The 115,343-nt window shown below is 34.1% G+C and carries 105 protein-coding genes and 2 tRNA genes (1 of these 107 running past the window's edge); 55 read left to right on the top strand and 52 right to left on the bottom strand.

The genetic code is table 11. The features are described from left to right. Together Q0951_RS15645 and Q0951_RS15640 are read left to right on the top strand one after the other, a co-directional pair. Positions 1 to 2,913, top strand: the 3' portion of a protein-coding gene (locus tag Q0951_RS15645) for a metallophosphoesterase (RefSeq protein WP_299338880.1). Its footprint begins 795 nt before the window's first position; the window shows 2,913 of its 3,708 coding nt (coding positions 796-3,708); its start codon lies off the left edge, out of view; the stop codon is at positions 2,911 to 2,913. A 38-nt stretch (positions 2,914 to 2,951) separates the two neighbouring features. Continuing rightward, positions 2,952 to 4,199, top strand: coding sequence for a DUF2254 domain-containing protein (locus Q0951_RS15640; protein WP_299338878.1), 1,248 nt, complete (start codon positions 2,952 to 2,954; stop codon positions 4,197 to 4,199). A 2-nt stretch (positions 4,200 to 4,201) separates the two neighbouring features. On the opposite strand, the gene Q0951_RS15635 is transcribed toward Q0951_RS15640, so the two are convergent. Then, on the bottom strand, positions 4,202 to 5,011 hold the full coding sequence (locus Q0951_RS15635) for a hypothetical protein (RefSeq protein WP_299338875.1): 810 nt from the start codon (positions 5,009 to 5,011) through the stop codon (positions 4,202 to 4,204). Between the two features lie 125 nt (positions 5,012 to 5,136). Between Q0951_RS15635 and Q0951_RS15630 the strand changes: the two genes are divergently transcribed. From Q0951_RS15630 to Q0951_RS15595, 8 genes are all read left to right on the top strand, one after another. Next, the gene (locus Q0951_RS15630; protein ID WP_299338872.1) at positions 5,137 to 5,823 is read left to right on the top strand and encodes a glycerophosphodiester phosphodiesterase family protein; all 687 of its coding nucleotides are present in this window, start codon (positions 5,137 to 5,139) and stop codon (positions 5,821 to 5,823) included. Further along, entirely contained in the window at positions 5,820 to 7,034 is a 1,215-nt protein-coding gene (locus Q0951_RS15625; protein ID WP_299338869.1) for an NAD(P)/FAD-dependent oxidoreductase, read from the top strand. Before Q0951_RS15630 ends, Q0951_RS15625 begins: the two co-directional genes overlap by 4 nt. Next, complete coding sequence (locus Q0951_RS15620) at positions 7,031 to 7,564, top strand: DUF1697 domain-containing protein (RefSeq protein ID WP_299338866.1); 534 nt, start codon at positions 7,031 to 7,033, stop codon at positions 7,562 to 7,564. Before Q0951_RS15625 ends, Q0951_RS15620 begins: the two co-directional genes overlap by 4 nt. Before the next feature lie 6 nt (positions 7,565 to 7,570). Further along, positions 7,571 to 8,662 (top strand): diphosphomevalonate decarboxylase, encoded by a 1,092-nt coding sequence (locus Q0951_RS15615; RefSeq protein WP_299338863.1) that lies wholly within the window; start codon positions 7,571 to 7,573, stop codon positions 8,660 to 8,662. Positions 8,663 to 8,735: 73 nt separating this feature from the next. After that, entirely contained in the window at positions 8,736 to 9,665 is a 930-nt protein-coding gene (locus Q0951_RS15610; RefSeq protein ID WP_299338861.1) for a mevalonate kinase, read from the top strand. Positions 9,666 to 9,675: 10 nt separating this feature from the next. After that, on the top strand, positions 9,676 to 10,578 hold the full coding sequence (locus tag Q0951_RS15605) for a geranylgeranylglycerol-phosphate geranylgeranyltransferase (RefSeq protein WP_299338858.1): 903 nt from the start codon (positions 9,676 to 9,678) through the stop codon (positions 10,576 to 10,578). Further along, positions 10,579 to 11,529: a carbon-nitrogen hydrolase family protein gene (locus Q0951_RS15600; RefSeq protein WP_299338855.1), complete on the top strand. Its 951-nt coding sequence runs from the start codon at positions 10,579 to 10,581 to the stop codon at positions 11,527 to 11,529. A 71-nt stretch (positions 11,530 to 11,600) separates the two neighbouring features. Beyond that, positions 11,601 to 12,452 (top strand): pseudouridine synthase, encoded by an 852-nt coding sequence (locus Q0951_RS15595; RefSeq protein WP_299338852.1) that lies wholly within the window; start codon positions 11,601 to 11,603, stop codon positions 12,450 to 12,452. Positions 12,453 to 12,464: 12 nt separating this feature from the next. Here the strand turns inward: Q0951_RS15595 and Q0951_RS15590 are convergent, their stop codons facing one another. Next, positions 12,465 to 13,481 (bottom strand): transglutaminase domain-containing protein, encoded by a 1,017-nt coding sequence (locus Q0951_RS15590; RefSeq protein WP_299338848.1) that lies wholly within the window; start codon positions 13,479 to 13,481, stop codon positions 12,465 to 12,467. Between the two features lie 15 nt (positions 13,482 to 13,496). Then, entirely contained in the window at positions 13,497 to 13,937 is a 441-nt protein-coding gene (locus Q0951_RS15585; protein WP_299338845.1) for a carboxypeptidase-like regulatory domain-containing protein, read from the bottom strand. 558 nt (positions 13,938 to 14,495) lie between these two features. On the opposite strand from Q0951_RS15585, the gene Q0951_RS15580 reads away from it, so the two are divergent. The 6 genes from Q0951_RS15580 (at position 14,496) to Q0951_RS15555 (ending at position 19,438) form a co-directional block, all read left to right on the top strand. Continuing rightward, entirely contained in the window at positions 14,496 to 15,956 is a 1,461-nt protein-coding gene (locus tag Q0951_RS15580) for an arginine decarboxylase (RefSeq protein WP_299338843.1), read from the top strand. 4 nt (positions 15,957 to 15,960) lie between these two features. Then, the gene (gene speB, locus Q0951_RS15575; protein ID WP_299338840.1) at positions 15,961 to 16,902 is read left to right on the top strand and encodes an agmatinase; all 942 of its coding nucleotides are present in this window, start codon (positions 15,961 to 15,963) and stop codon (positions 16,900 to 16,902) included. Continuing rightward, positions 16,892 to 17,866: a deoxyhypusine synthase family protein gene (locus Q0951_RS15570; protein WP_299338837.1), complete on the top strand. Its 975-nt coding sequence runs from the start codon at positions 16,892 to 16,894 to the stop codon at positions 17,864 to 17,866. Before speB ends, Q0951_RS15570 begins: the two co-directional genes overlap by 11 nt. A 2-nt stretch (positions 17,867 to 17,868) precedes the next feature. Next, positions 17,869 to 18,186 (top strand): hypothetical protein, encoded by a 318-nt coding sequence (locus tag Q0951_RS15565; RefSeq protein WP_299338835.1) that lies wholly within the window; start codon positions 17,869 to 17,871, stop codon positions 18,184 to 18,186. Beyond that, entirely contained in the window at positions 18,186 to 18,962 is a 777-nt protein-coding gene (locus tag Q0951_RS15560) for an RMD1 family protein (protein WP_299338832.1), read from the top strand. The genes Q0951_RS15565 and Q0951_RS15560 overlap by 1 nt, the downstream gene beginning before the upstream one ends. 131 nt (positions 18,963 to 19,093) lie before the next feature. Then, the gene (locus Q0951_RS15555; RefSeq protein ID WP_299338829.1) at positions 19,094 to 19,438 is read left to right on the top strand and encodes a hypothetical protein; all 345 of its coding nucleotides are present in this window, start codon (positions 19,094 to 19,096) and stop codon (positions 19,436 to 19,438) included. A gap of 12 nt (positions 19,439 to 19,450) precedes the next feature. Here Q0951_RS15555 and Q0951_RS15550 read toward each other — a convergent pair whose 3' ends face one another. Genes Q0951_RS15550 through Q0951_RS15525 form a run of 6 tightly spaced genes read right to left on the bottom strand, consistent with a single transcriptional unit; the run spans position 19,451 to position 26,441 of the window. Continuing rightward, positions 19,451 to 20,881, bottom strand: a complete 1,431-nt coding sequence (locus Q0951_RS15550) for a mannosyltransferase (RefSeq protein ID WP_299338826.1) — start codon at positions 20,879 to 20,881, stop codon at positions 19,451 to 19,453. Then, the gene (locus tag Q0951_RS15545) at positions 20,881 to 22,371 is read right to left on the bottom strand and encodes a cellulose synthase family protein (protein ID WP_299338823.1); all 1,491 of its coding nucleotides are present in this window, start codon (positions 22,369 to 22,371) and stop codon (positions 20,881 to 20,883) included. The genes Q0951_RS15550 and Q0951_RS15545 overlap by 1 nt, the downstream gene beginning before the upstream one ends. Then, on the bottom strand, positions 22,368 to 23,060 hold the full coding sequence (locus Q0951_RS15540; RefSeq protein WP_299338820.1) for a glycosyltransferase family 2 protein: 693 nt from the start codon (positions 23,058 to 23,060) through the stop codon (positions 22,368 to 22,370). Before Q0951_RS15540 ends, Q0951_RS15545 begins: the two co-directional genes overlap by 4 nt. After that, a complete protein-coding gene (locus Q0951_RS15535) occupies positions 23,057 to 23,536 on the bottom strand; it encodes a hypothetical protein (protein WP_299338818.1) in 480 nt (159 codons plus the stop codon). The genes Q0951_RS15540 and Q0951_RS15535 overlap by 4 nt, the downstream gene beginning before the upstream one ends. 8 nt (positions 23,537 to 23,544) lie before the next feature. Continuing rightward, a complete protein-coding gene (locus tag Q0951_RS15530; protein ID WP_299338815.1) occupies positions 23,545 to 25,134 on the bottom strand; it encodes a 4Fe-4S dicluster domain-containing protein in 1,590 nt (529 codons plus the stop codon). 2 nt (positions 25,135 to 25,136) lie between these two features. Then, positions 25,137 to 26,441, bottom strand: a complete 1,305-nt coding sequence (locus Q0951_RS15525) for an FAD/NAD(P)-binding oxidoreductase (protein ID WP_299338813.1) — start codon at positions 26,439 to 26,441, stop codon at positions 25,137 to 25,139. A gap of 201 nt (positions 26,442 to 26,642) precedes the next feature. Here Q0951_RS15525 and Q0951_RS15520 point away from each other — a divergent pair, with 201 nt between their 5' ends. The 7 genes from Q0951_RS15520 to Q0951_RS15490 all read left to right on the top strand — a co-directional run bounded on the left by Q0951_RS15520 (position 26,643) and on the right by Q0951_RS15490 (position 32,985). Then, entirely contained in the window at positions 26,643 to 27,353 is a 711-nt protein-coding gene (locus Q0951_RS15520; protein WP_299338810.1) for a DUF547 domain-containing protein, read from the top strand. A gap of 30 nt (positions 27,354 to 27,383) precedes the next feature. Further along, complete coding sequence (locus tag Q0951_RS15515; protein ID WP_299338808.1) at positions 27,384 to 28,253, top strand: hypothetical protein; 870 nt, start codon at positions 27,384 to 27,386, stop codon at positions 28,251 to 28,253. A 36-nt stretch (positions 28,254 to 28,289) separates the two neighbouring features. After that, entirely contained in the window at positions 28,290 to 29,288 is a 999-nt protein-coding gene (locus Q0951_RS15510) for a glycoside hydrolase (RefSeq protein WP_299338805.1), read from the top strand. 62 nt (positions 29,289 to 29,350) lie between these two features. Further along, positions 29,351 to 30,613, top strand: coding sequence for a POTRA domain-containing protein (locus Q0951_RS15505; RefSeq protein WP_299338802.1), 1,263 nt, complete (start codon positions 29,351 to 29,353; stop codon positions 30,611 to 30,613). 39 nt (positions 30,614 to 30,652) lie between these two features. Then, positions 30,653 to 31,345 (top strand): NUDIX domain-containing protein, encoded by a 693-nt coding sequence (locus Q0951_RS15500; RefSeq protein WP_299338800.1) that lies wholly within the window; start codon positions 30,653 to 30,655, stop codon positions 31,343 to 31,345. A gap of 63 nt (positions 31,346 to 31,408) precedes the next feature. Further along, positions 31,409 to 32,245 (top strand): ribose-phosphate diphosphokinase, encoded by an 837-nt coding sequence (gene prs, locus Q0951_RS15495; protein WP_299338799.1) that lies wholly within the window; start codon positions 31,409 to 31,411, stop codon positions 32,243 to 32,245. After that, entirely contained in the window at positions 32,245 to 32,985 is a 741-nt protein-coding gene (locus Q0951_RS15490; protein ID WP_299338797.1) for a metallophosphoesterase, read from the top strand. The genes prs and Q0951_RS15490 overlap by 1 nt, the downstream gene beginning before the upstream one ends. A gap of 31 nt (positions 32,986 to 33,016) precedes the next feature. On the opposite strand, the gene Q0951_RS15485 is transcribed toward Q0951_RS15490, so the two are convergent. Then, entirely contained in the window at positions 33,017 to 34,639 is a 1,623-nt protein-coding gene (locus tag Q0951_RS15485) for a carboxypeptidase-like regulatory domain-containing protein (protein ID WP_299338795.1), read from the bottom strand. 290 nt (positions 34,640 to 34,929) lie between these two features. Between Q0951_RS15485 and Q0951_RS15480 the strand changes: the two genes are divergently transcribed. Then, positions 34,930 to 36,381, top strand: coding sequence for a nicotinate phosphoribosyltransferase (locus tag Q0951_RS15480; protein WP_299338793.1), 1,452 nt, complete (start codon positions 34,930 to 34,932; stop codon positions 36,379 to 36,381). Here the strand turns inward: Q0951_RS15480 and Q0951_RS15475 are convergent. From Q0951_RS15475 to Q0951_RS15440, 8 genes are all read right to left on the bottom strand, one after another. After that, a complete protein-coding gene (locus tag Q0951_RS15475; RefSeq protein WP_299338790.1) occupies positions 36,378 to 37,073 on the bottom strand; it encodes a TIGR04283 family arsenosugar biosynthesis glycosyltransferase in 696 nt (231 codons plus the stop codon). The two genes, Q0951_RS15480 and Q0951_RS15475, sit on opposite strands and share 4 nt — an antisense overlap. Further along, positions 37,066 to 37,938 carry a DUF547 domain-containing protein gene (locus Q0951_RS15470; RefSeq protein WP_299338787.1) on the bottom strand — a complete coding sequence of 291 codons (873 nt, stop codon included), beginning with the start codon at positions 37,936 to 37,938 and terminating at the stop codon, positions 37,066 to 37,068. The genes Q0951_RS15475 and Q0951_RS15470 overlap by 8 nt, the downstream gene beginning before the upstream one ends. Before the next feature lie 146 nt (positions 37,939 to 38,084). Beyond that, positions 38,085 to 39,053, bottom strand: coding sequence for an arsenosugar biosynthesis arsenite methyltransferase ArsM (gene arsM / locus Q0951_RS15465; protein WP_299338784.1), 969 nt, complete (start codon positions 39,051 to 39,053; stop codon positions 38,085 to 38,087). A 2-nt stretch (positions 39,054 to 39,055) separates the two neighbouring features. Beyond that, the gene (locus Q0951_RS15460; protein WP_299338781.1) at positions 39,056 to 39,868 is read right to left on the bottom strand and encodes a purine-nucleoside phosphorylase; all 813 of its coding nucleotides are present in this window, start codon (positions 39,866 to 39,868) and stop codon (positions 39,056 to 39,058) included. Then, positions 39,861 to 40,490: a TIGR04282 family arsenosugar biosynthesis glycosyltransferase gene (locus Q0951_RS15455; RefSeq protein ID WP_299338779.1), complete on the bottom strand. Its 630-nt coding sequence runs from the start codon at positions 40,488 to 40,490 to the stop codon at positions 39,861 to 39,863. Before Q0951_RS15455 ends, Q0951_RS15460 begins: the two co-directional genes overlap by 8 nt. Continuing rightward, the gene (locus Q0951_RS15450) at positions 40,483 to 40,977 is read right to left on the bottom strand and encodes a rhodanese-like domain-containing protein (RefSeq protein WP_299338776.1); all 495 of its coding nucleotides are present in this window, start codon (positions 40,975 to 40,977) and stop codon (positions 40,483 to 40,485) included. The genes Q0951_RS15455 and Q0951_RS15450 overlap by 8 nt, the downstream gene beginning before the upstream one ends. A gap of 2 nt (positions 40,978 to 40,979) precedes the next feature. After that, positions 40,980 to 42,044 (bottom strand): arsenosugar biosynthesis radical SAM (seleno)protein ArsS, encoded by a 1,065-nt coding sequence (arsS, locus tag Q0951_RS15445; protein ID WP_299338773.1) that lies wholly within the window; start codon positions 42,042 to 42,044, stop codon positions 40,980 to 40,982. A 36-nt stretch (positions 42,045 to 42,080) separates the two neighbouring features. Beyond that, positions 42,081 to 42,416 carry an arsenosugar biosynthesis-associated peroxidase-like protein gene (locus Q0951_RS15440; RefSeq protein ID WP_299338770.1) on the bottom strand — a complete coding sequence of 112 codons (336 nt, stop codon included), beginning with the start codon at positions 42,414 to 42,416 and terminating at the stop codon, positions 42,081 to 42,083. 179 nt (positions 42,417 to 42,595) lie between these two features. Here Q0951_RS15440 and xdhC point away from each other — a divergent pair, with 179 nt between their 5' ends. From xdhC to Q0951_RS15425, 3 genes are read left to right on the top strand one after another with little or no spacing between them, the layout of a single operon-like run. Further along, positions 42,596 to 43,375, top strand: a complete 780-nt coding sequence (xdhC, locus tag Q0951_RS15435) for a xanthine dehydrogenase accessory protein XdhC (RefSeq protein ID WP_299338767.1) — start codon at positions 42,596 to 42,598, stop codon at positions 43,373 to 43,375. Further along, positions 43,376 to 44,383: a hypothetical protein gene (locus Q0951_RS15430; RefSeq protein ID WP_299338765.1), complete on the top strand. Its 1,008-nt coding sequence runs from the start codon at positions 43,376 to 43,378 to the stop codon at positions 44,381 to 44,383. Continuing rightward, positions 44,380 to 44,877 carry a nucleoside-triphosphatase gene (locus Q0951_RS15425; protein WP_299338762.1) on the top strand — a complete coding sequence of 166 codons (498 nt, stop codon included), beginning with the start codon at positions 44,380 to 44,382 and terminating at the stop codon, positions 44,875 to 44,877. Before Q0951_RS15430 ends, Q0951_RS15425 begins: the two co-directional genes overlap by 4 nt. Here the strand turns inward: Q0951_RS15425 and Q0951_RS15420 are convergent. The 5 genes from Q0951_RS15420 to Q0951_RS15400 all read right to left on the bottom strand — a co-directional run bounded on the left by Q0951_RS15420 (position 44,854) and on the right by Q0951_RS15400 (position 51,066). Continuing rightward, a complete protein-coding gene (locus Q0951_RS15420; RefSeq protein WP_299338759.1) occupies positions 44,854 to 45,261 on the bottom strand; it encodes a hypothetical protein in 408 nt (135 codons plus the stop codon). The genes Q0951_RS15425 and Q0951_RS15420 overlap by 24 nt on opposite strands. Positions 45,262 to 45,371: 110 nt before the next feature. Continuing rightward, positions 45,372 to 47,699 (bottom strand): molybdopterin cofactor-binding domain-containing protein, encoded by a 2,328-nt coding sequence (locus Q0951_RS15415; RefSeq protein WP_299338756.1) that lies wholly within the window; start codon positions 47,697 to 47,699, stop codon positions 45,372 to 45,374. Then, positions 47,692 to 49,104, bottom strand: a complete 1,413-nt coding sequence (locus Q0951_RS15410; protein WP_299338753.1) for an FAD binding domain-containing protein — start codon at positions 49,102 to 49,104, stop codon at positions 47,692 to 47,694. The genes Q0951_RS15415 and Q0951_RS15410 overlap by 8 nt, the downstream gene beginning before the upstream one ends. Positions 49,105 to 49,107: 3 nt before the next feature. Continuing rightward, positions 49,108 to 49,581 carry a nucleoside deaminase gene (locus Q0951_RS15405; protein ID WP_299338751.1) on the bottom strand — a complete coding sequence of 158 codons (474 nt, stop codon included), beginning with the start codon at positions 49,579 to 49,581 and terminating at the stop codon, positions 49,108 to 49,110. Between the two features lie 30 nt (positions 49,582 to 49,611). Continuing rightward, a complete protein-coding gene (locus Q0951_RS15400; protein WP_299338749.1) occupies positions 49,612 to 51,066 on the bottom strand; it encodes a membrane dipeptidase in 1,455 nt (484 codons plus the stop codon). Positions 51,067 to 51,166: 100 nt separating this feature from the next. On the opposite strand from Q0951_RS15400, the gene Q0951_RS15395 reads away from it, so the two are divergent. Further along, entirely contained in the window at positions 51,167 to 51,934 is a 768-nt protein-coding gene (locus tag Q0951_RS15395) for a zinc-dependent peptidase (RefSeq protein ID WP_299338746.1), read from the top strand. A 3-nt stretch (positions 51,935 to 51,937) separates the two neighbouring features. Here Q0951_RS15395 and Q0951_RS15390 read toward each other — a convergent pair whose 3' ends face one another. From Q0951_RS15390 to Q0951_RS15300, 19 genes are all read right to left on the bottom strand, one after another. Beyond that, positions 51,938 to 54,175, bottom strand: a complete 2,238-nt coding sequence (locus Q0951_RS15390; RefSeq protein WP_299338743.1) for a molybdopterin cofactor-binding domain-containing protein — start codon at positions 54,173 to 54,175, stop codon at positions 51,938 to 51,940. Positions 54,176 to 54,185: 10 nt separating this feature from the next. Then, positions 54,186 to 54,647, bottom strand: coding sequence for a (2Fe-2S)-binding protein (locus Q0951_RS15385; RefSeq protein ID WP_299338740.1), 462 nt, complete (start codon positions 54,645 to 54,647; stop codon positions 54,186 to 54,188). Positions 54,648 to 54,728: 81 nt separating this feature from the next. Further along, positions 54,729 to 55,310, bottom strand: a complete 582-nt coding sequence (locus Q0951_RS15380; protein ID WP_299338738.1) for a nucleotidyltransferase family protein — start codon at positions 55,308 to 55,310, stop codon at positions 54,729 to 54,731. Then, positions 55,307 to 56,329, bottom strand: coding sequence for an XdhC family protein (locus Q0951_RS15375; protein ID WP_299338735.1), 1,023 nt, complete (start codon positions 56,327 to 56,329; stop codon positions 55,307 to 55,309). Before Q0951_RS15375 ends, Q0951_RS15380 begins: the two co-directional genes overlap by 4 nt. 157 nt (positions 56,330 to 56,486) lie before the next feature. Beyond that, positions 56,487 to 57,116 (bottom strand): hypothetical protein, encoded by a 630-nt coding sequence (locus Q0951_RS15370; protein WP_299338733.1) that lies wholly within the window; start codon positions 57,114 to 57,116, stop codon positions 56,487 to 56,489. Beyond that, positions 57,117 to 59,318, bottom strand: coding sequence for a peptidase domain-containing ABC transporter (locus tag Q0951_RS15365; protein ID WP_299338730.1), 2,202 nt, complete (start codon positions 59,316 to 59,318; stop codon positions 57,117 to 57,119). Between the two features lie 15 nt (positions 59,319 to 59,333). After that, positions 59,334 to 60,401 carry a grasp-with-spasm system SPASM domain peptide maturase gene (gwsS, locus tag Q0951_RS15360; protein WP_299338728.1) on the bottom strand — a complete coding sequence of 356 codons (1,068 nt, stop codon included), beginning with the start codon at positions 60,399 to 60,401 and terminating at the stop codon, positions 59,334 to 59,336. Between the two features lie 175 nt (positions 60,402 to 60,576). After that, complete coding sequence (locus Q0951_RS15355; RefSeq protein ID WP_299338725.1) at positions 60,577 to 61,503, bottom strand: hypothetical protein; 927 nt, start codon at positions 61,501 to 61,503, stop codon at positions 60,577 to 60,579. A gap of 77 nt (positions 61,504 to 61,580) precedes the next feature. Continuing rightward, positions 61,581 to 61,739, bottom strand: coding sequence for a hypothetical protein (locus Q0951_RS15350; protein ID WP_299338723.1), 159 nt, complete (start codon positions 61,737 to 61,739; stop codon positions 61,581 to 61,583). Between the two features lie 68 nt (positions 61,740 to 61,807). Then, positions 61,808 to 62,740 (bottom strand): DUF6624 domain-containing protein, encoded by a 933-nt coding sequence (locus Q0951_RS15345; protein WP_299338720.1) that lies wholly within the window; start codon positions 62,738 to 62,740, stop codon positions 61,808 to 61,810. 109 nt (positions 62,741 to 62,849) lie between these two features. Next, on the bottom strand, positions 62,850 to 62,999 hold the full coding sequence (locus Q0951_RS15340) for a hypothetical protein (RefSeq protein ID WP_299338718.1): 150 nt from the start codon (positions 62,997 to 62,999) through the stop codon (positions 62,850 to 62,852). 19 nt (positions 63,000 to 63,018) lie between these two features. Then, positions 63,019 to 63,168: a hypothetical protein gene (locus Q0951_RS15335; protein ID WP_299338715.1), complete on the bottom strand. Its 150-nt coding sequence runs from the start codon at positions 63,166 to 63,168 to the stop codon at positions 63,019 to 63,021. Positions 63,169 to 63,267: 99 nt separating this feature from the next. Beyond that, on the bottom strand, positions 63,268 to 65,946 hold the full coding sequence (locus Q0951_RS15330) for an outer membrane beta-barrel protein (RefSeq protein WP_299338713.1): 2,679 nt from the start codon (positions 65,944 to 65,946) through the stop codon (positions 63,268 to 63,270). A gap of 38 nt (positions 65,947 to 65,984) precedes the next feature. Further along, complete coding sequence (locus Q0951_RS15325) at positions 65,985 to 66,752, bottom strand: GLPGLI family protein (RefSeq protein ID WP_299338711.1); 768 nt, start codon at positions 66,750 to 66,752, stop codon at positions 65,985 to 65,987. Positions 66,753 to 66,868: 116 nt separating this feature from the next. Then, positions 66,869 to 67,552 (bottom strand): response regulator, encoded by a 684-nt coding sequence (locus tag Q0951_RS15320; RefSeq protein WP_299338708.1) that lies wholly within the window; start codon positions 67,550 to 67,552, stop codon positions 66,869 to 66,871. 12 nt (positions 67,553 to 67,564) lie between these two features. Continuing rightward, positions 67,565 to 69,601 carry a sensor histidine kinase gene (locus Q0951_RS15315; RefSeq protein ID WP_299338705.1) on the bottom strand — a complete coding sequence of 679 codons (2,037 nt, stop codon included), beginning with the start codon at positions 69,599 to 69,601 and terminating at the stop codon, positions 67,565 to 67,567. Between the two features lie 74 nt (positions 69,602 to 69,675). Beyond that, entirely contained in the window at positions 69,676 to 69,825 is a 150-nt protein-coding gene (locus tag Q0951_RS15310; protein WP_299338703.1) for a hypothetical protein, read from the bottom strand. 213 nt (positions 69,826 to 70,038) lie between these two features. Next, positions 70,039 to 70,761 (bottom strand): LytTR family DNA-binding domain-containing protein, encoded by a 723-nt coding sequence (locus tag Q0951_RS15305; protein ID WP_299338700.1) that lies wholly within the window; start codon positions 70,759 to 70,761, stop codon positions 70,039 to 70,041. Between the two features lie 181 nt (positions 70,762 to 70,942). Then, positions 70,943 to 71,018, bottom strand: a tRNA-Phe gene (locus tag Q0951_RS15300). A gap of 191 nt (positions 71,019 to 71,209) precedes the next feature. Here Q0951_RS15300 and Q0951_RS15295 point away from each other — a divergent pair. From Q0951_RS15295 to Q0951_RS15270, 6 genes are all read left to right on the top strand, one after another. Next, positions 71,210 to 71,938, top strand: coding sequence for a type III pantothenate kinase (locus Q0951_RS15295; protein ID WP_299338697.1), 729 nt, complete (start codon positions 71,210 to 71,212; stop codon positions 71,936 to 71,938). Further along, positions 71,938 to 73,242, top strand: coding sequence for a hypothetical protein (locus tag Q0951_RS15290; protein WP_299338694.1), 1,305 nt, complete (start codon positions 71,938 to 71,940; stop codon positions 73,240 to 73,242). The genes Q0951_RS15295 and Q0951_RS15290 overlap by 1 nt, the downstream gene beginning before the upstream one ends. A 16-nt stretch (positions 73,243 to 73,258) precedes the next feature. Then, a complete protein-coding gene (locus tag Q0951_RS15285) occupies positions 73,259 to 74,641 on the top strand; it encodes a hypothetical protein (protein ID WP_299338691.1) in 1,383 nt (460 codons plus the stop codon). Further along, entirely contained in the window at positions 74,642 to 75,211 is a 570-nt protein-coding gene (lptC, locus tag Q0951_RS15280) for an LPS export ABC transporter periplasmic protein LptC (RefSeq protein ID WP_299338688.1), read from the top strand. 253 nt (positions 75,212 to 75,464) lie between these two features. Further along, positions 75,465 to 76,754, top strand: a complete 1,290-nt coding sequence (locus Q0951_RS15275) for a hemolysin family protein (RefSeq protein WP_299338686.1) — start codon at positions 75,465 to 75,467, stop codon at positions 76,752 to 76,754. 175 nt (positions 76,755 to 76,929) lie between these two features. Continuing rightward, positions 76,930 to 79,089 carry a peptidylprolyl isomerase gene (locus Q0951_RS15270; protein WP_299338683.1) on the top strand — a complete coding sequence of 720 codons (2,160 nt, stop codon included), beginning with the start codon at positions 76,930 to 76,932 and terminating at the stop codon, positions 79,087 to 79,089. Positions 79,090 to 79,143: 54 nt separating this feature from the next. Here the strand turns inward: Q0951_RS15270 and Q0951_RS15265 are convergent, their stop codons facing one another. Beyond that, a complete protein-coding gene (locus Q0951_RS15265; protein WP_299338681.1) occupies positions 79,144 to 80,064 on the bottom strand; it encodes a GYDIA family GHMP kinase in 921 nt (306 codons plus the stop codon). Then, positions 80,065 to 81,381 carry a hydroxymethylglutaryl-CoA reductase, degradative gene (locus tag Q0951_RS15260; protein ID WP_299338678.1) on the bottom strand — a complete coding sequence of 439 codons (1,317 nt, stop codon included), beginning with the start codon at positions 81,379 to 81,381 and terminating at the stop codon, positions 80,065 to 80,067. Between the two features lie 178 nt (positions 81,382 to 81,559). Here Q0951_RS15260 and Q0951_RS15255 point away from each other — a divergent pair, with 178 nt between their 5' ends. The 4 genes from Q0951_RS15255 (at position 81,560) to Q0951_RS15240 (ending at position 88,144) form a co-directional block, all read left to right on the top strand. Further along, positions 81,560 to 83,785, top strand: a complete 2,226-nt coding sequence (locus Q0951_RS15255) for a S9 family peptidase (RefSeq protein WP_299338675.1) — start codon at positions 81,560 to 81,562, stop codon at positions 83,783 to 83,785. Between the two features lie 24 nt (positions 83,786 to 83,809). After that, complete coding sequence (locus Q0951_RS15250) at positions 83,810 to 85,639, top strand: peptide MFS transporter (RefSeq protein ID WP_299338673.1); 1,830 nt, start codon at positions 83,810 to 83,812, stop codon at positions 85,637 to 85,639. 77 nt (positions 85,640 to 85,716) lie between these two features. After that, positions 85,717 to 87,501, top strand: coding sequence for a peptide MFS transporter (locus Q0951_RS15245; protein ID WP_299338670.1), 1,785 nt, complete (start codon positions 85,717 to 85,719; stop codon positions 87,499 to 87,501). Between the two features lie 88 nt (positions 87,502 to 87,589). Further along, positions 87,590 to 88,144: a thioredoxin fold domain-containing protein gene (locus Q0951_RS15240; protein ID WP_299338667.1), complete on the top strand. Its 555-nt coding sequence runs from the start codon at positions 87,590 to 87,592 to the stop codon at positions 88,142 to 88,144. A gap of 4 nt (positions 88,145 to 88,148) precedes the next feature. Here Q0951_RS15240 and Q0951_RS15235 read toward each other — a convergent pair whose 3' ends face one another. The 5 genes from Q0951_RS15235 to surE form a co-directional block, all read right to left on the bottom strand. Next, positions 88,149 to 90,152 (bottom strand): ComEC/Rec2 family competence protein, encoded by a 2,004-nt coding sequence (locus Q0951_RS15235; protein WP_299338665.1) that lies wholly within the window; start codon positions 90,150 to 90,152, stop codon positions 88,149 to 88,151. Positions 90,153 to 90,227: 75 nt separating this feature from the next. Continuing rightward, positions 90,228 to 90,743 carry a C40 family peptidase gene (locus Q0951_RS15230; protein WP_299338662.1) on the bottom strand — a complete coding sequence of 172 codons (516 nt, stop codon included), beginning with the start codon at positions 90,741 to 90,743 and terminating at the stop codon, positions 90,228 to 90,230. 75 nt (positions 90,744 to 90,818) lie between these two features. After that, on the bottom strand, positions 90,819 to 91,928 hold the full coding sequence (gene lpxB, locus Q0951_RS15225; protein ID WP_299338660.1) for a lipid-A-disaccharide synthase: 1,110 nt from the start codon (positions 91,926 to 91,928) through the stop codon (positions 90,819 to 90,821). Positions 91,929 to 91,951: 23 nt separating this feature from the next. Continuing rightward, complete coding sequence (locus Q0951_RS15220; protein ID WP_299338657.1) at positions 91,952 to 92,236, bottom strand: hypothetical protein; 285 nt, start codon at positions 92,234 to 92,236, stop codon at positions 91,952 to 91,954. Beyond that, the gene (gene surE, locus Q0951_RS15215) at positions 92,226 to 92,999 is read right to left on the bottom strand and encodes a 5'/3'-nucleotidase SurE (protein ID WP_299338655.1); all 774 of its coding nucleotides are present in this window, start codon (positions 92,997 to 92,999) and stop codon (positions 92,226 to 92,228) included. The genes Q0951_RS15220 and surE overlap by 11 nt, the downstream gene beginning before the upstream one ends. A 211-nt stretch (positions 93,000 to 93,210) precedes the next feature. Here surE and Q0951_RS15210 point away from each other — a divergent pair, with 211 nt between their 5' ends. Next, positions 93,211 to 95,400, top strand: a complete 2,190-nt coding sequence (locus Q0951_RS15210) for a carboxy terminal-processing peptidase (protein ID WP_299339142.1) — start codon at positions 93,211 to 93,213, stop codon at positions 95,398 to 95,400. A gap of 1 nt (position 95,401) precedes the next feature. Then, positions 95,402 to 96,496 (top strand): ABC transporter permease, encoded by a 1,095-nt coding sequence (locus Q0951_RS15205; RefSeq protein ID WP_299338654.1) that lies wholly within the window; start codon positions 95,402 to 95,404, stop codon positions 96,494 to 96,496. On the opposite strand, the gene Q0951_RS15200 is transcribed toward Q0951_RS15205, so the two are convergent. Genes Q0951_RS15200 through Q0951_RS15190 form a run of 3 tightly spaced genes read right to left on the bottom strand, consistent with a single transcriptional unit; the run spans position 96,493 to position 98,714 of the window. Next, entirely contained in the window at positions 96,493 to 97,299 is an 807-nt protein-coding gene (locus Q0951_RS15200) for a sulfotransferase (RefSeq protein ID WP_299338652.1), read from the bottom strand. The genes Q0951_RS15205 and Q0951_RS15200 overlap by 4 nt on opposite strands. Before the next feature lie 11 nt (positions 97,300 to 97,310). Continuing rightward, entirely contained in the window at positions 97,311 to 97,919 is a 609-nt protein-coding gene (yihA, locus tag Q0951_RS15195; protein WP_299338649.1) for a ribosome biogenesis GTP-binding protein YihA/YsxC, read from the bottom strand. Positions 97,920 to 97,949: 30 nt separating this feature from the next. After that, positions 97,950 to 98,714, bottom strand: a complete 765-nt coding sequence (locus Q0951_RS15190) for an alpha/beta hydrolase (protein WP_299338646.1) — start codon at positions 98,712 to 98,714, stop codon at positions 97,950 to 97,952. 298 nt (positions 98,715 to 99,012) lie between these two features. Between Q0951_RS15190 and mraZ the strand changes: the two genes are divergently transcribed. The 15 genes from mraZ (at position 99,013) to Q0951_RS15115 (ending at position 115,133) form a co-directional block, all read left to right on the top strand. Beyond that, the gene (gene mraZ, locus Q0951_RS15185) at positions 99,013 to 99,480 is read left to right on the top strand and encodes a division/cell wall cluster transcriptional repressor MraZ (RefSeq protein WP_299338643.1); all 468 of its coding nucleotides are present in this window, start codon (positions 99,013 to 99,015) and stop codon (positions 99,478 to 99,480) included. Beyond that, entirely contained in the window at positions 99,467 to 100,363 is an 897-nt protein-coding gene (gene rsmH, locus Q0951_RS15180; protein WP_299338640.1) for a 16S rRNA (cytosine(1402)-N(4))-methyltransferase RsmH, read from the top strand. Before mraZ ends, rsmH begins: the two co-directional genes overlap by 14 nt. Continuing rightward, positions 100,360 to 100,677 carry an FtsL-like putative cell division protein gene (locus tag Q0951_RS15175; RefSeq protein ID WP_299338637.1) on the top strand — a complete coding sequence of 106 codons (318 nt, stop codon included), beginning with the start codon at positions 100,360 to 100,362 and terminating at the stop codon, positions 100,675 to 100,677. Before rsmH ends, Q0951_RS15175 begins: the two co-directional genes overlap by 4 nt. A gap of 58 nt (positions 100,678 to 100,735) precedes the next feature. After that, the gene (locus Q0951_RS15170; protein WP_299339139.1) at positions 100,736 to 102,685 is read left to right on the top strand and encodes a penicillin-binding protein; all 1,950 of its coding nucleotides are present in this window, start codon (positions 100,736 to 100,738) and stop codon (positions 102,683 to 102,685) included. Further along, on the top strand, positions 102,685 to 104,148 hold the full coding sequence (locus Q0951_RS15165) for a UDP-N-acetylmuramoyl-L-alanyl-D-glutamate--2,6-diaminopimelate ligase (protein WP_299338634.1): 1,464 nt from the start codon (positions 102,685 to 102,687) through the stop codon (positions 104,146 to 104,148). The genes Q0951_RS15170 and Q0951_RS15165 overlap by 1 nt, the downstream gene beginning before the upstream one ends. A 7-nt stretch (positions 104,149 to 104,155) precedes the next feature. Beyond that, positions 104,156 to 105,397: a phospho-N-acetylmuramoyl-pentapeptide-transferase gene (gene mraY, locus Q0951_RS15160; RefSeq protein WP_299338632.1), complete on the top strand. Its 1,242-nt coding sequence runs from the start codon at positions 104,156 to 104,158 to the stop codon at positions 105,395 to 105,397. Next, on the top strand, positions 105,398 to 106,729 hold the full coding sequence (gene murD, locus Q0951_RS15155; protein ID WP_299338629.1) for a UDP-N-acetylmuramoyl-L-alanine--D-glutamate ligase: 1,332 nt from the start codon (positions 105,398 to 105,400) through the stop codon (positions 106,727 to 106,729). A 10-nt stretch (positions 106,730 to 106,739) separates the two neighbouring features. Continuing rightward, positions 106,740 to 107,933 carry an FtsW/RodA/SpoVE family cell cycle protein gene (locus Q0951_RS15150; RefSeq protein WP_299338626.1) on the top strand — a complete coding sequence of 398 codons (1,194 nt, stop codon included), beginning with the start codon at positions 106,740 to 106,742 and terminating at the stop codon, positions 107,931 to 107,933. Further along, complete coding sequence (murG, locus tag Q0951_RS15145) at positions 107,933 to 109,027, top strand: undecaprenyldiphospho-muramoylpentapeptide beta-N-acetylglucosaminyltransferase (protein WP_299338623.1); 1,095 nt, start codon at positions 107,933 to 107,935, stop codon at positions 109,025 to 109,027. Before Q0951_RS15150 ends, murG begins: the two co-directional genes overlap by 1 nt. Next, positions 109,028 to 110,380, top strand: coding sequence for a UDP-N-acetylmuramate--L-alanine ligase (gene murC, locus Q0951_RS15140; protein WP_299338620.1), 1,353 nt, complete (start codon positions 109,028 to 109,030; stop codon positions 110,378 to 110,380). A 19-nt stretch (positions 110,381 to 110,399) separates the two neighbouring features. After that, the gene (locus Q0951_RS15135) at positions 110,400 to 111,089 is read left to right on the top strand and encodes a cell division protein FtsQ/DivIB (RefSeq protein WP_299338617.1); all 690 of its coding nucleotides are present in this window, start codon (positions 110,400 to 110,402) and stop codon (positions 111,087 to 111,089) included. A gap of 3 nt (positions 111,090 to 111,092) precedes the next feature. Further along, the gene (gene ftsA / locus Q0951_RS15130) at positions 111,093 to 112,427 is read left to right on the top strand and encodes a cell division protein FtsA (RefSeq protein ID WP_299338615.1); all 1,335 of its coding nucleotides are present in this window, start codon (positions 111,093 to 111,095) and stop codon (positions 112,425 to 112,427) included. Between the two features lie 82 nt (positions 112,428 to 112,509). Further along, the gene (gene ftsZ / locus Q0951_RS15125) at positions 112,510 to 114,450 is read left to right on the top strand and encodes a cell division protein FtsZ (protein WP_299338612.1); all 1,941 of its coding nucleotides are present in this window, start codon (positions 112,510 to 112,512) and stop codon (positions 114,448 to 114,450) included. Between the two features lie 150 nt (positions 114,451 to 114,600). After that, positions 114,601 to 115,050, top strand: a complete 450-nt coding sequence (locus Q0951_RS15120) for a GatB/YqeY domain-containing protein (RefSeq protein ID WP_299338610.1) — start codon at positions 114,601 to 114,603, stop codon at positions 115,048 to 115,050. Between the two features lie 9 nt (positions 115,051 to 115,059). Then, positions 115,060 to 115,133, top strand: a tRNA-Arg gene (locus Q0951_RS15115). Positions 115,134 to 115,343 lie beyond the last annotated feature (210 nt).

Genomic DNA, 115,343 nt, shown 5'->3' with positions numbered 1-115,343 from the left:
CAAGGTGGAGTGTCAATTCAAGACAGGTATAACGAACGCTATAACAGGTTGATGAAACGTCTAGAGACCTTGACCTTCGATACAAAAAATATTGTATTTGTTTCTGGTCACGAGCATACACTTCAATACATAGAAAATGATCGTACAAAACAAATTGTCTCTGGTTCAGGTGCAAAAGAATCCTTTGCCGCTCTTAAGAATAATGGATTGTTTTCCTACGGAAAGCAAGGCTTTGCAGAGCTAACTGTTTACAAAGATGGGAGTAGTTGGGTTACCTTTTATGGCGAAGACAATGGGCAAGCAAAACGTTTATTTGCTCACAAGGTTTTTGAACCGAGAACATATTTTGATGTGTCTTCGCTTCCTGAAAGTTTTCCGCAGGAAATAGAAACCTCAGTATATAACGAATCTGAAACAGACCGAACAGGTTTTTTTGAGACGGTTTGGGGAAGTCATTATCGAGATATCTATTCTAAAAAAATAACAGCCAAAGTGGCAACCTTAGATACTTTGTATGGTGGCTTGGAAATTGTTCGTGCTGGAGGTGGACACCAAACAAGGTCACTACGTCTAAAAACTAAAGATGGTAGAGAACTTAATATGAGAGCTCTTCGAAAAAGTGCTACACAGTATTTACAAACCGTATTGTTTAAGGACACTTATGTACAAGATGATTTTGAAAAAACTGCTATCGAAGGACTTATTTATGATTTCTACACTGCAGCTCATCCTTATGCGTTTAAGGCTGTTCCAGATCTGGCTGATGCGGCTGAGATATATCATACCAATCCAAAAATATACTACATTCCTAAACATAAGCATTTAGGACAGTATAATGCAGATTATGGCGATGAGTTATACATGATTGAAGAGCGTCCCGAAGACAATTACACTGATGATAGGAACTTTGGATTTGCTGATGACATTGAAAGTACTCATGATATTATTGAGAAAGTTCGTAAAGACGAAAAATATAAAATTGACGAAAATGCTTTTGTAAGAGCACGATTGTTTGATATGCTTATTGGCGATTGGGATAGGCATCAGGATCAATGGCGTTGGGCTCAGTTTAATCAGGAGAATGGCGATAAGTATTACCGACCAATTCCTAGAGATCGAGATCAGGTATTTTCAAATTTTGATGGTGCGCTTTTAAGTGTCATGAGGCAAATTTCAGGATCTACAAAACAACTACAAGTTTATGACGAAACTCTGAAAGATCTCAAATGGATGAATTCTGCTGGTATCAAATTAGATCGCGTTTTAATTCAAAAAGCAGATAGAGACAAATGGCTAGAACAAGCCCAACTATTGCAAGACAGAATCACAGATGAGGTTATTGAAAAAGCGTTTTCTAAGATTCCTGAAGAAGTTCAGGATGAAACATTAGAAGATATTAAAAAGAAACTAAGAGGACGACTTTCGAACCTTCAGGATATTGCAACACGCTATTACAATATTTTAAATGAATTGGTGATTCTTACTGGAACAGATAAAGATGATTACATAGAAGTAAAACGTATTGGAGACAATGAAACACAAGTCATTATTTCTAGAATTATAGATGGAGAGAAAGGAGAAGTTATAGTAGATAAAGTATTTCATAAAGACGTTACCAAAGAACTATGGATCTATGGTTTAGATGACAAAGATGTATTTGAAGTTACAGGGAAAGCTAACAATCTTATTTTCACCCGACTCATTGGAGGTCAGGAAAATGACACCTATATCATAACATCAGGACGACGAGTAAAGGTGTATGATCATGAAAGTAAACCCAATACTATTAAGGAAAATAATGGAGCAACTATACGATTTACAGATGTTTATAAACTCAATTTATTCGACTTCCAAAAAAATATTGTGGTTAATAATATGATTACTCCTGCAATAGGATTTAATCCTGATGATGGAGTTTCTTTAGGCGTATCATTTGTAAAAACAAAAAAAGGGTTTCAAAGAAATCCGTTCTCAGCTCAACATCGTTTTAGGGGAGGATATTTCTTTGCTACAAAAGGGTTTGCTTTAAATTATGATGGCGAATTTGCTAATATCATGAATGATTGGAATTTACATATTGGCGGACAATTTACCTCTGCAAATTTCACTAATAACTTTTTTGGCCTCGGAAATGAAACTGTCAATAATGATGAGGAACTTGATTTTGATTACAACAGAGTTAAAACAAGTATTTACATGGCAAAAGCCGGAATTCTTAAAAAAGGAGACTTTGGTAGTGATTACGGATTTAGAGCTGTTTTTGAAGCCATTGAAATTGATGATACTCCTAATCGTTTTATTACAGAATTTGCACCATCATCTTTTGAAGAGTTTTACGAGAGACGTCTTTTTGGAGCTCTTGAAGCCGAATATAAATACGCCAGTTTCGACAATAAACTTAACCCAACCAGAGGGATGACATTTTTGTTGAACGTTGGAGGTAAAACAGAGTTTAAAGACACAAAAAATACATATGGATATATCAATTCCAATTTAGGCTTTTATAACGCTGTTAGTAGAAATCGTAAGCTTGTGCTGAAAACAGATGCCAGACTTCAGGTGCGAATTGGTGATGATCTTATATTTTATCAGGCAGCAAACATTGGTGGACGTAATGGTTTGAGAGGTTATAGAACCGAACGCTTTACTGGACAAAACTCATTTGTGGGAAGTGCAGATCTTAGGTATAGTTTTGATTCGTTTAAAACAAGTACATTGCCATTGCAAATTGGTGTTTTTGGTGGATTTGATGTTGGTAGAGTTTGGTTAGAAGGCGACTTCTCCAATCGTTGGCATAACGATTATGGTGGAGGATTCTGGGTAACTGCAGCCGATAGCCTTTCAGGAACGTTTAATTTGTTCAATAGTCCCGAAGGATTGCGATTTTCTTTTGGTTTTGGATTGAATTTTTAGAATCGATGCGTAAATATTTTGGCGAAACAATCAAGTTAATGACCCGTTTAGAAAGTAAAATTGCTTTCTATCCAACCCTTATTAGTCTTGCAGGATTACTTTTCGCATTATTTATGTATTATCTGGAGAGTGAGGGCATATCAGATTATCTTGTCGAGAATGCACCAATTTTAGTCGTTAACGATACAGAAACAGCCAGAAGTCTTTTAACAACATTTATTGCTGGCCTTATTTCAATAATGGTGTTTAGTTTTTCGTTAGTCATGATTTTATTAAATCAGGCATCTAGTAATTATTCACCAAGAGTTCTTCCTGGTTTGATTTCTAATAAACGTCATCAAATAGTATTAGGAGTTTATAATTCAACCTTGTTATATTGCATTTTTACTTTAGTCGCTATTGAGCCAAACGGTTCCTCTTACCAGCTTCCTGGTTTTTCAGTACTTCTTGCTATTCTATTTATGATTTTTTGTCTGGGTGCTTTTATTTATTTCATTCATTCTATTTCTCAGGAAATACAAATAAATAATATTATGGAACGGATTTTCAATGAAGCAAAATCCAGAATAGAAACCTTAATTGACAATGAAAAAGATATCACTGATGAGTTTCCTGATACTTCAAATTGGACAGTCATACAATCCAGCCAATCAGGATATTATCACGATGTTAATATTAATTTAATCAAAAGTATTTCAAAAGAAAAACAATTGAAATTTGAAATCATTCCAGTAAAAGGAAATTATGTTTTGAAAGAATTACCACTAGTCAAGATAAGTAATAAAATCGATAAAGAATTGGAGGGCAAAATTTTAGATGCAATACGCTTTTCAAAGGGTGAACTTATACGTGAAAATTATGTTCTAGCATTTAAACAAATCACAGAAATTGCTTTAAAGGCCATGTCTCCTGGAATTAATGATCCAGGAACTGCTATAAATGCTATTGATTATCTTACAGAACTATTTGCTGTACGATTAAAAAAAAACGATTTGAGGTTAGTATGTGATGATGAAGGTAATGCCATTCTCAACATAAATACCGTAAGTTTCAATGATCTCTTATTTCAGGTGATGGCATCTTTAAGAACCTATTGCAAGCATGATCCAATTATTTTGCAAAAATTACTTTTAATGTTGAATTTTCTCAAACAAAGTGGTTATGCTACTCAAGAAACTCACAAAAACGCCATTGATAGCGAAATTGAAAACCTCATATTTGACGCTAAAAATCAATTACATAATAAAGCAGACTTGGATGCTTTAGATCGACTTATATCATCTTGATACTATTCAAAAACAAAACTGTAAATATTTCCACCTTCACTTTTGTCTTTTTCATCTGTGATTAATACCTTATTAGAACCAACGAGATTGATACCCTCTTTTTGAGTGTCATGCTCAAATTCAACAGCTTCAACGGTTCCTTCAAAGAAGTTATCAGATGAAAATCCGGTAAGTTTCCAGAGTTTGTCATGATTTAGTAATACTACAGTTTTACCATCATCACTAATGTCTGCAGATGTGACTTTCGTATTTTTACCTTTCAGTTTATAATCTGAAATGTAAATGGCCTCATGATCTCCAATTTGATTTGGTACTTTGATAAGCTTTGTTTTTTTGTTTTCCTTGCTGAATAGATAGAACCAATCATTGTGGAGAAAGAACGATTCAAAATCTTCAGATTTCATGTCTTTAGGAAGTTTGAAACTAATGACTTCAGCATCAGTAGTTTCATCTAAAGTTGCGGGTTGTGACACCTTAAATATGGCGAAGTTTTTTCGCTTTTTTGAATTATTACCAATATCTCCAATATAGATATTTCCGTCAGTATCTGAAGTTAGATCTTCCCAATCGATGTTCTGTACATTATCAATATCAATATCTTTTACAATTTTTCCTCCAGGATTCAATCCATAAAGATTATTCTTATTTCCGGCATCTTCAATAACCCATAACAGATCTGAACCTTTTGCTAATTCAATAGCAGATGTTTCTTTTAGGCTTGATGGTAGATCTGCCAAAGGAGTTAGTTTACCAGTTTCACAGGAAGAGGTAAGAAAAAATAAAATAGAAAGTAGACTTAAGTTTAAATTCATAATTTGTGTTTATCTATATCCAATAAATGGGTTTTTCCTCGAAATATAAAATCTAAACTCTTAAAGATTCTTTAAATTATGATTTACTAATGTTTCTATGATTGAAATTTATACTTTTATATCCTATGAAAAAACCACTTAAAATAGGACATCGAGGTGCGAAAGCATACGTTGCTGAAAACACTTTAGCATCGGTTGAAAAAGCTTTAGAATTAGGAGTTCAGGGTATTGAGATTGATGTTCACAAGTGTGCCTCTGGTGAATTGGTTGTTTTTCATGATTTTACTTTAGATAGAATGACCAATGGTCAAGGTGAAGTCTCTAAACACACGTTGAGTGAGTTGAAACAGTTAAAAGTTAAAGATCAATTTTCTATACCAACACTCGAAGACGTTCTTAAGACTATTGATCGAAAATGTATGCTCAACATTGAACTTAAAGGGAAAGATACAGCAGATGGAACTTGTAACGTTATAGATAAATATATGAATGATTACCGTTGGACAATTGAAGATTTCCTAATTTCAAGTTTTCAGTATCATGAACTAGAAAAAGTTAATACAATCAACTCTAATTTGCGACTTGGTGTGCTAACAAAAGCAAGTGTAACTGATGCCCTTGAATTTGCTAATACCATTAATGCCTATGCGATACACCCTAATTTTGCGTTACTAACTAAAGAGAATGTTAAGCGTGCACAAAAAGAGAATTATAAAGTAGTGACTTGGACAGTCAATGATCATGAAACCATTCAACGAATGACCACATATGGTGTTGATGCTGTAATTTCAGATAATCCAGATCGCCTATGAATACTTATGATATCATCATCATTGGAGGTGGAGCAGCAGGTTTTTTTGCAGCAATTAATATTGCGGAACAAAACCCAAAATTGAAAGTTGCCATATTAGAACGTGGAAAAGAAGGGCTTCAAAAAGTAAAGATTTCTGGTGGAGGACGTTGTAATGTGACTCATGCTGAGTTTATTCCTTCAGAATTAGTACATAATTATCCAAGAGGAGAAAAAGAGTTATTAGGTCCTTTCCATCAATTTATGACAGGAGATACCATTGAATGGTTTGAAAGTAGAAATGTGCCATTAAAAATTGAACCCGATGGAAGAATGTTTCCAGTATCTAATTCGTCTAAAACTATTATCGATTGTTTTTTAAACGAAGCTGATAAGCATAACGTAGCGGTCTATTATAGTCACGCATTAAAAACGATACATAAATCTGGAACGCATTGGATTTTAGAAACCTCACAAGATGAATTTACAGCTGAAAATGTATTATTTGCCACAGGGAGTAACCCAAAGATTTGGAATCTTTTGGAAGATTTAGGCCATACCATATCACAGCCTGTACCATCGTTATTTACCTTCGATATTAGAGATGAACGTATAGCAGGTATTCCAGGTGTGGTGGCTTTAGATGTTGAAGTTAAAGTGGTTGATTCTAATTTATGGAGTGAAGGTCCTTTGTTAATCACTCATGTAGGAATGAGTGCACCAGCCATTTTAAAACTTTCTGCCTTTGGAGCTATTGAACTGGCTAATAGGAATTATAAATTTCAAATTGAAGTGAACTTTATAAAGCAGTCCTATCAGGATTGTATAGATCAGTTAAAAATACTTAAACATGATTTAGCAAGAAAGACAGTGTTCAAATCGCCTCAATTTGAGTTACCAAAGCGCCTGTGGCAGAAGTTAGTTTTAGCTTCAGAAATGACTAATGAAACACGCTGGGCAGATCTTAATAAAGTACAGCTAGAGCAATTAGCGTCACAACTTACCGGAGCGGTTTTTAATGTGACTGGAAAAAGTACGTTTAAGGAGGAGTTTGTTACTGCTGGTGGGATCAACTTAAAAGAGATCAATTTTAAAACTTTTGAAAGTAAGCTTCATCAAAAGCTCTACTTTGCAGGAGAAATTTTAAATATAGATGCTGTCACTGGAGGATTTAACTTTCAGAATGCATGGACTGGAGCTTATATTGCAGCTAAAGCCATTTCAAAATCATGAATACGTATATTGTACTTTTAAGAGGAATCAATGTTGGCGGACATAAAAAAGTTCCGATGGCAGAACTACGCGAATTACTTACAAAAACAGGTTTTGAATCAGTGAAAACGTATATCCAAAGCGGAAATGTGATTTTTCAATCTTCAGAACTGAACAATGCCACTATTGAGCAAAAGGTGAAAGGAGCAATTGCATCTCAATTTGGATTTGAAGTGCCAGTTATGGCGAGAACTAGAGATGAATTAGAGGTCATTTTTAATGCATGTCCGTTTTCCGAAGTAAAGAAAGAAAACAGTTATTTTATTATTCTAAGTACCATTCCCGAACCAGAACTGGTTGATGAGGTCATGCAAATTGAGTACGATAATGAAGAATTTATTATCATCAATGATGGTCTCTATTTATACGCTTCTGTAGGTTACGGAAACTCGAAATTCAACATGAATATGTTTGAAAAAAAATTAAATGTAAAGGCAACATCCCGAAACTTTAAAACAATGGTAAAACTCTTATCTTTGTCGGAGAATTAATAGCACATGACTGAAAAAGATTTCATTCCTAAACCTTATACAAAAACTTTAGAAAACGGAAGTTTTACCTGGTCCTCTCCAAGTAATATTGCTCTGGTTAAATATTGGGGAAAACGAGAACATCAAATTCCTGAGAACCCGTCTGTAAGTTTTACTCTAGATCATTGTAAAACTATTACAACACTGAGTTTTTCCAAAAAAGAAAGTAACGCTGCGTTCTCATTTGATGTGTTTTTAGATGGTGAACAGAAAGATGATTTTAAGCCAAAAATTGAAACATTTTTCAAACGTATTGAGAGCTATTTACCTTTTCTAAGCGAGTATCATTTTAAGATTGAAACGTCAAACACGTTTCCTCATAGTTCTGGAATAGCCTCTTCAGCTTCAGGCATGAGCGCTTTAGCCTTATGCTTAATGAGTGTTGAAAAAGAACTTATAGGAACGATTTCAGAAGTGTATTTTATCCAGAAAGCATCATTTTTAGCACGATTGGGATCAGGAAGTGCATGCAGAAGTTTAGAAGGCGATTTGATTGTTTGGGGAATTCATGATGAGATTGATGGAAGTTCAGATTTATATGGTGTGAAATATCCATATGATGTACATCAAAATTTTAAAAACTATCAAGACACGATTCTTTTAGTTGATAAAGGCGAAAAGCAGGTAAGTAGTACTGTTGGACATAATTTGATGTTTGGTCATCCGTTCGCGCAACAACGTTTTGAACAAGCTCATGAGAATCTATCAAAACTCAAAGCGATATTCAAAGAGGGTAATTTAGATGAATTCATAAAAATTGTGGAAAGTGAAGCCTTAACGCTTCATGCTATGATGATGACTAGTATGCCTTATTTTATTCTAATGAAACCCAATACCCTTGAAATTATCAATAAAATTTGGGCATATAGAAGTGAAACGAATTCAAAAGTGTGTTTTACTTTAGATGCAGGAGCTAATGTACACGTGCTATATCCAGAAAATGAAAAGGATAATGTGCTAAAATTTATTGAGAGTGAATTAGTTGTCTATTGTCAAAATGGACATTATATTAGCGATCAGATTGGCTTTGGAGCTAAATTAATAGTCAATAATTTATAATTGTCTTAACTATTGATGGAGAGCCATATAGTAGAATAATACGTATATTTGTTAAAGCAAATGGTTTAATTACATGAAAGGACCTCTTTTTTATTCAAAAATCCTACTCTTCGGAGAATACGGAATCATCAAAGATTCTAAAGGTTTATCTATTCCTTACAACTTTTACAATGGTGCACTTAAGACTGATGAAAATCCGTCGCAAGATGCTATGAAATCTAATGAAAGTTTAAAAGGGTTTGTCTCTTATTTAAAAGATATTGATGCCAATTTGGTGACATTTGATATTGATACACTCCAAAAAGATGTGGATGCTGGGATGTACTTTGACTCATCCATACCTCAAGGTTATGGTGTAGGAAGTAGTGGTGCTTTGGTTGCAGCTATTTATGATAAGTACGCTTACAACAAAATCACAGTTTTAGAGAATTTAACCAGAGAAAAGTTATTAAAGTTAAAAGAGATCTTCTCTGAAATGGAATCATTTTTTCACGGAAAATCCTCTGGATTGGACCCATTGAATAGTTATTTGAGTATTCCAATATTGATCAATTCTAAAGATAATATTGAAGCTACTGGAATTCCTGCACAGCAAACAGAAGGTAAAGGCGCTGTCTTTTTGTTAGACTCAGGAATTATTGGTGAAACAGCTCCAATGGTTCGTATTTTTATGGAAAACATGAAGCAAGAAGGCTTTAGAAGCATGCTAAAAGATCAGTTTATAAAACATACTGATGCCTGTGTTGATGATTTCCTCAAAGGAGATATTAAATCATTATTTAAAAATACTAAGCAGTTGTCTAAAGTGGTGTTGAACCATTTTAAACCTATGATCCCAAAACAATTCCATGAGCTTTGGAAAAAAGGAATCGAAACCAACGAGTACTATTTGAAACTTTGTGGTTCTGGAGGAGGAGGATATATCCTAGGGTTTACCGAAGATATCGAAACAGCAAAACAATCACTTCAAGATTACAAATTAGAAGTTGTTTACAACTTCTAAACATTAATTTATGCTTTCTCGTAGACAAAAACACATTTTGCTGAAGTTCTTTAGCATGTTTTCTGTCGTTCGTGGTTACAACATCCTTATTGTTGTTATAGCGCAATATTTAACATCAGTTTACATTTTGGCGCATAACAAACCTCTTAAAGACGTCATATTTGATCTTAATTTATTAATGCTGGTTCTGGCTTCTGCAGCAACAATAGCAGCAGGTTATATTATCAATAATTTCTACGATTCTGAAAAAGACCTAATCAATCGACCTCAGAAATCAAAATTAGACCGTCTCGTAAGTCAGAATACTAAGCTCTCCTTTTACTTTGTGCTCAATTTTTCGGCAGTCATCATGGCGAGTTACGTCTCGTTTAATGCCGTTTTGTTTTTTTCAATTTATATCTTCGGAATTTGGTTTTATTCACATAAGCTTAAAAAGCTTCCATTTATAGGAAACCTTGTCTCTGCCATACTGACCATCTTACCATTTTTTGCTATTTTCTTGTATTATAAAAACTTTGAATCGGTCATTTTTGTTCATGCCATTTTTCTGTTTTTAATGATTTCTATGCGAGAACTGACTAAAGATCTTGAGAATATGAAAGGAGATTTACTCCTCAATTATAAAACAATACCTGTAGTTTATGGAGAGAAAGCATCAAAAATAATGCTTACTATATTAATTGTCTTAACTAGTATTCCTGTCTATTTACTATTATACCATTTTGATGTAGGACATATGTATTTGTTTTTCTACCTCTCTGTAATGTTATTACTGGTTTTTCTACTATTACTTTGGAAATCGAATACGAAAACCCATTATTTGATATTACATAACATTCTAAAGTTTATTATTGTAGCAGGTGTGTTTTGTATTGTATTGATAAATGTCAATGTTGTTTTAAATCGAATTTAAATGAATCACACACTTAAAGTTGCCCTAGCACAAATAGCACCTGTTTGGTTGAATAAAGTAGAAACGCTAAAAAAAGTTGAAACGTCAATTAGTAAAGCAGCAAAAGAGAATGCAGAACTTATCGTTTTTGGTGAAGGTCTGGTTCCAGGTTACCCTTTTTGGTTGGCATTAACAGGAGGAGCTGAATGGAATACACCAATTAATAAAGCATTACATGCACATTATGTGAGTCATTCAATAACGATAGAAAAAGGCGATTTAGATGGCATTTGTAAATTAGCCAAACAGCATCATATGGCTGTATATTTAGGTATAATTGAAAGACCACTAGATCGAGGAGGACACAGTGTTTATGCGTCTTTAGTTTATATAGATCAAGATGGTAAGATTAAGTCGGTACATAGAAAGTTACAGCCCACTTATGATGAGCGTTTAACGTGGTCACCAGGTGATGGACATGGATTACAGGTTCATTCTCTGAAAGATTTTACAGTTGGCGGATTGAATTGTTGGGAGAACTGGATGCCACTTCCAAGAGCTGCACTTTATGGACTCGGCGAAAATTTGCATATTGCTGTATGGCCTGGTAGTGATCATAATACTAAAGATATTACACGATTTATAGCTAGAGAATCACGGTCCTATGTGATTTCAGTATCAAGCGTAATGACTATTGAGGATTTCCCTCAAAACACGCCACATCTCGATCAAATTTTGGAGAATGCACCTCAAGTATTAGCCAATGGTGGGAGTTGTATTGCTGGACCAGATGGCGAATGGATTCAAGAGCCTATTTTGCACAAGGAAGGGGTGTTCTATCAAACTATAGACTTTAATCGTGTGTTAGAGGAGCGTCAAAATTTTGATCCTGTAGGTCATTATTCAAGACCAGATGTAACACAATTATCTGTTAATCGTGAACGTCAATCTACAACCAAATTTATAGATTAGTTCAACTATTATACTACCTTTGCAGATTGATACATCGAAACATAAGAGACGTTGTATAAAATTTAGTAATTATGAGCAGACAGCAAGGACGTAGCGGAAAAGGAAAAACTTCAGGAAGAGAATCAGGAAAACCTGCCAATAAAAAATATGGTAGAGGAGCAGATGATGCAAGAGGAAACAAACCTGCTAAAAAGAAAGTTTCAAAAGCATCAAATTCTGATGAAATCCGATTAAATAAATACATTGCAAATTCTGGAATTTGTTCACGTAGAGATGCTGACATGCATATCTCTGTTGGTAGTGTGACGGTTAATGGAAAGGTGATTACAGAAATGGGTTATAAGGTCAAGCTGGATGATGAAGTTCGTTTTGATGGTGCCCGAATAAATCCTGAGAAGAAGGAGTATGTTTTATTAAATAAACCAAAGGGATTTGCTACTACTACAAGTGAATCTAAAGGTCGTACAGTCATGGATCTTGTTGCTAATGCTACTAACGCGCGTATTAAGCCTATTGGTAGATTAGGTAGAAATTCTACAGGATTAATACTGTTTACCAATGATGATAAAGTAGTGAAAAAATTCACTAATTCTAAAACAGGTGTCGCTCGATTATTTGAGATCGAATTGGATAAAAATTTAAAGTTTGATGATTTTAAAAAAATCCAAGATGGTTTTAAAATTGAAGGAAAAATGGTTTCTGTAGAAGAAGTTAGTTATATCGATGGTCAACCAAAAAGTAAAATAGGTCTTAAAATCAAAAATACAGGTAATACCATTCTTCACACTATTTTTGATTACTTAAAATATGATATTATTCGAGTAGATTGTGTTCAAATAGGGCATCTAACAAAAAAAGATCTACCACGTGGTCATTGGAAACATTTGACTCAACAGGAAGTGAATACCTTGCAAATGCTGTAGTGTTTATTCGAGTCAACTTTTAACTTTAACAGTATAGGTGGAAATCAAATCATCTCCAATGTAGAGATGTACATCGTAAAACCCGTTATTATCAAATTGGTGCTCAAGCGTTAGTGATGTGTTTTCAATGTGTGTTGAAGTGGGCTTTATTTTTCTATTACTGAAACCATTATCAATTAACAAACTAATATCTTCTTTTGCTACAGCTTTCTGAAGCTGGTACTTAAACGTCAAGATATCATGTTTCTCTATTGTATTATGCATTTCTTTAGGCTCAGAATGAATAGTCAAATTCTTATAAGCTTTTCCGTAAATTATTGGAGCAGCAAGAAAGGTTTCAAATGAAGGTGCTAACGCTTCTTCTAATAGCATCCATTTGTTATTAACAGGAAAATGATTAATGGCAAATAACTGAGGATTAGTTAGAAAATAGCCGTCATTGTAATAAAATTTAAACTCGTTGGTTTCCGAATTTGGAATACCACTAGCCCATGTTGGATCACATAAATACCACTTTCCGTCTAATTCAATAGCATTCCATGAGTGATTTGGAGCATCTAGTCTCTCCAGATTAGTTGTACTGGTTTTACCATAACCATGTACAATCTCACAATTTAGATTTGCTAAATTAGAGAGCTCCTTTATAAGGTAGGCATAACCTGTGCAGATGGTTCTTTTGTCTTTACGAAGTTTATAGAAAATCTTTTTCTTAATAAGTTCGTTCCAAGCTTCGAGTTTCTCACTATCATTATTAAACTTGTATCTTTTTCTGTTGTTTTTTAGATATAAGCTATAGTCATTAGCAATATTAGTGCAAACCCATTTGTAAATAGCTCTAAATCGTTCAGCATCTGTTGTTAAGCCAGAGGTTAGCTTTTGAGATAGTTGAGATAAATTATCTAAACCTTCATCTTTGCATGCCAAAGCAATGCTGTCTGCTTTTCGAAAATTAATATATTCAAAATCAGATATTTGTGCATTAGATTGGAATGCAAATATGAAGACACATATGTACCTCAATAGCTTCATTTATGAGTCTGCTATTTAATTTTTTCGTTTTGATTTGTAAGGCTTGTCATCATTGACTGCACCTAAAATCTCTACAAGGTCTGTAGTGAGTAAAAGCTTAATAAGTCTTGTGTTCTTTTTAATTTTGATCTCTTGCGTTTCATAACCCAAGTAGCTAAAAACTAAAATGTCGCCAGGTTTTAATGCTTTTGGAAATGTGAATGCACCATTTCTGTCGGTTGAAGTTCCAACATCAGCATACTTTAGTGTAACATTGACACCAGGTAAAGGTCCTTCTTCATCACTAACTATTCCTTTTACTGTAAATTGATCTTGGGCATTATCTGATTGCGCATAAACAGGATTTGTAGCAAGTAAAGTAAACATTAAAATGCATATTGTACCTACTACTTTCTTAGCCACAGATTCTAATCTGCTCTGCTCTGGGTTCTTGGTAAATGTGTTTTTTGTTTTCATAATTATAATTGTTTATTCAAATCTAAGCGCTATCTCTAAGTATTTCAAATCGTTTCGAGTAAGCTACATAGTTTGATTAGTAAACTCGTTATTTCATTGAGTGAAGTATAAATTTAAAGATTATCTAACAAAATAGACTGAAAATAATAGTTAAAAATTTTTTTCAAAAAAATGCAAAAATGTTTTGCGTGTCAAAAAATAAATTACATTTGCATCGCTTTTTGAAAGTTATGTTATCAAAAAGCCTTAGCATTTAGCTGAACAAATTGAACCGTGTTTTTACGTTCGGGTTTTTGAAAATTAGGAAGTCATATTCAAAAACAGCTTATAGATTAAGTCACCGAATTTTAGAGCTAACTTCCGCTTTCTACATCTTTATGAGTCAACATTTGTTTGGCTTTATTCCAACTACTCAACCTCAAATACAGGTTTGAATCATTGTGTTTTATTAGTTTTTTAATATCAATTTTATAAGCGTGTAGATATTGATATTTAATTTTTGTTGGCTTAACCAAGTGTTAACCTTCACCAATTACATTTAACTTTTTAAACACAATAATGAATACAAAATATATTGATTTGGTAAATCAAACATTTGATTTTCCACAACCAGAGTTCAAATTAAAGCAACATACTCTGGAGTTTCATGATGTCAATCTCATGCATTTGGTTGAACAACATGGAGCACCATTAAAGTTTACGTATTTGCCGCAAATTTCAAATAATATCAATCGTGCTAAACAATGGTTTGTTGATGCTATTCAAAAGCATGATTACAAGGGAGAATACAATTATTGCTATTGTACTAAAAGTTCCCACTTTAAACATGTGCTTAATGAGGCATTAAAAAATGATATTCATATTGAAACGTCTTCTGCCTTTGACATTGATATCGTTGAGAATTTAAAAGCTGAAGGTAAAATAACCAATGAAACTTTTGTAATTAGTAATGGGTTTAAACGTGCTCAATACATTACAAATATTGCTAGGCTTATAAATAATGGTCATCAAAATGCAATTCCAATTATTGATAATTATGAGGAAATAGATTTACTCTCAGCTGAAATTGAAGGTAAATTCAATATTGGTATACGTATCGCCTCGGAGGAAGAGCCGAAATTTGAATTTTATACATCCAGACTTGGAATTGGTTATAAAAACATTGTTCCTTTTTACAAGAATCAAATTCAAAATAATGACAAGGTTGAGCTTAAAATGCTTCACTTTTTTATCAACACAGGAATACGTGATAATGCTTATTACTGGAATGAACTGACCAAGTGTTTAAAAGTATACACAAGTCTCAAGAAAATTTGTCCGTCACTTAATAGCTTAAATATTGGTGGTGGATTTCCTATTAAGAACTCATTAGCGTTTGATTTTGATTACGCTTACATAGTTGACGAGATTGTAAATCAAATCAAACTGGTTTGTGAGGAAGAGCATGTAGATGTTCCAAATATTTTTACTGAATTTGGAAGTTTTACTGTTGGTGAAAGTGGAGGTGCTATTTATGAGATATTATACCAAAAACAGCAAAATGATCGCGAAAAATGGAACATGATTAATTCGTCTTTCATTACTACATTACCAGACACTTGGGCCATCAATAAGCGGTTTATTATGTTGCCAATTAACCGTTGGAATGATAGTTATGAACGCGTGCTTTTAGGAGGTTTAACCTGTGATAGTGATGATTATTACAATAGTGAACAGCATATGAATGCTATTTATCTTCCGAAGTACCATAAAGATAAACCTCTATATATTGGATTTTTTAATACTGGAGCTTACCAGGAAACTATTGGTGGATTTGGAGGGTTACAACATTGCTTAATTCCTACGCCAAAGCATATTCTAATTGATAAGGATATAGACGGAAATATTACTACATCACTATTTAGTGAACAACAAAAAAGTGAAGACTTACTTAAAATTTTAGGATACGAAAAAGTGAATCTTGAGCATTCTGAAGCTAAAAGAGATAACTTAGAGGTAGCCTTAAACGACAATAACTAATAAGATGAATACAAAAACTTACGCAGGAATAGAAGACCAATATTCTAGATTAGACAGTTCAAAAATTGTACTAATTCCAGTGCCTTATGATGGTACAAGTACTTGGCAAAAAGGAGCAGATAAAGGGCCAGATGCTTTTTTGAATGCTTCGGAAAATATGGAACTTTACGATATTGAGACTGAAACTGAAGTTTACAAGCAAGGTGTGTTTTTAGCAGATGCTGTTACTGAAAACATATCACCAGAATCTATGGTTGATGCTGTACATGACATTACTAAGAAGTATATCAAGAAGAATAAATTTGTGACTACTTTCGGAGGAGAACATTCTATTTCAATAGGAACAATTAGAGCCTTTAACGAATGCTTTGATAATCTAACAGTTTTGCAAATTGATGCGCATGCTGATTTAAGAAAGGAATACCAAGGTAGCAAATACAACCACGCCTGCGCAGTTTATGAGGCAAATCAAACAACCAATTTGATTCAAGTAGGTATTAGAAGTATGGATATCAAAGAAACTACAGTAATGGATGTTGAGAAAACGTACTTTGCTCATGATATGGCAGAAGATGATAACTGGATGGATTCGGCAATTGATCAAATGACAGAGAATGTCTACATTACTTTTGATCTTGACGCCTTTGACCCATCAATCATGCCTTCTACAGGAACACCAGAGCCTGGAGGTTTGCTTTGGTATGAAACTCTTGAGTTTTTACGTCAGGTGTTTGAAGAAAAAAATGTAGTTGGGTTTGATATTGTTGAATTATGTCCCAATGCAACTAATAAGTCATCAGATTTCCTGGCAGCAAAACTATATTATAAAATGCTGACCTATAAATTCTTAAATGACGAAGTAGATGACGAATTCGATAATAATTTCAATGAATCTAAGATAGATATTAATAAATTTTCTAAATTTAATGACGACGATGACAACTAAGGGAGCAGTATCACAGTTTATCAACAAGTACTATTTACATTTTAATGCTGCAGCTTTGGTTGATGCTGCAAGAGCTTATGAGGAGCAGTTGCACTCTGGAGCAAAGATGTTGGTCTCTCTTGCAGGTGCAATGAGCACAGCAGAGCTGGGAAAAATTTTTGCAGAGATGATTAGACAAGATAAAGTTCATATCATTTCTTGTACAGGTGCAAATCTGGAAGAAGATATTATGAATTTAGTAGCGCATTCACATTATAAGCGCGTTCCTAATTATCGGGATTTAACACCACAAGATGAATGGAATTTATTAGAAAAAGGACTAAATCGTGTTACTGATACTTGTATTCCAGAGGAAGAGGCATTTAGAAGAATACAAGAGCATATTGTAAAGATATGGAACGATGCTGAGGCACTCGGAGAGCGTTATTTACCTCATGAGTACATGTATAAGCTATTGCTTTCAGGTGTTTTAGAAAAGTATTATGAAATAGATTTGAAAGATTCATGGATGTATGCTGCTGCAGAAAAAAACCTACCTATTGTTTGTCCTGGATGGGAAGACAGTACTATGGGAAATATTTTTGCCAGCTACGTGCTTAAGGGAGAATTAAAAGCAAGTACTATGAAATCAGGAATTGAGTACATGACATTTTTAGCAGATTGGTATACAGATAATTCACAAAAGGGAATTGGTTTCTTCCAGATTGGAGGAGGGATTGCTGGTGATTTTCCTATTTGTGTGGTTCCTATGCTGTATCAGGATATGGAACGAACTGATACTCCTTTCTGGAGCTATTTTTGTCAAATAAGTGATTCCACTACAAGTTATGGATCATACTCTGGAGCTGTTCCAAACGAAAAAATAACTTGGGGAAAATTAGATATTAATACACCAAAATTTATAATAGAAAGTGATGCGACAATCGTTGCGCCTCTCATTTTTGCCTACCTATTAGACATGTAATTATGAACAAACGAGATAATTTAAAACGTGTTATTGTTGATTTTAAAAAATTGACACCAGAAATTTTAGCTATGTTGGTTGAAAAGTATCCAGATGGATATGATGATGACCATATCATATCGTTTAAAAATGCCAATAATGAAATAGTTGAAGCTGTTGAGGTTACTACAGAAGACACCAAATATTTGGTAAAAGTAAGTACCAAGCTGGCTACAACTATGGAAAATTATGACGAAGACGATTATGAAGATTTCGACAATAATGATCCAGAAGCGGTTCAAGATCCTGATTTAGCAGACGATACGTCTGATGATGAGTAATGTATAAGGTACTCGCTTATCAGGTTTCTAACACTATCAATTTAAAGGAAACGAAAAGCCAATTAGATTGGAGGCTTTTGTTCCAAGATAGTGATGAGTTGTTTTATGAATTTACAAGCAATCAATTCGTTTACATTTTTCAATACGGAATGATGAGTTTCTTTAATATGAATACTGAGGAAATTGATCAGGCCTTAGGAAAATTGCGTCCCTATTGTACAGGCGATTTAACTGAAAAATTATCAGAAGATGTAAGTGTCGTTATTCAGAAAGACACATTAAAGGTTGAATTCAATAAAATTATATTGCCAGACATTAATGCAGAAATGATACGTTTAGTAATGCTAAATGCGTCGCAATCTGTAGCATTAACTCGTTATTCTGAAATTACCGAAACGCTGTTGGTTGAAACCAATGAACATACCAAATATCTGGAACGAAAAGGGAAGTTGGATATTTCTGGTAATAAACTAAAACGCTTTATTGGAAAGGTTTTGAATATTAAAAATAAGATCTCTGAAAACTTGTATATATTCGATTCTCCTGAGATTGTCTGGGAAGATGAGCAACTCAATAAACTCAATTTGGATCTTAAACAAACCTTTGACCTCAAAGATCGTTATCATCTCATTCATGATCGCATAGATATCATTAAAGAAAATCTCGAATTGTTTAAAGATATCATGGACCATAAAGAAAGTAGTAAACTTGAATGGATTATCATTATCCTCATTTTAGTTGAAGTCATAGATATGTTTATTTTAAAACTCATCTAAACTCTTATTCAGTACGTATATACTATTCCACGTGTAAGTCATTAAATGATATTACTAAAAGCGCTTTCGGACTTGTAGTGGCAAATATCCGAAGAAAATAAAAACAATTTTCACGCTTATATTCTATTACAATGAAAACAAGATTTATTACAATTGCAAGCTGTTTAGCATTCTGTTTTTTGCTACTTACCGCTATGAACTCCATTCAGGATACCGAAACTTTTGAAGGTGTCTATGACGGTCACGAAGATTATGGTTACAACTTCATTGGTGTCGATGAAGATATGGAGGAATATACCATGACGTTTCAAAAAATGGATGAATCTCTTATAAAATCTTTTGATCTAAAATCTGATAAACTTATTGGTACAATGTTTAGTGTTACATATTCAGTAAATATTGAAAAAGAGGTAGACGAAGACGGTTATGAGGATGAGACAGAGATTTACACTATTTTGGCTCTGAAAAAACTATAATTTGTAATTATATCATAATGAAGCCAGCTCTTTTGAGTTGGCTTTATTTATGAATACCTCCCAAATAAAAATCGCATAAACAACAATATATTCCAAGGCAATGACCCACAAATTTTCCGATTTATCCATGGTATTGATATTAATATAAGCCAGATAACTCAGTATAATAACAAAACTCCAAACTAAAGGAAATTTATAATTGGTAAAAACACCCAAGATGAGCAATGTTGCAACATACCATGGGTGAACCGTTGTACTCAAAAACAAATAACACGTGAATGCCAGAAGCATTTTTATCACGAGTTGTCGGGTATCTGTTTGTCTTCGGAAAAAGGCTAATCCAATTACGATTAAAAAGACCACGACTGGTAAGATCTTACCAATCACTGCAATTTCATTATAACCTCTAAAGCGATAACCAATTTCTCTAGCAATGTAGTAAATGCTGCCATTGAACTCGAAATTTTGAAACCAGAGTCCGACAGTTTCAGCATAGTTATTTACAAATTCCAAAGAGAAGAAAGGCGCAAATAGTATACAAGTAGTAAGGCCAACAATAATGTAAAACTGTACTAAAGTTTTATAGTCAATCACATTGTCACCTCCAGCGTAGTCAAGAGGTGTTTTAGAGGTCTCGACTATGCTAGAAATGACAGTAGGTTTCTTAAAGTATCTGAATAATAAAGGTAAAAACAGCAACGGAATTAATTTTACTGAAATGGATAAGGCAAAAACCACTGCAGCCCATTTCCATCTTCCAATGTGTAGGAGATATAAACTCCAAACTAAAAAGAAAATCATCACGCCCTCAAAATGAAGATTTCCAGTAAGCTCAATGATGATGAACGGGTTGAGGATGAACCAGAATATGTTTTTAATTGGAAGACCTAGTGTTTTGAGGAGCTGTTTTCCGAAGAAAAATGTACCAAAATCTGCGGCAATAATTAGTAGTCGTAACACTACAGCAGAACCTAAAATAGAATGCCCAGAAAAAAGGCCAGCAATTACAAAACACAATTGGTTAATTGGAGGATAGTTGGTATAATGACTCCCATTAAGTTGTCCCATACCTTCATACAGAGCTTCAGCTTGATTTACAGGTAGATTTCCAGACTGCATAAATGATTCTGGTGTATAGAGATAAGGGTTAAATCCTTCTAGAATCATTCGGCCATCCCAAATAAAACGATAAAAATCCTGTGATAGATTAGGGATCGCTAGAATTAAAATGGCTCTGGAAAGAAAGGCAATTACAGTTAAAAATCTGATGTTGTCTATGGTGTATTTAAGCAGCAATATAAACACCAGCCAAAGAGAACTGTAAAGTAAAATAAGTGAGGTGTAATCTGTACGTACTAAGTTATAGGCAACATACCAATACAATAAAACGCTAACAAATGTGAGCAATAACGGAACTTTATTAAGTTTCCAGAACTGCTGCATTACACTTTAGAGGATAGAGATTTAAAAAATACATATCCAAACCCAATACATAACATGAGATGGAAAGGAAAGAGTCCAAAATCACCACCTTGATCTCCTACAATAAATGCACTGTAAAGACCAAATGCGAAATACAGCATTAATATGCCTTCAATGATGACATGTGGAGATATTTTTTTTCGAAGGTACTTATTACCCTTCCACGAATCTCTTAAGGTACTGATGTTGAATTTAGGTGTTCTAACAAACTCACTTCGTTTGCCTATATGGCCTTCAATAACTGCAATAGAATTGTGCAAAGAGAATCCCATGGCTATAGAGAAAAAGGTAAAGAACATTCCGACGTAGCCAAAGAATTTTTTAAATCCACTGCCGTAAATCTGTTTGTACATGAACCAATAACACACAAAGAAAATAACAGTACTCATGACAAAGAAACTCATAAAGTAGAAGTAGAACCGTAAATGCGCATATTCATTTTTGATCCATAACATTGGAATACTCAAAATAGCAACCGTAAATATGCTTAAAAACATGGTGCTATTCAATAAATGTAATAAGCCGTGAATTTTAGTTTTTGTGGAAATGTTATTTGATTTAATAACACGCCAAAGCATTTTTCTGAAATTTTCTGCACCACCTTTATTCCAACGGAATTGTTGAGAACGGGCTGCACTGATGACGACAGGCAACTCTGCAGGTGTTTCAACATCTTCCAAATATTTGAATTTCCAATTCTTAAGTTGTGCTCTGTAACTGAGGTCCAGATCTTCGGTTAACGTATCTCCTTCCCAGTTTCCGGCATCAATAATACAGTCTTTACGCCAAACACCAGCTGTACCATTAAAATTGATAAAGTGACCTTTACTATTACGTCCTACTTGCTCTAATGTGAAATGGGCATCAAGTGCAAATGCTTGTATTTTAGTTAGTATTGAGTAGTTTCTATTGATGTGTCCCCAACGTGTTTGTACCACACCAATATGTTCATCTTTAAAATAAGGAATGGTTCGTTTTAACCAGTTTTTCTTCGGAAGAAAATCGGCATCAAAAATAGCTATGAACTCACCTTTAGCAACTTTTAAGCCTTCTTTAAGTGCACCAGCTTTAAAACCAGATCGGTCGGTTCTAGTGATGTGTTTAATATCTAAACCCGTAGCTTGTAATTTTTCAACTTGCTGTCGTGTTGATTCCACAGTTTCATCGGTAGAATCGTCAAGGACTTGAATTTCTAATTTATCTTTAGGGTACTCAATCAATGCAATGTTATCGAGTAGACGCTCCATAACGTACATTTCATTGTAAACTGGCAATTGTATGGTAACAAACGGAACTTCATCAGGATTTGACAGGTCAAAAGTCTCACAGGTTTTATCTGCTTTTTTTGAAGAAAGGTAATTGTAGAGCAGATTGAGCTGTGCTAACGCATACATAAATATAAGCAAGATAGCAATCGTGTATATGACTATAATGATTGTTTCAAGAATCATGTTTTAAAACTGTATTTAAAAATCCAACTCAGGATTTTTACGCCTGCAAATATAGCACCTTTTACCGTACCTGAAACTTTTGAGACACCTATTCTATTTCGATAGTTAACTGCTACTTCTGTATAGCTTAGTTTTTGTCTCAACGCTTTAAGCTGCATTTCTACTGTCCATCCGTAGGTTTTGTCTTCCATTTGAAGTCCAAGTAATTTGTCGTATTTGATTGCTCTAAATGGTCCAAGATCGGTAAACTTTGCTCTGAATAAGATAGTCATTAATGTTGTAGCAAGCCAATTTCCGAAGATTTGAGGAATAGTCATAGATCCTTTTTCTCTTAACGCTTTAACTCTTGCACCAATAACAAAATCCAAATCATCATTGAGAATTGGAGCTACTATTTTAGTTAATTCTTCGGGATAATCACTGTAATCACCATCTAAAAAAACGATGATATCGGGTTTGTTTTCTTGTTGAGCAATGTATGACATTCCTTTCAGGCAAGCATAACCATAGCCTTTATTAGGTTCTAAAAGCACTGTGGCTCCAGCTTTTGTTGCATTGATCTCAGTATCGTCATTAGAGTTGTTACTCACCACGATGACTTCGTTAACAATCTCAGGAATATCTTTGATAACATGCGCTATAGAATCTGCTTCATTATACGCAGGAATGATGACTTTAATATTGGTCATTTAAGGTCTCTTAAACTATTTTCTTTTCTAAACGAGCGATAATCTGTCCACTCTTTAATTTTCTTTCCTTCAGAATATTTTACAGCAGATATTAGCTTCTCATTTTTATACATGAGGCAATATCCGTTTTTTTGATTGTTTTTTAGCTGACATTTGTGATTTATTTTTTCTTCGGAATCATAAAACAACCACCATTTATGCTTTTTGCCATTTTCATAATGGCCTTCACTGTGTTTTGAACCATCAGCTCGATATAATCGCCAATACTTAGATGCTTTCCCATTGATAAAATGCCCTTCTCGTTCAACATTCCCATTAGGATGATAGAATTTCCAATAGTCTGTCTTTTGATTGTTTAACATCCAACCTTCAGAAGCTTTTGTTCCATCATCAAAATAATTTTTTTGATAAGTCTTCTTTTCAATATCAAGATGAATATTGAGCAGTATTACAGTGAGTATGGCAATACTTTTCATTGAGAACGTTATTTTTGATTAACCAAATCCATTAAGTCTACATCGTTTCCTAGTAATACTTCTGTAGGATTGATACGTCCTTTCATACTGTCATTCTCTAATTTTAGAACACCTCTCGGGCAAACAGCTGAACAAATTCCACAACCTACACAACTTGAACGGACGATATTTTCACCTTTTTGAGCATAAGCGCGAACATCAATTCCCATTTCGCAATAGGTTGAACAATTTCCGCAGGAAATACATTGTCCGCCATTAGTTGTAATTCTGAATTTAGAGAACATACGTTGTTGAAATCCTAGTATAGCTGCCATAGGACATCCAAAACGACACCACACACGATTTCCGAAGATAGGGTAGAAACCAGTTCCGATAACACCAGAAAAAATGGCTCCGATAAGAAATCCGTAAGTTGATCTTAAAGTTTCAGCTTTAAATAAGAATAGTTTAGTTTCAGAACTGAACACATGAATTCCAATAAGCGCGATGATAACTACAAAATAACCTATAGCACCATATTTAGCGTCTTTGCCCAACTCATGACGTTTAAAGATCATAGTCAACGCAAATATTAAGGTCAGGAAACCTGCTACTGAAAATAAGAACACATCTCTCGTTAACCAATATTTATCTGGATCATAACCCAAATAAGTATAAATTACTGCTGTGGTCATTAAGACAACAAAGACCAGCACACTATGAATAACCCAACGTTCTATTTTCCAGGCGCTCTGACTTTTATCACTAAGCTGCCTGAACGAATCACCAGCAGTCTCTGCGAGTCCACCACAACCACAAACCCATGAACAGTACCAACGTTTACCAAATTTAAAGGTCAATATTGGTGTGATGACAAAAATGGATACAATGCCGAAAATAAGCATAGCCATCCCAATAGTTCCTGCGTTGATGAACGAGTTGATACGATATTGCTCAAAGTTGTAATAGTTTAATGGCCATACATTTTTTAGGTCGTAGTATGGTAAATCAGAATTCATAACATACATAAACTCTGGTATCAAGAAGGCAAAAGCCAGTTGGAAGAACATCACCGAAATGGTTCTGATCTGCTCATAACGATTATGTCTATATTTTAAAATAAACTTATATCCAAAGGCTAAAATGGCAATAGTATAAAGTGTTCCGTAAACAAACCATTGGCTTGCTGGTCTACCACTCAATAATTTACTTAAAGGATCAAAAAGAGCAATGAGTCCTGTGTTTTCTGCACCATTAGCTCCAGCGCCTAATAAGCCCTCATAGAAATACAACACCACATAAAACGACGTGAGCACAATACCAGTGATCCAACCCAAAGTGCCTCTTGAGGATATAGATTTAAACCATACGCCATCATTTTTTATACCTTTTAATTTTGTGAGGTAGGCATCATTTGCAAAGATGATGGTTCCAACAGTAATGAGTAATAGTGAAGCACTTAGAAACATACCTTTGTTTGGTAGATCCAGATTAAAAAGGGCTAACACCAGAATAAATAAGCCTACAACTCCCAATCCTACAGCTAACTTTTGCTTTTTAGACAAGTCTTGAGCGTCAGGTTTAGCTAAAGACATACTATAATTTAATTTATTACTCATGGTTATGCGGTTTGAAGTTGGTTATTGTAAGCCGATAGGATGTCAGCTTCGTAATGACTATAAAATTCTGGGTCAAAATTAGCTTTGGAGAGATGATTCATCACATAATCTACATCTCTTTTTTCGGTAAGCCATGTATCAAATATCTCGTGGCGCATACGGATGCCAAAGGTGTTAATGCCAAGAAATTCGTTAGTGTCTTTGTGGTAGGCAACAGTAATACATTTTGTGTCGTCTTCGTGTTTCCAATGGAAATGTTTTTCGTAATCTGGTCTTCCGCGTTCACCAAATACCCAACCGTAGGTTTGATATTCAATGTCTAAGAATTTAGCTGAATTGAACCAATGTCCAGGTTTGTATTGAATTCGGTTTCCGCAGAGGGTTTGTGCTAAAGTTTCGCCCATCATTCGTCCTGTGTACCAAACCGCTTCAATGGGTCTACGGTTGCCAATGGCTTCATGTTGTTCTGCACAGTCACCAATAGCATATACGTCTGGTATATTGGTTTCCAAATAACGATTGACTTTAACGCCACGTCCAGTTTCTATTTTTGACGATTTCAAAAAATCTATATTAGGTGTGACACCAGCAGTTAAACCAACTAGATCACATGCTAATTCTTCACCAGTTTCTTCAATAATGACGGATTTTACTTTGCCGTTTTCATCAGCATTGATGGCTTTTAGATTCGTTGATAAACGCAAATCAATATGATGATTTTCGATATGCCTGTTGATCATAGCACTTTCGCCCTTAGGCAAAACACCATTCCAAAAACTAGATTCACGTACTAAAAAAGTAACAGGAATATTTCGAGAGTTTAGCATTTCAGCTAATTCAATACCTATGAGTCCGCCACCAACAATTACAGCACGTTTACAAATATCATTGTTAGGTGCATTTTTCTCTAAAGCATCCAGATCTTGTTTGCTATATAGGCCTTGAACACCCTCAAGATCCTGACCAGGCCAACCAAATTTATTAGGTTTGCTTCCAGTTGCAATGACCAATTTATCATAAGCTAAGGCGTCTCTCTCATTAATTTTAATGACTTTGTTATCTGTATCAATTTCATGTACATAACCTCTGAGCAATTCAATCCGGTTTTTTTGCCAAAACCAATTTTCGTAAGGTTGAGTATGCTCAAATTTCATATGTCCCATATATACATACATCAATGCTGTACGTGAAAAAAAGTAATCTGTTTCTGCTGAAACGATGGTAATTCTCTTATCAGAAAGTTTCCTGATGTGTCTGGCTAAAGTAACACCAGAAATACCGTTTCCAATGATAACGATGTGTTCCATATTTTTTGGTTGTTATGAGGATTCTGTCGCAACTAAAGATAAGAACTTAATTGAGCATTCTAATTTATATCTGTTTTAAATTAAAGCTTATTTGTAAGGTTTACTGAAGAAATCAGACACGCATATTTTTTCAAAATCCTTGTAAGTATAGGTGTTTTAAACGACTTAGCGATTGTAAAAATTATAATAGTACAAGCAATCATGAAAAAAATAATAATCATACTTACAGTCGTTTTTGGAGCCTCAGGTTTTGGATTTGCACAAAGCCCTTCAACTTTTTTTAAAGCTGCAGACCACTTTTTTAAAGCTCATGTGTCTGACGGAAAAGTAGCTTACTCAAAGATCCATAAGAATCCTGAAGCTTTGAATAACTTAGTGAATTTGGCAGAAGAAATTTCCATTTCAAAGAGTGATTCTAAAACGTATCAGGCGTTTTGGATCAATGCTTATAATATTTCAGTAATAAAGGGAATCATCGATAACTACCCAATCAACTCTCCTTTAGATAAAGCTGGATTTTTTGATAAGACCAAATACAATATTGCAGGAGAGTCTATTACACTCAATGCTATTGAAAATAAAAAACTTAGAGCCCCGTTTGGCGATGCACGCTTTCATTTTGTTTTAGTGTGTGGCGCAATAGGTTGTCCGCCATTAATAGCCGAAGCCTATTTGCCAAACTTACTTGAATCTCAATTGCAAAAGCAAACCGAAATCGCTCTTAATAATCCAAATTTCATCAAAGTGAAAAAAAAGAAAGTTGAACTTTCAGAAATTTTTAAATGGTACAAGGAAGATTTCGTAAAAACAGGAAATGAAATTGACTACATCAATACATTCAGAAAAGAAACTATAGAGCCTAAATCTAAAATCTCTTACTATCCTTACAATTGGAGCCTTAATAAACAATAACACAAATAAAACAACCAAATACATATAGAAATGAAAAAGATCATCATGTTAATAACCATCCTGAGCGTAAGTTTTTCAGGATTTTCACAAGACGAACAAGACACAGAAAAAAGTGTCATTCAGGAATATACACCTTCAAAATTATTGAATAAAGGACAGTGGGATATCAAGTGGTTTAATAACCTTTACACCCAAACAGAAAGTACATTTTCACAGGGAAAAGAGCCTCGACAAACCTTCTTTACGTCAACCGTAGATATTTTTACAGGCGTTTCAGACAATAGTAACTTTAACATCGGACTATTGTTAGAATTTAGATCTAATGTTATCAACGATAGAAATGCTTTGGATGTGTTTTCATTTGATGGTGAACGTGGAACTGCTAGATCTGGATTTACATCATTTGCTCCTGCCGTGAAATTTAATCCTATAAAAAGTGTGACTAATTTCACCATACAGACTGCTTTTCATATTCCATTAGTTGATAATGAAACTGAAAATGGTGTGTTTTTAGATCAAAAAGGATTTATTTTTCAAAATCGATTTTTCTATGATTATACGTTTCCAAGCGGAAATTGGCAATTATTTACCGAATTGAATACCGAATATAACTTCGGAAAAAAAGAAGATAGTTTTGCCAATAATAGTTTACTATTAACTCCAGGTGTGTTTTTGAGCTATTTCCCAAGTCAGAAATTTACCATATTAGGATTGGTACAACATCAACAACGTATAGATACAGGTAATGATTTTGAACAAGATTTTACTGCAATTGGAGGTGGAGCAAAGTATCAACTGACTAAGGTGTTTAATATTGAAACACTCTATACCAACTTTGTAAGAGGCAATAATACAGGTCTCGGACAAACATTTAACATAGGATTAAGAGCATTATTCTAGTCTTAATTAGTAAATTAGGAATCTAATTATAGTGTTATGACTGTTTTAAGACTTCTAATTTTACTCACCATATTTTCCTCTTGTGCAGCACAACAAGCGCGTATAAATGGATTGAGTTTTGTTGCTGCACGGGAAACTATTGACGAAACTCATACAGCTCCAGTTGTTGAAATAGGAGCTAACTATACGGCAATTATGCCTTTCGGGTTTATTAAAAACTTAGCACATCCTGAAATTGTCCATAACACAGAACGACAATGGTTTGGCGAAACACGAGCAGGTGCTAAGCAATATATTAATGAACTGAGAAAACAACAAATTAAAATTATGATCAAACCTCAAATTTGGGTTTGGCGAGGCGAGTTTACAGGTAATATTAAAATGACCAATGAAACCGACTGGAAAACTCTCGAAGACTCTTATTCGAGTTTTATTTTGGAATATGCCGAATTAGCTCAGGAAACCAAAGCAGAGATCTTATGTATTGGTACTGAATTGGAAAATTTTGTAAAAGAACGCCCTGAGTATTGGAGTAATTTGATAAAAAAAATAAAAACTATATACAAAGGAAAACTGACCTATGCAGCTAATTGGGATGAGTTTAAGCGCACACCGTTTTGGAGCGAATTAGATTATATTGGAGTTGATGCTTATTTTCCTGTAAGTGATCAACAAACACCTACAGTTGAAGACTGTAAAGCTGGATGGCAAAAGCATAAATCGGTAATAAAAGCACTTTCTGAAACTCATAATCGACCAATTTTGTTTACAGAATATGGTTACAGAAGTATGGATTATACAGGAAAAGAACCTTGGGTTAGTGATCACAGCTTGAAATCATTAAATTTTGAAGGTCAGTCCAATGCTACCCAAGCCTTGTTTGAAGAATTTTGGAATGAAGAGTGGTTTGCAGGTGGTTTTATCTGGAAATGGTTTCATGCTTATGATCGGGTAGGAGGCGAAAACGATAATCAATTTACACCTCAAAATAAACCAGTAGAAGAGGTCATTGCATTATTCTATAAAACCAATTAAAAAACTTCAAATTTAACGTAAGGATATGTGATGTAAACGACAAATAGTCTAATAATCATCACATGAAAACAGTAATTGCTTTAGTTCTATTAGTGACCACTTTTGTTCAGGCTCAAGATGCTGTTGTAGCCGATTTAAAAGTTCAGGGGAATAAAAAACTGAAATCATCTTTCGTTAAAAAAATATCCAATATAAAATCTGGAGTGGCACTCGATTCTACAGTTATTGAAGAAGATATCAAACTTCTAAAACGATTACCTTCAATTGCTCATGCCTATTATCAGGTCTTTCCTGCAGAAGATGAGAACAGTTACAATGTGTTTTATAATATTGAAGAAAATTTCACCATCATTCCATCAGCAAATGTCTATACCACTAATGATGATGAATTTGCGTATCGTTTAGGCTTATATGAGTTTAACCTATTTGGACAAAACATGACCTTTGGCGGATTTTACCAAAAGGATATCTATAATTCGTATGCACTAAATTTTAGAGCTCCATTTCTGTTTTCAAGGCGATTAGGTCTCGCGGTCAATTATCAGGATCTTACCACTCAAGAGCCTGTGTTCTTTGATAATACTACTGCTGACTACAAATACAATAATCAGTCAATAGAATTTTTAGGCTTATTTCAGCTTAATTTTACTAATCGATTTGAGTTTGGAGTTAATTACTTTACTGAAGATTATGAATATAAATCTGGAGCAACCAATCCTGATGTGCCACAAGAGTTAAGGGTTCATAAATTGCTCTACAAGCTCATTTATGAATACAATAATCTGAACTATGATTATCAGTATGTAGAAGGCTTTAGAAGTATTCTTAATTTTCAATATGTGACCTCAAGAAATGAAGCGCAATTACCAGCATTTTTAATTGGTTGGAACGATTTTCAATATTTTAAACGTTTCGGAACCAAAGGGAATTGGGCGAATAGACTTCGTCTGGGATTAGCCACCAATAATGAAACCCCTTTTGCTCCATTTGCGGTAGATAATAATCTAAATATTAGAGGCGTTGGTAATACGATTGACAGAGGTACAGCTGCTATTGTTTTAAATACGGAATATCGCCATACGTTATATGAAAAAGGTTGGTTTTCTCTCCAAGGAAATGCTTTTATTGATGCTGGTAGCTGGAGAAATCCTGGTGGCGATCTTGGTGATTTTGGCGACACTCAAAATCTTCGTGTATATCCTGGAATCGGACTTAGATTTATTCACAAGCGTATTTTTAATGCCATTTTCCGAATTGATTATGGTGTTGGAATTACTGAAAATGCAACACAAGGATTAGTTTTCGGAATTGGACAATATTTTTAGTTTAATTCGTATATTTGTGTTCATACTACACAAAATAGAATGGCACTAAAACAAGATATAAAAGTAGCAGTTGATGCTGTGGTTTTTGGATACGAATCTAAAGGTAATTTATCGGTCTTATTAATTAAAAGAGGTGTTGACCCTTTCAAGAATACTTGGGCTTTACCAGGTGGTTTAGTACTTGAGGATGAATCTTTAGAAACTGCAGTAACACGAGAATTAAAAGAAGAAACAGGTGTTAAGATTGATTATTTGGAGCAGTTGTATACTTTTGGAAAACCTAAACGTGATCCTCGAAATCGAGTGGTGTCTGTAAGTTACTTTGCATTGGTTCGCCCAAACCATTTTAAAATTAAAGCTGATACAGATGCAGACGAAGCCAAATGGTTTCCTGTAGATAAACTACCTAAACTGGCATTTGATCATAAAACCATATTAAAGACAGCTACTAAACGACTCAAAGGGAAATTACTATACCAGCCTATTGGTTTTGATTTGCTCAGTGCTGAGTTTCCATTTTCAGATTTAGAACACTTGTATGCTACTATCCTCGGAAAAGAAATCGACCGAAGAAACTTCAGAAAAAAAATAATGAGTTTTGGTTTTGTAGAAGAAACCGATAAAATTCATCAGGAAGGCAGCGGAAGACCAGCAAAACTTTTCAAATTTAATAAAGCAAAATACGATGCTTTAGTGGATGACGGATTCCACTTTGACATTAAGTTTGTGTGATTTTTACACAAAATATTTTGTAGATACATAATTTCGATTTAAATTTGTGTAAAATTAACGCAAATGATTTTAAATTTAGATCCTTTATTTCAGCCATTTGGAAACGATAATAACATTCAGTTTGAAAGTTTTACATTTTCAGGAGGAGAGCCTCATATCAAAATACAATCTGATTTAAGTCGTGTAAAAGAAGTTACGATTACCACTAGAATACAATCGTTTAATGATATGGGTTTATTATTAATTGCTGTTGATGCGTTGCGTAGATTAGAGCTAAGGTCGATTCATTTGTTCTTGCCATATATGCCTGCAGCGCGTCAGGACCGTGTGATGGTTTCAGGAGAATCATTGTCGGTTAAAGTGTATGCAGATTTGATCAATAATTTACATTTAGATTCGGTTACAGTTTTTGATCCGCATTCTGAAGTCACGCCAGCTTTACTCAACAATTGCAAGGTCATAGCTAATCATGAGTTTATCAAACATGTAATGACTAATATTGGTTCTGAAGTACTTCTCATTTCACCAGATGGAGGTGCATTAAAAAAGATCTATAAAGTCTCTGAATACTTAGGCGGTAATCCAGTGGTAGAGTGCTCTAAAAAGCGAAATGTAAAAAACGGACAACTGGAAGGGTTTAAAGTATATGAAGACGACCTTAAAGGTAAGACTTGCTTGATTGTTGATGATATTTGTGATGGTGGAGGCACATTTATGGGTTTGGCTAAAGAATTAAAACAGAAGAATGCTGGGCATTTGTATTTGGCAGTGAGTCATGGCATTTTTAATAAAGGTGTTGACGAACTCAATCAGCATTTTACAAAGATCTATACTACCGATAGTTTTAAAACGTTGGATGAAGAAAGCGTAGAACAGATAGAAATTAAAGAATTGACATAATGAAACAACATAGAACACTAGCCATAGGCGATATTCACGGCGGACTTAAAGCCTTACAAAAACTTTTAGAAAAGCTCAAACTTACTAAAGACGATCAGCTTATTTTCTTAGGCGATTATGTAGATGGCTGGAGCGAGTCGGCTCAGGTGATTCAGTATTTGATAGAGTTATCGAAGACCAATGTTTGCGTATTTATAAAAGGCAATCACGATGCCTGGTGTGAAGATTGGTTACGAACTGGCTATGGAGAACCTGTTTGGTTATTTCATGGCGGACGAGAAACGGTAGAGAGCTATGAATCCTTTTCTGAAACCGAAAAAGAACTCCATCTCGATTTTTTTGAGCGTATGAAACTTTATCATATCGATGAAGAGAATCGTTTATTTGTGCATGCTGGTTTTACCTCGATGCATGGTGTGGTGCATGAAAAATTTGATACTAATTTTTACTTTGATCGTACACTTTGGGAAATGGCTACGACTATGGATAAACGTATTGAAAAAGACTCAGAGCTGTATCCAAATCGTTTAAAACATTACAAAGAGATTTATATTGGTCATACACCAACCATTCGTTATCATAGCGATGTGCCAATGAATGCTGTTAACGTTTGGAATGTGGATACAGGAGCAGCATTTACAGGAAAACTATCGGCTATAGATTTAGCTTCAAAAGCTATTTTCCAAAGTGATATGGTTAAAGACTTATATCCTGATGAGTTGGGCAGAAATAACTCATAGACATTCAATGGAGAGTTTACTTTAAAGAGATCTAATTCTCTTCATCTCTGTATTTCTGTTTCATTAAAGGCGAGTTGATCCAATACGCGTTAGCATCAGGAAATTCATTTACAGGTGAACGATTAATCGGTAGATTTGGTGCCATAAACTTTAAACCTTCAGGTGTTGATTTATCTATATGCACTTCTTGAACAAAAAACTCCCTAAATTGATCGCCTTCAATAGACTTTCTTTTATAGATTTCTCTGCCTACCACATCTCTTATATTTTTAAACGTATAGGTTACCTCTTCAATATTATCTTTATTGATGCTTATTGGTTTACCATCAAACTGTTTTACTTCAACTTTAACTAATCGCTCTGACAATTTTTCTGCTCTAACAGTTTTCAATCGTTGCTTACCCAACTTAAACTTGAAGTTGGAGTTGAGAATGGTATTGACATCAAGAAAATCATAATCTTCTGTATTGTTAAAAAGCACATAAAAGGCCTGCTTTTGATTGTCAAATTCTACTTTCTCTTCACGAAGCTCAAACTCTTCACTAATTACAAAGGCATTATTAAAAGTAATATAATTGAGATACATCATGTTATTCTGTCTTGCATACTCCAGACTAACATTAAATAATGGTTTTTTTGTTCTTGGAAGCACAACTTTATAATTAAACCGATGAATCGAGAAATCAACAAGAGAGATGTAAAGCGTTCCATCAACATAACTTGTTCTTGAAGACTTAACACCATAGGCATTGTAAGAATCATTTGTATTGGCCTTTTTAAATGAAATTATAACAATTGGTTCGTCGTCTAAATACACAATTTTGTCTTTACTGAATTTGTGTAGAATAGGAAATTCTTTTTCCAAAGTATAGACATAAGAGAACGTACTAGTAGCGAAATTACGGATAGGATTATGGGTGTTCAAGATGGTGTATTCATTGCCTCCTCTGGGTAAAATTTCAGATTGTTTGATGTATTTTGTAACACCGTTATAGGCTTTGGTTAACTCGGGATCTTCAGCAAAATTTGTGTTTCTTTTAAAGTTATAGATCACAGTTTGATCTATAGTTTCTTCTAAAAAATTAGTGCTTATGCCTTTGTCAAACGTTTCAAAAATACCTTCGTTGAGATTATGAAACTCATTATCTACTAATTGATAATCTCTATAATATCCTATATAAGCATGTGGTTCATTACTTAAATTTTTTGGGATGTTTTGAATGGCTTTAAGAACAATTTCCTTAGCCGACATTCTTCTACCTACTTTAACAAGTTGATTGGCATTTTTTTGGACTCCTCTTGCTTTTCGGTTATTGATCACTACTACATCAAGCGCTTCGATTTGTGGTTTAATCGATATAATATTTAATTCATTTGTTTTGAAATTGATAAGCGCTTTGTCTTGTGTTGTGTAACCAATTGATGATATGATAATTGAGTTTTTAGCATTGTAATACTGTATAGGAATTCTAAATTCACCATTGTAATCGGCAATCACACCTCTGGTAGTTCCCTTTATCATAATGGTTGCAAAGGAAATGGGCTCTGAGGTTTCACTATCAATAAGTTTGAAGTAAATCTCATTTGTGTTTTGGGCATCACTCAATGCGATAAAAACGAAAAAAAATATAATAGAAAAAAATGAGATTTTCATAGTGGAGCTAGAGCTGTTTTCGTTTTATAGGTGTTCATATTATTGTAAAGTTATTAAAGTTTCTAAACAAAATTTGTGAAGTAAATCATAAAACCTTAAAGCTTTAATTTTAATCATTTTAGCATTGTAGTCAAATAATCTGCTATTGATTTAGATTGTCGCTATTATGCAAATTCATGATGTTTGAGATTTTGTATTTATAATTTGTGTAAAAAACACACAAAATAGTTGCTAGTGTTATTTTTGAAATGTATATTTGTGTAATAATTACGCAAATTAAACTATAAGAGATGAACCCATTACTATATACAGACGGTTATAAAGTTGACCACAGAAGACAATATCCAGAAGGAACAACACTCGTATATTCCAACTGGACGCCAAGAAAAAGTAGAATAGAAGGTGTTGATGAGGTTGTGTTTTTCGGACTCCAGTATTTCATAAAGAAATATATGATTGATGATTTCAATACCAATTTTTTTAATCGACCAAAAGAAGAGGTTTGTAAACGTTATTCCAGACGTATCAATAATTATTTAGGTGAAAATCAAGTCGGAATTCAGCATATCGAATCGCTTCACGATCTTGGGTATTTACCTATGATTATAAAAGCTCTACCTGAAGGAGCCCAAGTACCAATTCGTGTACCAATGGTGACCATGTATAATACTAAACCAGAGTTTTTCTGGCTTACCAATTATTTTGAAACACTATTATCTACTGTATTGTGGATGCCATGTAATTCGGCTACCATTGCAAAACAGTATCGAAACATCTTAGATACCTACGCTAAAGACACATCCTCTATTCCCGAGTTTGTAGATTGGCAAGGGCACGATTTTTCTATGAGAGGTATGGCAGGATTAGAAGCTGCTGTGATGTCTGCTGCTGGCCACCTCTTGAGTTTTACAGGAACTGATACCATTCCAACCATTGATTTTCTGGAAACCTATTATAACGCTAATTCTGATAAAGAGCTTATTGGAGGCTCTGTGGCTGCAACTGAACACTCTGTGATGTGTATGGGAACTAATGCTGGTGAAGAGGAGACATTTAAACGTCTAATTACTGAGGTGTATCCTAACGGTATCGTCTCTATTGTTTCAGATACCTGGGATTTATGGAAAGTATTAACCGAATACCTTCCAAACTTAAAAAAAGAAGTGTTAGCAAGAGAAGGGAAAGTAGTAATCAGACCTGATTCTGGTGATCCGGTTGATATCATCTGTGGAAACCCGAATGGCAAGACTTCCGAAGAGAAAAAAGGGGTTATTGAACTGCTTTGGGATAGTTTCGGCGGACATGTAAATGAAAAGGGTTATAAAGAACTCGATGCTCATATTGGCGCTATTTATGGTGATAGTATTACTTTAGATCGTGCACTCCAAATTTGTGAACGTCTAAAGCAAAAAGCATTTGCATCTACTAATGTGGTTTTAGGAATTGGATCATTTACCTATCAATATAATACTCGTGATACCTTCGGATTTGCCATGAAAGCCACCTATGGAGAAGTAGGAGGTGAAGGTCGTGAGATCTATAAAGATCCGGTAACTGATGATGGTACTAAAAAATCGGCTAAAGGTCTAATTAAGATCGAAAAGCAAAATGGGAGCTATCAACTCATTGATCAAGTGTCTTGGGAAGAGGAGCAAAAAGGGGAATTGCAAGTTGTATTTCAGGATGGTAAATTAATTGTGGATACGTCTTTATCTGAAATAAGAAATCGGGTGATGTGTTAACAAATATACTTTTTATAATACGCAAATAGTTCATCTGCAGAAGCACCAAACCATTTTTTAACATAGATACTCCAAAAGTGATACTGAAGTTTCCAAACGCCATGTTTTTCATAAAGTCGTGCTGAGGTTGTTATCTTTTTATTGATGACTACATATTGATTTCTGGCATATAAAGCATTAATGAGCATATTATCTTCATAAATCATATAGCGTTCATCATAACCACCAATATCGTCAAAAAGCTTTCGGGTAATAAACTGGCTCTGATCTCCGCCACGACAAGCTCTCCATGAGAACTGAGTAAGCCAGCTTGCTAAGCGTAACCACCAATGGTTACTGTCAAATTGTAATCTGAAACATCCAGCTTTATGGCCTTTTTCAATTTCATTTAAGATCAGTTTATCGTACTGATTAGGCGGAAAAGAATCGGCATGTAAAAAGTATAGAATATTCCCTTTTGCAACTTTTACGCCTGCATTCATTTGGATAGCCCTTCCTTTTGGCGAGGATAAAAGAATGATGTTTAAACCCGAGTTTTTGATGATCTCCTGAGAACCGTCTGTACTGCCTCCATCGACAATTATAATTTCTGAAATGTTCTCCAAGAGTGCATTGTCAACTAAATGACATAATAAAGCCTCAATAGTTTTTGCTTCATTGAGAACAGGAATGATAATGGAAATTTTATTCATTCAAATCCCAATTATAATCCTTATAACTCTTTTTGGCTCTACTAGAAATGGTCACTTCTGAATACTGATTTAAAAAATCAATTAGAGAATTTCCATTAGTTTTAAAATCACCTCCATACCACTTAAATATTCTAGAGAGTTTAATGCTGTTTTCACTCAGTTCATTTTTAGAAGGATCACTTAAAAATGCTCTGGTTAATTTGTCAAGATCAGCTTCTAAAGTCTTAGCAGTAAAAGCTTTGTTGTATAGTTTCGGACAAGAAACTGCGGCGCATACCAATGTAAAATGAATTCTGGGTTCATCCATTTTACGAATAATTCTATGTTCAACATCATTGAGTGTGAACCATTTCTCACCAATGTTGATAAATCTATGATTCCAAGGACCATTAATGTCTTTGATACTTTTTACGGGATAATTATCCAAAATGAGCTTTACTGTAAATGCGTTATAGACATTGATCCAATAGGCAAGCGTTTCATCTTTAGTCCAAGAGGTCTCTGGAGGATTTTCAGAAAGTAATGTTAGGTATGAATTAAATGCTGAAATATCTGTTTTAAACCCTTTGTAGTTAACATTGCCCTGGTCTGATACGTTTTTTTGCAATAAGGTATTCCAGGTATCATGTGAAATTATAAACCTACCAGTTGCAGTTGAAACTAAGCTATCTGTTTCAGTGTTTAGGTCTTCGTTTGGAATATTAGCTTTGTTTATGGCTTCTACTTCAGTGATAACAACTTCGCTTTTAGTATTAGTATCAGTTTCTGCAATTATCTTCTCTTCTTTAACTACAGCTTGTGTTGCGCAACAACTGTAAGTTGTAATACTTAATAATAAGACTAGAATATATTTTAAATATGGCATCGTTTGTTGTTTTAAGAACTATACATACTTACGAAAAATCTTGGCTTAAGGTTTTAAGTGAAGCCAATTTTTATTCGTAATGACATACTTCATATTGGTCAGTTAATTGTGGCAAACCTAACATTCAGACGATGTCCTTTCAATATTTAGCAACAGCCACCTCCATCATAGTGGTAAGTAGATTCACTAATAAAAATATCATCTCTTCCTAGTGACGCTAATACACCAGCAGTTTTATCACAAATAGCTAAGGGTTGATTTTTTAATAATACATGACCTGCTTTATCGTCAAAATAGTCTTCATCTCCATAATATATTGCTGCTTTACCAGTAAAAATACATGGACCATCAGCAGGCATAGGATCTTTTATAGCAGCAACTTCAATAGATTCTATATAAATCAACTCTTCTGTAGGATAGTGTTTAGGATCTAAAATTCGGTAAGGCTTTCTGGCTCTGATCTCGATGGTTCCAAATCCTGCGTCGGTCAATGCCTTAACATAATCAGCAATTGGCAAGCTTCCACTCAGACAAAGAGCTCTGAGTCTATCATCATTCCGTAAGGTGTCATTCATTGGTTGCTCACAAGTAGGATCACTCATGACCAATCTACCATGCGGTTTTAGCACACGATACATTTCGGCGATAGCTTTTTTCAGATCTTCGGCTTTAAAAATATTAAACAAACAATTTTGTGCTGCGACATCAATACTATTATCTTCGACAGGAAGATTCATAGCATCTCCTTTTTTGAGTTCTACAAACTCACTTTTGAACCAATCATTTTGTGCTTCGGCTTCAATAAAATTTTTGCGTGATGCTTCTAACATTTCATCCACAACATCTACACCAATAACACCACCTTTTTGTCGATTGAAATATGAGAATTGCAACAACTCCATTCCGCCACCAACACCAACATACAACATTTTAGGGTTGTTAGTTAAATCGCGTGCGTGAACGGTACTTCCACAGCCATAATTCATTTCCTGCATGATTCTAGGGATTTTAAGTCCGGGCAATTCCCAAATAGGATTGGTTGTACAGCATAATCCAACATCTGGAGTTAATGCAGCTTCTTTATAGAGATTGTTTGTGGCGTTTAAATAACTCATTATTACAATTGTTTTATTAATTCTTTAAAAAGGGTAATCATATGCGGTTCTGCTTTTCCTGCCATGGCAATAATTTCGGCAATATCAACAGGTTTCAGATGATCTGGGTCGCATTCATCAGTTAAAACTGATACTGCAGCAGCTTTTAAATTTAAATGATTAGCTACAATAATTTCGGGAACAGTACTCATTCCGACGGCATCAGCTCCAATGATTTTCAGCATTCTGTACTCTGCTCTGGTTTCCAGTTGTGGTCCAACAACGCTGGCATACACACCCTCATGAAGTTTGATGTTATGAGCTTTTGCAATGGCTTTGAATTTGGTATTGATATCGTGGTTGTATGGAGCGCTCATATCAGTAAAACGCTCACCTAATTGTTCAACACCTTTAAAAGCTAAGGGAGAGCTGCCCTGAAGGTTAATGTGGTCTTCAATAAGCATTAATTCTCCTTTTTTAAAGTTGAGGTTAATGGCTCCAGAGGCATTAGAAACTAATAGCGTATGAATACCTAGTTTTTCCATGACACGAACAGGATAAGTCACATCCTGAAGTGAATATCCTTCATACACATGAAATCGGCCTTGCATAACCACAACTTTTTTATTGCCTAGATTTCCGTAGATCAATTTTCCTTTGTGAAATTCTACAGTAGCTGTTGGGAAATTTGGAATGTGATTATAACTTACTTCTTGAAGGATTTCAACCTCGTTAATTAGTTGTCCGAGACCTGTTCCAAGAATGATTCCTATTTCTGGATTATCGAAACCTTTAGAGACTAAGTAGTCTGCTGTTTCAGTGATGAATTTAATCATTTAATTGTTTGATTTTGCGTTGCAATTCAATATTGTTTTTATAAAAACCTGATGCAATTAGATCTTCAAAAGTATCAATATCATTTAAGGTCACTAAGGTAGTGAATGTAGTGTTATTTTCTTTTAATTCTGATAAGGTTTCCGATAGTAAATGACTTTGACTCCAGGGTTTGTTTGTAAACACCATATGATTCATTTCAGATAAGCCAATAAGGTAATACCCTCCATCTTCTGCAGGACCAAAAACAACATCAGAAGTTTTCAGGGCTTCTAATCCATTTTGAATATGGGTAGCATTTATATCTGGTAAGTCTGATCCAATCAGAACAATACGCTTATAGCCATCTTCAAAGCCTTTTAAAAAAGCATTTTGCATTCGTTCTCCAAGAGTATTGCCTTCTTGTACAGCTTTGTAGTGGTTTTCCCATTTTGTATCTACTATAACATCTGAATAATACACACGAACAGGTGTGTTGAGTGCTTTAGTAGCATGTTCAGTGACTTTTACCAACTCTTTGTAGACCTCAAATGCAGCCTCGTCTCCAATAGTTTTGGCCAATCTTGTTTTTACTTTACCGAGTTTAATGTTCTTTACAAAAACAATGACAAGTTCTTTACTCATACACTTTTATTCCTTTTTTTAACCATTTACTCCATAGCTTAGAGAACACATGAACACTATCGGTCTCTTTTTGTGTTGCATTATAAACATTGAAATTTTTATTCTTCCATTCGAATATACCACCATACAAGTTTTTGACGTTGGTATAGCCGGCGTTTTTGAGTTTGCTAGCTATAACTTCGGAGCGAATTCCCAATGAGCAATATACAACGATCTCTTTATTTTTATCAGGTAGTTGTTTTGTAATATCTTGTAGTTGAAAATGATCATATCCAACATAAATAGCGTCTTTAAGATGACTAACTTCAAACTCGTTTCGTTCACGAGCGTCCAAAACAATAGCATTGGTTTTTGGCATGGCTAATTCTTCCACAGAAATGTAAGGGACATCATGAGTATTATATTGTTTTAGCAGATCATCAAGTGATTCTTGAGAGAATCCTAGAGCTGATAAAAAGACACATATGTAAAGCAATTTGTTTTTCATAATTATGCAACAACACCTTGACAACTACTTCCTGCACCTGCTGTACAGCCATAGCAGTGTTGAGAAATAACAATATTGCGTCCTTCTAATAATTCTTCATTAAAATCTGAAATGTGCTTCGCTTTACTATTCACGGGAAGTTCTAGCATTTGGTTAAAATCACAGTCGTATAAATAACCATCCCAGCTTACCGATAAGGTATTTGTACACATGACATTGGCAACTGCTGCAGGATTGTAAGCATCAACAAGCTGATACATGTAATCTTCATAATTTTCAGAAGCAATTAAATAATCCAGAAAACGAGCTATAGGTAAGTTGGTAATAGCAAATAAATTATGGAATTGAATCCCGAAATCTTCCATCAATGCTTTTTTGAAATCTTTTTCCATAGACATTTGGTCTCCTGGTAAAAATGCGCCCGAAGGATTATAGACCAAATCCAATCGTAAATCACTATCTGGAATTCCGTAGCCTACAGCATTGAGTTCTTGTAAAGCTTTTATAGATTTATCAAAAACACCATCACCACGTTGTTTATCTGTTTTTCCACGAGTCCAGTGAGGCATTGAGCTTACTACATGAACGTTATGCTTTTTAAAGAATTCGGGTAGATCATAGTATTTTTTATTAGCACGAATGATCGTTAAGTTGGAGCGTACAATAAAATCTTTGATACCCACTTTAGCAGCTTCTTCAACAAACCATCTAAAATCTGGATTCATTTCTGGAGCACCTCCAGTTAGGTCAAGTGTATGCGCACCAGAGTTTTTAATCACTTCAAGGCACTGTAACATGGTGTCACGTGTCATGATCTCTTTTCGGTCTGGACCAGCATCAACATGGCAATGCTCACAAACCTGATTACACATGTAACCAACATTGATCTGCAAGATTTCTAGTTGTTTTGCTTTGAGCGGAAATTGATTTGTTTCTGAAATTTTATCCTTGAATTTTGGTAAGTCTCCATTCTGAAATATACCATTAGATAAAATCTCAAGTTGCCTGTTACTTTGGGCGAGATCACTTCCTTTTTTGTGTAGGGATTGGGTCTTTAATTTTGTCATATTAATCTTAAGACTGAGGTTTTGTAACGTAGATTACTATCCGTCTAATTTATTCACTTTATTCATCATTTGTACGCCATGCACTAGAGTTGCTCCACTTTTTATTGCAGCACCAACATGAATAGCTTCCATCATCTCCTCTTTGGTTACACCTCTTTGAAGTCCATCTTTTGAGTAGGCATCTATACAGTAAGGACATTGTTCTGTGTGAGCAACAGCTAAGGCTATAAGTGATTTTTCTCTTGCTGTAAGCGCACCGTCTTCAAAAACTTTCCCATAATAGTCGAAGAATTTATTTCCAAGTTCTTCACTCCATTCGGTAATGTTTCCAAATTTTCTCAGATCTGCAGGATCGTAATATGTTTTTGACATGTTCTAATAGTTCTAAAGTTATTAATATCTACGTAAAAAATAACAACTGAGTTTTAAGTCGTTAATAATTATCAAACTTAACAGAAAATTTATCAGATTACTAATTTATTTTTTTGATTGAATTTGAAATATGGTTTACATTAAAAAAGTCTTACTTTTAAATTCTCTTTTTATCAAGAATGAAAAACTGGATTGAACTATTATCAGAATTTAAACAAAAACGTGAGCCAGTAGCTTTAGTTACTGTTACAAAGTGTCTAGGATCAACACCATGTGTTGTTGGTTCAAGGATGATAGTGACTAAAGATAAATCCAGTTTTGGTACTATTGGAGGAGGGAAATTAGAATTTAAAGCTATTGAAGAAGCAATAGTCGCGATTAATGAAAGTAGAATTATTGAATCCAATTATACTTTAGGACCTGAGTTTGAACAGTGTTGTGGAGGAAAAGTAGAATTTATCATTGAACCTATGAATCAATCACCAGAATTGTTTTTATTTGGCGCAGGACACATTGGTGTTGAAATAGCCAAATTGTTAGTAGATACACCATTTGATGTCAAATTGATTGATTCTCGTGATGATTGGTTTTCTAGTATTATTTTGGATAACAGTATTACTACATGTCAAGTCAACGAGTATGATTTCAAAACATTTAGTGATGCTGTAACTTGGGGAAATCAATGTTATGTTTTAGTAATGACTCATAATCACGCCATCGATTTTAATATTGTTGCAATGGCGCTTCAGAATGAGACAAAATTTTTAGGTTTGATAGGAAGCAAAACCAAGCGTGTAAGGTTTAATAATATGCTTATCAAAGAGTTAAATGTCAAGGAAGGCATGCAAAATGTGATTTGTCCAATTGGGTTAGAGATAGGAGGAGATACACCAAAAGAAATAGCCATTAGCGTTGTTGCTCAATTATTACAGATCCATTATCAGGCAATGTCTAAATAGATGAAGAACAATAAATCAATTATAGATAAATTAACAGCACTCTGGGCTTTAAATGAGTCTGGTCTTGGTGGATTTCTACATGTTTTTAATACACCATTTACAGGATTGATTGTTGGTGGAATCTCTATTTTGCTAATTAGCCTAATCGCATATTACGCAGATCATAAGTGGCAGGCTATTTTGAAAGCACTAGTCGTCGTATTGATTATAAAAATGGCTGTGAGTCCTTATTCGCCATTTGGCGCATATGTAGCTGTAAGTTTTCAAGCTGTTTTTGGAGCATTTTTATTCTCTAAGTTTTCCTGGAGAGGTACAGTGTTGATGGTTTTAGGTGTGATTACTTTTTTAGAGTCTGCACTACAAAAACTATTGATTCTTACCATAGTCTATGGTACAGAACTTTGGGAAGCTATCAATATTTATGGTGAATGGGTACAAAGTAAATTAAATTTTGTCTCCAATACCTCTACAACTTCAGTTTTAATTATAACCTATTTGTCGGTTTATGCTATATGCGGACTTCTAGCAGGTTTATTTATTAAGAGTATTATAGAAATCATAGCGAGTAAAAAAGAAACAGACTTTTATCTTGAAAATTATAAGCTTGTTACTCATCAAAAAACAGTAAAAAAGGGCTTTGGGTCTAAAATTATCTGGATTTGGTTAATTACAGTAGCTATTATTGTTTTAGCATTTACATTCTTTGGTGGTACGTTATTAGGATGGAAAAAAGGCATTTATGTTATCTTGCGTAGTTTCCTGATTTTAATGCTTTGGTATTTAGTCATCGGTCCTTTATTATTAAAAGCTGTTCGAAAGTATCTCGATAAAAAAGAGTCACAATACAAAGACGATATTTCTAATGCCATGGATCTATTTCCGTATTTCAGACAAATTTTGTCACATACCTGGAGAGAAACCAAACACCTCAAAGGATATACGCGTATTAAATATTTTATGGCCAATAGCATCTCTAATTGTATTCATTTTAAAGTTCCCAACGAATGATCTATATAGTAACAGGAGATATAAGATCTGGAAAAACATCAGCGTTGTTAGATTGGATAAGCAATAAAGAAAATGTTGATGGTGTGTTATGTCCAGATGATGTCTCTGGAAAGCGCTACTTTCTGAAAGTTAAGTCAAAAGAAATCTTTCCACTTGAGGTTGAATCTGGAATTGAAAATAAAGACATAGTTGAGGTTGGACCGTTTAAGTTTTTAAATTCAGCTTTTGATAAAGCTAATGAGTTTCTTAAATCGCTTACTTCGGAAATGAACAATACATTTCTCATTATTGATGAGCTTGGAAAGCTTGAACTCAAAGGTCTTGGTTTGCATTCTGCTGCGGAAGTACTAATTCCTAAGTATATGTCTAGTAACAAACAACATGCAATATTAGTCGTTCGAACATCGTTGCTTCAATCTATTATTGAACATTATGATATCAAATATTATAAACTTATTAATAAAGACAACTTACTTGAAAATAGTTTCGCTTAAGGCATAATAAATAGCCATAAGCGCAGAGAATACTGCACTTCCTAGAAAACGCCATTTGAGCTTAAATCGATTCTGAATGATGTAATTTCCAATAAAAGAGATCAGAATATTAGCTAAAAATGACCAAAAAGCAATGGTCAATACATTCCAACCAATAGTATCAAACTGACCAGAAAACAACTTGATAAATAGAAGGTGTCTGGCAATCCATAACGGATTAAAATACAGCATGGCCAAAGCTGTTTTTGTCAATGTACCTTTCAGACCCTTTAGATCATGAGTTTTTTTTACAATCCAATCAAAATAGTTAGGGATTTCAACAGCATAGAATGTGGCTCCAACAATCATCATACCTAACAAGCGATACCAAGAAAACTCATCCAATAGTAATGCAGCAATAGTATCTCCAGTACTATAAATGAGTGCTCCTTTAATAATGTTATGTTTCTTGTAATAAATTGCGATAAGCTCAGGTTTTTTTTAATAAATGTCAATTATGAGTCTTGGTAAAGTCCCATCAATACTTTTTCAGGTGTCATAGGAGCATGGAATTTTAGATCATAATTTGGATTGAACGCTTTTATGGCATTTTGAAGTGCAAAATAAGCACCTATACCATACATTAAAGGTGGTTCGCCAACAGCTTTGGATTTCAATATAGCTAGTTCATGCCCTTTAGTCTCTACAGGAATGACTTCAACATCTTTTGGAACCGAAAAGATATCTGGAATTTTATAAGTAGATAAGGCATTTGATAGCAGACGACCTTTGTCGTTATAGGCTATTTCTTCCATGGTCATCCAGCCAATGCCTTGCGCTAATGCACCTTCCACTTGTCCGAGGTCAATACCTTCACTCATACTTTTTCCATAATCGTGAACAATTTTAACCGAATCAAATTCATAAGTGCCACGAGTACAATCAACAGTGGTGGTTATGATTGCAGTTCCGTAAACATGATAAGCAAATGGATGTCCTTTTTCTTTACTTTTATCAAAATGAATTTCCGGAGTTGCATAATGCGAGTTTTCAGTTAAAGCAACACGCTTAAGCATAGCATTACTGATGAGTTCTGACCATTGTAAGTCTGTTTTTTCATTATTAACAAAGATGTATTGGTCTTTCAATTCAATGATGTCTTCGGAAACGTTTAAATCTTCAGAGGCAACAGCTTTTAGTCGTTTTAATAATGCTTTGCATGCTTTGAGTGTCGCTTTTCCATTAAGATCAGCTGTTGAACTTGCAGCAGAAGGAGAGGTGTTGGCAACTCTAGTAGTATTCGTGGTTTCAATTTTAATATTTTCTATTGGAATCGAAAATGTCTGAGCTGCGATTTGCATAATCTTTGTGTTGACACCTTGTCCCATTTCCACAGCAGCAGTGCTAATACCAACACTGCCATCAAGATAGATATGAACTAATGCGCGAGCATGATTCATTGGTGTGTTGGTAAATGAAATTCCGAAGCAGATAGGCATAAGTGCTAACCCTTTCTTAAAGTTGTTGTGTTTTGTATTGAATTCTTCAACTTCTTGTTCTAAAGCTTTAATATCATAAATTGAAATTGCCGAATCCCAAGTGTTTTTTGCTTCTACGTTTTTGGCAACCTGACCGTAAGAAAATGTGTTGTTTTCATCTAATAAATTAGCCTCTTGAATTTGTCTGGGAGATACACCAATGTTATGAGCTGCTTTTGCAATAGCTGATTCAATAACAAACATTCCTTGTGGTCCTCCAAATCCCCGAAACGCAGTATTAGGAGGTAAATTGGTCTTACAGCTGATTACTGTGGTTTTTACATTAGGAACAAAATAGCTATTGGTAGCATGAAATAAGGTTCGTTCGGCTATAGCAGGAGAGAGGTCTGCTGCAGCACCTGAGTTCTGAAGAAACTCAGCTTCATAAGCTAAGATCTTCAGATCTTTTGTTAGTCCGATTTTAAACGTGCTTTCATAAGGATGACGTTTTCCAGTCATTCGAAGATCATCATGCCTATTCAATATCAATTTAACCGATTGATTGAGGTGGTATGTCGCTAGGGCAGCCATAACAGCCCAAGGTGTTGCCTGATCCTCTTTTCCACCAAATCCTCCACCAAGTCGTGTAACATCCACTTCAATTTTATGCATGGCTAGACCTAATACCTGAGCAGTAGTTTTTTGAACAGCTGTTGGGCCTTGAGTTGATGAAGTGATCTTGATATTACCATTCTCCATAGGCTCTGCATATGCGCCTTGAGATTCGATATACAAATGCTCTTGACCATTGGAGAACGTTTCACCTTCAAAAACATACTCACAATCTTTAAATGCATTTTCGGTATGACCTAATGTAAACGAACGTGGTGCATTGATAAAACTACCTTTAGCCTTGGCTTGTTTAGCTGTAGTGATTACAGGTAATTCTTCGATCTCAATTTCAATTAGTCGTCTTGCTTGTCTGGCAATAAATTCGGTTTCAGCAACAATCAATGCAATTGGCATTCCCCAGAAATGAACTTCATCTTCAGCAAACAATGGTTCATCTGGAATGATACCACCAATTTGATTTTTGCCAGGAATATCTTTACTAGTAAAAATGCGAATAACCCCTTCAAGAGCTTCAGCTTTTGAATAATCGATATGTTTTATTTTTCCGTGCGCTTTTGGTGAGTCAAATACCACTGCATGGTATGTGCCTTGTCTGATATTAACATCGTCTACGTATAACGATTCACCACGAACATGGGTAAATGAATCCATGTTTTTGATACTCTGTTTAATTGACATAGACACAGCATCTAGTTTTGAGTTCAAGCTGTTATGTGATTTGTGTTTATGCATGTTGAACAAAGTCGTTTAATGAAAACTGTTTTGGAAATAACGCTGTGAAATGAGCAAAGAACAATTGTCTTCCCAATAAACGTTTATAGTCGCTAGAACCTCGAACATCACTAATTGGCGAAATTTCATTTTGAAGAATTTCACTAGCTTTTAATATTGTTTCAGCAGTGAGGGGTTTGCCAGATAAAAAACCTGAAGTCTCATGAAGGTACTTTGGAATTGCCGCTACACCACCTATGGATACATGTGCATCCGAAATATGTTTATTTTCTACTGAAATATGAATCGCAGAATTGACACTGGCTATATCTAAATGCGTTCGTTTACAGACTTTTTCAAAATTAAAAAATGAATATTGGCTTGGTAGTTTAAAATTGATAGCTTTTAAAAGTTCACCATCATTTAGGTCAAAGGTTTTATAGTCTTGATAAAACGCTTTGAGAGCTATTGTTCGTTCATCTCCATTTTCATCAATAATAATAATATCACTATTAAGAGCTAAAAAGAAAATGGTCATATCACCAATAGGAGAGGCGTTGACGAGATTCCCTCCAAAGGATGCCATATTTCTAATTTGTTCTGAAGAGACCAGTTTTAAATGTTTTTTTAGATTAGGAAAATAAGTGTTGATTTCAGTGTGATTCCATAGATCAGATACTGTAGAATTGGTGCCAATCGAACATATATTATTTTTGATAGAGATGCCTTTTAAGTCATCTTTTTCTGCAATAAGATGAACAGAGCCATCGGCTAATTGATCTGGTTGCTGCACATAGAGATCTGTTCCACCTGATACATATTTTCCTTCGTGTTGTTTAACGGTTTTAGATTTCAGATTGCTTAATCGTTCAGGAATAGTTGCAAAATAATCTGGAATAAAGTGGTTGTCGATCAGCCATTTAAAAGACCTTTTTGTTTTGTGACCTTGTAACTTAGCAACAACCTGTAATGCTGCTTTTTCAATGGCTTTATAACCAGTACATCTGCAGATATTTCCGCTAATAGCATCGAGCGCATTGTTGTAATTTTTTTCAGTATTTGTGAGTGCAAAACCTGTCAAAGAGACTACGAAACCAGGTGTGCAGAAGCCACATTGTGTCGCGTAATTATCTTTCATAGCTTCTTGGGTTACAGTCAATTTGCTTTTCAAATTTGTGCCTTCAACAGTTACAATATGCTTGCCATGTGCATTTCCTAGTGGAGAAATACAAGATGTAATACTTTGATACTTTATGGAATTATTCTCTAATGTGCCAACTAATACTGTGCAGGCACCACAATCACCTTCACGACATCCAATTTTGGTTCCTGTGAGTCTTTGCTCATATCGCACAAAATCGAGTAAGGTCATGCCTGGATGCTCAGATGTTTTAATGGTCTTATTATTGAGGATGAAGTTGATCATAAATTAATATTCAATCTTATCTTCTTTTTTTGACCATTCCTGAAAGGCCTCTAAAGCAATATCTCTAGCTAATTGTGTAAATGGGATACTTCTTTCATTGTATGGTAGTGGAATCTCTTTGTAGATAAATTCATCATCAAAACCAATATTTGCTGCATCTACCTGATTGCTCCCATAGTACACTTTATCAGGACGAGCCCAATAGATAGCACCCAAACACATTGGACATGGTTCGCAGGACGTATAAATTTCACAGCCATCCAATTGAAAAGAGTCCAGATTTTTGCAGGCATCTCTTATGGCTGTTACTTCGGCGTGTGCTGTTGGGTCATTGGTAGAAGTCACTTTATTATTGCCTCTGCCTACAATCTTTCCGTCTTTTACAATCACACAGCCAAAAGGGCCACCTTCGTTATTGTTCATTCCTTTAAGAGCTGCATTTACAGCTTCTTTCATAAATTTTTCTTTGTCACTCATATGTTTTTTATACTCTTAAGACTTGTAGACTTAATTAAAATGTTGTTTTAAAAATTCGTTAGCATTTATAAATAATACCCGATCGATGATTTCATTTGCTGAAATTTGATTTTGCAATTGAAATTTAGCTTTGTGGTTTTTTAAATACACTTCAGCTTTCTCAATTAAATACGGTTTTATGTCTTCCAGATTCTCAGCTGTCCAAAGTCCTTTGATCGGATTTACAATACCATCAAAATCAGATCCTATGGATATGGTTTCCCAACAAAAAAGTCCGTTTTTATCCAGTAGTTCTGCAATGTGACGAATTTGTCTCCAAATCAAATCCGATTTATTCCTATAACGTCGTTTTTTACTTGGCCAATAAATTCTAGAGGCTCTAATTGCTCTTTTATTAGCAATACGACGCTCATCTAGTTGTAATCCAAAAATACCTTTTGATTTTGCAATACGCAAGATTTCCGAATCATAAAAATTAATATCATCTTCTCTAAAATATTTACTTTGTTCAGAATTTGTAGCATTGGGTTCATTAATAGAACGTTTTCCGTTAGCAGCACCATGACTTACAATGATTGGAATGTTTTGGCCTGCATAGGTTGTATCTAATAGGTTGTAAAAGGTGGTTCGCGCTAAGGTACTCATGTGTTTGATATCAATAAGAATGCGCTTATTGTTGGTGTTGTCTAATAGTTTATCAATGACCTTAAAGCCTAAATCTGTGATGTCTGTATTGAGTCCGCGATTCTGATTTTTCTTTATGAGTCCGATACTGATACTTCTAGCATGACCACAAATTTCGTTATAAAAATGATGGGCTAATGTGATAAAAAACGGTTTATGATCCCAGTTTTTAACCGTGTCAATATTGCTTAGAACTGTTGTTTCATCTGCTGTGTTCTTGTCTTTATCTAAGCCAGTTTCAAAAGCGTGAGCACCTTCTATGGTTGGCACAAGACTGATAATCCTTCTATCGGAAGTTGAAGTAGTTATATTATTAGAAATTTCAGCATAATTATTCACCAGACGATATGTAAATGTAACCTTATCAATAACCTGAGCAAAATTATGTAGCTGCATGTAGTAGGCGTATTCGTCATTTAGATCTTGAAAATAGCTATTGTGGTTTCTTAAGCTGTCAATTCGTTTTTGACTCACACCAGCCGCGAGATTAACAAGGATATCTGAAACGAATTTAAAGCCGAGTAATTTATCTTTTAGAAAATGCTTTTCAAATGGATACAAAGAGATGACTACAATGTTGCAATTGGCTTTTGCTAATGCGGTAAGATCGGTTTGAGTAAACTTTGTGAGCGTCAGTACTTTATTGACTTGCCGTTCAAGAAAATTTGGCGGACTGTAATGCCAAATGGAGTTTCTTCTACCACTATTTAGGTTATTTTGTTTAGGTGGTTTGTACTTAAAACTTTTTCCGTAAGGTTTTAAGGCTGGATGACAGTGTAAATCAATATATGACTTCCTCATTTTAAATGGTTAGATACTGAAAAGATATTCATTTTTTAGCAGATTGCTATTGAATACATTTTAAATTCTTAGTTTAGAACTCTAAACCAGAAACCTATTTATGCTGTATTTTATCATCTTTATTGGTCTAGTTGTTTTTGTTGGTTACGCATTTTATAAAAAGAATTCCAGAGTAGCACAACCGTTTCCTGAGCATTGGCATGCTATCATGCTGAAAGAGGTTAACTTCTATAAAAAGCTTGATACTGCTGAACAGAAGCGTTTTCAGAATAGAATGATGCAGTTTTTGAGTGAAGTTTATATTGATAGTGTTGATTTTGAACTTGAAGATCTGGACAGAATTTTAGTGGCAGCGAGTGCTGTCATTCCTGTATTTGCCTTTAAGGAATGGTACTATCCTACTGTAAGTGGGATTTTGATCTATCCCGATAATTTTAATGAAGATTTTGAATTTTCTGATATAAGCAAGTCCAAACGCATTGCAGGTGTTGTTGGTACAGGGCGTTTAGAAAAGAAAATGATCTTATCCAGGAAAGCGCTATATCACGGATTTAAAAATTCAAACGATAAGCGCAATACAGCTATTCATGAATTTGTACACCTCATTGATAAAATGGATGATCATATTGATGGTATTCCTGAGTTATTACTTCAAAACACATATGCTATTCCATGGTTGAAATTGGTCCATGATAAAATGGAGGCCATCAATAATGATAAGTCAGATATTAGAGCCTATGGCGGAACTAAACAAGCCGAATTTTTTGCTGTGGCTTCAGAATACTTTTTTGAAAACCCAAAATTGATGAAACGTAAACATCCAGAATTATATAAGATGTTATCGGAGTGTTTCAGAGTTAAAACCTAATAATTAAACATTAAAATCGGTCTTACGTTCTTTCAATGATTTTATAAATGGTTGTTTGGTTAATATTTGTCCTGTAGCCGATTTAATAGCGTTGGCTAAAGCGCCTCCTGCAGGTGGTAATCCAGGTTCTCCTAATCCAGTAGGAGAGAGTTCGTTCTCTACAAAGTAAGTGTTCACGACTTTGGGCGTTTCACTCATTCTAATCAAACGATACGTATTGAAATTCACGTCTTGTGGTTTCCCGTTTTCAAAAGCATAGTCGCCATACATAGCATGACCAATACCATCAATCACACCACCTTCAATTTGGTTTTTGGCACCTGTTGGATTGACAACAATCCCGCAATCCACAGCAACTGTAACTTTTTCAATAGAAGGTCGTCCATTTTTCATGGTAATATCCACTACCTCTGCAACATGAGTGTTGTGACTGTAATAGGCAGCAAACCCTTGATGAATATCGTTACCAGCTTTTCCCCAATTACCTTTTTCGGCAGCAAGCTTTATAGTATCAGTCATTCGTTTTGCAGAATATTGGATATTAGGATCTTCACCATCTTTTACATTTTTAAGCAGGTCGAGGCGTAATTGTACAGGATCTTTTTCTAATGCTTCAGCAATTTCGTCAAAGAAGCTTTGTTCAGCAAAAGCTAAGAAGTTGGTGTAAGGCGCTCTCCATGCTCCTGTGGTTATATTACTTTGATAGTTAGCTGTATCTACCTGATAGTTCTCTATAGCTCCAGCTGGGAAAAAGTGCGGAATTAAACCATACATATTACTATTGACAGCAGCTTCTTTTAAATGATATCCTATAATTTCACCATCTTTGAGTGCAGCTGCAATTTTATACTTAATAGCTGGTCTGTAAACACCAGTAGTCATGTCGTCTTCTCTAGTAGAAATCAATTTAACAGGTTGTTTCAACTTATCGGCAATTTCAGCAACTTCATACACAAAATCACCATAGAGACGCCTTCCAAAACCTCCACCCATTCGTGTCATATCTACATGTACGTCTTCAAGTTTACGGTTTAATAACGAAGCCACAACCTTAGCTGCTGCTTCAGGTGTTTGAATTGGACCAACCAAATGCACTTTGTCATTGGTTACATCTGCAAAAAAGTTCATTGGCTCCATACAGTTGTGAGGTAAGAAAGGAGATTCATAAACGCGTTCAATCACTTTGTCGGCATTTGCAAAAGCTTGTTTTACATTACCATCTGATCTTCTAGTATCAAATTTATTTCCATTTAAGAGATCATTCAATGCCTTATCATGTGTCTCTGAGCTCTCCGTTGGAGACTCATCTTTCCATACCGCTTTTATGGCTTTTTTTCCTTTAATAGCATCCCAAGTGGTTTTTCCAATGACGACCACTTTATCTGATTCGCTTAAACGAACACTCCAATGAGCAGATGGATCAAAATTATCCTGATTTAAGTAGTGTCGCGCTTTTTCTCCAATAGTGATGACATCTACAACACCAGGCAGAGCTTTAGCTTCAGAAGCATCATATGATTCTAATACTTGTCCGAAAGCAGGTGGTCTGAGCACTGTGGCGTATAACATTCCATCCACTTTATAATCCAATCCAAAAAGTGGTTTTCCTGTAATAATCTTATCGATATCAACATTTATAGCATCCTTACCTATAATTTTATAATCTTTAGGTGATTTTAGAGTAATATCTTCCGGAACTTCTAAAAGTGCAGCTTCGTTAACCACTTCACCGTAACCAAGTTCATCACCATTTCCATTTTTAATAATGCCATTTACAGCAGAGCAGGAAGATGCATCTACGCTCCATTTTGCAGCCGCAGCATTGATTAACATTTGTTTAGCTGTAGCTCCTGTTTGTCTGAGTGCATCCCAGCCAAACCTGATAGACTGGCTGCCTCCAGCTACTTGTCTGGTAAAATTTTCAGTATCTAATGCGCCTTGTTCGACACTAACATGTTCCCAAGGAACGTCTAGTTCTTCAGCAATGATCATGGGCATTGAGGTTTTAACGCCTTGACCAATTTCAGGATTTGGTGAGTATATGGTTACATAGCCATTTTCAGCAATTTTTATAAAAGCATTAAAGTCCTGAAAATTTAATTTTGAGACATCTACTGCTGGAACGGCAGATTCTTTACATGCATTAAGAATATTGAATCCAATAATCATTCCTCCAGTGGCAAGCGCAGATGTACGAATGAAATTACGTCTGCTAAATGTGAGTTTGTTTGAGTTTTCCATGATATTTAGCTTATGACATTTTTTTTGCAGCTAGTGCTACAGCTTTTTCTATTCTATTATAACTTGCGCATCTGCAGAGGTTCCCATTCATTGCGGTTCTAATATCTTGGGTGCTAGGACTAGGATTCTCTTTTAAAAAAGAGGTGGCTGTCATAATCTGACCAGCTTGGCAATAACCACATTGAGGTACATCAAGTTCTTTCCAGGCTTCTTGTACAGGATGCAACTCATCTTTTGCAAGTCCTTCAATGGTAGTGATATTTGCATCTTCTAAACTAGATATTGGTAGCGAACAGCTCCTCACTGCTGTACCATCTAAATGAACAGTACAAGCACCACATTGCGCAATTCCACATCCAAATTTTGTACCTACTAGATTAAGTTTATCGCGAAGTACCCAAAGTAAAGGAGTGTCTTTGTCTGCGTCTACATCAACTTTTTTTCCGTTGATCTTTAAATTAAATATTGCCATGATTGTTAGATATTTAGCTAAAGTTAAAAAATATTTAACTGAAATGCTCTGACTATAACATTTTATAAACAAATAAATAAATTATAAAGAATTGATAAAACTGTTGTAATCTTCCTCTGTATCAATATCTACCAAAGAACTTCCTGTAACAGTTTTGATATTTATCGTTTCAGAATTTAAAAGAAGACTTGCTCCTTTATCGCCGTTTAGTTGTAATAGCTGATTGTAAAATGTCTTTGGAAAAATAGCAGGAACACCTATTTTATCTGAATATTCTGAAGCAACGACTTGAGATGGATTCCCTTTAAAATTTATAATTAACTTGTTTAGATATTCTGAATCTACCATTGGTTGATCTCCAAGCATGATCAGTGTAGCATCAAATGGTTTGGATGACATATACTCAATACCTGCAATGATACTTGAGCTCAAGCCTTCAGAATACTTCGGGTTGTATATAATCTTAATATTTGAGTTTTGTATTGAATTAGTGATTAAATCAGCGTTAGCACCTAAAACACAATACACCTGATCAGCATCAGATTGCAATGCATTTTCAATGGCTATACCTAATAAAGTGCTGTTTTGAATGGGTAATAATTGCTTTATTTTTTTCATTCGAGAAGAACTTCCTGCTGCTAAGATTGTGATGGCAACTGTCATTTGCTAAAATGTGTTTTACCTTTTAGTGTTCTAAGCGAGACTGTTTGAGTACCTCTAATTACTGATAGTATTTCAGCTAAGATGGATAGAGCAATTTCTTCGGGAGTGATAGCTCCAATATGTAGACCAGAAGGACTATAGATGCTTTTCAGAAAGTCTTCAGAAAGTTCTGGATTGTAGTGAAACAACTCATTTTTTAATTGTTCTCTTCGTTTTGATGATCCTAATATTCCAATATACTTAGGTTGTAAGGGTTCTAATTTGAGTAAATACTTTAGATCTTGAACATAGTTGTGTGTCATTAAAACAACAACCGTTTCAGTGTCAATTTCGAGATTTACAATTTCAGGAGTTTGAGCTGAAACTGATTTAGCTCCGGGGAAATCAGAGATTTGTTTTGGGTCTTTTATAGAAGTGATGATATCAACTTCCCAGCCCAATAAACTAGACATGCTACATAGCTTTACAGCATCATGTTCACCTCCAATAATCAATAATCTGGTACTAGGCTGTAGTGTTTGAGAGAAGTATTCTAGATGACTTATGTCATTTGTTTTGTATGCTTCGGAAAATGAAAAATTAGTGTCATTGTTTATGGAAAAAACACTTCCAAAGTCACCAAAAGCACCATCTTCCTTTTTATAATATGATGTTATTGTAAACGATTGTCTCGTGTTCAAAGTGTACTGAAAAACTTTTAGGAAATCATCAGAGATGGTAAAAGGTTCGATAAGAATATATAAAATACCCTCGCATCCCAATCGATAACGACCATCATAGGTCATGACTTTTGCCTTATCATCTTTAAAAACAGATTGTGCACGACGGTTAATTTCACTTTCAACACAACCTCCACTAACAGCACCAGTCAGTATTCCATTTTCAGAAATAAGCATCCGCACTCCTGGTTTTCTGTAAGAAGACCCTTCAAGAAAAACCACAGTTGCAAGGACGTTTTTCAATCCATTTTGTTGGTTAGTCTTTGCCTGGTATACGATATCTTTAAATTCGTGAGTCATTGCTAATCGTCAAATGCTTTACTAAAATACAGATTTATTATATATGATACGTTTAAGGTGCTATAAAATCAAAAACACCGATTCTTTCAAATCGGTGTTTTATGAAAATGATTCAGGGGTTCAACTAAATACATGTTTTTATGATGCTAAGATGGATTTATTTAAGATTGAAAATATGTTCAATCAAACGTTTGTCTTTTAGGATGATTTTAGCCTGAGCTTCCAAGTTGGTGTTTGGGTTTATATCTACTTCATAGGTGGTAGTTAACCCTTGTGGTAAACTAATTTTTGCTTCATATTGCTTTAAGGGTTTATTCCAGAATACGGTGTCCACCACAGCCATTACAACACCATTTTCATATTCAGGATACACAAGTAAAGATAATTGTACGATTTGTCCCTTTTTAACTTTTTCAAAAGTAAAATTCTTAGAGGTAATATATCCAACATGAGTATTACTATTTAGTTCTTGCTCGATACTAACTTTTTCGCTTATGGTATCAGGGTATTTGATAAACCAAGCTAAGAATAAAATGAGAAGGACTAAGCTTAGAAATAGTATGTTACCCCATCGTATCATCCAATGGGGAGCACTTGTAAGTATCTCCTGAACATTTTCATCTCTAAGAGTTATATCTTCATTTGGGGATTGTTTAACTATAATTTTAGGGTTGGTTACAGTTATGGTTTTACCATCCTCTCCTTTGATGGTAAATCCCATAGAAGCCTTTCCTTCTGGAGGAATAATTTCTATCGATTTAATATCTTTTTTTTCTGAATCTGACATTTATTTTCCTAATTCTAATTGATTTTTCACTAATTCATAATAATCACCTTTCAGTTTCACTAATTCATCGTGAGGTCCAATTTCTATGGCTTTTCCATCTTTTAAAACAATGATTTGATGAGCGTTTTTAACAGTACTAAGGCGATGTGCAATAACAACTACAGTTTTGTTTTCAAAGAATAGATTGAGATTTTCCATTATTTTCTTTTCATTATTGGCATCAAGTGACGATGTTGCTTCGTCAAAAAATAAAAATTTTGGATTTTTATATACAGCTCGGGCTATTAAAATTCGTTGTTTTTGACCTGTGCTTAAGCCAATGCCTTCCATACCTATTTTTGTGTTGTAAGATAAAGGTAAACTCTCTACAAACTCTTGGATACATGCCGTTTTTAAAGCGTTTTTAAGTTTGTTTTTATCGATTTGATCTACGCCTACTGCAACATTATTAGCTATCGTGTCACTAAAAATATACCCTTCTTGCATGACCACACCACAATTTTCTCTCCATGAGGTTTGTGATATATTTTTTAAATCAATATTACCCAAGGTTAGGTTTCCTTTAGTTGTTTCATAAAATTTTAAAAGTAGCTTCATGAGCGTTGTTTTACCACTTCCGCTTACACCTACTATAGCAGTGACTTTATTAGCTGGAATTTGAAGCGTTAAATCTTTAAGAACTATTTTACTGGAGCCAACATATTTGAACGAAATATTATTGACGTTTAAAACCTCATTAATTGGGATGTCATTTATTTTGTCTATATCCTGTTGCTCTTCGTCTTCTTTGTTGTGTATTTCTGATAATCGCTCTAGGGATATTTTTGCATCTTGCCATTCTTTTAAAAAATTAATGATTTGTCCAACAGGAGAATTTAATTGTCCGACAATATATGTTATGGCTAGCATCATTCCTAAGGTGATTTCACCATCTATTACTAGTTTTGCGGAAAGAACAGTAATTAGAATATTTTTTAATTCATTGATGAAAGATGAACCAACAGATTGATATTGCTCTAATGCGAGACTTTTGATTGATATTTTAAATAATTTGGCTTGTAAATATTCCCAATTCCATCGTTTTTGTTTTTCGGCATTATGTAGTTTTATTTCTTGCATTCCGTTAATGAGTTCAATGACTTTACTCTGTTCCTGACTAACTTGAGAGAAGCGTTTATAATCGAGATCTCTTCGTTTTTTGAAAAAGAAAAGTACCCACGAAAAATAGGACACAGTACCAATGATGAAGATGAGAAAGATGTATCCATTATACCAGGCTAGGACTCCACCAAATATGATAAGATTTATAGTTGAGAATAAAGTGTTAAGCGAAGAGGAAGTTAGAATGGTTTCAATTCTTTTATGATCATTTATTCGTTGAAGAATGTCTCCTGTCATTCGCACATCAAAGAATGAAATTGGTAAACTCATGAGTTTTATAAAAAAATCTGATATCAATGAGATGTTAATACGTGTGCTTAAGTGCAATAAAATCCAACTTCTTAGGATGTTTATTGCGGTTCTTCCCATAAAAAGGAATAATTGAGCCAATAGTATTAGATAGATGAAATGTATGTCGTAATTTCTGATACCAACATCTACAATACTTTGAGTTAAGAAGGGAAATATTAATGAAATTAAACTTCCAGCTATTAATCCTATGATAAGATTTATTAGAAACGACTTGTATTTTGAGATGTACTTGAATAAAAATGAAAATCCAAAATCTGGATTATCAGTATCGTTAATACCTTCTTCTTTATAAAATTTGGGTGTTGTTTCTAATAATAAAGTCACACCTTCAAGTGTTGTGTCATCTGCGTTATTTCCAATCCATCTTTTAATAAATTCTTTCTTGGAATATACTAATCTACCATGTGCTGGATCTGAAATATAACATTTGTTATTTTTAATTTTATACAATACCACAAAATGCACTTTATTCCAATGTACCAAACAAGGAAGAGTTGCTTCTTCCAATTTTTTAAAGCTAATTTTAACACCTAAACTTCTAAACCCTATTTTCTCTGCTGCATTGGCTATGTTTTTAAGATTACTTCCGCTTCTGGTGGTTTCAGATAAATCTCTAAGTTTTTGGATGTTTATTATTTTCCCATAGTATTTTGCGATAATTTTCAAACATGTTGGTCCGCAATCTTTAAAATCTGCTTGCTTGTAGAAAGGGAATTTTTTTAAACTCATATATGGGTAATGCTTTTATAAATTATAGTATGTGATGCTCTCTTTCTTTAATTTAGACTCACTCCAATCTTTCCATTCGCCCTTGTAGGGATTGTAGCCGCACTTTAAGGGTTTACTTTTGACGTTTTCTGGATCTTCAACATAGGCTCTGCAATCTGTGCATATATATCTAAATTCACAATCTTTGCAGATGTCGATATCATCTTTGTTAAGATTCCAGTATTTTTTAAAGTGTTTATCTAAAATTGCCTGCTCTAATGAATTGGTATTTATATTACCAAAAGAATCAGGCATTGAAGGACAATTTTTTATATCTCCATTTTTATCGATTGAAATTTTACCATTTAAACAAGAATTGAATTTCTGAGATTCGCTAAAGACTTTTATGTTTATTGAAAATAGGGACTTATCAATACAGCCACAATGTTTTTCCGAAGTAATATCAACTCCAGTATTTATATAATATTTAGAATTTCCTATTGGTTTGATTCTCTTTCCTTGAGGAGAATTATATACAATTAGCGAGTTTAATCTTTTAAAGTTTTTGAAGAGTAGGAGACAATTAGTGTCATTAAGGCTTTTGTTGAATGGAATTAAGAGCTCAATTCCAATTGAATTTGATTTTACAGTATTTAAGAATCTAAAGATGTTTTCTATTTCTTTTATGGACGTGTTTCGATAGAATCGAATTTGAACAAACTTGCAACTTAAGCTACTTAATTGGTTTAAAACCGTATTTAATTCAAACTTTGATGATGAATCAATATCTACAATAGCATTTGTAATCTCAAAGGGTTCATGCCATTCTAATTGTAGTTTAGGAAATAATTCTGGAGTATCAGTTAAAAAAGCAAAATCATGTTTAAATAAGATTTGAAAATAATTATCAATAATGTTATCATATTTATTTTCATAAAAGATTTTTATCTCTTCTAAACTTTTACCTGAATGTTCAGTCAATATATTATACAAGTCATTAGGGATATGAACATAGTTTTGTCTTTGTAGATCACAAATGATACTTTTAGCTGCACCTTTAACAGGAATACAACTGGCATATAAAACAGGAACTTCTTTGGTCATTAAAATTGTAATATTTTGGAAATAGGTTTATAAAATTGTTGCTGATTTACATTATTGCTTTGGTAATTTGAAGCAACAATACCTTTTGAGAATATAGGGACCACTTTATTAACAAGTTTAGCGTTTTGAATCGTTAATGGAAAATGGCCTTTTATTGAGTTGAATTTTATTTTAGTCATGTTGTTAAAAAATTTGCGATGTCTTTTTCAATGTAATAATTACAATTTGCAGATAACCAATGGAATTGCCCCATAGGATTTATTTCTAAAAAATAGAATTCATTTTCAGGTGTTACAATTAAATCAATTGAACCGGTATTCATTTGAGTTTTGGACATAAATGCCCAAATTTTATCCTGAATATTATTAGGCAAATTTATAGGGACACATCTATTTTGCTTTACTGTATTATAGTTTCTGTAATCAATTTTGGTTTGCTCATCTTTTTGAGAAAAAATAGCCATAGCATACATTTTTTTGGAAAACACAAAAACTCTTATTTCATATTTTTTCTCAATATATTTTTGAATGAATATGGGCGCAAAATACTCTTTCAGCTTAGCTAACATTTGATCGTTTACTAATTTTACGCCTGTTGATATTAGTGCTTTGTGTCTAGTTTTTATGTTTACAGGAGCTCTTAAGTCTTTTGTTATAATTGACTTGTGAGTATTATAAAATTCAATTAGTTCTTTTTTTGATGATGTAATAAGTGTTGTTGGTGTCTTGAAACCAGCACTTTTTGCTATGTCTAGATTGATGAGTTTGTTATTGGAAGAGACCTCTTTGGTAAATGATCCAATGTAGTTGTCTTCTAATTGTTTTTTTAAAGCATACTCTAAGTATATACTATATTCTCTTACCTCACTGTTTAAATAATTTAAAATATGAATTCTATTGAAAAAATCACTAAAGATCTTATTAGGTATAACGTTAAATGTACCGCGTCTTAACCATAACTTACTGACATTGGATTTTAATAGACTATGATCTTTGACGAACTCATCATCATTAAATCGTTTGAATTGTTTTCTTTTAGTTGTGATCCACTCAATAACTAAGTCGGTTACTAAATCTTTTTTTTCTGAAATTATATATATCATATCAATAAAAGAAAAAAGATATAAACAGGCTTATGTAAAACACTATTTATATCTTTTGCATTTAATGTTAACCTAAATCAAGGTGAATCTGGCTCAAAATAAACAATTGTATGAGCATCTGTGTCATAGAGGTCTTTACCACTTGACCCACTGTCATGCGTGTAACGTGTTTTTTGGTGTTCACCGCCAAAAATCATTTCCTGATTTTGTAGCTCGAATTCATTGAAATTTTCCATATTGAATCGTTAAATTAAATTTTCCTTACTCTGTTTTTAGGATTTTCAGGTTACTCCTTAAATTTATATTAGTCTTGATTGAACCAAGCATCAAAACTTTGTTTCTTTCTTTTTTTTGTTTTGGCTACATTAGATGGTTTATAGCTATATTTCTCTTTAAGTGCTAGAGCCTCTGTATCTGTAGCTATCTCAACGCCTAATTGAGAACCAAAAATCTGTTTGTCATGCTTTATTGTATAGATTCTGTCTACAAGCATCTTAATAACATTTTTGTCTAATTCTTTATCCAGAATAGCCTTGTTTACAACGGGTAAATATTTTTCCATAAAGGTTAAATTTGAATGTTGAATTACAGACCACATTACATAAGACAAGTCTTTTCCTACCATAGATTTCCCAATGTAGCAGTTGTATTTGTCATGTAAAGCGTCAATTTTAACCATGTTTTCGTTATCTATAAGCCGCTGCTTATCCATATTGATGTCGCCAGCGTCACGAAACTTAGAATCGGCTAACTTGATTTCAGTTATGGCTTTAATAAGTTCAGGATCATATTTTTGATTGGCATTAAAAGGCTTTTTTGTTTTTTCAGCTAAGGCTTTGTGCTTCGCTACAGTATTTTGCGCTTCAATATACCATCGGTCGTATTCCTCATTAGTAAAGCATCTTAGCCATTTCTCTTTGATATTCATAGGTTCTGTGAAAATCAACGAAAAGCTGTAAGGATTTTTTTTCTTGCTTCGTTCTAAAATGGGTATAATTTCATCAGCAGTTTTACCAAGAAGATTATAAGCCACGGCAATATTCCATAAATTGGCATAATTCAGCTTACCATTATTTTCATTTACTTGTAAAGAAGTTTCTTCAAGTATCGTTTTTGCTAAATTGAAACTCATGTCATCAACGTTGTTTTCATTTTTTGGATTATAATTAAACTCTTGTGCCATCAAATGAGTTGAACTCATAAGCGTAATGGATAGTATTAATAAAACTCTTAACATTTTAAATACGATTTATTGATGTGTGTTTTCATTTTATTAGATAGAATATACAGACGATCTAATAAATAAAATTGTCTTTTTATGCGTTCAAAATTGGTTGAACTAATGATTATGGCTCTATAAACACAAGTGCATGTGCAACATCGTCATAAAAGTCTTTTCCAATACCATCTGTCCCGTATGGATATTCTGTAGGTAAATGATCGCCTCCAAAAATCAAGTTGGTATTTTCAATTTTAAACTTTGTAAACTTTTTCATACTTATTAGTTTAAACCTATTAAAATGCAGGTTTGAAACGAATATTTCCTGTGTCAGAATCATACACATCTGTATAGTATTCACCATAAATTGTAGCTGTTGTTCCGTATATTTCGCCGCCAAAAATTAATTCAGGTGATGTTAATTCGTAACTCTTTAAATGTTCCATAACATGTTGTTTTGTAAAAGATTAGAGTTATAAAATTATACGTTTTTTTAAACAATAAAGAAAGATAATCCTCACAATAAGTAAGGGAAATCCATCTAATTAAAAACTGTAAATAATACTAGCCAACAAAAACCGTGGTTGTACAAAATACTGAGAGGTACTTATGAAGTTTTCAGAGAATGCATCATTCCTAATCGCAGAGGTATTTAGTAAGTTGGTTCCTGAGAGCTTGAACTCAAAATCACTTCCTTCTTTCTGGTAAAATAAATTAGCGTCTAAAAAGTCGTATTCTATTGTAGAATTGTTAGTGTTATTATTGTAGAATGTATATTGATAATCGGCTGTAAAAATAAAATCCTTTAGAAATGAAAGTTCGATATTAGCAAAGGGTCTGGTTGACGAATAGGATTGATTACCAATTGCATCAGATTTGTAGTTATTAAATAATGTTCTCAGACCTAATTCAATAATTGGAAAGTTGTCCATACGTGTTTCAACAGATACTTTGTAATCTTGCGATACGGATTGATTATCTACAAATAATTCTTGTAATATGCTCTTATAATCTAATACTGAAATACTTAGTGAGGCATTAATTTTTACAGGCTTAAAACGTCGATCATAATTTACAAAACCTGAAAATACTTTATTCGGGCTAGAAATGTTTGCGGTTGAAGATATGCTATTTATATCGTTATAAGTGAGAGTGTTATTGAAGTCGTTTTCTTTAATTTGATAGGATAAAACTGCATATAAGTTACTGAAGTTATAGCTATTGAAATCATAATAGCTTAAATTGAAATTTTGATATATAGCATTATTTAACTCTGGGTTTCCTTGAAATAGTGCATTGTAATCTTTGATAACCAATCCTTGGGTCAATCGTTGAATATCAGAAAACTCAGGGTTGATATCGTAATTTAGTGTTAAGTTTCTAGTTTTTTTAAAATCATACCTCAATTTTATATTGGGTAGGATTAAAGATTTATGTATTTTAAAACTTGTTAGAATTTGCTCATTTTCTGCATTGTAGTTATGTAGTGCCAATCCAGTATTTATAGTAAGTTTGTCAAGTTTTGTTCGGTATGTCACTCCAATGTAAATATCTGTGAAGTTATATCTGGTCTGATTTAAAAGATTTGAATCATCAAACTCAATCTCACTTTCGCCTGTGTTTTGAACAATGTTTGATGAAAGCCATTGGTAGTTATAATCTACTCCAGAATTAATATTAATATGGTTTAGAGGATTTATTACATAATAATAATTTAATGCAGTACTAAAGCTATTGGTTTTCTGTTCTAAATTTTGAAGTACATTATAGTTTCCCGAATCTGTAAAGGGTATGATTGTATTAAATAGTCTATCTTGTGAAAAAAGGCGTAACGGATTTCTCTGGTTTTTATGACCATGAGTCATAGCAAGGGCATAAATGTTTTTTTCGTTTAGAGCATAATACATACCTAATTTCTGCTGAAATGACATAGGTCTGTTCTTTTTGTTCTGGTCTATATTATTCTCTTCATCATCAAATATGGAGTTTCGAGCACTTTCCTCTAATAAAGAAGTATTATTGAATAAGGCATCGTATTGAAAATGTAATTTGCTGTTAGGAATGTATTTCGCAGATAATTTAATAAGGTCAGAGCTGCTTTTTTGATGTATCCTAGAGCTTAGACTTTCAAAACTGTTATCGTCTTCTCTGATATAGCTTTTTTGAGCTACTGAAAGTAAGTCATAATCAATTTCAGAATGAATTAAAAATCCTGAAAAACTCAGCTTTTTGTTTGGATTGAAATTATAGTTCAATGCCCCTAATTTTGAAATAGAATTCTGTGCTTTGTTGTCTTGAAGTCCCGTTAATCCTAATAAATCAGATGATATATTAAATGATGATTTTTTACCAGCAGTTCTAAATCCTCCATTAAATTTGAAATAGTCTTGAAAGGTTAAAGCTTGTTCACCAATATTATTAAGGTCTCCTATGAAATTGATACTTATCTTCGGATTAAAATAAAAAATATTGGCATGACTGTTATAGCGTTCGTGTGTTCCTAAACCAGCTTCAACAGATCCAAACACGATATTTTTCTTTCCGTCTTTCAATCTGATGTCTAAGGCTATCTTATCATTATCTTGAAGACCAGCTGTTGGTCTTATGTCATTAAAGTTATTGAGAACATTTATTTTTTCAACGACATCTGCAGGAATATTCTTGGTTGCTAGTTTTGTGTCTCCTGAAAAGAATGTTTTTCCGTCGACCATAATTTTGTTGACCTTTTTTCCTTGAACCTTAATGTTTCCGTCGTCATCAATTTCAAAGCCAGGTAACTTTCCGATAACATCCTCTAATTTACGCTCATTACCATTTGTGAAGGCATTAACTCGGTATGAAATAGTATCACCTGAAACTTTAACGGGAAGATCATAAACAATGGTGATTTGATCTAAAGCGTCTTTTACTTCATTGAGCGTAATTAATTTATAATCATCTTTAACGCTTTTAAAATGATAAATATAATTTTCAAAACCTATAAAACTTGCCTTAAGAGTGTAAGAGCTGTCTTTGAAAGTTTCTACCTTAAACTTGCCGTATTCATCTGTAATTGCATATGTAAAAATTTGTGTTGATTTATTTTTATAAATGACAACATTTGAAAATTCAAGAGGTTGACTCAAAGAGTCCTGTACTTTTCCAGTTAATACCACTTTGTCTTGTCCTGGTAATATTTTAATAGTACATATTAGAATAATTAGAAAGACAATCGTGTTCTTCATAGTATAGGTTAATTCATGAAATAGGAATGAGTTCAGGTTTAGTTTTTACTCTTTTTTCTCTTAGATTTATACATCTCTTGCATCTCCATGATCTTTTCATTGTAGATTTTTTTATAGGTTTCATCATTCACCTTTTTTCCTTTTGTGGGTGCTTTTATTTCTATCTCTTCTTGTGGATTCAGTGTAATTTTAGAGCAGATCATTGATAGTCTGCCATTATCAGCTTCAAGAATTAATCCAGGTAATCCCCAATAAGATGCAGGTCCGTTACTTACAGGTATTTGTGGCGTATACCAGGCAGTTATCGTTGTAGCGTGTTTTCCGTCATGTTCTTTAGTGTAGACCGCTTTATAGCAAAGGTACTCTCCAACTTGTCTTGATTCATCCACTAATTGCCAGTTGTATTTTTCTAATGTATCACTAACTAAAAATAGTTTTCCAAATAAATCTCTATTCTCAACTAAAGTCAGGTCTTTGATGTTTTTGTATAATCCGCCTTCGGTTCCAGAGCCCAAGCCAATAACCTCTATGCCTTGAGAACCATCATCTTTTTTTAGGGTTTCAATCTTTTTGTAAATCGATTCGGTTGTGTTGAAGCGTAATTCGTATTCTTTTTGCATTGATTTTTTTACCATGTCATTCAATGCTTTTTGATCAGTACCTGATACCTCAGTGCTATCCATGGTCATTTTTATTTTGGATGAGGTTTTGTAAATAGCAATTCCAGTAAAATCCTGAGCAGAGATAAAGCAGCTAAATATAAATAGGGTGAGAATTGTAGTAAAGGTTTTTTTTATGTCTTTCATAATTAATTTACTTTCTACTAAATAAATCAAATCTTCTGCCAAATCCTGAATTATAGGCATAAAAAAAGTAAGGACTGCCCTTACTTTTTAATTGTTTTGGTGTTTGTTATTAGCCTTTAAATGAATCCTTTCTCTTTGGCTTTTAGAAGTAGTTCCTTATCGTCCGGACTTTTGATATTAAAAATATGTTTTAAATGTCGTTTTCTTTTTTCTATTCCCGCAATTGAAAGTGGTAAGATACTTGGAAGGTCTTTCATTTTGGTGCCAATAGATAATTCATACAAGATTTTTCTATCGATATTATCTAATAAGAAATCGTTGGTGACCTGTTTCCGAAGTAATTTCACAACAGTTTTACTGTAATGAGGAGGATCGTTGATAACGGTATCGATTGCTTCGACTAGATCTTTTGGTGTGATATCATTTTTTATCAAAAAACCATCAGGATCTAAGCTTTTAAAAATACTATGTACACGATAGTTGTCATTTAATGTTGTAGAAATTATAATTTTTGTGTCAGGTAATAATTTGTTTATTCTCAAGCCTAAGTCTTCACCTGATAGGATTTTACCATCTTTAGATGGAGGTAATTTAATATCTAAGAAGACAATATCAAGATCATTCTTTTTTGTGAAATAATCATTTATTAGTTTAAAAGCGTCATCACATGATTCAGCAGTTTTAATAGAAAACAATATAAAATCATTTTGATCGCTGTAATAGTTAAATGCAGATTTATAGGCTTCTGTAATTAATGGATGATCATCAACTATTAATACTGAGTACGTTTTATGTTCCATCTTAATGCGGTTTTAAATTGGAATTTGTATTGTAATTGTAGTGCCATTATTTGGTGAGGATTGAAGGTCAAACACACCATTTAATTTTTCTACTCTGGATTTCATGTTTTTTATTCCTATGCCTTTTTTCTTTTGGTTAGTTTTAAAGCCGATACCATCATCTTCTATAATTATTTTTAAATCTTTATTATTTAATATAAAACTAACACCTATATTTTTAGCAGCCGCATACTTAACAATATTTTGTAGAGCCTCTTGTATAACCCTGTAAAGATTCATTTTAATAACATCATCTATTTTTTGCCAATTGATGTGGTCATCAAAATCAAGGTCATATTTAAAGTTTCCAATTTTACTTTTATTGACGACAAGCTGACGAATCATTGCTGTGAAATTGATTTGTGAGCTATCGAGATTTTCACTCAATTTATGTGAAACATCTCTTATTTCTTTTTCAATTGTCTGTAATTCATCTAAAAGAGATTGATGCTTTTTTTCTGTTTGTCGATCAGCATTAATATTCAGAAATCCAAGTCCAACCCTTGTTCCAAATAGTTTGCCTAAAATTCCATCATGTAATTCTTCAGCTATTCTATTACGCTCTTTTATTTTCTCGTTTTCTAATTTTTCTTGCTGTTTTAAGGCTATCAAATAGACTTGCTCATTGGCTTTTTGCTGATCATTTTCCAAGAGTAGTTTCTCAGTTTTAGATTTTTGTATCCTCAGAGAGTATAATAATGTTAGTATTAAAATTACGCCAAAGCTTATTAGAGAGATCCATATTTTTTCTTGAGATAAACGTTTGGTTTCTTCTATATACTCATCTGTTTCATAAGCAATTCTAGTAAACTTATTTTGAATTTTGCGCTCTACATTTTGTAAGCTATCACTAAATTGAATGTAATTTTTCAAGTATTTTGAAGAATTTTTAGTGTCTAGTTTTGCTATCAAATATAAGCTCTCTAAATAATCTCTACTGTTTTTTATCTCTTTTGCCAGTGAATTAGCTTCTTTAATAAATCTTATTGCTGTAGTTGTGTCTTTTTTGAACGTAAAATATTGACTTAAATGAATTTTACTTATTACTGCGCCTCCTTTGTCATTTAAACTATCTCTAATATGAAGTGCTTTATTTAAATCGTTATACACACCAATGGTATCTTTCATCAAAAGTTTACAATGCGCCTTATTGTCAAGTGCTCTGGCATAGCGATCTATATATTGTGATTTTAAAGTGTCATTAGTCAATACCTTGTTGTAGTAACTCAAAGCTTTAGAATATTCCTTTTTTTTGACATATATATTTGCAATATTATTCTGGCTTGCTTCATAAAGGGATTGGTTGTTTTTTATTTTTTTGAGATACTCTAAGGCTTTATTGTAATAAGATAAGGCCTTGTCGTATTCATTTATGCCCTTTTGCAATTGACCTAAATGGTCATAACATGAATATAGAGATTTGTAATTTTCAATTTTTTTGAATTTTTCTATGGCTTTAATGGTTAAGACTTCGCTTCCTGAATAGTCTTTAAAACGCCCTTTAATGAAAGCCATTCCGTACTGTGTCTTTGCAGATTCATATATATGGCCACTTTTATCAAAATATTTGTGAGCCAGATTAAAATGATAATAAGCACTATCATAGACCTGCTTCTTATTAAAGTAACTGGCGTAATTCCAGTAACTGTCTCCTATGGCAAATGAGTCTTTTAACTTTAGGGAAATATTTAAGGCTTCGTTGTTTCTTTTTTTGAATAGTGAAGTATCGCCTAATTTTAAATTTTGATAAGCAATAGAAATAAGATTTCTTACTTGAAAAGTATCAATTTTACTATTCTTAATTTCTTGATAGGAAGTTTCTAAAAATTGTTTTCTTCGTTCTACAGAATACGATTTGTTTTTTGAGGCTTTAATCCAGATACTAATACTGTCACTGGCTTCATTTTGGGAGTTTAGTTTAATCTTTTCTTTATTGTTAACACAGGATTGAGTACTAAAACTAATACACAATACTATAGACAATATTTGATTTAACCAATTAGACTTCAACGGATTTGGGTTTTAAACAAATCTAAAAAAAAAGCCTCTAATAATATTATTAAAGGCTTTTTTTGTTTTGGGTTTTAATCTTTACTGCCGTCATCAACCGTATTGTCTTCACTACCTGTTGCTTGTGGATTTATTATTTGATTGTCATCCAATGCTTGCGGTGTACAAGAGGTTGTGATTGTTGAAAGTATAAAAAAGGCTAATAAAAGTTTTAAGATTTTCATGGTACAAAATTTTAAGATTTTACAATAGTTTTGTATGCCGTAAACACAGCAGTATTATTTTGAAATTGTGCACAATAGTTGCGTTTATGATTCGTAACGCAAGAATATTCAAGAACCAAATTAGGTAGGTCTGCTAGTTATAACTAAAAAAAATGATTGGTATTAGTGAATACTATTACTCTATGAGTGAAATGCTACTTTTATATAGAGAAGTTAATTTAAAGTAATGAGTGTGTTTTTCGATAATGAAGTGTTTATCAAGTTTATATTAGATATAAATGTTTTTGTAAAGGGTATTCTATGTTCGTTATTTATGATGCACATCGATTTTCCATAGTGAATTCTGGTGATGTGATTTTTGTTTATAATAAAGCTTTTGTGAATTCTTAAAAAAGTTTTGGGTAGTAAGTTCTCAAAGACTTTTAGTGTTTTGTAAGCACCAATTACTCTGCCGTCAGCCATATAAAAGTCGGTTGTATTATTATCTGCTCTCAGATAAAGAATGTCATCAATATTTAGATATTGGTAATCCTTATAAGATTTCAGACAAATAGTTTCTATATCTCTAGTTGGATATTTTTTTTGATATTTTAAAAAGCATTTTCTTATCGATAATTCACTTAGTGGTTTTAATAAAAAATCAGAAAAATCATATTTGTAAGAATCATATGCTTTGTGTTTTGAATTGGAGAGCGCTATAAAAATGGGTTTGTTTTCACTAAACTGATTGATCTCAAACAGAAATTCTATAAAATTTATTTTAGGAGACTCAATATTTATTATTACAATATCAGGCTTGTTTTTTAAAATTGTGTTTAAAGCATTGTCTTGATCTTCATTGAGGTTCTCAAAAGAGATTTTAAAAATATCATGGCCTACAGCTTTTATGCTTTCAACTGTATTTTTATCATCTTCAACTATTAAGCAATGTATCACGATAAATTTTTTTAGCAATTTAATCACTCCTAGCCAAAGGTTAGTATGGACTTTGGTTACAATAAATAAGGGCTAAACTTACTTTATGCTTTTCTATTGCTATGTGTTTACTTGTGAATAATGCTATGAATAGGTAACTACAGAAACCAAAAAACCCGATTCAAATGAATCGGGTTTTTGATGGTGGTGCCTCCAGGAATCGAACCAGGGACACAAGGATTTTCAGTCCTTTGCTCTACCAACTGAGCTAAGGCACCAGTTGCATAAAAATGCGAGTGCAAATATAGACTCATTTTTAATATTCACAAAAAGAAACTATAAAAATTTAAACTAAAAATGCCTTTCATGGTTTAAATCGCTGATTTCAGCATAAATAATGTTATAATTTGGTTAATTGCTACACAATAATGAATCTTCATTTCGTAGATTTAGCACTTTTAAAATAGATATGAATTTAATTGTTGACGTTGGTAATACATATGTCAAGTTTGCAGTGTACTCCCAGAGCAAGCTAAAAGAGAAAATCATTGGTGAGTTGGATGATTTTGAAACCATGGCATCCGATATTCTTAAGGAATATTCTGATATCAACCAATCTATAATTTCTTCCGTAGGCCGTCTTACAGTGTCTCATCTAAATGCTCTAGAAACTAAAGTAAAAGTTCTACAACTATCTCACGAGTTAAAATTACCGTTTAAAAATTTATATGCTACACCCAAAAGCTTAGGTGTAGATCGTATAGCTTTGGTAAGTGCGTCTGTAGAACAATTTCCAGATAACAATGTGCTTGTCATTGATGCAGGTACATGTATTACTTACGATTTTATTAACTCAAAGAATGAATATCTTGGAGGTGCTATTTCACCCGGAATTAGATTGCGATATCGAACACTTAATAATTTAACTGCAAATTTACCGTTACTAGAGACTGAAATGCCCGATGAGATTATCGGTAATACGACAAACAACTCGATTCACTCAGGAGTTGTTTTTGGAGTTTTAAAAGAAATTGATGGTGTTATTGATGATTATGTTAAAAAATATCCAGATTTAACAGTTATTTTAACAGGAGGAGATACCAAATTCTTGTCAAACCAATTAAAAAATAGCATATTTGCCAACTCAAATTTTCTTTTGGAGGGTTTGAATTTCATTTTAGAATATAACTCACAATAATGATAAAAAAACTTGTCATAGTTTTAGTCGCTTTTTTTGCTTTAAATGTCCACGCTCAAGAGGGCACTGCCTCACCATACTCTTTCTACGGAATTGGAAGCCTAAAATTCAAAGGAACTGTTGAAAACAGAAGCATGGGAGGATTGAGCATATACACAGATAGTGTTCATGTCAACTTACGAAATCCAGGAGCCTATGTAGGACCTAACCTTAAGTTATGGAACGAAGAAAGTCGTCCCGTGAAATTTTCTGTTGGAGCCAGTCACAGCAGCTTGAATTTAAAGGCTAATTCAGGAGAATCTAAGGTAAATTCTACAACTTTTGATTATTTAGCATTATCAATGCCTCTAGGTAAGTTTGGTGTTGGTTTGGGATTGGTTCCCTACACAGCAGTAGGTTACAAGCTAGAAGATACTGAAAATGGTGTGCTTCAAAACAGATATAGAGGAGAAGGTGGTGTGAATAGAGCATTTTTTGGAATGGGTTATAAAATCACCGATAAACTGAGTTTAGGTGTTGATATGAATTATAACTTCGGAAACATTCAAAACAGTGTGATTGAATTTGTATATGACGAAGATGGTAACCCTGTGCAATACCAAACTAGAGAAAGTAATCGTTCTGATTTGAGTGGTCTTAATTTTAATATTGGGCTTACCTACAGAACAATGATTAACGAGAAACTCGAGCTTCAAGCTGGATTGACGTATTCACCTAAAAGTAACATATCATCTATTAATGAACGCTCATTCGCAACTATTGTAACTAATGAACTAACTGGTCAGGAGTTTGTGCTCAATGAAGTTGATGCAGATCTTGAGGGTGAAGGCTTAGACAATACAGACCTTACGTTACCGTCAAGGTTTTCATTTGGAGCAGGTATAGGTGCTCCTCGTAAATGGTTTTTAGGTGCAGAATATACACTTCAAAATACAAGTGAATTTTCAAATCCGATAGTTTCAATAGAAAATGCTAATTTTGTAAACGCCTCTAATATATCTATTGGTGGGTTTTTTATTCCAGATTATTCCTCGTTTTCAAGTTACTGGAAGCGAGTTACCTACAGAGCTGGAGTTCATTTTGAGAATACAGGTTTAGAAATTAATAATGAAACCATAAATGAGTTTGGCATATCTTTTGGAGTAGGATTACCAGTTGGAAATGTGTTTTCAAATGCTAATATTGGTTTTGAGTACGGAAGAAGAGGAACAACAAACCAAAATCTCATACAAGAAAACTTTTTCAATGTTAATTTAAGTCTGTCATTAAATGATAGATGGTTTGAAAAAAGAAAATATAACTAACGTAAAATAAAAGAAGATGAAAACGAAAATTACATTAATCATAGCAGCTTTGTTCATGGCGACAAACTTTGGTTTTGCGCAACAAGACGAAGAGTGTATGCTTAACCTGACGTTGATGAACGACTATGTTAAGAGTAAGAAATATGACGAGGCATTTGAGCCATGGATGAAAGTTAGAAATAAATGTCCAAAATTCAATATTGCTATTTACAAGTATGGAGAGAAGATCTTAAAACATAAGATCGATAACTCTTCAGGAGCAGAAAAAGTTGCATTTATTGAAGACTATGAGGTATTATTAAATAAAGGTAGAGAATACTTTTCAAGTAAATATAAGTTAGGTGAGGTTCTAGAAGATGTTGGTGTCATGAAGTATGAAAATCAAAAAGATCTTAATCTTAGTGACGAGCAAATCTATGATGCATTTCATAAAGCTTACACCGAAGATTTACCAAATTTTACAAGTACTAAAGGCTTATATGTTTACTTTACAAAAACTGTAGACTTGTTCAAAGCTAAAAAGTTCGAGCTTCAAAAAGTGTTTGACAAGTATGATGATGTAAATGAGCAGTTGGAGAACTTAAACGAAAAATACGCTAAAGCTTTAAATAAGATTCTTGCTAAAGAAGAAGCTGGAGAAACTTTAGGTAAAAAAGATAAACAATACAAGAGATACTATCAGCAAAAATTAGAAGCTAACGATAAAGTAGCTGGAAGTCTTGATACTTACTTAGGTCAATTAGCTAACTGTGAGAACTTAATTCCTCTGTACAAAAGAGATTTTGAAAGCTTCAAGAATGATGCAGTATGGTTAAAAAGAGCTGTAAGTAGAATGTACAATAAAGAGTGTACAGATGATCCATTATATGTTGAATTAGTAAAAGCTTATGATGCAACAGCACCATCAGCTGACACAAAATACTTTGTGGCTAACGTATTATACAAGCAAGGAAAAACTAGTGAAGGTGATAAGTACATCAAAGAGTCATATAATCTTGAGCAAGATGGTTTCAAAAAAGCACGTTTAGCTAAGAGAATTGCTAACGGATTTAAGAAAAGAGGTAGCTATGGTACAGCTAGAACTTACTATAGAGAGGCTTTAAAATTAAATCCTTCAGATGGAACACCTCACTTGAGAATTGCTGCTATGTATGCTGCTAGTGCAAAGAACTGTGGAAATGATCAATTCGAACAAAGAGCAGTCTTCTGGTATGCTGCACAGGAAGCTTTGAGAGCAGGACAAGTAGACCCGAGTTTAAAATCGGTTGCTCAAAAAACAGCAGCTTCTTACAGAGCAAATGCACCTACCAAATCTGAAATATTTTCAAAAGGTAATGCAGGACAATCCATAAAGATTGGTTGTTGGATAGGTGGTAGCGTAACTGTACCAAACCTATAAATGCAAACAAACATTTTACATAGAAATATTTACATAGTCACAGCAATTGTTGTGGCTATGTTTTTTTCATGTCAAAATGATCTAAAAGAAGTCCAGAAAATAGGTGTCCTTCAAAATCAACCTATTGGTGAGGCAAAAAATATCAATTTAAAATATACCGAAGCCGAAGACTCTATAGGAAGAATCATTGCAAATTTGGAGAGCCCTAAAATGTTAGATTATTCTAATCGAGACTTTTCATTTTCTGAGTTTCCAGATGGTGTTCGTCTATCTCTTTATGATGAAGACGGACAAAAAAATGTGGTTCTTGCAGATTATGCGATAGTTTACAACGCAACAGACCTAATCGACCTTCAAGGTAATGTGGTCTTAATTACACCACAACGTGATAGTCTTTTCGCAGTACAAATGTATTATGACCAGAAACGTGAATGGTTGTTTACAAATAGTCCTGTACACTTAAAATCCTTATCATCTAGAAGTGGTTATGGTGATATTTTTGATGCAGATTCCAAATTCAATAACTACACCATCATGGAAGGTCGAGGGCAAGGGATACTAAAAGATTGATCTGCTTAAGATTGTTCGAAAAACATCTTTATCTTTGTATTAACTAATACGTTTATCAAATGAAAATACTTCAGTTTTTTCAATATGCATATCTGTTTTTTGCTGTGCTATTTGTTTGGGATGCCATCTCAAATATTGGTATTGATAGCACTAGAGTTATCATATCTTTCTTGTTTGCCGGGTTGGCAATATTTATGTTTTTCTTCAGAAAAAAATTCAGAAAGAAATTCGAAAATAGAAACAAGTAACAGTCATGGACTATAGCATTGTTATTATTGTTGTCATGCTATTGCTTTCGGCTTTTTTCTCCGGAATGGAAATCGCTTATGTGTCTTCCAATAAAATTCATATTGAAATTGAAAAAAAGCAAGGTGATTTTTTAGCAAGAATTTTAACTAAGCTTACTGAGAAACCTTCAAAATTTATTGCAACTATGCTTATTGGAAACAATATAGCATTGGTGATCTATGGTTTTGTAATGGGAGATGTGCTGGTCGATTGGTTTCAATCTATGCTACCCTCTCAATATCAGGTAATCAACTATTTGCTGTCTGATTTGAGTTTATTGACACAAACCATCATCTCAACAATTATCATTTTATTTACTGCAGAATTTCTTCCAAAGGTATTTTTTCAAATCTATGCTAATTCGTTTTTAAAGATTTTTGCATTTCCGGCTTACATTTTTTATGTGTTGTTCTGGTATTTATCATCGTTTGTAATTTGGATATCAGATAGAATACTAAAAGGCTTCTTTAAAACTGAAGGAGAAGATATGCAACTGGCAATGACCAAGGTTGAACTGGGTAACTACATCAGTGAACAGATGGAATCTGTTGAAGAACACGATGAAGTAGATAGTGAGATTCAAATCTTTCAAAACGCACTGGAGTTTTCCGAAGTAAAAGCAAGAGAGGTTATGGTGCCCAGAACCGAAATAACAGCGGTTGAGGTTAATGATAGTATCAAGAACATAAGCACGCTATTTATAGAATCGGGTTTATCTAAAATTTTAGTTTACAAAGAGAGTATAGATGATATTCTGGGTTATGTTCACTCTTTCGATCTTTTTAAACAGCCAAAGTCTATAAAATCTGTAACTAAACCTGTCGTCTATGTCCCTGCAACTATGTTGGTAAAAGATGTGCTTAACATACTCACCAAAAAGCGTAAGAGCATGGCTGTGGTAATTGATGAGTACGGTGGAACTGCAGGAATAATGACCATTGAAGATATTGTAGAGGAACTTGTTGGAGAAATTGAAGATGAACATGATAGCGTAGAGCTTTTAGAAGAAAAAATAGATGATGAAAACTATTTGTTTTCTGCACGTTTAGAGGTTGATTATATTAACGAAACTTATAAGATTAATCTTCCAGAAGATGAAACCTATGAAACACTAGGAGGTTTAATTGTTAACGAAACTGAGGGGATTCCTGAGATTGATGATGAGGTTGTTATTGAGCGCTTTAGGTTTAAGATCCTGGAGGTGTCTTCAACAAAAATTGATAGTGTATCGCTTCATATTCTTGAAGAAGATTAGAAGATCAACTTAACTTTTGTTAATGTTTTATGTGTTTTAACCTAAAAACTCTCACCTTTAGCCAACAATCGATGAAACCTATAAAAAATCGATAATAAAAACATAATTCTACTTTTATTATTTGATAGAAAATGGTATTTTCGCCCACTTATTATTCGATAAATTATACATTAAAATGGCAGTTTTAAATAAAATTAGACAACGTTCACTGTTTTTGATTTTGATCATCGCACTAGCGTTATTTTCATTTGTACTTACAGACCTATTCAAAAATAGTGATGCATTATTTGGTGGATCACAAGATGTAGTGGCTACAGTAAATGGAACAAACATCAATAGAATAGAGTTTATGAACAGGGTTGAGACCATGCAAAGACAAATGGGCTCTAATGCTTCGTCTACTCAGGCTATGAATAGAGTTTATGATCAACAAGTACGTCGTGCAATAATGAACACGCAGTTTGAAGAGCTTGGTTTGAGTGTTGAGGAAGATCAAATGAAAGATTTGTTACAACAAAGCTTCTCGTCATACCCTGAATTTCAAAATGAAGCAGGTCTTTTTGATGAAAATAAATTAACTGAGTTTGTTGCTAACTTGAAAGAGATTTATCCAGATAGAGCTGTACTTGGAACATTTCAGTTAAATTACGATGATTGGGTAAATAACGAAAAATCAATAGCAGTAGCTGCTCAAGAGAGAGCTTATTTCAATATGATTAAAGCTGGTGTTAATGCTACTATAAATGAGGCTGAGGTTGATTATATGCTCGAGAGTTCAACAAGAGACCTGAAGTATGTTCATATTCCTTACTCAACTATTCACGATAGCTTAGTTGAAGTCACTAAAGCAGATATCAAAGACTACATCAACAAAAACAAAAAGAAGTTTGAAGTTGAAGCAACTCGTGATATCGTGTATGCAGAATTTAAGGAAGTACCAAGCTTAAAAGATGAAGAAGCTCTAAAGACTAGTTTTGATAAGTATATCAATGGAAAGGTTGTGTTTGAAAATGGAAAGAATGATACAATAAAACCTTTCAGTCAGGTTAAAGAAGCAGATCTTGCAAATTACGTAAATTTTGTTGCTGAGTCTGATCAGAGTTTTGCTGATGCATTCATCAAGAAATCAGGATTGCCTGCTGTAGCAGTAGATACACTGTTTAACTTAAATGTTGGTGATGTTTACGGTCCTTATAAAGATGGAAATTTAATGAAACTAACTAAAATGGTTGCTACAAGACAGCAGCCAGATTCTGTTAAAGTACGTCACATATTAATTCCTTATGTTGGTGCTACAAGAGTAGCTCCAGATGTTACGCAAACAGAGGAAGAGGCAAAGAAAACAGCAGATAGTGTTTTAAGAATTGTGAAAGCTAATCCTTCAAAATTCCCAGAATTAGTAACTGCGCTGTCATCAGATCAAGGAAGTGTTGAAAATGGAGGTGTTTATGATTTTCACCCAAGCACACAAATGGTGAAGCCGTTTAGTGATTTTGAATTCCAAAACAATGTTGGTGATATCGATGTGGTAAAAACACAATTTGGATTCCACGTTATTGAGATTTTAGATCAGAAAGGATCATCAAAAGTTGTTAAAGTAGCTACAATAGCTAGAGAAATTGAACCATCTGAAGAAACTGTAGATAACGTCTTTACAGACGCTTCAAAATTTGAGATTGCTATTCAAAATGGAGATTTTCAGGAAATGGCTAAAGAACGTGATCTAGCTGTTAAACCAGTTAATGGGATTGCGATATTAGACGAAAATATACCAGGAATCGGAAGTCAGCGACCAATCGTACGTTGGGCATTTGAAGAAGGTACTAAAGTAGGTGACTTTAAGCGTTTTACTATTCCAGGTGGAGGTTATGCTGTAGTACAAGTGACTAGAGTTGGTGAGGAAGGATTAATGGATCCAGAAAATGCCTCAGCCTCTGCAATGACAGAAATTAGAAAAGAAAAGAAAGCTCAGATGATTCGTGAAAAGATCAGTGCAACAACTGTTGATGAGGTGGCTAAAAGTCAGAATAGAGTTGCAAATACAGCTGTAGCAGTTAATATGAAAAACCCAACGATTTCTGGAGCAGGTACTGAACCACAGGTTGTAGGAGTGGCTTTCGGACTTAAAGAAGGTGAAACTTCTGGGTTAATCGATGGAAACAGAGGTGTATTTATAGTAGAGGTTACTAAAGTTAACGAAGCTACTAAATTGGATAACTATCAGGCTATTGCTAACCGATTAAGTACAGCAAGAACAACATCTGCTCAAACTAAAGTGTATAACGCTTTAAAAGAAACTGCAGACATTGAAGATAATAGATATAGATTTTACTAGAATTCTGTGTCTGAGAAAGAACTAAAAAAAGCTTCACATTTTGTGAAGCTTTTTTTAGTTCCTAACCATTTCTGAATAGGGAAGTATCGTATGAAATCCTTTTGATTTAAAATACGACGTAGGGTTGGCTTCTGAAGCAACTAAAATAAAATCGCCTCCCCAAGCACCTAAACTTTTTATACTGCCGTTAAAATCCTTAAAAAGATGTTGTTTAACAGGTGTTTGTTTTATAATCTCTGAAATAAGTAATTCATGTTCATTAATCAAGTTTTGAAACTCATTTAAAGTTTCACAATTGATCATCTCTTGTGTGATTGTATTTATTCTTGAAATAGCTAACGAAGTGTCTGAAGTATTAGTCTTGTATTGAGCTATGCCTTCACGACTATTTTGTTTTTGATTCAAATGGACAAAATACAAGTGCGTTTTGAATGGAGGATCAAAGTCTACTGTATGTATGTTTCGTTGCCCATTTTGGAGTAATTGGTAAGTTAAACTTTGGTTGGCTGAAGCGCATGCTATGTCATAGCCGCTTCCACCAAAAGTAGTTTCAAGTAATTGATAAGGATCTATATGAGCCCAGTTTGCAATATTATTGATCAATGTTGAAGATGTGCCTAATCCCCAATTTTTGGGAAATCCCAGTTCAGTAGAAATGGTATAGCCAGGAGCGTCATTTAAAAACTCAGGATTAAGCTGTTGAGCAGTTCTTAGTATTTGTAACAATCGCTTAGCAACTGTTTTGTCATTGGTATTAATCAGATCAAGAATCTGATTATTTTCTAATTTAAATTTAGCTTCAAACCAAACTGTATCCTGTTCATCAAAACTGGTCCATGTTAAGAGATTTTTGTCTCCTTTTTCTATGTCTAGGGATTGTCCGAATACACTAGGAACAGCTAGAGAAAGTGCACCATCAAGAACGACGTATTCACCTGTAATTAATAATTTTCCGTTACTGTAGAAGCCTTTCATTTAGCGTCTTAGTTTTTCTATTTCAGCAACTACAGCACTATGTGTAACAGTGTTGCTTTTGAAATGTTCTACAAGTTTTACTTTTTCCTCAGAAGACGCTTCAAACTGATTTAAGATATTCATCAAATGCATTTTCATATGACCTTCTTGAATACCTGTGGTTGTCAGTGATCTTAAAGCGGCAAAATTTTGTGCCAAACCAGCCACTGCAACAATTTGCATGAGTTCTTTTGCTGAAGGTTCACCAAGTAACTCAAGTGCTAGTTTTACAAGAGGATGTAATTTTGTTAGTCCACCTACAGTTCCTAAAGCTAAAGGGATTTCCATCCAAAACTTAAATTGACCATCTTCTATTGTAGCGTGAGTCAAACTAGTGTATTGTCCATTTCGAGAGGCATAGGCATGAACACCTGCTTCAACAGCTCTAAAATCATTACCTGTAGCTAAAACAACAGCATCAATACCATTCATGATTCCCTTGTTGTGAGTAACAGCTCTAAATGGCTCTACTTCAGCAATATTAACAGCTTGAAGGAATTTTTCTGCAAATTCCTGAGCCGAAATATTATCATTTTCAGTAAGTTCTTCCACCTTACAACTCACTTCTGCTCTCACCAGACAATTTGGGACGTAGTTGGAAAGTATAGACATAATTACCTGAATGTCTTTTTCTTCCGAAGAAAATAAACTAAAAGCTTGTGCTTCTGCTTTAAGTGTTTTTGCAAACTGCTCAAGACATGAGTTAATAAAATTGGCACCCATGGCATCTAAGGTCTCAAAAGTTGCATGCAATTGAAAGTAGCCTTCTATATCCTTAGTTTTATCTCTGAGTTCAATATCTAATATACCGCCACCGCGTTTTTCCATATTCTGGGTAATGGGTTTTGCCTCTACGATAAGCTTAGGTTTCAGAGCAACAAAAAATTGTTCTAGTTTATCTGTGTCACCATGGTACATAAAGTGAACCTGACCTATTTTTTGTGTCGATAAGACTGTAGTTTTAAATCCGCCACGATCATACCAGAACTTAGCGGCCTTACTAGCAGCCGCAACAACAGAACTTTCCTCAATGGCCATTGGTATGGCGTAGACCTTATTATTAATTAAAAAATTAGGGGCTACACCAAGTGGGAGGTAATAATTGGTAATGGTGTTTTCGATAAACTCATCATGAAGCTGTTGGAGCTTCTCATCTGCATTCCAATACTGCTTTAAAAGTGTTTTAGCCGATGTAGAATCGGTAAAATAAGTGTTAACAAGCCAATCGATTTTTTCTGATTTCGATAATTTGGAAAAGCCTGTAATAGTTTTGGTCATGGACTAAAATTTAAAATTCGTCGAAAATTAACGACTCATAAATACGAATTGCAAAGATACTATTCTTGGTATTATTATTGAGGCATTAGCATAATATTGCGCATTTAACACTCAATAGTTAGGGTTTTTTGCATTATTTTTAGTAAACTTGACATTATTTTATCAAAAAAATAACCCTATGAACATATTGAAATCTTTTGCACTTCTTGTATTTTTTGTAACCGCTTTAGCCTCAGCACAAAATAAAGAAATCACACTTGAGGAAATATGGGATGGAAGCTTTAGAACCGAACGAATGGATGCTCTGCATTCCATGAAGAACGGACAACAATATTCGGTATTAAATTTTGCAAATAGGACGTCTCAAATTGATATCTACGACTACAAAACACTGAGCAAGGTGAAAACCTTAGTAAATTCAGCCGACATCAATGATATTGCATATTTTACAAATTATACATTTAGTAAAGACGAAACCAAAGTATTGCTTGCCACTGAGGTTGAGCCTATTTTTAGACGCTCAACGTTAGGGAAATATTTTGTCTATGATACTGAAAGTAATACAACAACTCTGGTTTCCGAGGATAAAATTCAAGAACCAACGTTCTCTCCAGATGGAACTAAAATAGGATATGGTTTCAATAATAACCTTTATGTTAAAGATCTCAATACTGGTAAAACTCAACAGATCACATTTGATGGTGAGAAAAATAAAATCATTAACGGAATTACCGACTGGGTTTATGAAGAAGAATTTAGTTTTGTTAGAGCTTTTGAATGGAATAAAGGAAGTGATAAAATAGCTTTTATTCGCTTTGATGAAACTGATGTTCCAGAATTTTCTATGGATGTTTATGGTCAGCAATTATATCAAACACAACAGGTGTTTAAATACCCAAAAGCAGGAGAAACCAACTCTGATGTATCGCTACATATCTATGACCTGGCTAAGAATAAAGCTAACGAAGTAAAGCTAGATAAGACGTATAGCGATTTTTATATTCCAAGAATTAAATGGACCAATGATTCTAATGTATTGAGTGCTCAATACATGAACAGACATCAAAATGAATTAGATCTTTGGATGATCAATGCTGAAAGTTTAGTTGGTGATTTGGTTTTAGCCGAAACAGATAAAGCCTATGTTGATGTGACTTTCAATTTGACATTTCTTAAGGATAATAGTTTTATCTGGACGAGTGAAAAAGACGGATGGAATCATATTTATCATTATGATAAAAATGGAAAGCTGATCAATCAAGTCACTTCTGGAGAATGGGAAGTCACGAATTACTATGGCTACAATGATAAATCTAAACGTATATTTTATCAGTCTACAGAAGATGGTTCTATAAACCGAAGCGTCTATTCCATAGGTCTTAACGGAAAGAATAAGCAACGCTTAACGAAGAGCGTAGGAACCAATTCGGCATCATTTAGTGCAGACTTCACTTATTTTATTAACTCCTATTCAAGTGCAACAAATCCGCCAGAATATACACTCAATAATTCTAAGACTGGTAATTTGGTCAAGAGTATCAAAGATAATGATAAACTAGCCCAAAAATTAGCACAGTACAAAACCTCACAAAAAGAATTTAGCACAATCAAGGTTAATGGAAATGAACTTAATATGTGGATGATCAAGCCAGCAGATTTTGATGAGAATAAGACGTATCCATTATTTATGTACCAATATTCTGGACCAGGTTCACAACAGGTTGCTAACCGATGGAATGGTTCTAACGATTATTGGTATCAACACTTAGCACAAGAAGGTTACATTGTTGTGTGTATCGACGGAAGAGGAACAGGGTACAAAGGGGCTAATTTCAAAAAAGTAACTCAAAACGAATTGGGTAAATATGAAGTAGAAGATCAAATAGCTGCTGCAAAACAGTTAGCTCAACGTTCATATATCGATGAGAATAATATTGGAATTTGGGGATGGAGCTACGGAGGCTTTATGAGTAGTAATGCCTTATTTAAGGGTAATGATACGTTCTCAATGGCTATAGCAGTAGCACCAGTAACAAGCTGGAGATTTTACGATACCATCTATACAGAACGTTACATGACCACACCTCAGGAAAACCCTTCGGGATATGATGAAAATTCTCCCATTAATCATGTAGGTAAACTCAAAGGAGATTTCTTATTAATACACGGAACAGGAGATGACAACGTGCATGTTCAAAATACTATGAGAATGGTCGAAGCTCTAATTCAAGCCGATAAACAATTTGACTGGATGATCTATCCAGATAAGAATCATGGTATTTATGGTGGAAACACCAGATTGCATTTGTACAAAAAAATGACAAATTTCATTCATAACACTTTAGGAAAAGAACGTGACATGTCAACTAAAGAAAAGGAAGAGCAAGTCAAGGTCAAAGGATAAAAACTAACTAATAATCATAAATATATGTCAACAGCAACAGTTAATCAAAATCGTAAAGAGCTATTTGGACATCCAGTAGGTCTTTTTGTACTATTCTTTACTGAAATGTGGGAGCGTTTTTCTTACTATGGAATGCGTGGAATATTAGTACTATACATGGCAACTTCTGCCACTGCAATTGATCCAGGTCTGGGCTGGAGCAATAAGGATGCCATTTGGTTATATGGATGGTATACAATGTTGGTATATGTAGCTTCTATTCCTGGTGGATGGATTGCTGATAAGTTTTTAGGACAAAAGAAAACTGTAATGCTTGGAGGACTATTGCTTTGTTTCGGACACGGAATACTAGCTATTCCTCAAAACTGGGCGTTTTTCACCGGATTAATTTTAATTATCTTGGGTGTTGGTGGTCTAAAACCAAATATATCTACTATGGTAGGTGGGCTTTATAAAGAGGGCGATATTCGTCGTGATAGTGGTTTCACCATATTCTATATAGGAATTAATATTGGTGCATTCTTAGCCAGTATTACTGTGGGTCTGGTAGCTTATTATTATGGTTGGCACTATGGATTTGGATTAGCAGGAATAGGAATGGTGCTTGGTCAAATTGTATTTATTTGGGGACAAAAATTCTTAAAAGGTGTTGGTGAGTTCACTGGAGGTAGTGAAGCTTCTGAGGAAGAACGTCTGGCAGCAAAAAGACCACTTAATACAATTGAAAAAGATCGTGTTGTTGTATTACTCATATCTTTCTTGATAGTTGTTGTGTTTTGGGGAGCTTTCGAACAAGCAGGAGGATTGATGAATCTTTACACAGATGCAAAAGTAGACAGAACAACGGGTTGGAGTTCGCTTGCAGAAATTCCAGCTGCTGTATTTCAATCTCTTAATGCTGGATACATTATTATATTCGGAACTGTTATTGGAGGATTCTGGATTTGGTGGAAGAAGAAAGGGAGAGAGTCGTCATCTCTATTTAAAATGGCAGTAGGTACAATTATCATGGGACTAGGTTATGTTTTTATGATGTTTGCCTCTCAAGAAGCTAGTGCAGAAACCTTCGGTAAAGCTGCTATGATATGGATCTTCTTGGCATATTTATTTCATACTATAGGCGAGCTATGTACATCACCTGTGGCACTGTCATTCATTACTAAACTAGCACCTTTAAAGTATGCATCTATTATGATGGGTGTATATTTTGCAGCAACTGGTTTTGGAAATAAATTGGCTGGTAGTATTGGTGAATCAGCTCAGTTAGAACCTTTTGAGGGAACCATGGTTGTTAGTAAGCAAGAGGTGTTACCGTTTATGTCAAAGGACTCAATGGAAATCAAGAATTTAGATAAGAAAATTGTTGATATCTATGATTACCCAATTAATCAAGACAAAAACTTTAGCATAAAGTCTAAAGTATATCCTGAGAATGGTAAAGTAGTTTTTAAAGAATATGAAACAGGCACAGATCTTAATATGTTGTTTGAATTGTCTTCAGGTGAGGATTCAAATACAGCCGAATTAATGACTACTCTAACCGAGAATAATGTGACTGCTTCAAATCCATACCATGCAAAACTTGTTTTCGAAAAAGATAAAGATAAAGCTCAGATTATTGGAAATAAAGGAGATGGGAAAGACTATGGCGTATCTTTCGTACTTGAAGAGCAGCAGAGTGAACAAGAATATGCTACGTTTAAATGGTTGGTAATCTTTACAGTTGCTTTTGGGTTATTATTAATTTTATTCCTTAAAAAATTGAAAAAGTTAACTCACGGTGCAGAAGACCATGAGCATGAAATGCTTGAGCAGGAACCATATGAATTGGCAGATCCTAGTATTAACGACTAGTAAACACATATATAAGCCCTTGCTATGCTCATTGCAGCAGGATAAGGGCTTCTCTTTTCTAACTAAATATATTTCCTATGAATACAGATATCGAAAATCTTTTTAAAGACAAAGTCATTGGTCATCCAGCCGGACTGTTTGTTTTATTTTTTACTGAAATGTGGGAACGCTTTTCATTCTACGGAATGCGAATTCTTCTTGTATACTTTCTGACCGCTCCTCTTATAGGAGATAATCCAGGCTTAGATTGGTCTAGCGAAAACGCTTTGTCTTTGATTGGAACCTATGCGTCTTTACTCTATTTAACACCTATTATTGGTGGTTGGATTGCGGATAAAATAACTGGTTACAGAATTGCAGTAGTAATTGGTTGTATAATTATGACACTTGGGCATGCTTCTATGGCTTTAGAAACAACATTTACTTTTTATCTCGGATTAGCTTTATTGATTATTGGAACAGGATTTTTTAAGCCTAATATTACCTCTATTATATCTGAAATGTATAAAGGTAAAGAGGCTAAAAAAGATGGTGCTTATACCATCTTTTATATGGGTGTTAACGCAGGTGCGTTCTTTGGTATGCTACTTTGTGGATATTTAGGTGAGACTTATGGTTGGTCTTGGGGGTTTGGACTGGCTGGAATTTTTATGATGTTAGGGATGTTGCAATTTTGGTTGGCAGGTAGCCTATTTGGGAGTATTGGTGCAAAACCATCTAAAGTACATCAGGTTGAGTTACCTCAAAACATAAATGAAGAAAGCCCAGCTGAACATGAAGAGGCTGAGGTAGATGAAAAGTTAAATCCATTTACTTTATTTGATAAAGTATTGATTGTATTATCATCGATTGGCGGTTTATTGTATTTGTTTAATGATCCAATCGAAAAAATAGGAGACATCAATATTTTGCCATTTGAAGTAGGAAGTTTAAGCGGCACTAATGTAGTGGTTTTAGTTGCGTTATTATTGTTTTTAATTTTACTTGTCATTCGTATAATACGCTATATTCCAATTGTTAGAGATCGTATTATAGCAGTGTCTATTTTTGGAGTATTCACGGTGTTTTTCTTTGCGTTTTTTGAACAATCTTTAGGTTCTATGGCCCTATTTGCTGGAGACTTTACAGATCGTACCTTAGAAGGTAATGCAGGTACCATATTTAGTGTTGTTGATACTCTTTTAACTACAATACCTTTAATCATTATCACATGGGTACTTTGGTTACTCGCAAAAAAGACTTTTTCAAGAATTGGTCTGTCAAATATTATTTTGGCAATTGCTTTTCTTGGTCTGTGGGTGTTGGTGATTTACAGATTGTATGTTAAACTTTCAGCTGATGTTACAGAAGTTGAAGCTTCTTGGTTCGCTATATTAAATTCATTTTTCATAATCACACTAGCACCTCTATTTTCTAAATGGTGGGAAAGCAAATACAATCCTAGTGCTGCGATGAAATATGGAATTGGACTTATATTATTAGGTTTAGGATTTGCTATATTGTCTTATGGCGCTTCTGAAATCCCATCAGGTGCAAAAACAGCATCGGTGAGTATGATATTCCTTGTACTTGCATATTTATTGCACACTATGGGAGAGTTGTGTATATCGCCAGTTGGACTCTCTTATTTGAGTAAACTAGTGCCTGCGAGAATGATTGGATTTATGTTTGGAGTTTGGTACTTAGCTATTGCTGTTGGTCAAAAGGCTGCTGGAAAAATGGGAGGGATGATAGATAAAATATCAGAAGAGTATTCTTTAGGGACGTTCTTCTTGATTTTTACCCTAATTCCTATAGGTGTAGGAATTCTTTCAATACTTTTAAATCCATTACTTAAGAAGTTAATGCATAATGTTCGTTAATCGAATAAAATCGTTAAAATAACCCAAAATGCTCCTAATTAGGAGCATTTTTTGTAAGTTCGGTATACCTTTTGCAACAAATCAAGTTATGAGAAAACGAGTATTATTATTAGCAGTAGTGTTGATGTCATCAACATTTGCTTTAGCCCAGGTTCAGGAAATTAATTGGATGTCCTTTGAAGAAGCTTTAGCGGCTCAAAAGAAAAATCCAAAGAAAATAATGATGGATGTTTATACCAATTGGTGTGGTCCATGTAAGATGTTAGATAAAAACACATTTCACAATAAGGATGTTGTTGAGTATATCAATAAGAATTACTATGCGGTAAAATTTAACGGCGAAGGAAACTCCGTTGTCAATTACAATGGAAAAGCATATAAAAATGCTAATTATAAAGAAGAATTGAAAAATCGTCGTAATAGTGCACATGAATTAACACGCGCACTAGGTGTGAGGGCTTATCCTACTATCGTTTATTTTAATGAAGAAGGCAAAGTGATTCAACCTATCAGCGGCTATATGAGACCACAACAAATAGAGTTGTATTTGAAGTTGTTCCATACTGATGACTATAAGAACATCAAAACGCAAGAAGAATTTAATACCTATTACAAGGCTTTTAAAGCAGAATTTCAAGAGTAATTACTTACTTATTTAAAATAAAAGCTCCCTTTTCACCTGTATGATGAAAAGGGAGTTTTCGTTTTGTACATGTTGCTTTCCATCGGTTTACATAAGATTTATAATTACTCCCATCAGCAATGATGAGTTGTGGTTGAATAGAATCGATTAAACGTTCCATATTGATTTGTGGTGAATTCCGAAGTAATACATAATCTGGTTGAAACCTTTTCACATTGTAAACTCCTAAACTATCAATCACTAAAATGGTTTTATTCTGAAATTGGTATACAGATTGTAAGCTGTCCCGTTCAATAGATGTTATAAAATGACCTATATCATAGTTTGTAATAACCTTATCATTTAATGTAGCAATGCTATCCAGATTGTCATATACTCTCAATGTTGAGTTTGATTGCTGACTAATCATGGTATATCTACTTTTATGAAAAATTACAAAAGTATTTTTAGAGTTTTTATTTGTTGAATAAAACCAAGCACCTTGAGTCAATAGCAATGAAATTAGTAAAAACATGAGGCGTTTATAATTTGGTGCTTTCCACAGTAATGTAAAAGCTAACACTAAGAGATAACATGATATAAGTTGTGGAAGTTCAAAAGAAATATTGCGAAATAGGAATTGCTCCTGTTCAGATACCCAAGAGACTAAATCATTCATCCCACCAATAATAGTTCCGTAGGTATCTGCTATTGCTGAAGGAAGTATATCAAATAATGCTAAAACAATAACGATTATTCCAAAGCCTAATATCAATCCGAGAAAAGGTATAATTGCTAAATTAGATACAAAGAATAAACCGGGAAATTGGTGAAAGTAATATAAACTTATAGGAACAACTCCCATTTGTGCTGCAATAGTAACCGTAAGGATCTGCCAGAAATAATTGGTAATCCGCCATTTTGGTCGCCATAGTTTATAAATTAAAGGTTGTATTGATACAATGGAAAGAACTGCCAGATAACTCATTTGAAAACCAACATCAAATAAGAACATGGGTTTGAAGAGTAGAAGAATAAATACTGAAATGGCTAGTGTATTGTAAATATTTGTAGTTCGTTTCAAATTTATCGCGATGGCTACAACGCTGAACATGGTAACAGCTCTTGTAACAGAGGCAGATAATCCTGCTATAATTGCAAAGCTCCATAGCAGTAATAAAATACTGGTGATTTTAATTGTTCTACCATGTTTAATATGTTCAATGGGTTTAAGGATGACGTTTAAAATGAAAAGGATAATACCAACGTGTAAACCCGAAACGGCTAATATGTGAATTGCTCCTGCATTAGCATAACTATTGTACACGCTTTGATCCATGTCTTGTCGTTGACCAAGCAATAGTGCATTGATGATGGACAATTCATCAGACTTAAAACTGTAGGTTTTTAATTTCCTATTGATCTTTTGACGAAATCGTTCGGCATAACCAAATAAGGAATTTTGCTGAGATCTTAACGTTAATATCGAATGTTCATCTACAACTAATTGATGATAGATATATTGTTTCTCTAAGTAAGCTTTGTAGTTAAATTGGTTTGGATTTAACAGATTGGGTATGATTTTGAATTCTGAATATATCAAAAGCACATCGTCAATATTATAGTTGTTTTGTATCGTATCTTTTTTGATATTTAGTAATGATTTGCCAATTACAGATTCATCATCAACTTTGATCAGATCTATGATATACTTATCGTAATAAGCACTTGGTTTTAAGCGCTCTCTAATCTTAAATGTAATGGCGTTAGCTGTCCCTTTTTTTAGATCGGAAACTTTAGAGTAGTGTTTTGAGCTATTTTTTTGATCGTGAATAGTATAGGTAAATATTCCTAAACCTATCATTGATATATATGCAGCAAAGCCAAACCAGATGCGGTTTTGAAATTGCCGTTTAGGAATAAAATAAAAAACGGAAAGCAATAAAAATCCAGACAGTACACCAAAGAATGAAAGGGTGAAATGGATTTTCAGTCCATACGCCAGAGTAATCCCTAATGTTAGGAACAATGTAAAATTTATTATTATCGTATTGAGTGGTTTCACACACTCAATATAGTAAATATTCTATATATAGAAAATAAACTACATCACTCGTCTTGCTTGAACATAGGCTAAATACCAGTAGCGCTCTGATAATTTAGAAGTAATCACGCCTCTGCTCGTGGTAGAGTGTATAAACTCAACATAACCTGGTCTGCTTTGAGTAACAATACCTACATGATTAATTTTTCTACTATTTTTCTTAGTTGCAAAAAACAGTAAGTCACCTTCTTGAACATCCTTAACGTCAATCCATTCACCACGTTTTGATAAATCTGCTGTTGTTCGAGGTAATATGATATCTTCTTTTTTAAAAGCAGTGACTACAAGACCAGAACAGTCCATTCCTCTTTTGGTTGTGCCTCCATATTTGTAGCGCGTCCCTTCAAAAGTTTTAGCGTAATCAATGATGTTCTTCACCTCTGCGGAAGCTAATACAGGAGTCGTTGACCTTTCAGTCTTATTGGTAGTTCTAGGTTTTTTTGTAACAATACGTTTAGACGATTTGCAATTAGTAAAGCAGAAGCAAAGCGCAATAAGTAGGATGATTTTTTTCATGAATTGTAAATAATGCCTAAAAATATATAATTCTTTTTGTTTGATTTTAGGATGGCATATGTGTTTTCAACAATCTTATTTACAACTTTCAAAAATCAATTTAGCAGCTTTCTCACTGGCACCTTTTCCACCTAATTTTTTTTCTAGATCGTAATAGTCAATAAAAAATTGGATACGATGGTCTTCATCTAGAATACGATTGAGTTCTTTTTTAAGACGCTTTTTGTTGAGGTCACCTTGAATTAATTCGGTAACAACTTCACGATCCATGATGAGGTTAACTAATGAAATAAATTTCAATGTAATAATACGTTTAGCAATTTGATATGAAATTGCATTAGCCTTATAGCAAACTACTTGAGGAACTTTAAATAAGGCTGTTTCTAATGTTGCAGTTCCTGAAGTTACCAAGGCAGCGGTAGATACGCTAAGCAAATCATAGGTTTTATTTGAAATAAAAGCCACATTATCCTGTTTGATAAAAGGTTTATAAAAACTAAAATCCTGACTTGGAGCACCTGCAATTACAAATTGATAATCAGGAAAATCATCAACCAAACTCAACATCACACCTAGCATTTTTGTGATTTCTTGTTTACGACTTCCAGGCAGAAGGGCTATTATAGGTTTGTCACTAAGCTTATGATCTTTTCTAAAACTATGTTCGTCAACCTGATTTCTATCAGCAATGGCATCTATAAGGGGATGGCCCACAAAATTGACATTATAGTCGTACTTGTTATAAAATTCCTTTTCAAAAGGAAGTATAACATACATGGCATCAATATCGCGCTTGATTTTTTCAACGCGACCTGCTCTTGACGCCCAAACCTGAGGTGAAATATAATAATGTGTTCTATAGCCTTGTTCTTTTGCCCACTTCGCAATACGAAGGTTAAATCCGGAGTTGTCAATAAAAATGATAACATCAGGCTTAAAGTCATCTATATCATCTTTACAAAATTTTATAAGTCCGAGTATCTTCCTGAGATTAAGGATGACTTCAGCAAAACCCATAAAAGAGCGTTCTTTATAGTGTTTTACCAGAGTGCCACCAACAGCTTGCATAAGGTCGCCTCCCCAAAATCTGAAATCGGCATTACCATCTTCTTTTTGTAATGCTTTCATCAAATTGGAACCATGTAAGTCTCCAGAGGCCTCGCCAGCTATGATGTAATATTTCATTTCAATAATTTGCCCATTAAGGGTTAAGCAAATCTAACGATTATGGTGAGAACAGCCACAATAATTGTTGCGATAAGAACTCCTTTGGCTTTTCGATCTTCATTTCTTTTTATAAATAGGAAGAAAGCTCCCAAATTCAAAATCGCTCCCATACTCATTAATTTAGTAAAAACACCACTATTAATGGAGACTTCTAATGAATCTGCTATAGAGTTTCCTTTACCAAATATGAGCAGTACTATAAATAAACCTAGAGCACTAGCTAATATCCCAACAACTAGACCAATTATTAAATCTTTATTTTTCATTAAAATCCCAAGTGTTTAAATTTTGTATACTATGGTGCGCTGTGAGATCAAACTGAATAGGAACTAAAGATACATAACCATTAGCAAGTGCCCATTCATCAGTATCTTCGCCCTGGTCTAAATTGACAAATTTACCTGTCAGCCAGTAATAATCTTTCCCATAAGGGTTTTGTCGTTTATCAAACTCTTCCTCCCAATTTGCTTTAGCTTGTCTACAGATTTTAACACCTTTAATATCTCTCTTCTCTAGGTTAGGAAAGTTAACATTTAAAACAGTGCCATGATCTAATCCATGTTTTAAGACATTTTCAGCTATAGCTTTTACATATGATTTGCAATGGTCAAAATTAGCACTCCAATTGTAATCACATAAGGAAAATCCAATAGCAGGAATACCTTCAATACCAGCTTCAATAGCTGCACTCATAGTACCTGAATAAATCACATTAATTGATGAGTTAGAGCCATGGTTAATACCAGATACACAAAGATCCGGACGTCTTTTTAGTATTTGTCTTATTCCTAATTTAACACAGTCGGCAGGTGTACCTGAACAACTATATTCTTCTATATTGTTATTACTCACTTTATCAAGATGAAGTGTGGAGTTTATCGTTATAGCATGTCCCATACCACTTTGCGGACTATCAGGAGCAACAACTACAACATCTCCAATTGTTTTCATCACATCGATCAAAGTTCTAACACCTGGTGCTGTAATTCCATCATCATTAGTGACTAAAATAAGAGGTTTTTCTGACATAAAGTATCTGGATTTTGTATTTGCAAAAATAGGTAAACACGCTTGAATTTCCTATAAATAAAGGTTTAACAAAAAATTAGTAGCACTTGATTTTATTGGCATGATTTTTTCAATTACTTTAGTAGAAATTATAAATTTTAGCATTATTTTACATGACTAAAGAATTAATTTCTTGTAAATGCGTTTTATAACAAAAAAAATTACAGATATGATGAAGAGGAATTATAAACTGCTGCTATTAGTTTTACTTTTAGCTTTTGCCTCGTGCAGTTTTACAACTAAAAAATTTCAAGACCCAAATAAAGATAAGCTGCTCATTCAGTTAATCACTTATGTATTAGAAGAAGGGCACTTTAACCCTCAAGATCTTAATGACCGTTTTTCTGAGGAAGTTTTTGATGATTATCTCGAGCAATTAGATCCTTTTAAACGTTATTTCCATGCCTCAGATATCAAAGAATTTGAAGCTTACAAAGACCAAATTGACGATCAGCTTAAAGCTTACGATGTTTCATTTTTCAATCTAACTCATAACCGATTATTGAAGCGAATCGAAGAATCAAAAGAAATTTACAAGGATGTACTATCTGAACCTTTTGATTTTTCTGTAGTAGAGGAGTTTTCTACTGATTATGAAGATTTAGATTATGTAGATTCAAAAAAGGAAATGAAAGAACGCTGGAGAAAACAGCTTAAATTCTCAACCATTGCTAATTATGATGATCTTATTTCTGATCAGAAAAATTCAAATAATGCTGATTATTCCTCAACTGGAAATAGTGATATTGACCTTGAGAAATCAACTGGAAAGGCTGTAAATGTGAAAGTAAAAAAATCATTAAGCGAATTAGAAGAAGAAGCACGAGAAGCTACTGAAAGATCTCTTGATGAGCTTTATGATTTTATTGATGACAGACAACGCAAAGATTGGTTTGCTGTCTACATCAACGCAATTGTTGAAGAGTTTGATCCGCATACATTCTATTTTGCTCCAGAAGATAAAGATCGTTTTGATGTAGCCATGTCTGGTAATTTTGAAGGTATTGGAGCAAGACTACAGAAAAAAATGGATGCGATTATCGTTAACGAAATCATTAGTGGTGGTCCGGCTTGGAGACAAAATGAATTAGAAGTTGGTGATCAAATCGTCAAAGTGAGACAAGAAAATGAAGATGAAGGAATCAATATTGTTGGCATGCGTTTAGACGATGCTATCAAATTTATAAAAGGCCCAAAAGGTACTGATGTCACACTTACTTTGAAAAAAGTAGATGGCCAAATAGAAGATATTACAATTACAAGAGATATCGTTGAGCTTGAAGAAACCTATGCAAAATCATCAACAGTAATTAAAGACAATAAGAAGTTTGGTGTTATTAACTTACCAAAGTTTTATGTTGATTTTGAAGATTATAACAAACGAAATGCAGCCTCTGATATTAAGTTGGAAATTGAAAGATTAAAATCTGAAGGTGTTGAAGGATTGGTTCTAGACCTAAGAAATAATGGAGGAGGATCTCTACAAACTGTTGTTGATATGGGTGGATTGTTCATCGATGAAGGACCAATAGTACAAGTGAAGACAGCAGGAGAGCCAAAAGAAGTCCTTAGAGATAAAGACAGATCTATTGTTTGGGATGGTCCATTAGTAATATTAGTAAATGAGCTTTCTGCTTCTGCTTCTGAAATTTTAGCAGCTGCTATGCAAGATTATAAAAGAGCCATAGTTATTGGAAGTAAGCAAACCTACGGAAAAGGAACTGTGCAAAATGTATTGGACCTTAACCGAATTGTCAGACAAAATAGTAACGGAGATATGGGAGCTTTAAAGTTTACTACCCAAAAATTCTATAGAATTAACGGTGGCTCTACACAGTTAGAAGGTGTTAAAAGTGATGTTGTCGTACCAGATCGTTACAGTTATATCGATATTGGAGAGAAAGATCAGGAAAATCCATTGCCTTGGGATAAAATAGATCCAGTAGACTATAAACTATGGGGAAGCTATTACGATTATGATACTACTATTGCTAAGAGTAAAGAGCGAATGGCAAACAATGAGCAGTTAAAGCTTATCGATGCCAATGCACAATGGGTAAAGAAAATTAGAGATAGAGAAATTTACTCACTTAACTACGAAGACTACAAAAAGGCTCTTGAAAGTAATGAAGAAGAATCTAAGCGATTTGAAAAGTTATCAGATTATAAAACAAATTTAACTTTCCAATCATTACCATATGAGATTGAACTAATGGATAAAGATTCGGTTTTAAGAGAAAAACGTAAGCGTTGGCATGTAAGTCTTAGTAAAGATGTATATATTGAGGAAGCTTTGAATGTACTTAATGACCTCAAAATGACTTATGAAATTAAAAAGGTAGCCACGTCTGTAAAAAATTAAAATGAGTAAATCAAGCGACTCATTAACACAATTAGCGCTCCGAAAGTTTAAGAAAAACTTTTGGGGCGTTTTGAGTTTTTGGCTAATAGCTCTTATTGGTCTTATAGCGTTGTTCGCTTATGTCATTGCTCCAGATAATTCCCAAAATGCAAATCAAATGCATTTATCCATACATTCACAACGACCAGGATTTGAAGTTGAAATGCTTAGAATTCCTTCTGAAATTGTCGATGATCAAAGCTTGGTCTCTAGATTGTTATTTGGGAAAAAGAATACAGATCAGGAAATTCCAATTTCAGAATATTCAATAGAAAATGATCAATTACATTATACAGAATACGCCTCTGATGGTCTTGTAGGAGTTAGTAAGACCATAGAATTAAATGTGTTTCCCAATCAAGACTACAAACCTTTTATTGAAACAAAAACCTTTCTATTCGGAACAGATAAGTATGGAAGAGATTTATTAAGCAGAATTCTTATTGGCTCTAGAATATCGTTTACAATTGGATTTGTTGCTGTATTGATCTCTTTGCTCATTGGTATTTTTATGGGAAGTATAGCAGGATATTATGGCGGAAAGACTGACGCATTAATTATGTGGATTATCAATGTCACTTGGTCCATTCCAACACTGCTTCTAGTTATTGCAATTACATTAGCACTTGATAAGGGGTTTTGGCAAGTTTTTATTGCAGTAGGTTTAACAATGTGGGTTGAGGTGGCAAGAGTAGTTAGAGGTCAGATAATAAGTGCCAAAGAAATGCAATATGTTACTGCAGCTAAAGCTTTGGGATTTAACGATTATAGAATCATAACTAAGCATATCTTGCCTAATATTATGGCACCAATTATTGTTATTTCTGCAGCCAATTTTGCAGCAGCAATCTTAATTGAAAGCGGACTGAGTTTTTTAGGTATTGGTGCGCAACCTCCAATGGCAAGTTGGGGAGCAATGATTAAAGACCATTACAATTATATCATTCTGGGAAAACCTTATTTAGCACTAATACCAGGATTGTGTATTATGATCTTAGTTATGGCTTTTATGCTTATTGGTAATGCGCTCAGAGATGCTTTAGACGTGAAGTCTTAATAATCTAACCAATGCGATAAATCTCTTTTGGTAAGTGTTTCAATAACAGAAATATCAGCTTTTACACTATTGATGATGTGTGCTTTTGTTGCTTCTGAAATTTGAGGCTTTGAACTTATGAAGTCTGAGTTAAAGTAATTTTTAATAATCAATCCAACCTTTTTGAGTTTTTCTGAAAGCGTTTTCGGGTGATCATATTTATAATGTAACACACTTCTATTGAAACTTTTATTACTATCTAGGTCATTCTTGTCAACGGTTATAGAATTTACGTTTAGAAACTTAAATGTTCGATCTAAAACCTCTTGAGGTTTCGAAATAAAATCATCAAAGAACAAGAGTAATATTTTGTCACGTCCAAACCGTTCAATATATGGTGTTATCTGCATAGCATAGCGAGAAATATTGATGTAATGTGGATTAGACATAATAGCATCATCAATTGGCTTAGAAGTCTCATAACCTCTGTTGTATGAGTGAATGTAATGAGAAATGATTCTTTCAATAGGATGACGCATAATATAGATGAGTTTCATGTCTGGATTGTACTCATAGATGTCATCATGAATATTGGTATTAAATGACGGATACTTGGTGTAATTAGTAGAACCCTCTCCGTATAATTTTGCTTTTTTTGCAAATTGAGAATGGTAGCTCGTAAGGTGTGCTCTCCAATCATTTTTACTGAAAAACTGAGGCTCTTTAGGATTGCTAAAACAGACCTCAGGATGCATTGTTAGCGCATTACTTAAACTAGTAGTGGCTGATTTAGCTGCTCCAATAATAAGAAAATTAACTTTCAAGATTATTTAAATTAACGCATTGCTTCAATTTCTGTATTGGTGTCTGTTATAAATTGTAATACATCATCTCTACCAATAGCTTTTGAAGAGGATGTGACAAAATAGTTAGGAACAACTTCCCATGTTTTAAGTAGCTCTTGGCAATAATTTGTTACATTTCGCTCAATAGCCATAGGTTTTAATTTATCAGCTTTTGTAAATATGATAGAGAACGGAATTTGATTAACACCTAAATATTCCATAAACTCTAAATCAATTTTTTGAGGCTCGTGTCTTACATCTACCAGAACAAATGCTGAAACCAGTTGTCTCCGTTTTTCAAAATAGTTTGTGATAAACTTTTGAAATTTCTTTTTTGCTGTTTTAGAAACTCTGGCATAACCATAACCTGGTAAATCTACCAAAAACCACTCTTTGTTGATTAAAAAATGATTGATGAGTTGTGTTTTTCCAGGTTTGCCAGAAGTCTTTGCTAAATTTTTATGATTAGTGAGCATGTTGATCAATGAGGATTTGCCAACATTACTACGACCAATAAAGGCATACTCTGGTATCTGATCCTTTGGACATTTGTCCACATCAGAATTACTTATTACAAATTCTGCAGTTTTTATAATCATGATAGTTCTTAAAAGTTAGTAGTTACAGAACTATAATTTCTTAGCGGATAACCAATCATGAAGGATTTGGTTAAACTCATCAGGATGCTCCATCATAGCTGCATGACCACATTTATCAATCCAAAATAAATCCGAATTTGGTAAAAGCTGATTAAATTCTACTGCAACTTCAGGCGGAGTAACTGTGTCATTTTTACCCCAAATGATACAAACTGGTAAAACCATTTTTGGAAGATCCTTACCCATATTGTGTCTTATGGCACTTTTTGCAATAGCTAAGGTTTTAATGAGTTTATTTCTGTCATTAACCGTTTCGTAAACTTCATCAACAATTTCCTTGGTAGCAACAGCTGGATCATAAAATACTTCTTGTGCTTTTTTCTTGATCACTTCATAGTCACCACGTTTTGTATAACCACCACCCATAGCGCTTTCGTATAAACCTGAGCTTCCTGTAATTATTAGTGCTTTTACTTTTTCTGGATATAGTTTTGTATGGTATAAACCAATATGGCCACCTAAAGAGTTTCCTAATAAGATAACATTGTCTAAACCTTTAAAATCTATAAAATCTGATAAGTATTTTGCAAAGCTTTTAACATTGGTTTTTAAGAGAGACATGGTGTAAATTGGTAGCTCCGGAATTAAGACTTTGTAGCCTTTTTGGCTGAAAAAATCTGTGACTGCATCAAAATTACTCAATCCACCCATCAACCCATGAAGCACAATTATTGGTGTGCCTTCTCCAACTTCAATATACCTGTAGTCTTTCTCTTTCTTTAAACGGTGCGCCATGTACTAGTTAGTCATTTTGGTCAAAAACAAATATAGGTATTTCAATTAAAACATGAGCATATAATTTATGACTACAATCGAAAGTTTCTTTTAAGATGTTAACAATGAAATTGGGATTGTAAATACAGATTTTAGAAGACTGATACTAAAGTTTTTATGAGGGTTTATTCGGGAATTTAATGACTCAATTTCCAACTTAAATGGAAATTTATCAACAAAAGTGGGATAGAGTGGTAAAATGTGGTAAAATTTTCAATATATTTGAATCTTAATCGTTACTGATACTAAATCAATCATTTTGAACCCTTTAATTGGAACATACGAATGTAAAGTAGATGCCAAAGGACGGCTGATGCTTCCTGCTGCCATGAAGAAACAGCTTCTTCCTGCCTTGCAGAATGGGTTTGTTTTGAAGCGTGCAGTATTTCAGCCGTGTTTGGAGCTCTATCCAATGAGTGAATGGCAAGTTTTGATGTCAAAAGTCAATAAACTTAACCGTTTCAAGAAGAAAAACAATGATTTCATTCGTCGCTTTACAGCTGGATTGAAAATGGTTGAAGTGGATGCAGCAGGTCGTTTGCTCATTCCAAAAGATCTGGTGGCTTTTTCTGGAATTAAAAAAGATATCGTTGTTGCTTCAGCAATAAATATCATTGAGATATGGGATAAGGATAAGTACGAGAAAGCTATTGATGATGCAACAGGTGATTTTGCAGATTTGGCCGAAGAAGTGATGGGACAAGATGATGACGATGGAATATCATAATCCAGTATTACTAAAAGAAACGGTTGAAGGTTTGAATATCAAACCTGATGGTGTTTATGTAGATGTCACCTTTGGAGGTGGAGGTCATAGTAAAGAAATATTAAAGTATCTGGGACCAAAAGGAAAGTTGTTTGCTTTCGATCAGGATAAAGACGCTCTTTTAAATGCTATTGAGGATGAGCGATTTACGTTGATCAATGAAAACTTTAGATACATCAAACGCTTTTTAAGGTTTTATGGTGTAAAACAAGTTGATGGTATTCTTGCAGATTTTGGAGTGTCTTCACATCAATTTGATGTAGCCGAAAGAGGATTCTCTACACGGTTTGAAGCAGATTTGGATATGCGCATGAATCAAGACGATAAGTTGTCGGCTTATCACGTGATTAATGATTATGAGGAAGAGCAAATTAGACAAGTGCTTTTTCAGTATGGAGAGTTAAGGCAAGCGCCAGCAATGGCAAGAGCAATCGTTGAAGTGCGTCGCGATGGAGAAATTAAAACAAGCGAACAATTAAAACTCGCGCTCAAAAGATTTCTCAATCATAAAAAAGAGAATAAAGTGTTGGCTCAAATATATCAGGCCATCAGAATAGAAGTGAATCAGGAGATTGAAGCCTTAAAGGAATTTTTGCAACAGTCGCCTGAGGTGTTAGTAAAAGGTGGGCGTTTGAGCTTAATATCCTATCACTCTTTGGAAGATAGATTGGTTAAACGTTTTATAAGAAACGGATTGTTCGAAGGTGAGCCAGAACGAGATGTCTTTGGGAATTTTGAAGTGCCACTTAAAAAGGTTGGTGGTTTAATAATTCCAACTAAAGAGGAAATAGCTCAAAATAATAGAGCTAGAAGCGCAAAGCTTCGTATTGCTGAAAAGTTATGAAAAGGAATATTTATAGCATACTGAGAGGTAAGTTTTTAGTGAGTGATGATTCTTTTAAAAACTGGAGGATTATCATTTTCATTTCCGTTTTAGCAATTATCATGATAGCAAGTTCTCATAGTGCCGATCAGAAAGTCTATGAGATTGCAAGATTAAAGAATGAAGTAAAAGAGTATAGATCAGCATTTGTTGACGGGAGATCAAAATTGATGAAGTTGAAAATGGAATCATCAATTATTAAAAAAGTCGCAAAAAAAGGAATTAAAATTTCAGAGATTCCACCAAAAAAAATAAAAGTAAAATCACAGAACTGATACATTGGCAACAACCGAAACTAACATATTAAACAGATTGTATTTCATAGCTGGCAGTATGTTTGTCTTTGCGATGGCTGTTGTGTTTAAGTTGTGCAGTATTCAATTCATTCAAGGGGATCAATACAGAAGCCTTGCTGAAGAGCGAACAGTGAAAAATGTAGAAATTCCTGCCAACAGAGGTAATGTTTATTCCGCAGATGGTAGCTTGTTAGCTACTTCAATTCCCAAATACGATATTCGCATTGATGCCATCCAACCTAAAGAGGAAATCTTCAATAAATACATTAAGTCGTTAGCAGACTCTCTTGAAGCTTATTCAGGAAAACCCTCAAGCACATATCAGAAAAACATCCGAAAAGCACGAGCCAACAAGAATCGTTATTTCCTATTGGCAAGAAATATTAGTTATTCAGACTATATCAGATTGAGAAACTTTCCAATGCTTGAGCTTGGAGCAATAAAGGGCGGGCTCATAGTAGAGCAAACAACAAGACGCGAGCATCCAATGGGTGGAATTGCCGAGCGGGCTATTGGTTATGAGCGCGTTGACGAGGACGGAAATGTGAGTAGAGCAGGTATTGATGGTGCTTTTGGAGAAAAGTATTTGCGAGGTGTTAACGGACAGCGTCTAAAACAGAAAATTGGTAACGGACAATGGAAGCCTATTGTAGATTATAATCAGGTAGAGCCTCAAGATGGACATGATGTCTATACTACTATTGATGTTAATATTCAAGATATAGCACATCACTCTTTGCTTGGTCAATTAGAGAAATACGAGGCTGAGCATGGTTGTGCTGTGGTTATGGATGTTGAAACTGGAGAAATTAAAGCGATTACTAATCTTGCTAGAACAGAAAAAGGTAATTATTATGAAAAAAGAAATTACGCTGTTTGGGAGTCTCATGAGCCTGGTTCTACATTTAAAGTGATGGCCATGATGGCCGCGCTTGAAGATAAGCTTATTGACACATCAACTGTGGTAGATACAAAATTGGGCTCAAAGATGTTTCCGAGAAGGAGAAAGCCTATTACAGATTCACGTGGCTATGGAAAAATTTCTGCAGCTCGTGCATTGGAAGTTTCTTCGAACATCGGTTTAGCAACAATTATTGATGAAAACTACTCTGAGAATCCAAAGAAATTTATTAACCGTTTAAAAAGTTGGAAACTCCACGAACCGCTTGGTGTTTCAATTAAAGGTGAAGGTGATCCATTTATACCTGAACCAGGTCATGAAAAATGGAGTAGAGCTGCTTTACAGTCAATGGCTTTTGGTTACAATTTGCGAATGACGCCTTTGCAAACCTTAGCATTTTATAACGCTCTAGCTAATAATGGTGAAATGATAAAGCCACGCTTCATAAAAGCTGTTAAAGAATTTGATAGAGAAATAGAAGTTTTTAATAAAGAGGTAATTCATCAAAAGATTTGTTCAGATAAAACTTTGAATGAAATTCAAGAGATACTCAAAAATGTAGTTATTAGAGGGACAGGTCGTCGTATGTATTCTGAAAACTTCTCAATGGCAGGAAAAACAGGAACGGCTAGAACTGAGTATTGGATGGAAGATTGGTCTAAAAACCCGAGATATATTTCATCATTTGCAGGTTATTTCCCAGCAGATAATCCTAAATACTCTTGTATTGTAGTTATACACAAACCAAGCACCAAGGTTGGATATTATGGCGCAGACGTTTCGGGGCCTGTGTTTAAAAGAATCGCACAAAAAATATATACTGAAACGCCTCTAATTGATGAGGTAGAATCTTTAGAAGTTGTCAATACAGAAGTTGATGAGAAATACGAGGCTTTCTATACGATTGCACAGACTTATAAAACGATTATGCCAAATGTTGTTGGTCTTCCTGCAATGGATGCACTGGCATTATTAGAAAATATGGGGCTTAAAGTTAAGATGGAAGGCGTAGGAACTATAAGATCTCAGTCTGTCGATAAAGGCGTGAAAGTAAAACCAAACCAAGTAATTGTTTTAAGAACCTAATGCAGCAACTGAAAGACATATTATATAAGGTTACTATTAATGCTGTGGCAGGAAGCACTGGTATTGAGGTTAATGCTTTGCACTTTGATTCTCGACAGGTAGCAGATGGTGATGTGTTTGTGGCTATAAGAGGTACAATTGTAGATGGACATGAGTTTATAGATAAAGCCATAGCACAAGGAGCAATTGCTATCGTTTGTGAGGTGTTGCCTGCTCAATTGAAAGATGGAATCACATATATAGAAGTTGAGAATACAAGTCAGGCTCTTGCTTACATGGCTGATAATTTTTACGGAAACCCTTCAAGAAATTTAAGACTCGTTGGTATTACTGGTACCAATGGAAAAACTACAATTGCAACCTTACTGTACCAATTGTTTAAAAAAGCAGGCTATAAAGTTGGTTTGTTATCTACAGTTAGAATTATGGTAGATAATACCGAATACAAGGCCACACATACTACTCCAGATTCATTGACAATCAACAAATATTTGAAGATGATGAATGATGAAGGCGTAGAATTTTGTTTTATGGAAGTGAGTTCTCACGGTATTCATCAATACAGGACTGAGGGATTGTATTTTGTAGGCGGGATTTTTACCAATATCACTCATGATCATTTAGATTACCATAAGACATTTGCTGAGTATCGTGACGTCAAAAAATCATTCTTTGATAATTTACCTAAACAAGCCTTTGTATTGGTGAATATTGATGATAAAAATGGTTTGGTAATGCTGCAAAATACACAGGCCAAAAAATATACTTACGCACTAAAAACCTATGCCGATTACAAAGCGCAGATTCTAGAGAATGAATTTAGTGGATTGCTATTAAAGCTTAATGAAAGTGAATTATGGACAAAACTCATCGGAAGTTTTAATGCCTATAACATTGCAGCTATTTATGGAACAGCAGATTTGTTAGGTTTAGAAAAGGTTGAGGTGCTGCGATTAATTAGTGAATTGGAGAGCGTGAGTGGTCGCTTTCAATATTTTATTTCCGAAGAGAAAGTTACTGCTATTGTTGACTATGCGCATACACCAGATGCGCTTAAAAATGTATTGGAAACCATCAATAGCATCCGCACAAATAATGAAGAATTGATTACAGTTGTAGGTTGCGGTGGAGATAGAGATAAGACCAAACGACCTAAAATGGGGCATATTGCCTCTGCCTTGAGTACCAAAGTGATATTCACTAGTGATAATCCTAGAAGTGAAGTCCCTGAGACTATCATTGAAGATATTGAAAAAGGGGTCGAGCCTCAAAATTTTAAAAAGACCATGTCGATTGTTGATAGAAAGCAAGCCATCAAAACAGCTTGCCAATTGGCTAAGTCTAAAGACATCATTTTAATTGCAGGAAAAGGTCATGAAACCTATCAGGAAATCAAGGGTGAGCGTACCGATTTTGACGATTATAAAATAGTAGAAGAATTTTTAAAGCAGTTGCAGAAATAATATAAATATGTTGTATTACCTATTCGAATATTTAGAACAGCAGTTTCAGTTCCCTGGAGCCTCGCTTTTTGGGTTTTTAACTTTTAGAGCTGCGGTTGCAATTATCCTCTCATTGCTGATATCGACAATTTTTGGTAAACGTATCATTCGCTTTCTCCAAAAGAAACAGGTTGGAGAAACGATTCGAGATCTTGGGCTTGAAGGTCAAGTTGAAAAAGCTGGAACACCAACAATGGGTGGAATCATCATTATTTTGGCAACCTTGATTCCAGTATTATTATTAGCGAAACTTGAAAACATTTATATCATTCTTCTCATTGTAACAACAATCTGGATGGGAACCATCGGATTTATTGATGATTATATTAAGAAGTTCAAGAATAATAAGGAAGGGCTGAAAGGGCGCTTCAAAGTGTTAGGTCAGGTTGGTTTAGGGATAATCGTAGGAGCTACAGTGTACTTCCATGATGATGTTACTATGAAAGAAAAACTGCCTGAAGAACAGCAAATTATACTTTTGGCTGAGAATCCAAATATTTCACCTTCGAAGTTATTCGAAGAAGAGGCAAAGTCAACAAAGACAACAATTCCATTTGTGAAAGGGAATGAATTTGATTATGCCGATTTAATTACATGGATTAGTCCAGAATTATCAAAATATGCTTGGATTATTTTTATTCTAGCATCCATAATTATTATTACAGCAGTGTCTAATGGTGCAAATCTAACTGACGGTATCGATGGTTTAGCTGCAGGTACATCAGCTATAATTGTACTCACTTTAGGGATTTTCGCTTGGGTTTCTGGTAACATTATCTTTTCAGATTACTTAGATATTATGTACATCCCAAGGGTTGAAGAAATCACTATTTATATCGCAGCTTTTGTAGGAGCACTCATAGGATTTTTATGGTATAATGCCTATCCAGCACAGGTCTTTATGGGTGATACTGGGAGTTTAACCATTGGAGGTATTATAGCTGTAATTGCTATTGCTGTTCGTAAGGAATGGCTGATACCAGTGCTATGCGGAATTTTCCTAGCTGAAAATTTATCTGTCATAATGCAAGTTAGCTATTTCAAATACACAAGAAAAAAATATGGCGAAGGTCGACGCATTTTTAAGATGTCGCCTTTACATCATCATTATCAGAAATCAGGATATCACGAAAGTAAAATAGTTACAAGGTTTTGGATTATAGGAATTCTATTGGCCATCATATCAATTGTGACATTGAAAATTAGATAGATGAAACGATTAGTGATTCTTGGAGGAGGTGAAAGTGGTGTTGGAACAGCACTTTTAGGAAAAGCAAAAGGATTTCAGGTTTTCGTTTCTGATAACCAAAATATAAAAGAAAAGTACAAACAAGTTCTTATACATAATGAGATTGAATTTGAGGATGGTCAACATTCTGAAGGACAAATTCTAAATGCTGATATCGTAATGAAGAGCCCAGGAATTCCTGATAAAGTTGCTTTAGTTAAAAAGATTAGGGCTAAAGGAATAACTGTTGTTTCTGAAATCGAATTTGCTTCAAAATTTACCAATGCAACTATTGTTGGAATTACAGGTAGTAATGGTAAGACAACAACAGCAAGTTTGACACACCACTTGTTAAAAGAGGAGTTAAATGTTGGTTTAGCAGGTAATATAGGAGACAGTTTTGCGAAGCAGATTTTAGAGAAAGATTATCCAAATTACGTTTTGGAGATCAGTAGTTTTCAGCTTGACGATATTATTGATTTTAAACCGCATATCGCGATTTTAACCAATATCACACCAGATCATTTAGATAGATATGATTACGTATTTGAAAATTATATCGCCTCAAAATTCAGGATAGTAGAGAATCAAACAGCATCAGATTATTTTATTTATGATGCAGATGATGAGGTGATTTCTAAGTGGTTAGAGACCCATCCTATTCAATCAATTTTATTACCATTTTCATTGATAAAACCTATTGAGAATGGAGCGTATTTGGACAAAGACAATATAAAAATAACAATAGATAATAATCAGATAATTATGCCAACAGCAAATTTAGCATTAGAGGGAAAACACAACATTAAAAATGCAATGGCTGCTTCAACAGTGGCACATTTGCTTAAAATTAGAAAGCAAACTATTCGTGAAAGTTTAGAAAATTTTCAGGGTGTAGAGCATCGGTTAGAACATGTACTTAAAATTAATAAAGTACAATATATCAATGATTCTAAAGCAACCAATGTCAATGCGACATATTTCGCCTTAGAGAGCATGGATGCACCAACAGTATGGATTGTAGGTGGCGAAGATAAAGGCAACAATTATAAAGAGCTATTTCAGTTTGTTAACGAAAAAGTGAAAGCTATTATTTGCCTTGGAGTTGATAATGCCAAGTTAATGGAGAACTTTAGTAATATGGTTGACATAATTGTTGAAACTCAATATATGAGCGAAGCAGTAAAAATAGCTTATAAGGTGGCAGAGGCTGGAGATAATGTGTTGTTGTCGCCAGCATGTGCAAGTTTTGACCTTTTTGAGAATTATGAAGATAGAGGTCGTCAATTTAAGGAAGCAGTAAGAAACTTATAACAAAATACAAGTGCAAGCACTATTTAAAAACATAAAGGGAGATCGATTGATATGGGCTATTGCAGCGTTGTTGGCAATTTTCTCATTCTTACCTGTATATAGTGCTGCAAGTAATTTAGCATATGTTGGAGGGTCGGGTAATACTTTCGGATTTTTTGTAAAGCATTTTATGCATCTCTTTTTAGGGTTTGCAATCATGTATGGTGTTCATAAAATTCCATATAGATATTTCAAAGGATTATCCATGATTATGATTCCTATAGTCATTGTCTTGTTGGTTGTTACAATGTTACAGGGCACTACAATTGATGGTGCTAATGCCAGCCGTTGGATCCAAATTCCGTTTGTTGGGATGTCATTTCAGACTTCTACTTTGGCAGCTGTAGTGTTGATGGTATATGTGGCACGCTATTTATCTAAAATACAAGATAAGAAAATCTCATTTGTTGAGACATTATTGCCACTCTGGACACCAGTATTTCTTGTGTTGATACTGATTTTGCCTGCTAATTTTTCAACAACAGCCATTATATTTCTTATGGTTATGATGTTAACCTTTATTGGAGGTTACCCTTTAAAATATCTTGCTGTAGTTATAGGTGCAGGAATTGTTGCATTGGTGCTTTTTATATTAGTAGCTAAAGCATTTCCGGATGCTATGCCTAATCGTGTAGATACCTGGATAAGTAGGATAGAAAATTTTGCAAATGGAGAGGATACAGAGGCAGATTATCAGATTGAAAATGCTAAAATAGCCATAGCGTCTGGAGGAATTCAAGGAAAAGGACCTGGTAAGAGTACGCAAAAAAATGTACTGCCTCAGTCGTCATCTGATTTTATTTTCGCCATAATTATTGAAGAGTATGGATTGATAGGTGGCTTATTCTTATTGCTCTTGTATTCGTGGTTGTTATTCAGAATTGTGATAGTGTCACAAAAATCAGATACAGTTTTTGGAAAGCTATTGGTGTTAGGTGTTGGTTTACCTATCATATTTCAAGCATTGATAAATATGGCTGTTGCTGTGGAGTTATTTCCAGTAACAGGTCAAACACTGCCATTAATAAGTAGTGGTGGAACATCTATCTGGATGACCTGTTTGGCGATTGGAATTATACTGAGTGTTAGTGCTAAACGAGAACAAATAAAGGAACAAGAAATCAACGACGATAACCCATTAGAAATTTTAAGTGAAACCATTTAATGAGTAGATATAAAATCATATTATCAGGTGGTGGAACAGGAGGTCATATTTATCCTGCAATTGCTATTGCAAATGAATTGAAATCTCGTTTTCCAGATGCTGAGTTTTTATTCGTAGGAGCTTCAGATCGTATGGAAATGGAAAAAGTGCCTCAAGCTGGTTATGAGATTGAAGGACTTTGGATTTCTGGAATCCAACGTAAGCTAACACTCAAAAACTTAATGTTTCCATTTAAGCTCATATCAAGTTTGTTGAAATCTCGTAAAATCATCAATACGTTTAAACCAGATGTTGCAATAGGTACAGGTGGATTTGCCAGCGGACCATTACTTAAGACAGCAACATCCAAAGGTATTCCTACCTTAATACAGGAGCAAAATTCATATCCTGGTATCACTAATAAGTTATTGTCAAAACAAGTGGATAAGATTTGTGTAGCTTATGAAGGTCTGGATAAATTCTTTCCTAAGGAGAAAATTATTCTTACTGGAAATCCCATTCGTAAAGACCTACTTAATGTGTCCAATAAACACATAGAAGGTAAAGATGCATTTACCTTGATACATAGTAAACATACACTTCTGGTTTTAGGCGGTAGTTTAGGAGCAAGGCGTATCAATCAATTAATTGAAGATAAATTAGAATACTTTCAATCTCAGAATATCCAATTGATCTGGCAATGTGGAAAATTGTATTACCAGCAATACAAACATTATAATGAGCTGGACCATGTTCAGGTTCATGCTTTTTTAAATACTATGGATATGGCGTATGCCGCTGCAGATATTATTATTTCAAGAGCAGGAGCAAGTTCGGTATCTGAACTTTGTGTAGTTGGGAAACCGGTTGTTTTTATTCCATCACCTAATGTAGCCGAAGATCATCAAACCAAAAATGCAAAAGCTATAGCAGATAAAAATGCAGCTATCCTAATTAAGGAAAGTGAATTAGATGCTCAGTTTGAAACTCACTTTGATGAGTTAATGTCTTCTTCGGAAAAAAGGCAGGAATTGAGTCAAAACATAAAACAATTAGCATTAGTTAATGCAACAAAAGATATAGTTGACGAAGTAGAAAAATTGTTGAAACAGTAAATGGATTTAGGACATACAAATAACGTTTATTTTATAGGTATTGGAGGCATCGGAATGAGTGCCTTGGCTCGTTATTTTGTGGCAAAGGGAATGACTGTTGGAGGCTATGACAAAACTAGAACAGATATAACTGATGCGCTTGTAGATTTAGGAGTTTCAATTCATTTTGAGGATGATGTCAAACATATCGATGTTAAATTTTCTAATGTCCAAGATACACTCGTAGTATATACTCCTGCAATTCCGAAATCACACAACCAATTAAATTATTTTAAGTCGGAAGGATTTCAGGTCATGAAACGTTCTCAGGTATTAGGAGAGATTACAAAACAAACCTTTTGTCTAGCAGTAGCTGGTACACATGGAAAAACAACAACGACAAGTATTTTAGGACACTTGTTGAATGTATGTGATGTAGAAGTGACAGCTTTTTTAGGAGGAATTAGTGAAAATTATGATTCTAATTTGATCTTGAATGGTACAAAGGTAACGGTTGTCGAAGCTGATGAGTTTGATCGTTCATTTTTAACCTTAGCACCAGATTTTGCCTGTATCACCTCTATGGACGCAGATCATTTGGATATATATGGCGATGCGTCAGAATTGGTCAGATCATTTGAAGATTTTTCTAAAAAAATAAAAACTAACGGAAAACTATTCGTTAAAAATGGATTACCAATAGAAGGAATTACTTATGGAATCGAGGACAACTCAGATTATTCTGTAAAAAACATAAAAATAGTAAATGGTAGTTACGTGTTTGATGTCAAAACACCAAATACACTACTAGAAAATTTCAAATTTAGCCTACCTGGTAGACACAATCTGTCGAATGCATTAATAGCCTTGGCGATGTCTGTAGAATATGGACTCCCTCATCCGCAGCTCGCCAAAGCTTTAGCATCCTATAAAGGTGTAAAGCGAAGATTTACCTACCATATTAAAACAGATGATCTTGTTTATATTGATGATTATGCCCACCATCCAGAAGAGATCAATGCAGTTCATCAAGCTGTAAGAGAAATGTATCCAGACAAAAAGGTTTTGGCTGTTTTTCAGCCGCATTTGTATAGTAGAACGCAAGATTTTGTAAGTGAATTTGCTGCGAGTTTATCAAAATTTGATGAAGTGTTATTGTTGGATATTTATCCAGCAAGAGAGCTCCCAATTGAAGGAGTGACCTCAAAATGGTTATTAAGTAAAATTGAAAATAAAAATAAAAAGTTAGTTCAAAAATCAGAGTTGATACAAACTATTAAGTTGTCAAATGCTCCCGTAATTTTAACGATTGGAGCAGGAGATATAGGAGAAGAAGTTAAACATATAAAAAACGCATTGAGCCTTGCAAGTTAATTATAGCTATATAAAAGTTGTGTTACTACTAGTGTTAGTGGGGTTTTTGTATGCGTTTTCATCTGTTAGAAATTCTACTAGAAAAGTAGAGGCTCCAAATATAAAATTTGTTGGAGATGATAATCTTTTTGTAACCCATGAGACTGTTAGTAAATTGTTAATACAAAATCAGGAGAGTGTTACGAATAAGCCTAAAGATATTATAGATTTGAACGAATTAGAAACTGCCCTAAACTCTAATCCAATGATCAAGCAAGCACAAGTGTTTATGAGTGTTGATGGCTTAATCACTGCTGAAATTGAACAGAAAAAACCTATTGCAAGAGTAAGCACAAATGCATCTTATTACATTGATGAGACTGGCTCGTTTATGCCTTTATCAACAAATTACAGTGCACGCGTGCCTTTAGTTACTGGTTATATTGAAAAAAATGATTTGGCTAATGTACATGTTGTAGCAAAAAAAGTACAAGCTGATGAGTTTTTGATGAAGCATGTAGTATTAATTCATCAAAACCAAGATAAAACCATTGATTTAAAATTTAGATCTCATGATTTTAATATCCATTTAGGAACCTTAGAATTATTAGATAAAAAAATAGATAATCTTAAAGCTTTTTACAAGAAAGCCATGAAAGATAAAGCACTAGATAGTTATAAACTAGTGAATTTAAAATTTGATAAGCAAGTGATTTGCACCAAAAAATAAGTGATGGAAAATAATAAAATTTCAGTAGGACTCGATATCGGAACCACAAAAATTGTGGCTATGATTGGTCGTAAGAATGAATATGGCAAAGCCGAAATTTTAGGCATTGGAAAATCCAAAAGTTTGGGAGTACATCGTGGTGTGGTCAATAACATAACGCAAACTATCCAATCGATTCAGCAAGCCGTTCAAGAAGCCGAGGCAGAAGCTGGAATGAAAATAGAAGAGGTTACTGTTGGTATTGCTGGTCAGCATATTAGAAGTTTACAACACAGTGATTATATCACTAGAGCTAATTCTGAGGTAGTGATAGATGAGGAAGATATAGATCGATTGATTAATCAAGTACATAAATTAGTGATGTTGCCAGGTGAGGAGATCATTCATGTCTTACCACAAGAGTATAAGATCGATGGTCAAGCTGAAATTAAAGAACCTATTGGAATGTATGGCGGACGATTAGAAGCTAATTTTCATGTGGTTGTTGGACAAGTATCATCCATTAGAAATATTGGACGATGTGTTAAAAGTTCTGGATTAGAATTAGAAGGTATCACTTTAGAACCTCTGGCTTCTGCAAATGCAGTTTTAAGCCAGGAAGAAAAAGAAGCAGGTGTTGCTTTAATAGATATTGGAGGTGGTACAACTGATTTAGCGGTTTTTAAAGATGGGATTATTCGTCATACAGCTGTAATACCTTTCGGTGGAAATGTGGTTACCGAAGATATTAAAGAAGGCTGTTCAATTATTGAGAAGCAAGCTGAATTATTAAAAATAAAATTTGGATCTGCATGGCCTGGAGAAAATAAAGATAATGAGATTGTCTCTATTCCTGGATTACGTGGTCGTGAACCCAAAGAGATCACATTAAAAAATCTGTCTAAGATTATTCATGCTAGAGTTGTTGAGATTATAGAACAGGTCTATGTAGAAATAAAGAACTATGGACATGAGGAGCAAAAGAAAAAATTAATTGCAGGAATTGTATTAACAGGAGGAGGTAGCCAGTTAAAACATTTAAAGCAGTTGGTAGAATATATTACAGGAATGGATACCAGAATAGGATATCCAAATGAGCATTTAGCAGGAGATAGTGATGATGATATTGCGAGTCCGTTATTTGCTACAGCTGTTGGTTTGGTCATGGATGGATTAAAGCGTCAAGACCGTAAGCATGTAGAAAAAGAAGTTCAACAAATGGAGCAAGTGTCTGAAGAGCATTCTGATGACAATAGTTCTCAACAAGAAGAAACGATTCAGCAACCGAAAAAGGAGCGAAAATCATTTTTAGATAAGTTAACAGAGCGCGTTAAAGATTTTTTAGATAACGCAGAATAAATAATATCATACATCTTCAATTGGGTAGGACTGTTGAAGATATTTGGGGGAAATAAAGTATAAATAGAGTAAAAGAGATTTTATGAGCAACAACAACGAGTTAGGCAACATTGCATTTGATCTACCTAAAAACCAATCTAATGTCATCAAAGTGATAGGAGTAGGTGGAGGAGGAAGTAACGCTATTAATCACATGTTTTTACAAGGGATTAAAGGTGTTGATTTCGTTATATGTAATACAGATGCCCAAGCACTGCAAAACAGTGGTGTCCCGAACAAAATCCAATTAGGAGTTAATTTAACCGAAGGTTTAGGTGCAGGAGCAAATCCGGAAGTAGGAGAGCAAGCTGCCGTAGAAAGTTTAGAAGATTTACGTCGTATGTTAGATACCAATACAAAAATGGTGTTTATAACGGCTGGAATGGGTGGTGGTACAGGAACAGGAGCTGCTCCAATAATTGCCAAACTAGCAAAAGAACTAGATATTTTAACTGTAGGTATTGTAACGATGCCTTTTCAGTTTGAAGGAAAAACAAGAAATGAACAAGCGCAAAAAGGAGTAGAAACACTCCGAGCACATGTTGATTCTTTAGTAGTTATCAATAACAATAAATTACGTGAGGTATATGGTAATTTAGGATTTAAAGCTGGATTCTCAAAAGCAGACGAAGTACTATCAACTGCTTCAAGAGGAATTGCAGAAGTTATTACCCATCACTATACTCAAAACATAGATTTACGAGACGCTAAAACGGTGTTAAGTAATAGTGGTACAGCAATCATGGGTTCTGCTACAGCTTCTGGTAAAACCAGAGCGCAGGAAGCGATAATGAAGGCTTTAGATTCGCCATTATTAAACGATAATAAAATTACTGGAGCTAAAAACGTATTGTTGCTTATCGTTTCTGGCTCTCAAGAAATCACTATTGATGAAATAGGTGAGATTAATGACCATATTCAAATGGAAGCAGGTCATGGTGCAAATATTATTATGGGTGTTGGTGAAGATGAATCTTTACAAGAGTCTATTTCTGTAACTATTATTGCTACTGGCTTTGATATTGATCAACAGCATGAAATTTCAAATACTGAACAAAAGAAAGTGGTTCATGCTTTAGAAGATGATCGAAATGATGATGTGCATGTTACTGAAAGTGATCCAGCGATTATTACACCAGATATTATTCTTGAAAAAGAAGAAGAAAAAGCACCAGAAGTGGTTATTCATACCTTAATGGAAGATGAAGATGAAAGTGATGAAATTTCTGGAAATAGTGAAACTGAATTAATAACTACAACAGACATTATCAGAAATATCAATGTTGTTTATGATGAAGTTTTAGACCATAAAGTAGACGTTGAAGAATTTGTTATAACACCAATTCAGGAGGAAAAAGAACCAATTATTGAAGAGGTAGAGGAAGAGCAGATCACATTAACGTTTGATTTACCATTATCGTTTGGAGCGTCTGAAGATGAAGTTGAAGATCAGCAAGACAAAACTATTTTCAGTTTAGATGACGAGGTGAAAGATATGGAAGTTAAGGAACATGTAGAAATCGTTCCTGTGACTGAAGCCAATGAAGAGGGAGAAAAGCGTTATGCTTTAGATGATTTTATGACTTATGAGTCTGCTATGAATGAAAGTGAGGCTAAAGTTAAAGTTCAGCCAGAACCTGAGGTAGAAGAAGATATTGTATTTGAAAAAAAGGTTATTGAAACCGAAGTTGATGAAGAAGAGGTGATCGATGAGATCGACCCAATGAATAGCCCTATTTCAGAATTACTAAAGGAAAGAGCAGATGAAAGACGTCGCAAGATGAAAGATTTCAATTACAAGTTCAATACGGCAAAAATAGATGAAATTGAAAAAGAACCTGCATATAAAAGACAAGGTGTGAATTTAGAGGATGCTCAGCATTCATCAGAAACCAACGCTTCGAGAACATCGGTGACTACTGACGACAACGATGATATTCAATTGAGAAGTAACAATTCATTTTTACACGACAACGTAGATTAATAGCAAATTTAGTTTAGTGTTTCACACTTTGTTAAACCCGAAAAGTTGAGATAGACTTTTCGGGTTTTTTTAAGTAGTAATACCAATGCATATTACTCAAAAACCACTTTCTTTTTTCATATATTCGCATTCTAAATCAAATCATGCGTTATGAGTTTACAAAATGATGTAATGACTGCAATGAAAGCAGCAATGAAAGAAAAAGATCAAGTAGCTTTAGAAGCTCTTAGAGCGGTAAAATCTGCCATTTTATTGGCTAAGACATCGTCAGGAGGAAATGAAGAGTTAACCGAAGAGGAAGAGCTTAAAATCCTTCAGAAGTTAGTAAAACAGCGTAAGGATAGTGCAGCCATATACTTAGAACAAGATCGAAAAGATTTAGCTTTACCTGAGATAGACCAAGCTGAGGTTATTAGTCAGTTTTTGCCAGAAGCATTGAGTGAAGAAGAAATAGAAAAAGTTGTAGTGATGACTATTGAGGACATAGGTGCAGAAGGTATGAAGGATATGGGAAGAGTTATGGGGATTGTTAATAAAGAATTAGCAGGACAAGCAGATGGTAAAACCATATCTACTATTGTCAAAGCTAAGTTGTCTTAAAAATAATTAGGCCTCGTAGTTCAACTGGATAGAATATCAGATTTCGGCTCTGAGGGTTGGAGGTTCGAATCCTCTCGAGGTCACGAATACATAAGAAAGCTTTGCGTTAAATCAAGCTCGCTTGAATTTATAAGCAAAGCTTTCTTATGTTCAAAGCGGAGCGTTGAGGAAGGGCGAGCGCAGTGAGTCAATCCGAAGTTCAAAGCGAAGCGTTACATCAAGCTCGCTTGAATTTATAAGCAAAGCTTTCTTATGTTCAAAGCGGAGCGTTGAGGAAGGGCGAGCGCAGTGAG

Source organism: uncultured Psychroserpens sp. (assembly GCF_947501425.1).
In the GTDB taxonomy this organism is placed as follows: Bacteria; Bacteroidota; Bacteroidia; order Flavobacteriales; family Flavobacteriaceae; genus Psychroserpens.
This window is presented reverse-complemented; position numbering and strand designations above follow the sequence as displayed.

Excerpts from the sequence above, each read along its gene's own strand:
- Q0951_RS15480 (WP_299338793.1), top strand. The coding sequence starts at position 34,930 with ATGAACCCATTACTATATACAGACGGTTATAAAGTTGACCACAGAAGA.
- ftsA (WP_299338615.1), top strand. The coding sequence starts at position 111,093 with ATGGAAAATAATAAAATTTCAGTAGGACTCGATATCGGAACCACAAAA.
- Q0951_RS15255 (WP_299338675.1), top strand. The coding sequence starts at position 81,560 with ATGAACATATTGAAATCTTTTGCACTTCTTGTATTTTTTGTAACCGCT.
- murC (WP_299338620.1), top strand. The coding sequence starts at position 109,028 with ATGGATTTAGGACATACAAATAACGTTTATTTTATAGGTATTGGAGGC.
- surE (WP_299338655.1), bottom strand. The coding sequence starts at position 92,999 with ATGTCAGAAAAACCTCTTATTTTAGTCACTAATGATGATGGAATTACA.
- Q0951_RS15340 (WP_299338718.1), bottom strand. The coding sequence starts at position 62,999 with ATGAAAAAGTTTACAAAGTTTAAAATTGAAAATACCAACTTGATTTTT.
- Q0951_RS15295 (WP_299338697.1), top strand. The coding sequence starts at position 71,210 with ATGAATTTAATTGTTGACGTTGGTAATACATATGTCAAGTTTGCAGTG.
- Q0951_RS15260 (WP_299338678.1), bottom strand. The coding sequence starts at position 81,381 with ATGACCAAAACTATTACAGGCTTTTCCAAATTATCGAAATCAGAAAAA.
- Q0951_RS15375 (WP_299338735.1), bottom strand. The coding sequence starts at position 56,329 with ATGACTCACGAATTTAAAGATATCGTATACCAGGCAAAGACTAACCAA.
- speB (WP_299338840.1), top strand. The coding sequence starts at position 15,961 with ATGAATACAAAAACTTACGCAGGAATAGAAGACCAATATTCTAGATTA.
- lptC (WP_299338688.1), top strand. The coding sequence starts at position 74,642 with ATGCAAACAAACATTTTACATAGAAATATTTACATAGTCACAGCAATT.
- Q0951_RS15245 (WP_299338670.1), top strand. The coding sequence starts at position 85,717 with ATGAATACAGATATCGAAAATCTTTTTAAAGACAAAGTCATTGGTCAT.
- murD (WP_299338629.1), top strand. The coding sequence starts at position 105,398 with ATGAAACGATTAGTGATTCTTGGAGGAGGTGAAAGTGGTGTTGGAACA.
- lpxB (WP_299338660.1), bottom strand. The coding sequence starts at position 91,928 with ATGAAATATTACATCATAGCTGGCGAGGCCTCTGGAGACTTACATGGT.
- Q0951_RS15560 (WP_299338832.1), top strand. The coding sequence starts at position 18,186 with ATGTATAAGGTACTCGCTTATCAGGTTTCTAACACTATCAATTTAAAG.
- Q0951_RS15380 (WP_299338738.1), bottom strand. The coding sequence starts at position 55,310 with ATGACAGTTGCCATCACAATCTTAGCAGCAGGAAGTTCTTCTCGAATG.
- Q0951_RS15415 (WP_299338756.1), bottom strand. The coding sequence starts at position 47,699 with ATGCATAAACACAAATCACATAACAGCTTGAACTCAAAACTAGATGCT.
- Q0951_RS15635 (WP_299338875.1), bottom strand. The coding sequence starts at position 5,011 with ATGAATTTAAACTTAAGTCTACTTTCTATTTTATTTTTTCTTACCTCT.
- Q0951_RS15555 (WP_299338829.1), top strand. The coding sequence starts at position 19,094 with ATGAAAACAAGATTTATTACAATTGCAAGCTGTTTAGCATTCTGTTTT.
- Q0951_RS15620 (WP_299338866.1), top strand. The coding sequence starts at position 7,031 with ATGAATACGTATATTGTACTTTTAAGAGGAATCAATGTTGGCGGACAT.
- Q0951_RS15640 (WP_299338878.1), top strand. The coding sequence starts at position 2,952 with ATGACCCGTTTAGAAAGTAAAATTGCTTTCTATCCAACCCTTATTAGT.
- Q0951_RS15325 (WP_299338711.1), bottom strand. The coding sequence starts at position 66,752 with ATGAAAGACATAAAAAAAACCTTTACTACAATTCTCACCCTATTTATA.
- Q0951_RS15270 (WP_299338683.1), top strand. The coding sequence starts at position 76,930 with ATGGCAGTTTTAAATAAAATTAGACAACGTTCACTGTTTTTGATTTTG.
- Q0951_RS15530 (WP_299338815.1), bottom strand. The coding sequence starts at position 25,134 with ATGAGTAATAAATTAAATTATAGTATGTCTTTAGCTAAACCTGACGCT.
- ftsZ (WP_299338612.1), top strand. The coding sequence starts at position 112,510 with ATGAGCAACAACAACGAGTTAGGCAACATTGCATTTGATCTACCTAAA.
- arsM (WP_299338784.1), bottom strand. The coding sequence starts at position 39,053 with ATGAGTTATTTAAACGCCACAAACAATCTCTATAAAGAAGCTGCATTA.
- Q0951_RS15355 (WP_299338725.1), bottom strand. The coding sequence starts at position 61,503 with ATGATATATATAATTTCAGAAAAAAAAGATTTAGTAACCGACTTAGTT.
- Q0951_RS15470 (WP_299338787.1), bottom strand. The coding sequence starts at position 37,938 with ATGCCATATTTAAAATATATTCTAGTCTTATTATTAAGTATTACAACT.
- Q0951_RS15165 (WP_299338634.1), top strand. The coding sequence starts at position 102,685 with ATGCAGCAACTGAAAGACATATTATATAAGGTTACTATTAATGCTGTG.
- Q0951_RS15120 (WP_299338610.1), top strand. The coding sequence starts at position 114,601 with ATGAGTTTACAAAATGATGTAATGACTGCAATGAAAGCAGCAATGAAA.
- Q0951_RS15440 (WP_299338770.1), bottom strand. The coding sequence starts at position 42,416 with ATGTCAAAAACATATTACGATCCTGCAGATCTGAGAAAATTTGGAAAC.
- Q0951_RS15240 (WP_299338667.1), top strand. The coding sequence starts at position 87,590 with ATGAGAAAACGAGTATTATTATTAGCAGTAGTGTTGATGTCATCAACA.
- xdhC (WP_299338767.1), top strand. The coding sequence starts at position 42,596 with ATGAAAAACTGGATTGAACTATTATCAGAATTTAAACAAAAACGTGAG.
- Q0951_RS15520 (WP_299338810.1), top strand. The coding sequence starts at position 26,643 with ATGAAAAAAATAATAATCATACTTACAGTCGTTTTTGGAGCCTCAGGT.
- Q0951_RS15370 (WP_299338733.1), bottom strand. The coding sequence starts at position 57,116 with ATGTCAGATTCAGAAAAAAAAGATATTAAATCGATAGAAATTATTCCT.
- Q0951_RS15490 (WP_299338797.1), top strand. The coding sequence starts at position 32,245 with ATGAAACAACATAGAACACTAGCCATAGGCGATATTCACGGCGGACTT.
- Q0951_RS15250 (WP_299338673.1), top strand. The coding sequence starts at position 83,810 with ATGTCAACAGCAACAGTTAATCAAAATCGTAAAGAGCTATTTGGACAT.
- Q0951_RS15485 (WP_299338795.1), bottom strand. The coding sequence starts at position 34,639 with ATGAAAATCTCATTTTTTTCTATTATATTTTTTTTCGTTTTTATCGCA.
- mraY (WP_299338632.1), top strand. The coding sequence starts at position 104,156 with ATGTTGTATTACCTATTCGAATATTTAGAACAGCAGTTTCAGTTCCCT.
- Q0951_RS15590 (WP_299338848.1), bottom strand. The coding sequence starts at position 13,481 with ATGAAGCTATTGAGGTACATATGTGTCTTCATATTTGCATTCCAATCT.
- Q0951_RS15365 (WP_299338730.1), bottom strand. The coding sequence starts at position 59,318 with ATGAGTTTAAAAAAATTCCCTTTCTACAAGCAAGCAGATTTTAAAGAT.
- Q0951_RS15600 (WP_299338855.1), top strand. The coding sequence starts at position 10,579 with ATGAATCACACACTTAAAGTTGCCCTAGCACAAATAGCACCTGTTTGG.
- Q0951_RS15565 (WP_299338835.1), top strand. The coding sequence starts at position 17,869 with ATGAACAAACGAGATAATTTAAAACGTGTTATTGTTGATTTTAAAAAA.
- Q0951_RS15395 (WP_299338746.1), top strand. The coding sequence starts at position 51,167 with ATGCTGTATTTTATCATCTTTATTGGTCTAGTTGTTTTTGTTGGTTAC.
- Q0951_RS15570 (WP_299338837.1), top strand. The coding sequence starts at position 16,892 with ATGACAACTAAGGGAGCAGTATCACAGTTTATCAACAAGTACTATTTA.
- Q0951_RS15285 (WP_299338691.1), top strand. The coding sequence starts at position 73,259 with ATGAAAACGAAAATTACATTAATCATAGCAGCTTTGTTCATGGCGACA.
- Q0951_RS15595 (WP_299338852.1), top strand. The coding sequence starts at position 11,601 with ATGAGCAGACAGCAAGGACGTAGCGGAAAAGGAAAAACTTCAGGAAGA.
- Q0951_RS15330 (WP_299338713.1), bottom strand. The coding sequence starts at position 65,946 with ATGAAGAACACGATTGTCTTTCTAATTATTCTAATATGTACTATTAAA.
- Q0951_RS15540 (WP_299338820.1), bottom strand. The coding sequence starts at position 23,060 with ATGACCAATATTAAAGTCATCATTCCTGCGTATAATGAAGCAGATTCT.
- Q0951_RS15605 (WP_299338858.1), top strand. The coding sequence starts at position 9,676 with ATGCTTTCTCGTAGACAAAAACACATTTTGCTGAAGTTCTTTAGCATG.
- rsmH (WP_299338640.1), top strand. The coding sequence starts at position 99,467 with ATGGAATATCATAATCCAGTATTACTAAAAGAAACGGTTGAAGGTTTG.
- Q0951_RS15190 (WP_299338646.1), bottom strand. The coding sequence starts at position 98,714 with ATGGCGCACCGTTTAAAGAAAGAGAAAGACTACAGGTATATTGAAGTT.
- murG (WP_299338623.1), top strand. The coding sequence starts at position 107,933 with ATGAGTAGATATAAAATCATATTATCAGGTGGTGGAACAGGAGGTCAT.
- Q0951_RS15430 (WP_299338765.1), top strand. The coding sequence starts at position 43,376 with ATGAAGAACAATAAATCAATTATAGATAAATTAACAGCACTCTGGGCT.
- Q0951_RS15175 (WP_299338637.1), top strand. The coding sequence starts at position 100,360 with ATGAAAAGGAATATTTATAGCATACTGAGAGGTAAGTTTTTAGTGAGT.
- Q0951_RS15290 (WP_299338694.1), top strand. The coding sequence starts at position 71,938 with ATGATAAAAAAACTTGTCATAGTTTTAGTCGCTTTTTTTGCTTTAAAT.
- Q0951_RS15390 (WP_299338743.1), bottom strand. The coding sequence starts at position 54,175 with ATGGAAAACTCAAACAAACTCACATTTAGCAGACGTAATTTCATTCGT.
- Q0951_RS15230 (WP_299338662.1), bottom strand. The coding sequence starts at position 90,743 with ATGAAAAAAATCATCCTACTTATTGCGCTTTGCTTCTGCTTTACTAAT.
- gwsS (WP_299338728.1), bottom strand. The coding sequence starts at position 60,401 with ATGACCAAAGAAGTTCCTGTTTTATATGCCAGTTGTATTCCTGTTAAA.
- Q0951_RS15535 (WP_299338818.1), bottom strand. The coding sequence starts at position 23,536 with ATGAAAAGTATTGCCATACTCACTGTAATACTGCTCAATATTCATCTT.
- yihA (WP_299338649.1), bottom strand. The coding sequence starts at position 97,919 with ATGATTATAAAAACTGCAGAATTTGTAATAAGTAATTCTGATGTGGAC.
- Q0951_RS15455 (WP_299338779.1), bottom strand. The coding sequence starts at position 40,490 with ATGAGTAAAGAACTTGTCATTGTTTTTGTAAAGAACATTAAACTCGGT.
- Q0951_RS15500 (WP_299338800.1), top strand. The coding sequence starts at position 30,653 with ATGGCACTAAAACAAGATATAAAAGTAGCAGTTGATGCTGTGGTTTTT.
- Q0951_RS15545 (WP_299338823.1), bottom strand. The coding sequence starts at position 22,371 with ATGATTCTTGAAACAATCATTATAGTCATATACACGATTGCTATCTTG.
- Q0951_RS15350 (WP_299338723.1), bottom strand. The coding sequence starts at position 61,739 with ATGGAAAATTTCAATGAATTCGAGCTACAAAATCAGGAAATGATTTTT.
- Q0951_RS15580 (WP_299338843.1), top strand. The coding sequence starts at position 14,496 with ATGAATACAAAATATATTGATTTGGTAAATCAAACATTTGATTTTCCA.
- Q0951_RS15275 (WP_299338686.1), top strand. The coding sequence starts at position 75,465 with ATGGACTATAGCATTGTTATTATTGTTGTCATGCTATTGCTTTCGGCT.
- Q0951_RS15320 (WP_299338708.1), bottom strand. The coding sequence starts at position 67,552 with ATGGAACATAAAACGTACTCAGTATTAATAGTTGATGATCATCCATTA.
- Q0951_RS15550 (WP_299338826.1), bottom strand. The coding sequence starts at position 20,881 with ATGCAGCAGTTCTGGAAACTTAATAAAGTTCCGTTATTGCTCACATTT.
- Q0951_RS15630 (WP_299338872.1), top strand. The coding sequence starts at position 5,137 with ATGAAAAAACCACTTAAAATAGGACATCGAGGTGCGAAAGCATACGTT.
- Q0951_RS15425 (WP_299338762.1), top strand. The coding sequence starts at position 44,380 with ATGATCTATATAGTAACAGGAGATATAAGATCTGGAAAAACATCAGCG.
- Q0951_RS15400 (WP_299338749.1), bottom strand. The coding sequence starts at position 51,066 with ATGAGGAAGTCATATATTGATTTACACTGTCATCCAGCCTTAAAACCT.
- Q0951_RS15460 (WP_299338781.1), bottom strand. The coding sequence starts at position 39,868 with ATGATTAAATTCATCACTGAAACAGCAGACTACTTAGTCTCTAAAGGT.
- Q0951_RS15385 (WP_299338740.1), bottom strand. The coding sequence starts at position 54,647 with ATGGCAATATTTAATTTAAAGATCAACGGAAAAAAAGTTGATGTAGAC.
- Q0951_RS15205 (WP_299338654.1), top strand. The coding sequence starts at position 95,402 with ATGAGTAAATCAAGCGACTCATTAACACAATTAGCGCTCCGAAAGTTT.
- prs (WP_299338799.1), top strand. The coding sequence starts at position 31,409 with ATGATTTTAAATTTAGATCCTTTATTTCAGCCATTTGGAAACGATAAT.
- Q0951_RS15410 (WP_299338753.1), bottom strand. The coding sequence starts at position 49,104 with ATGATCAACTTCATCCTCAATAATAAGACCATTAAAACATCTGAGCAT.
- Q0951_RS15585 (WP_299338845.1), bottom strand. The coding sequence starts at position 13,937 with ATGAAAACAAAAAACACATTTACCAAGAACCCAGAGCAGAGCAGATTA.
- Q0951_RS15450 (WP_299338776.1), bottom strand. The coding sequence starts at position 40,977 with ATGAAAAACAAATTGCTTTACATATGTGTCTTTTTATCAGCTCTAGGA.
- Q0951_RS15475 (WP_299338790.1), bottom strand. The coding sequence starts at position 37,073 with ATGAATAAAATTTCCATTATCATTCCTGTTCTCAATGAAGCAAAAACT.
- Q0951_RS15525 (WP_299338813.1), bottom strand. The coding sequence starts at position 26,441 with ATGGAACACATCGTTATCATTGGAAACGGTATTTCTGGTGTTACTTTA.
- Q0951_RS15515 (WP_299338808.1), top strand. The coding sequence starts at position 27,384 with ATGAAAAAGATCATCATGTTAATAACCATCCTGAGCGTAAGTTTTTCA.
- Q0951_RS15610 (WP_299338861.1), top strand. The coding sequence starts at position 8,736 with ATGAAAGGACCTCTTTTTTATTCAAAAATCCTACTCTTCGGAGAATAC.
- Q0951_RS15625 (WP_299338869.1), top strand. The coding sequence starts at position 5,820 with ATGAATACTTATGATATCATCATCATTGGAGGTGGAGCAGCAGGTTTT.
- arsS (WP_299338773.1), bottom strand. The coding sequence starts at position 42,044 with ATGACAAAATTAAAGACCCAATCCCTACACAAAAAAGGAAGTGATCTC.
- Q0951_RS15220 (WP_299338657.1), bottom strand. The coding sequence starts at position 92,236 with ATGAAAAATAAAGATTTAATAATTGGTCTAGTTGTTGGGATATTAGCT.
- Q0951_RS15210 (WP_299339142.1), top strand. The coding sequence starts at position 93,211 with ATGAAGAGGAATTATAAACTGCTGCTATTAGTTTTACTTTTAGCTTTT.
- Q0951_RS15505 (WP_299338802.1), top strand. The coding sequence starts at position 29,351 with ATGAAAACAGTAATTGCTTTAGTTCTATTAGTGACCACTTTTGTTCAG.
- Q0951_RS15615 (WP_299338863.1), top strand. The coding sequence starts at position 7,571 with ATGACTGAAAAAGATTTCATTCCTAAACCTTATACAAAAACTTTAGAA.
- Q0951_RS15310 (WP_299338703.1), bottom strand. The coding sequence starts at position 69,825 with ATGAAAATCTTAAAACTTTTATTAGCCTTTTTTATACTTTCAACAATC.
- Q0951_RS15510 (WP_299338805.1), top strand. The coding sequence starts at position 28,290 with ATGACTGTTTTAAGACTTCTAATTTTACTCACCATATTTTCCTCTTGT.
- Q0951_RS15335 (WP_299338715.1), bottom strand. The coding sequence starts at position 63,168 with ATGGAACATTTAAAGAGTTACGAATTAACATCACCTGAATTAATTTTT.
- Q0951_RS15265 (WP_299338681.1), bottom strand. The coding sequence starts at position 80,064 with ATGAAAGGCTTCTACAGTAACGGAAAATTATTAATTACAGGTGAATAC.
- Q0951_RS15345 (WP_299338720.1), bottom strand. The coding sequence starts at position 62,740 with ATGTTAAGAGTTTTATTAATACTATCCATTACGCTTATGAGTTCAACT.
- Q0951_RS15405 (WP_299338751.1), bottom strand. The coding sequence starts at position 49,581 with ATGAGTGACAAAGAAAAATTTATGAAAGAAGCTGTAAATGCAGCTCTT.
- Q0951_RS15170 (WP_299339139.1), top strand. The coding sequence starts at position 100,736 with ATGTTTGTCTTTGCGATGGCTGTTGTGTTTAAGTTGTGCAGTATTCAA.